Origin of the sequence: Oricola indica (assembly GCF_019966595.1) — a bacterium.
Lineage (GTDB): Bacteria > Pseudomonadota > Alphaproteobacteria > Rhizobiales > Rhizobiaceae > Oricola > Oricola indica.
In genome coordinates, this window is record NZ_JAINFJ010000002.1 from 421,959 (window position 1) to 537,301 (window position 115,343).

Genomic DNA, 115,343 nt, shown 5'->3' on the forward strand with positions numbered 1-115,343 from the left:
TTGCCGGCGGTGGCGGCCCCGCTGTTCATTATTTCCCACCCGCCACTGGTGCTGGCGCAGTGCAAGGCGGGCGTCGTCGGCTCGTTTCCCGCGCTCAATGCCCGCCCGGAAGCGCAACTGGACGAATGGCTGGCCCAGATCACCGAGGAACTGGCCGACCACAACGCCAAGAATCCCGACAGCCCGGCAGCGCCCTTCGCCGTCAACCAGATCGTGCACATGTCGAACAAGCGTCTGGAGCACGACCTGACCATGTGCGTGAAATACAAGGTGCCGATCGTGATCTCCTCGCTCGGCGCGGTGCCTGAGGTCAACCAGGCGATCCACTCCTATGGCGGCATCGTGCTGCACGACGTCATCAACAACCGGCATGCCAATTCGGCGATCCGCAAGGGCGCGGACGGGCTGATCGCCGTTGCAGCGGGCGCGGGCGGCCACGCGGGACCGCTGTCGCCCTTCGCGCTGGTGCAGGAAATTCGCGAATGGTTCGACGGACCGCTGCTGTTGTCCGGCGCGATCGCCAACGGGCGCTCGATCCTCGCGGCGCAGGCGATGGGCGCGGACATGGCCTATATCGGCTCGCCCTTCATCGCCACGCCGGAAGCGCGCGCCGTCGATGACTACAAGCAGATGATCGTCGACTCGACGGCCAAGGACATCGTCTATTCGAACTATTTCACCGGCATCCACGGCAACTACCTGAAGCCTTCGATATCCGGCGCGGGCATGGATCCGGACGCACTCCCCGAAGCCGATCCCTCCAAGATGGATTTCGACAAGGCGGCGCAACCCGGCGCAAAAGCCTGGAAGGATATCTGGGGTTCGGGCCAGGGCATCGGCGCGGTCAAGGAAATCGCGCCCGTCGCCGATCTCGTCGGCCGCCTGAAGCGCGAATATGCAGAGGCGAAAGCGAGCCTCTGCGGCTAAACGCCAAAGCGCTGATATCGCGCGGCACCGCCTCCCGTTCCGGACGGAAAGAAAAAGCCCGGCCGTTCCCGACCGGGCTTGAAGGTCACACGACGATGATGGCAGCGCCCGGCGTCACGCGGCCATAAAGGTCGATAACGTCCTGCTGGATGAGCCGCACGCAACCGCTCGATACGGCCTTGCCGATCGACCAGTATTCGGGCGAGCCGTGAATACGGTAGAGCGTGTCTTTCCCGTTCTGGAAGATATAGAGCGCCCGCGCGCCAAGCGGATTCATCGGGCCGGGCGGCATGCCGCCATTGGCGGCGCTCCATTTCTCCAGTTCCGGTTCACGCGCGATCATCTCGGCGGGCGGCGTCCATGTCGGCCATTGGCGCTTGTAGGCGACCTTCGCCCTGCCCGACCATTCGAATCCGGCGCGCCCGAGCCCGACGCCATAGCGCATCGCCATGCCGTTTTCCTGGACCAGATGCAGGTAGAACTGGTTCGTGTCGACGATGATCGTGCCAACGGCCTCGTTCGTCGGATACGAGACCTGTTGCCGGTGGAAGCGACTTGGCACCTTCGTCGGGTCGACGGCCGGTATCGGAAAGCGCTCGTTCGGCAGGGCGCGATAGGCTGACAGCGCCGACGGGGACGCCGATGGCGGCGTGGCCGCGGGCGTCACGGTCGGTGTGGCGGTCTGGCAGCCGGCCAGCGCCACGCCCGCAAGGCCAGCCGTTCCGGCAAGAATGGCGCGGCGGGAGAAGGTTCGGGGATTTTCCGCGCTGCCGGAATTGCCGAGCGGACCACCCATATCGGGCGGTATGGTGGAGTTTTTCATGTCTGGTCTCCTGAATGCGTTGGACGGGCCGGCGATTATGGGAACGCCGGCGGTTCGCGTTCAGGCGATCGGAGGTCTGAACGGTCCGTCACGACTACCGCCGAAGAGACGGTGCAGTTCCCGCGCCGCGTGGACCTGACGATCCGGACGCTGGAACACTATCCTGATATCGCTGGAAAACTTGACGTCGCCGCCACAGGGCGGCGCTAAACCGGAATCGGCGTCGCCGTCGGCAGGAAACATGGTCTTTCGCCAGCAAACGCGCTTGTTTACGGGGACCGCCGCAACGTCGAACACCGCTCCCGAAACCACCTGGCCACCCTGCGGGAAAACCATGGCGGATGCCGATGCGGTCAGCGCGAGCGCGTGACCGGCAACGATAATCAGCATCAATGCCGCTGCGAGGAATTTTCTCATAAAGGCATTAAGCGCGGGAAACCGGAAAGTTCCATGGAGAGATATTCAAACAATCGTGAAGCAGCGTCCGGTCACGAAAAAGGGCGGCCCGAAAACCGCCCTTTCCGATACCTTATCCGTGCCCGTCAGATTGCGGCGACGGCCCGCTTGGCCATGACCTTGACGAGGTTCGCGCGGTACTCGGCGGAGCCGTGGAGATCCTCCAGCATGTCGCCGGCATCGACGGAAAGTCCGTCCAGCGCGCCGGCCGAGAAATCCGAGCCGAGCGCCGCTTCCGCCTCGCTCCAGCGGAACGCGCCGTCCATGCCGGCGCCGGTCACGCCGACGCGTACTCCGTCACCCCCCTTCGCCACGAAGACGCCTGCCATGGCATAGCGCGACGCCGGGTTGGGGAATTTCGAGTAGGCGCATTTGTCCGGCGCGGTGAACGACACCGCGGTGACGATTTCGTCTTCCTCGAGTGCCGTCTCGAACATGCCGACAAAGAACTCTTCCGCCGCGATCTCGCGCTTGTTGGTGTGGATCGTGGCGTTCAGCGCCAGCATGGCCGCCGGGTAATCGGCCGCCGGGTCGTTGTTGGAGATGGAGCCGCCGATCGTGCCCATGTGCCGCACATGCGGGTCGCCGATATGGCCGGCCAGCGAGCAGATGCCCGGGCAGACGGATGCGAGGTCCGACGAACCCGCGACTTCGGCGTGGGTCGTGCCCGCACCGATGCGGACATCCTTGCCGCTGACCGAAATGCCCTTCATGTCCGCGATATGGCGCAGATCGATCAGGCTGTCGGGTGCGGCAAGGCGCTGCTTCATGGTCGGGATAAGGGTCTGGCCGCCCGCGACATATTTGCCGCTTTCGGCCTCGCCCATCAGCTTTGCCGCCTCATCCACGGAACCGGCGCGATGGTAATGGGTCTCGTACATGATCTGTTTCCTTTCGCTCTCGGACCGGATCAGGCCGCGTTGATCGCGGCCCACACCTTTTGCGGCGTGGCCGGCATGGACAGGTTGTTGTTACCGATCGCATCGGTGATGGCGTTCATCAAGGCCGGCGGGGAGCCGATGGCACCCGCCTCGCCGCATCCCTTGATCCCGAGCGGGTTCAGCGGAGACGGCGTCACCGTGTTGGACACCGTGTAGGACGGCAGGTCGTCGGCGCGCGGCATGGTGTAGTCCATGTAGGTCGCCGTCAAAAGCTGCCCGGTCTCCGCATCGTAGGACGTGCCTTCCAGCAACGCCTGGCCGATGCCCTGCGCAAGCCCGCCATGCACCTGCCCCTCGACAATCATCGGATTGATGATGTTGCCGAAATCGTCGGAAGCGACGAACTTGACGATTTCCGTCTTGCCGGTGTCGGGATCGATCTCGACCTCGCAGATATGGCAGCCAGCCGGGAAGGAGAAGTTGGCCGGATCGAAGAAGGCCGTTTCCTTCAGGCCCGGCTCCATCTCCGCCGGCAGATTATGCGCCGTATAGGCATTGAGCGCGACCTCGTGCCAACCGAGCGCCTTGTCGGTGCCGGCGACCTTCACCTGGCCGTTCTCGATGACGATGTCTGACTCATCGGCCTCGAGCAGATGCGCGGCGATCATCTTCGCTTTCTTCTCCACCTTGTCGAGCGCCTTGACCACGGCGCTCATGCCGACCGGGCCGGACCGGGAGCCATAGGTTCCCATGCCCATCTGCACCTTGTCGGTATCGCCGTGGACGACGGAAACCGAGTCGATCGGCACGCCGAAACGGTCGGACACCAATTGCGCGAAGGTCGTCTCGTGTCCCTGGCCGTGAGAATGCGAACCTGTCAGGATTTCCACCGTGCCGACGGCATTGACGCGGATTTCCGCCGATTCCCACAGGCCGACACCGGCGCCAAGCGAGCCGATGGCCTGGGACGGCGCGATGCCGCAGGCCTCGATGTAGCAACTCATGCCGATGCCGCGCTTCTTGCCGCGGGCCTCGGCCTCGGCCTTGCGCGCCGGGAAGCCGTCATAGTCGATCGCCTTCATCGCCGCATCGAGCGAAGCCTCGTAGTCGCCGGAATCATACTGGAGGATCACCGGTGTCTGATACGGCCATTCCCGGATGAAGTTCTTGCGGCGCAGTTCGGCCGGCGAAACGCCGAGTTCGCGCGCCGCCGTTTCCACGACCCGCTCCAGCGCATAGGTCGTTTCGGGCCGGCCGGCGCCGCGATAGGCGTCCACCGGCACGGTGTTCGTGTAGGCCGTGCGCATGTTGCAGTGGATCGCCGGGATGACGTACTGGCCCGAATACAGGATCGCGTGCAGATAGGTTGGCACGACCGACGAGAACAGCGACATGTAGGCGCCGAGATTGGCGATCGTGTCCGCTTTCAGGGCGGTGATCTTGTTGTCCGCGTCGAAGGCCATCTGGATCGTCGTAACGTGATCGCGGCCATGGGCATCCGTCAGGAAGCTCTCGGTGCGGTCGGCAACCCACTTGACCGGCACACCGGTCTTCTTCGACGCCCACAGGCAGGTGATTTCTTCGGGATAGATGTAGATCTTAGAACCGAAGCCGCCGCCGACATCCGGCGCAATGACGCGCAGCTTGTTTTCCGGCGCGACATTGTAAAAGGCGCTCATCACGAGGCGGGCGACATGCGGGTTCTGCGATGTCGTCCAGCAGGTGTAGTGATCCTCGGCCTCGTCATAGACGCCGAGCGCGGCACGGGGCTCCATCGCATTCGGCACGAGGCGGTTGTTGACGAGGTCGAGCGTGGTGACATGGGCGGCCGATGCGATGGCCTTGTCGACGGCGTCCAGATCGCCGATTTCCCAGTCATAGATCTGGTTGCCCGGCGCGTTGTCGTGGATCTGCGGCGCACCCGGTTTCAGGGCATCGACAGCGCTGGTGACCGCCGGCAGGACGTCGTAATCGACCTTGACCGCCTCGGCGGCGTCGCGCGCCTGGGCCTTGGTGTCGGCCACGACGATGGCCACGGCATCGCCGACATAGCGCACCTTCTTGTCCGCCAGCGGGCGCCAATCGCCCATATTCATCGGCGAGCCGTCCTTGGAATGGATCATCCAGCCGCAGATCAGCGAACCGATCCCGTCCGTCGTCATTTCGGCGCCGGCCAGAACACCGATTACGCCCGGCATCTTTTCCGCCTCGGAGGAATCGATGCCCTTGATCACGGCGTGAGCATGCGGCGAACGGACGAATGCCGCATGTTTCATGCCGGGGACGGACATGTCGTCCGTGTAGCGGCCCTTGCCGGTGATGAATCTCTTGTCTTCCTTGCGCGCCACGCGGGCGCCGATGCCTTCCATTCCCATGAAATCCTCCCTTGGGTCGGAAGCGATTAGGGAACAGCGAATGCGCGCGGGGATATTTTCCCGTTCGCCTTCGCTTCCTCCTGCCCTATTCGCTCCGTGCCATTCTCTATTCGCTTATTCCGCGGCCACTTTCGCCGCGCCGCTCATCTCTTCGGCGGCGGCGAGGATCGCCTTGACGATGTTGTGGTAGCCGGTGCAGCGGCAGATATTGCCCTCGAGTTCGGCGCGCACAGTCTTCTCGTCCAGCTTGCCGCCATGTCGCTCGATCATGTCGGTCGCCGCCATGATCATGCCCGGCGTGCAGAAGCCGCATTGCAGCCCGTGATGCTCCTTGAAGGCGGCCTGGACGGGGTGCAGTTCGCCGCCCGAGGCAAGCCCCTCGATGGTGGTGACGGTCGAGCCGGAGGCCTGGGCCGCCAGCATCGTGCAGGACTTCACCGCCTTGCCGTCGACATGGACCACGCAGGCGCCGCATTGCGACGTATCGCAGCCGACGTGCGTGCCGGTCAGGTTCAGGTTCTCGCGCAGGAACTGCACGAGCAGCGTCCGGTCCTCGACTTCGCCCGAGACGGCGCGACCGTTCACGGTCATTTCCACTTTCGACATCAAAATCCTCCCACTGACTTCGATCTTTCGGCGCGCTCCAGGCGGCGGCCTTCGCGCAACTTGCAAGGAGAAACTTGGAACCGAAACACGGAATTGTCCATATGATACAAATAATAAAGCCGGTGAGGCCCTGTTGTGGAGATTGGGGCCTTGAATTCCGGGGCCGATGCCGATAAAGCGCGCGTTAGCGTTTTTCCGGCAAGGTAACGCTCCCGCCGCATTAGCTCAGTTGGTAGAGCACATCATTCGTAATGATGGGGTCGTTGGTTCGAATCCGACATGCGGCACCACTCTTCTTCCCAGAGTCTAGGAATCCAGGCGCATTCGCGGCCAATGCGTGGACCATTGGCGGTGTGGGTAACGGCGTCTGGCAAGCACGCCGGATATCGGACGAATCGAGCCTCGCGGATCAATCCCTCGACCCGAAAGGGGACCGGTCCGCGTTCTCTTACAGCGGAAGCCTGTCGAGGTCCCACGTTCCCTGGAAAAGGGGCATGCCGTGTTTTTTGGCTGCTCGCCGGGCATATGCACGCATCTTTTCAGATTTCGCATAGTCGGTGACGAGCACGGTGATCCCGGCCTTTCTCGCAAGTTCCAGGCGCTCAAGGCTCCACGCAACGTCGCTTTCCGCGTTTACCGTGTCCATCCCGCGAAGCCCGGTAAACAGGGACTCCTTGTTCAAGCCGTCGAGCGCGCGGCGATAGGCACTGTCGTAAAGGAGATCCTCGGCGTTTTGCCCCATGATCAGGAAGCCGCGATTTCTTTCGCGCGCGTGCTGCGAAATTCGCTGCACCAGCTTGACCATTTCAACATCGGCGCCCGGAAATTCTTCCTGCCACTCCACATAGCTGTCGATACGGTCAAGCAGGACGCCGTCGAAGCCTGAGGCAACGATCCGGTTGAGCAGCGATTTCTGATGCGAAAAAATCAGTGTTTGCCATTCCGGCGCCCAGTATCGAACAAGCCGTGCGCCCGGCCAGCTCGGATTCAACGGTCCGAGCCAGTCGGGCGGAGAGCGGCGCCAGGCATTCGGCCAGAACCACCTGTTCACATTGGCTTCGCCGACCGCCAGATAGGCCAAAACCAGCCGCCTTCCACCACCGGGCTTCGTTTTCATCCGGTCGATCTCATCGGGCGACAGAAATATCAGCGCATCATCATTGAGACTGGGCTCAAGTACGATGAGATCGAGATCAGAAGCGGTGATCGCATCGACATCGATATTCTGGTACTGGCAGCCCCACCTGCGCACGGCATTCAGATCGGCAAGCGCGTCTTCACGGTCGGCATCGGCATTGGAGAACGATGGCGTCGCCGATGCAAGCAGACCGCCGGCAATCGCGGACCACAGACCGGAGTTGATGCTTCGTCGCGACCAAAGGCGACGTTTCGGCGGGAAAGTCACCGGAGCCTCGCAGGCAGAAGATCGCTCAGGGAAAACGGGCGCAGCGCCACCACGAAACGTCGCGGGGCGCGCGACGCATACACATTGCGCGAGTTCCGCAGCGCATTGGCGAAGGTGATGTATGGCAGACGATTCAGCGTATCCTCGAGAACGGCGGCGGCGAAAACCGCACCCGCTACAGATGCCACGAGGAACCCGAATCCGAGATAATCGGCTCCCCAGCGCATGAAGAAATAGGTCGCCAGCCCATTGAGAACGAGGAAGGCAAGCTGCAGCCGGAGAAACTCGCGGTCGCGCCCCAGATACAAGACCAATGTCGCCATCAGCGAGAATAGCGCGAAGAACAGGGTGCCAAGCAGTCCGACCCGCAATATGCCGGTTTGCTGATACATCATTCCAAACGGTTCTATAAGCGCGGGTGCGAGAACGTACAGCATCACCGCGATGAGAGACTGGATCGCGATCAGCCAAAGAAGTCCGCACCGGACAGCGCCCTCGAGAAGGGCTGATTGCGCCATGATCCGCTCAAGCGCCTCGTTCCGATTGACGGCGCGGAGGAAGCCCTGCATGCGGTCGAACCAGATGCCATCATGAAATGCCAGAAAGACGAGCAAGCCCGGTAACATGCTGATACGTGAAACAAACATTGCGCTGTCATAGAACGGCATCGTCGAAAGCCCGTTCGACGCCACCTCGCCAAAAGGCCCGAACCACACGACGATGGAATCCGTCCATATCGCCGCCGCCGCGGCAAATGCACCAAAACCAATTGTCCTGTAGCGGAGGCCATCGCGCAGAACCCTTTTGACGACCGGCCGCAGCTCCCCGGCCGATGGGCCATCGAAAACCCGGATCACTTCGCCGCTCAGCCATACGAAAGTGGAAGCAAAGCCGCACGCGAAGGCAAGCGCCTGGATTTGCGGTCCAGCGGACTGGCCGGCAACGAACAACGTCGCCATGACAGCGAGAGCGAAACCGACCATGAATGCGTAACCGATCGCCTTGTAGGCGCGTATCGCGGCGGCGAAAGTTGCGGCGGTCCATGTCATCGCCATCGCAGCGGCGGCCGCCATCATCAGGAACATATCAGCAGCTGGAAATCCCGCCACGATACCAAAGGCGACTTGCGCGGCAATCAGTCCAACTGTCATCGAACCTGCGAGAGCCAGCAAGTAGATCGTCACCACGTGTTCGCTCTGCCTTCGATGGATATCGTCGAACACCATGCGCAACATGATGGCGGTCACGGGTGCCGCGGAAACAAGGCTGACCAGGAAGAGATAGATGATGCTGGACTGCAGCGGCAATCCGTCGTCGTCTGCTCCCTCCAGGCCAAGGCTCCGGTGAAGAATTTCAAACGCAAGGATGGCAAATATCCACGGACCAATGATCGCCATTGCTCCATAGCGTCCACCTCTCTGGCGCTTCGGATCGCAGTGTTCATTATCCGGGCGCTGCAATGAGAAACCTATGCCGGCCATCAGTGTTCCTTCCAGGCGTAGATGCGGCGATAGGCCTCCGCGACCTCATCAGCCCGGTAACGCTTGTTTACGCGGTGTCTGAGATTGCGGCCGAGCCGCGATCGCAAATCCGGATCACGCAGCAGCGTGACGAGGTGGCTCGCGACGCCCGGCGCATCAAGGGCGCCCGCCACAAATCCGCCCGGCTGCGTGTTGCCGCGTTTTCCCGTCCCAAGCAGCAGTTCACGGCAGGATCCGACATCCGTCGCAACACAGGGCAATCCGGCGGCACCGGCCTCAAGCAGACACAGGGGCTGCGCCTCGCTCACGCTGGTCAGCGCAACCACATGGCAACGGCTCAACAATTCGGCGGTATCGACTCTTCCTGTGAAGGTAACGTGGTCTTCAAGTCCGAGGTCGGTGACCAGTCGCCGGCAGTCGGCAGCATAGTCCGGCGCTTCTTCGGCCGGACCGGCGATCAGGAATCGGGTTTGCGGCAATTCCGTGCGAACGATATCCGCGGCGCGCAGGAATGTCTTGATGTCCTTGATGGGAACGATGCGCCCGATCAGCGCGACCGTCGGCGGCGTATCTTCCGATGCTCTCGTGATTGCGCCGAAACGATCGACATCAATACCATTGGGAATAACCGAAAGCTTGTTTTCCGGCGCTCCGAGCGCGCGCTGCATTGCCTGGTTGGCATCGAAAAGGGTCAGAATACGGTCGCACCCGGCATAACACGCCCTTGCAAACGACTTGAACGCAACCGTCCAAAGATCACGCAGATCGAAGCGGCTGTCCGCAATGGCCAGTCCCTTGTCTATCGTGTCATCGATCCAGTCGGCCATCAGGATCTCGATTTGCCGCTCATTGGTGTAGATGCCATGCTCGGTAACGATAACCTGTCCGGCTCCCTCGATCTTCGAGCGTGCCGCGAGAAGCCCCGCATATCCGGTGGACAGGGCGTGATAGGTTCGTGCCTTTGGCAAATCAGCCTTCACCACAGCGAAAAGGCCGCCGGTAAGCGCCTGCCACGCCCAGAAAAAGTCCTTGAAGGATGCCTGCGGCATCAAGGTCTTGTAGCTCGCAACGCAAACTTGCCACGCGAAGGGCGAATGCGTGAGAAACTCGAGGGAACGCGGATGTCCAGGATCGTTTGCAAAGCGCACGATCCAGGCAAGATCCTCCAGTTCGCCTTTCAGTATGAATCGGCACATGGTCGTGGCCAGGCGCTCGGCGTCTTCCGAGGCGACGCGTGACCGCCCGCCGGTTCCCGCCCTATAGTCATCGAGAACGAGTTCGGAGATCGACAACAGGTTTTCCGGAAAATCATAACGAGGCTTCTGGTCGTCAGAAGCCATCACGACGGAAATCACCGAAAAGGTCGTATCTTGGCAACTCCGCATCAACCAGTCGGTCCATGTCGAGACGCCGCCGGCAACGTGCGGATAGCAGCCTTCCGCGATAAGGCAGACATCGCTTTCCGATGGTGCGGATCGCTGCCGCGGCACGAGGGAGAACATTATGCTCGACCTTCCGAAACGTCGGCGGCCTGGCTTACCTGACGGGACTGTATCGCAGCGGTCGCGGCGCGTACCGACAGATGCTCGTCCGTCAGGCCCGCAGACAAAACCTGCCCCGGAACCGAACCGGTGGCGGCGACGATGCGGCTCAACGCCTTCACCCGATCGTCAGCAGGCGCTTCGCGCATCGTCGCCCCGATGGCTTTCGGCAGGCCTCCCGGCTGATAAGCCCGCCCAGTGACGATTGCGTGATAAAGCGCTTCGTCCCGATCATGCTCCGATGACGGGTGAATTCTGTCCATCCAATCGCTGCACCTCGACGTCTCGTCTTGCTTCGATTGAAGCCTCAACAGCATGCAGGCAACAGCCACGGCACCAACGGGACCGATAGAAAGCGTCGCCAATACACCGGTCACTGCGGCAGTCCGATCACCGAAGAACAGGAAAACAACGGCACCGCATGCGAAGACGGACGCGACATGCAGGACCAAAACTTCGTTCCAACCTACCTGGCCATGCCAGCCGGCCATGAGAATCGCACATTCGAACAGCGAAAGCAGGGTAAATGCCGCCACAGCCCGCCAGCGCGCTTCTCGCATCGCGTATTCAGTCCTCCGCTCAGCCATTCGCACGCACCTTTTTCGTGCGTACCGAGTTCGCCCGCGTGGGTCTCCTCTCGGCGCGCTTGCGCACGCGGCGCATGCTGAATTCGACCATAGGCTGCCTCCGGACCCAGCGCTCCGCGATGAACTCGCCTAGCGATATGAGAGTTTTCGTATCGTTTTCTGCCGGGCACCCGTCGAGAAGCAGGATCGAGGGACCGTGCTTGTCATTGAAGGGAATTGCTATCCGTCGGGGCTGATCGCCGACCTGCTTCCCCAGGACACGGGGTGAGGAGAGCGTTTCGAATTCCGCGAGCTCCTGATCGTTCAAATCGGTGGCAATCTTCGCACCGGCGACCAGGCGCCAGGAATGCGCACCGCGCCTGAATACAACGGCTGTCTCACAGCCGGTGGCGATCTGGCATGCGCGTCTCAGAAACTTATGACGGGCGGACAGTTTCCGGGTGATCTTCATGTTCTTGAGCGCCGCCCGAAAGTCTCCCATCGATTCGTCGGCCCGGAGCGCGCCGGCCAGTTCGAGATCGCGGATTTGATCACGAAGGGTCCCGGCATAGTCAGCGATGGTTGCGCGCTGCATTCTGAAGCGTTCGGCGGTTTCGAAGGCTTCCTCGGTACGCACTCTCTGGTGGCGGGTAATTCCGCCGATGACGGCGGCCGCTCCTATCCAGAGCGCGGGCTCTTTCACCGAGGCAAGAAGATAATCGTAGAAATCGAAGCCTATCGGAAGTCCGGCGTCGCCGAGTAGCCAACCAAGCACGGATGCCAGGAGCGCCGCGATGATTCCGGGGGCCAGGCCGCCAAGCACCGAGAACAGCAATACCGGGATCCAGAACGGATGCGGCTGAGAGTTCAGGAGACTTTTTCCGAGACCCAGGAGCTCGGCAAGAACAATCATCGCGACAAATACGAACACGATCTGCGGCAGAAGGAGGCCCTTCAATCGCTCACGCGGCAACCGGCTTGCGTTTGTTTCGCGAAGGGTGACGTTCAATGGACTGCCCTAACTTCTTCTGACGGGAGGGCAACGCCATCCGTGCTGAAGTCGATCGCCAACTCCTTCATCTTTTCGGAGTGGCGTTTCCGGGTCGACAGGCGCTCCCATCGATCTAAGAGCTCCGGTGGCAGTTGAACACCGTGAAATCTGTCGAGTAATGTCAGTTCATCCTCGAAGCGTCCCTCGAGCCTATAAAGCCGCGCCAGTTCGGAGATATCACCGGGTTCGCTCCTCAGTTCCGTCAGACGAACGAGCATCGCGATGCGGTGGGCGCTTCCGTCGTTCGCCGCGAAGAAATCCGCAGCACGACGAAGCGCAATCGCATTGTCGCGGTGGAGGGCAAGATATCGGCCGATGGCCTGCCGCGCCGTTTCGGTATCACCGGACCGGCTGTTCACCTCGAACACGGATGAGAGGAACAAGTCCCCGCCCTTGCCCATTTCGTAAGCGGCGTTGGCGATGGCCACAGCGGCCTCGTCGCGCCCGTCGCGTCTCAGCATCGCAACTCGTTCGCTAACATTGGGAACGCTCAGTGTCGCCAACATGCAGGCGCCCGCTCCAAGCGAAAATACGAATGCGGCAAGCGACGGCCTCATGACTGTTCTCCGGTATCGCAAGCGATGTCGATGCGCGCGGGTTCAATTGCATCGAACGTAAGCCTGAAATGCAGTTCGCCGTTCGCGCTGTTCGCGACTTGTGTCGCGAGCAGTTCCTTGCCGTCGCGCGACGCGTTGATACGGTAGTGGCCGCTCGGCGCGCGCCAGACGAAGTCGCCTACTCCGAAGCCTTCCGTCAGAAACGAAAGCCGACAACCTTTTCGCTCCAGACCGCTGATCCGCCACCGGGCCTGTTCGAGCATCGCCGTGCCAAGCGTCGGCGGGACATTCGTGGCGTGATCGCGGCGAAGTCCTACAATCGCAGTGTCGACCGTTGAATCCAGCGCAACGTAAAGGGAGCCGCCATGGCGCGTCTCACCCAGCACACCGGCACTGGCCGCAAGATCGACACGCACTCCTTCGGCATTATCGAAGCGAACCGTCTGGAGACCGTCACGGTCGCTTACAGACCACTGCAGATCACCGATCTTCCTGATCTTCGTGCTGAAGAACCCGTCGGCAATGGCCGCATAGTGGGAAGCCCGGATCGGAGCGACGGGCTCTTCACGCGCCCAGTCCAGAATCGACCGTACAGCGTCGAGAGAAACAGACCGCTCGGCCGAATACGCATGATAATAAAGATTCGCGCCGCGCAGGCGGCGCGGGTTCTCCGTTCTGCGGAATGTCTCGATGAGTTGCTTGAAACCGTTGAAGCGGCCGCGCCAGAGATCTGTATAGGTGTATTCGTTGTCGTTGAGCGCATAGATCTGCCGCTGCGCGCCCACCTGGCGGGAGATCGGCGAGATGTGACTGACAGATGGCCGGGTCGCGTCAAATCGCGTCTCGCCACCATTCAAATTGCGCAGGCCTGATTTTCTTACAGCCTCGATCGCAGCCTCGAAGGGCTCGGCGTCGCCGCTCCATTGATAGAGCTCGACATGTTTACCCGCAGGCGCGAGCGCTTCGGTTATTCCGAGTGCGTCGCCGACCTCCTTCTTCAAGCTGAAGGGCTCACGCGCATCGAACCGGGGAAGCGCTTCATCCGCTTCCTCCAGCAAATTGTCCGGCAGCGCTCGGGCGCCCGAGATCAGCGAACCGAAGCGCGAGAAAATGGACGTTGATCCATTGAAGGCATGGTTTCGGATAAGCGCCAGTTCATCGGAACGATCGTAGGTCTCGAAATACTCCCATACGAATGGATGGGTATATGTATGCGACCCGATCTCTACCTGGGGCAAAGCAAAGAGTTCGCTTGCGACGCGCGCGGCATCCTTTCCGTGGTGGATCGACGGATCCATATCGCTCGCGACCGGTCCGATCGTCACAGCGATATCCGGATATGGCTCGACCAGTTCGCGCAGCATCACATCAGCCGACAGAGTCGGCTTGTCGCGATAACGCTCTATCCTCGTCAGGCTTTTCCATCCGTCACCATCGACATGACTGAAGAAAAGCCTCCTGCCTGAAACCGTCGTGGTGTCGGGAATGGGGAACACTTCGGTTCCGAGCGCACTTGCGAAAAACTCGAAGGGATCGATGATCCAGCGTTTCTGGTCGAGCTCGGAATCGTAGTAGATAAAAAATCCGGGGGCCGCATAACCACCGCCCGGCCCTGTCGCGACCGCCACGCTCCGCGAAAGCTCTCCGCCGTCACGGCTTTCATATTCGAGAGCGACACGGGCGGAATTTCCGTACCGGCGAACCAGGAGATGTCGCTCGGGGACCGGATCAGGCTCACGTTCGAACCCGATCATGGTATCGCGGGCGACGACTTGGGATGTGAGCGTATTTTCGATGATCTTCGGTGTCAGTTCCAGCCCGATCCGGCGAAATACCGAGCCCAGAAGTTCCGCATCGTGCGTGGTGACGGGGCCGCCGAGATTGTTCAGCATTATAACCCGAAGATCATTCGTTCGCGTGATCTCACCCAACCACTCGAAATAGGCCTCATGGTCCGGCAGATCCTCGGGGAACATGCTCAACACAGCGACCGCGTTCGCGAGTTCCTTTCCGCCCGGAAGTCCGCGTTTCAGGTCATGATAACGGACGATGTATCCGAGATGGTTGAGAGGTAGTTCCGCATTCAGATGGACAAGCGTCGAATCCACCGACGGCTCAAGGTCACTGTGATAAAGCGCGAGGACCTCTCGCCTCACGGGCTCGTCCGAATGCGCCACGACCGCAGACGACAGGAACATGCCGCCAAGCAGGAACAAAACGCGTAGCCACTCGAAACTCGGCCGGAACACACTGCACCCCATCGGTTGTGGTTAATATTTTCATAATGCAAATAGTAACAGCCGGGCAACAATTTGTGGCGAAGATGGTTTACGCGTAAGGTTACTTGGCTCGCCACGCCTTCTAGTGACGCGCCTTCGCGCAAGATTGCCATCAGTCCAAATAATTCCGGGCCGAACGGCGTCAGGCCAAAGCTGTCTGATATTGGGACACAGCGGACGCTACGCTGCCTTACCAAGCGAAAGGTCTCACCAGCCGCTTTCAAGACTTTGACACGTGGAATGATGAAACCGACACATCCAATCGGCCGAAGCATTCCATCCGCTCGGGGGAGAGAATCCGATTACCGCAATTCCCACTCGTGGCTTTCGATCCGGAACTTGTCCATGCGCGAATAGACCGTGGTCGGCTTCATGCCGAGGAGTGCGGCGGCGCCTTCCTTGCCGGCGACCTTGCCGTTCGTTTCGCGCAGGGCGGCGACGAGATTGGCGCGGATTTCCTGCTGCATTTCGCGTTCGGTGCGCACCGTCCTGCCCGTATCGCGGGTCGTCGGCTCGCCGCCGATTTCGACGATCAGCTTGCTGCCGGTCGAAACGATCGCCGCGCGCTCTATGACGTTGCGCAGTTCTCTCACATTACCCGGCCAGTGATAGCTCATCAGCGCGTTCATCGTACGCTCCGTGACGATCGGTTTTCTGCGGTTCATTCGTTCGCAAGCGATCCCGAGGATGTGATCGGCGAGTTCCGGGATATCCTCGGGGCGCTCGCGCAGCGGCGAGCAGTGGATCGGAAAAACGCTCAGGAAAAGCAGCAGGTCTTCCCGGAAGCGGCCGACCGCCACTTCCTGTTCGACATCCTTGGCCGACGACGCGATGACGCGAACATTGAGGTTGCGGGAATGGATGTCGCCGATGCGCTTGAACTTCCTGTCCTGAAGGGCCCGCAGCAGGTCGCCCTGGAGGTCGAAAGGCAGTTCGCACACGTCTTCCAGGAACAGCGTACCGCCATGCGCCAGCTCCAGCGCGCCGGAATTGTCGCCCGCCGTTCCGTCCGCCCCGCCGAACTGGCCGAACAGTTCCGCCTCTATGGAGCGCCGGCTGATCGAGCCGCATCGGAACTGGATCAGCGGACGGCGCTTGCGGCCGCTATCCTTGTGAATCGCGCTTGCCACGATGGCCTTGCCGGCCCCGGTCTCGCCGGTGATGAAGACCGGCGCGTCGGTCGGCGCGACCAGTTCGATCCTGGCGAGCATCTGCCGGATCGCCGGCGAATGGCCGATCACGTCATGGTGCGCCCGCTCGTTGGTGATCGCCTCCTGAAGATAGGCGTTTTCCTGTTCCAGCCGGTCGCGCAGTTCGGCGACCTCGCTGAGGGCTTCGTGCAGCTTGCGCTCGCTCTGCTTGCGCTCCGTCACGTCGCGGAAAATCACGACGGCGCCAGCCAGTATCTTCTGGTTGTAGATCGGCGTCGAAACATATTCGACCTGGATCGGCTTTCCGTCCTTGCGCCAAAACAGTTCGTCCTCGACGCGGGCGACGTGCTCGAAACGGAATGACCGGTAAATCGGGCAGTCATGGGCATGATAGGCGCTGCCGTCGGGGTGATGATGGTGGATCAGGTCGTGGATCGGCTTGCCGAGGAGTTCGTCCGGCTCCCATCCGAGCATCTCCTGTGCGGCGCGGTTGAAAAAGGTCGCCTGCCCCTTGGTGTTCACGCCGTAGATGCCCTCTCCGGCTGCGTTCAGGATGAGCTGGTTCTGGAATTCAAGTTCGGAAAAAAACTCCTGCGCCCGCCGCCAGCCCATCAGGCCTTCGCGCTGCAACTGTTCGGTTTCGGTGGCGCGTTCGTGGCGGCGCAGTTCCTCGAGGTCGAGGAACATCAGGAGGACAAGGCTGGTCCCCGCGGCCAGGCGCCGTCCCCGGATTTCGACGGCGAGCGTCTCGCCATTGCCGCGCTTCAGGGAAACCTTCCGGGTCCAGGCCTCGCCGCGATAGGCGACCTCGTCGAGGAACACGATGAAATCCGCGAGGTCCGCCTCGACATGGTCCGAGAAACGATGGCCATTGGCGGTCTCGCCGGCAAGCATCCGACGCGCCTTGAGGTTGGACTGGACGATCCTGTCCGTTGCCGTCTCGATGACGATCGCGGCCTCCGGCAGGAGCGCCAGCGCCGTTGCGTCAAGCAAATCCGGGTCGGCGCGGACAATGCTCGCCTCATTCATGTCACCCTCCTTCGGCTGCCGGTTCCGACAGCATACGAAATTTCGTGAATTATGAAATATCGTAAATTGTGCATCGCCGCAAAAACGCATAAAGCATTGATTTTATTTATATAATAAAATCCTGCGATTCCCGTATTTGTTCCGCTGACGGGAAAATCCGCTGGGCTACTATCCTCGCCATACCCGATGTTTCCACCACCGCCCGAGGGAGCCCAATGACCAAGAGTCTCGGAAATCCGTTTTCACACAAGACCGATCTGCGGCACGGCGCCGGCTGCGGTTGCGATGCCTGCTCGACCAGCCAGGCGTTCAGCGCGGACGACCCCAACACCATGTCCTCGGACGACATGATGGAGCGTGTCGTCGAGAACGCCATTGTCCGTTCGATGTTCGGCCAGAACGACATTTCGCGCCGGTCCTTCATGGGCCTGGTCGGCGGCACGAGCTTCGCCGCCGCGCTGGCTTCCGTCTTTCCTGTCGACAAGGCCAAGGCCGCGATCCTCGACACGCTCGGAAAGCCGGAAAAGACCGATCTCAATATCGGCTTCGTCCCGATTACCTGCGCGACGCCGATCATCATGGCGCAGCCGATGGGATTCTACGAAAAGCACGGCCTGAACGCCCAGGTGATCAAGACCGCAGGCTGGGCCGTGGCCCGCGACAAGTCGCTGAACGGCGAATACGATGCATCGCACATGCTGACGCCGATGCCGCTGGCGATGACGCTCGGCGCGGGCAGCGTCGCCGAGCCCTACATCATGCCGGCCGTCGAGAACATCAACGGCCAGGCGATCGTGCTGTCCAACGAACACAAGGACAAGCGCGATCCGAAGGACTGGAAAGGCTTCACCTTCGGCGTCCCGTTCGAATATTCGATGCATAATTTCCTGCTGCGCTACTACGTGGCCGAGCACGGCATCGATCCGGACACCGACATCCAGATCCGCGTCGTTCCGCCGCCGGAGATGGTCGCCAATCTGCGCGCCGGCAATCTCGACGGCTACCTGTCGCCGGATCCGTTCAACCAGCGCGCCGTCTGGGAAGGCATCGGTTTCATCCATGTCCTGACCAAGGAGATCTGGGAAGGCCATCCTTGCTGCGCCTTCGCCTGCCCGCTCTCCTTCGCGGAGGAACTGCCGAACACCTATGGCGCGCTGCTGAAATCGATCGTCGATGCGACGCAATACGCCTCGAACCCGGAAAACCGGAAGGAAATCGCCGAGGCGATCTCGCCCACCAACTATCTCAACCAGCCGGTTCCGGTGGTCGAGCAGGTTCTGACCGGAACCTATGCCGATGGTCTCGGCGAGGTGAAACAGGTGCCGGACCGCATCGATTTCGATCCGTTCCCGTGGCACTCGATGGGCGTCTGGATTCTCACCCAGATGAAGCGCTGGGGCTATATCGAGGGCGACGTCGACTACAAGAAGGTCGCCGAGGATGTCTATCTCGCCGCCGACTGTGCCAAGATCATGAAGGATCTGGGCTACGAGGCCCCGGACGTCACCTATGAGAGCTACACGATCATGGGCAAGTCGTTCGATCCGGCCGAGCCGGAAGCCTATGTCGACTCCTTCGACATCAAGCGGGCCTGACGCATGGACCGCCTGTCGACCAACCAGAGGGCAGCGATCCTGTCCTTCATCATCCTGATTGCCGGCCTCCTGATCTGGGAGGCCGCGATCCCCGGTCAGAAGGCGGCCACCGAACTGACCGAGTATGAACGCCTGACCGGGGGCGGCGCGCCGAAGGCCGGCGTTCCGCCACCGAGCCAGGTCATGCAGAAGGCCTGGGAACAGCTTTCCAACCCGTTCTACGACGCCGGCCCGAACGACAAGGGCATTGGCATCCAGATCGCCTATTCGCTCTACCGCGTCCTGACCGGCTATTTCCTCGCGGCGCTGGTTGCGATCCCCATCGGCTTTCTGATCGGCATGAGCCCGGTTGCCTACAAGGCGCTGAACCCGTTCATCCAGGTCCTGAGACCGATCTCGCCGCTCGCATGGATGCCGCTGGCGCTCTTCATCATCCAGGATTCCAACGCCTCCGCCATCTTCGTGATCTTCATCTGTTCGATCTGGCCGATGCTGATCAACACCGCCTTCGGCGTCGCTGGGGTCCGGTCCGACTGGGTGAACGTGGCCCGCACGCATGAGCTGGGCGCCTTGAAGACCGCGCTCACCGTCATCCTGCCGGCCGCCGCACCGACCATCGTGACCGGCATGCGGATTTCCATCGGCATCGCCTGGCTCGTCATCGTGGCCGCCGAGATGCTCGTCGGCGGAACCGGGATCGGCTACTACGTCTGGAACGAGTGGAACAATCTCGACCTGACCTCCGTCATTTTCTCGATCCTGATGATCGGTGTCGTCGGCATGGCGCTGGACGCGGCTTTCGGCCGCCTGCAGCGCGCCGTCGCCTATGCCGAGTAAGGAGAATTTCGTGTCAAACGCATTCCTATCGATCGAAAACCTCACCCAGCGTTTTCCCGCCGGCAAGGGCGAGAGCCTGACCGTCTTCGAAAACGCCAGTTTCGGGATCGAGAAAGGCGAGTTCGTCTGCATCCTCGGCCATTCCGGCTGCGGCAAGTCGACGATCATGAACATCCTGGCCGGCCTTGCCGAACCGACATCCGGCGCCGTTCTCATGGACGGCAAGGAGGTCTCCGGGCCGAGCCTCGACCGCGGCGTGGTGTTCCAGAACTACTCGCTGCTGCCGTGGCTCTCCGCGCTGAAGAACGTGACCTTCGGCGTCGCGGCACGGTATCCTGAATGGTCGCGGTCGAAGGTCGTGGAGCATTCGACGCAGTACCTCGCCATGGTCGGGCTCGAGGGAGACACGATCCACCGCAAGCCGGCGCAATTGTCGGGCGGCATGCGCCAACGCGTCTCCATCGCGCGTGCCTTTGCCAACCACCCGAAGCTCCTGCTGCTCGACGAGCCGTTCGGTGCGCTCGACGCGCTGACGCGCGGCACGATCCAGGACGAACTCCTGAAGATCTGGAGCGGCACATCGCAAACGGTCTTCATGATCACCCACGACATCGACGAGGCGATCCTGCTGGCGGACCGGATCCTGCTGATGACGAACGGGCCCTATGCGCGCGTTGCCGAGTCGGTCGAGATCACCATCCCGCGACCGCGCAAGCGCGACCAGATCATCGACCACCCGAACTACTACGCGATCCGCAATCACCTGGTGCACTTCCTTGCCACGCGATCGAAGGAGCTGGCCGGACAGCAAACCGGAAGCGACAGCAACACGCCGCAGACCGTGCGCATCGATCTCGTGGAAGAGACGAAGGGCGACGAAAGCGACGACCCCCGACATGGCGCGCATCTGCGCGCGGTAAACGAATAGGAAAACGAGGAACCTTACTGCCATGACTATCGAAATTCCCCAGATGCTGACCAAGGACGACGTCGCGCTGATCATCCTGGCCGCCAAGAAGAAAGCCGGCATGACCTGGGAGGAAATCGCCGACAAGATCAGCATGTCCGCTGTCTGGACGCATTCGGCCTGCGTCGGCATGAACGCCATGCCGAAGGAGAAGGCGCAATCGCTCGTGCAGGTGCTCGGCCTGCCGCAGGAGGTGATCGACGTGCTGGCGGAAAGCCCGACCAAGGTCTGGGAACAGACCGTGCCGACCGACCCGTGCATCTACCGCTTCTACGAGATCGTCGGCGTTTACGGCCCGACGCTCAAGGCGCTGATCCACGAGGAATTCGGCGACGGCATCATGTCGGCGATCGACTTCGACATGAACGTGACCCGCGTGCCGAACCCGAAAGGCGACCGCGTGAAGGTCGAAATGTCCGGAAAATACCTGAGCTACAACAGCTGGTGAGCCAGAACCGCCACCTTTTCGACAGCCCGCGCAGGACCTCCTGGGCGGGCTTTTTCTTGCGGTTGTCCGGCTAGTGCTTTGGCTTTCTTCCGGGACCGGGATACGGCGGAATTCCGCCTCTGTGACAACGCCCGACAGGTTCTCCGCCGACCGGCCAGAAGCCCAAGCGACGGCACCCAGGTTCTCCCGACAACAGCTTACAGCTTGATTCCGAAAGCGCTTTCGGAATAGCGTCTCGGTCATGCGGGAGGTGAGCCTGAAGTCTTTGTCCAGGCAACTCGGGTTGACCGAAGGTACGGTCTCCCGGGCGCTCAACGGTTATGCCGACATTTCAGCGAAGACACGCGAGCGGGTTCGCGACGCCGCGGACCGGCTTGGCTACGAGCCGAATTCTGCCGCCAGGCGGCTGGCGCTCGGCAATGCGGAATGCATCGCCTATGTCATGCCCTGGCAGAGCACCCATATCGCCGACCCGTTCCTCGGCGAGTTGCTGGACGGCATTTCGGCGGTTCTCTCGGAGCGCCGATGGGACCTCAGTGTCGCCGCGCCGCGCTCGCAGGAAGAGGAAGTGGCCACGATCGAGCGGATCGCAAAGGCCGGGCGCGCGAACGGCATCGTGATTTCGCGCACGCTCGGCCACGATCCGCGCGTCGAGACGATGCGGGCGATGAAAATTCCCTTCATCACCCATGGCCGGACCACGAATTCGGACGATCACGCCTGGCTCGACGTCGACAATTTCGAGGCCGCGCGCTTCGCGACCGCCCACCTGATCGGTCTGGGCCACACGCGCATTGCCCATATCCACGGACCGCTGAGATACAATTTCGCGGCCGAACGCCTGAAGGGATACAGGCACGCGCTCACCGAGGCAGGTCTTGCAACGGACCCCGCGCTCGAAGCGGCATCCGAAACGACGCTCGAAACCGGTTACACCGCGATGCGGACGCTTCTCGACATCGCGGACCGTCCCACGGCTGTCGTCTGCGTCGCCGACATGGTCGCCATCGGCGCGATGAAAGCCATTCGCGAGGCCGGGCTGGTTCCGGGCCGCGAGATCTCGGTCATCGGATATGACGGCATTCCGATGGGCGAACACACCCATCCGGCGCTGACGACGATGGCGCAACCGCTGAGAAGTGCGGGAAGCCAGCTGGCGTGGATGCTCATGGCCGTTATCGCCGGAGACGATCCGGCATCGCAACAACAGATCATTCCGGCGGATCTTGTAAGGAGGCAAACGGATTCACCGCCAATTAGAAACGCCTGAAAACAGGCAGATTAGGGAGAGACATATGAAAAGTCTGAAGATCGCCACCGGTGCATTGCTGCTTTCGGCAAGCGCCATCACCATCGCCCAGGCCGATACGATCCGCTTCTGGACGACGGAGGAACAGCCCGAGCGCCTCGCCGTCCAGGAGAGCATCGCCGCGGCATTCAAGGAAAAGACGGGCCACGACGTCGAGGTGATCCCGGTCACGGAATCCGAACTCGGCACCCGCGCCACGGCGGCCTTCGCCGCCAACGACCTGCCGGACGTCATCTACACCACGCTGCAATATGTCCTGCCCTGGGCGGAAGCCGGCATTCTCGATGTCGAGACGGATGACGAGATCGTCGAGGACCTCGGTGTCGACACCTTCGCGCCCGGTCCGATCTCGATGGCCGATTTCGACGGCCTGACGGCTGCCGTGCCGGTCGATGGCTGGACGCAGATGATCGTCTACCGCAAGGACCTCTTCGAAGAGGCTGGCCTCGACGCGCCCGATTCCTATGAGGACATCGAAGCCGCGATCGCCAAGCTGCACAATCCGCCGGAGATGTACGGCTTCGTCGCCGCGACCAAGATCGACGAGAACTTCATGAGCCAGGTGCTGGAGCATGTCTTCCTCGCCAACGGCGTCACGCCGGTCGACGAGAACGGCTTCAAGCCGCTCGACGAAAAAGCGACGACCGAAGTGCTGGAGTTCTACAAGGCGCTCGCCGAGGCATCGCCGCCCGGCGAACTGTTCTGGAAGCAGTCGCGCGAGCTCTACTTCTCAGGCAATGCGGCGATGATCATCTGGTCGCCCTTCATCCTGGACGAACTGGCGGGCCTGCGCGATTCCGCACCGCCGACGATCAACGACGATCCGACCTCGACGGAACTGGCCTCGAAGACCGACGTGGTCACGACCTTCTCCGGCCCGTCCAATCCTGACGGCGCGGCCTGGGCCGACGTGCGCTATTTCGGCGTTACGGCGGACGCGAATACCGACGTCGCCGCCGATTTCGTCAAGTTCTCCATGAACGAAGGCTATCTGGACACGCTGTCGATGGCGCCCGAAGGCAAGTTCCCGGTCCGCAAGGGCACGCCGGACGAGGCTTCGAAATTCGTCGATGGCTGGGCTACGCTGCCTGTCGGCGTCGACCGCAAGGCGCCGATGTCGGAGCTCTATCCGGCTGAAACGGTGGGCCGCATCACATCCGGTCTCGAAACCGCGGCACGCTGGGGCGTCAAGGAGAACCAGCTCTCGCTCGCGTCCAAGATGATCAACAGCCAGATCATCAATCAGGTCGTGCGCCAGTATATCGACGACGAGATCGACGCGGCGGCGGCCGTTTCGAAGCTCAACGACGAACTGGCGGCCATCAACTGATCGACAAGGTGGGCCGGCCCGCAGAAGGCCGGCCCGCCATCATGCGGCGGGATAACGAGACATGACCGACCTGACGGACAAGGCGGGCGCAGTGGCGCCGCCCGACCGGCTCGGCCCGATGGCCCGGCGGGAGATGGGGCTCGCCTATGGCATGCTGCTTCCGACCTTCGCGATCGTGCTGGCCATCGTGCTCGGACCGCTGCTCGCCAATTTCTGGATATCCTTCAAGCCGGTGGGCCTCGGCGACCTGCGCCCGGCGGCGCTGTTCGTCAATGAACGCCTGCGCGGCGACCTGGACGAACCGGGCGCGACGGCGAGGCTGGAATACCGCCTTCGCAACTCCTCGCAGGACAAGGTCATCCATGCCGCGGGCTTTACCGACACCCTTCCCGAGGGCCTCACAGTTACCGGCCAGCCCGACGAACGATGCAAGGTGACGGACAGCGTCATCACCTGCTTCCTCGGCGATATCGAGCCGCGCCATCGCGAGACGATCGCGATCGAGGTGACGGCCGATGAAGGCTACATCGCCAACCCCGTCAGCCCGCGCGACAGCGAGGCGCAGTCCTCGGGTACGTCCGACAACATCCTGACGAACTTCGACTTCACGCTGGAAAACTTCTCGCGCATCTTCTCGTCGTCCGACTTCTGGTCGGTGCTTCGGGTGACGCTCTATTACACGATATTCGGCACCGCGGGGGCGCTGGTGGTCGGGCTGTTCGCCGCCCAACTGCTCAACACGGCCTTCAAGGGACGGTCGATCCTGCGAGGGCTGTTCCTGTTTCCCTATGTCGCGCCGGTGATTGCCGTGGCCTTCACATGGATCGTCCTGCTCGATCCGTTCTCGGGCACGCTGAACTCGATCCTGCGGCAGATGGACGTGATCGACGGGCCGATCAACTTCTTCGGGCAGCGGTCCGTCCCGCTCAATCTGTTCGGTCTGACGATCGATTTCCCGGTGGCGCTCTCGACGGTGATCGCCTTCGAGGCGTGGCGCTATTTCCCGCTGTCATTCCTGTTCATCCTGGCGCGCATGCAGTCGCTTTCCTCGGAAATGTACGAGGCCGCCGAGATCGACGGCGCGACGCCGCTACAACAATTCTGGTACATCTCGCTGCCGCAGCTCGTCGGCATTCTCGCGGTCCTGTTCCTGTTGCGCTTCATCTGGACCTTCAACAAGTTCGACGACATCTTCCTTTTGACCGGCGGGGCGGCCGGCACGCGCACGCTCACGGTCGACGTCTATGAACAGGCCTTCGCCGTTTCCAATCTCGGCGCGGGGGCCGCGGTCGCCGTGGTCGTTTTCGTCGTCCTGCTCCTGTTCTCGCTGGTCTTCTTCAAATACTCGCCGAAGGATGAAGGCTGATGCGGATCGGAACAGGTTTCTTTTCGGGCATTGTCATCGGCGCCATCTGGGGCCTTGTCTGGATGGTGGTCATCGCCATCACCTTCATGCTGGTTTCCGGCGCGATCACCCGGCCGCCCGTCGGCGCGGCGGTGCTGGCCGGCGCGGGCGCGGGCGCGCTGCTGACCGTGATCGATCCCGAACGCCGGACGCCCGGCCTGCAGATCGGCGCGGTGGCGCTGATCGTCATCGTCCTCGCCGTCGCCACGCTCGGTGCGCCACTCGGCCTGCCGCTTTCGGCCGTGCCCGCCTACCAGATCGTCGCGATTGCGGCGATCGTCGGCATGATCTGGCTGTCGGTCTCCTATTGCACGAAGGGGATCAGCGGCGGGCGGCTGTCGCGCTATCACCTGGAGGTCGTGTTCATCCGGCTGATGAAGGGGCTCGGACTGGTGTTCTTCACCGTCCTCGTCGCGCTGCCATTCTACGTCATGGTAATGACGAGCCTGAAAAGTCAGCAATCGCTGATCGCCAATCCGCTCGATTTCTCGCTCGATTTCGCGCAAGGCCCCGCCGGGCTGTTCCGCTCCTATATCGAGCTGTTTTCGAACTATCATTTCGGCACCTTCCTGACGAACTCGGCGATCGTTTCGGTGGCGACGGTGATCATCACGCTGTTCTTCGCCGTGCCCGGCGCCTATGCGGTTGCGCGGCTGCGGTTTCCCGGTCAGGCGTTCCTGTCCCAGTCGATCCTATTGATCTACATGGTGCCGGCCATCGTGCTGGTGATCCCGCTCTATGCCGCCTTCTCGCAGCTTGGCCTGCGCAACACGCTGACCGGGCTGATGATCGTCTATCCGGCGACAACGATTCCCGTCGCGCTCTACATGCTGCAGGGCTATTTCCGAGGCATTCCGTCCGAGCTGGAAGAAGCCGGGCTGATGGACGGGCTGACGCGGATCGGCGTGATCCTGAAGATCACGCTGCCGCTGTCGCTTCCGGCGCTGGCCTCGGTCGCGCTCTATGTCTTTATGATCGCGTGGAACGAGTTCCTCTTCGCCTTCATGTTCCTCGACAATGTCGACATCTTCACGCTGTCGCGCGGTGTCGTCTCCCTCAATTCCTCGGAAGTGCCCCGCCAGCACCTGATGGCCGGCGCCGTGGTGGCGACGATCCCGGTGCTCGTCATCTTCCTGTGGTTCGAACGGTTCCTCGTTTCCGGCCTGACCGCCGGCAGCGTGAAAGGTTAGGTATGCAAAAAATTCGGCAATCCGCCGAACGGGCGAAGGAGATCCTGCTGGCGAACGATCGCGGCGGCTATACGGTGCCGACCGCCGGTCTCTATCCCTATCAGTGGAACTGGGATTCGATCTTCGCGGCGCTCGGCTTCGCTGTCTTCGACCGGGCGCGCGCTTGGCAGGAGATCGAGACGCTGTTCGACGCCCAATGGGCCGACGGCATGGTGCCCCATATCGTCTTCCGCAAGAACGATCCGAGCTATTTCCCCGGTCCGGGGATCTGGCAGTCCAACACCGATCCGATGTCTTCGGGGCATTCCCAGCCGCCGGTTGCGGCGAGCGTGATCCTGACGCTGGCGAAGACCGGCGGGGCGGACGACATCGCCCGGGCGCGGCGCCTGTTTCCGAAGCTGGTCGCGTCGCACCGCTGGTGGCACGATTATCGCGATCCGGACAGGACGGGCCTCGTCGGGATCATCCATCCCTGGGAATCGGGCCGCGACAACTGTCCGGACTGGGATCTCGGCATGGACAGGATCGTCGTGCCCGACGATCTGGGCCCCTATCACCGCCGCGACACCGATCATGTCGATGCAGACGAGCGTCCGACCGTGCAGCAATATGACCGTTACCTGACGATCGTGAAGTTCGGCCGGGAATGCGGATGGGACCATCGCAAGATCGCTGCCGAAGGCCCGTTCTTCATGGCCGATCCCGGCGTGCAATTCACGCTGATGCGCGGCGACCGGGATCTACTCGAACTCGGCAATCTGCTTGGCGAGGATTTCGACGCCGGCGAGATCGAGGACTGGATCGCCCTGTCGAAGGAAGGCGCGCAACAGATGTGGCGGCCGGATGCCGGGGCGTTCGTCGCTCGCGAATTGCGCAGCGGAGACCTGTCCACGGCGCTGACCAATGCCTCGATGCTGGCCTTCTACGCCGATGCGGGAACGCCCGAGCAACTGGCCGAACTTGCCGGGCATGGCGGTGAAATCCTCGATATCTGCGAATACGGATTCCCGAGCTGGGATCCGCGCGACGAAGCGTTCGAATCGCGGCGCTACTGGCGCGGGCCGGTTTGGAGCGTGATGAACTACATGATCGCCATCGGGCTGGAAGAGCATGGCCATGCGGCGATGGCCGCGCGGCTGCGCGACGATTGCCTGCGGCTGCCGGACCGTTCCGGCTTCTACGAGTATTTCGATCCGATGACGGGCGAAGGCCTGGGGGGACCCGACTTCACCTGGACGGCGGCGATCTATCTGACGCTTGGCGGCGGCCGTGCCGCCGGGGACGTGTGAGGAGGAATTATGGGCGCGATCCAGCTTGAAAAGGTCGAGAAGTGGTTCGGCAATGTGCAGGTGATCAAGGGCGTCGACCTTGAGATCCTCGACGGCGAACTCGTCATCTTCGTCGGTCCATCCGGCTGCGGGAAATCCACCCTCCTGCGCCTGATATCGGGGCTCGAGGAAACGTCACGCGGGCGAATCCTGATCGACGGCGAGGATGTGACGGCAAAGCTGCCGTCCGAGCGCGGCCTGTCCATGGTGTTCCAGTCCTATGCGCTCTACCCGCACATGACCGTCGGCGAGAATATGGGCTTCGGCCTGAAGACGGCGGGGGAATCGAAATCCGACATCGCCTCGAAGGTCGGCGAAGCGGCGCGCATCCTGAAGCTGGAAAACCTGCTCGACCGAAAGCCGAAGGCGCTTTCCGGCGGCCAGCGCCAGCGTGTCGCCATCGGACGGGCGATCACGCGGGAGCCGCGCGGGTTCCTGTTCGACGAGCCGCTGTCGAACCTCGACGCGGCGCTGCGCGTCGAGATGCGCTTCGAGATCGCCAAGCTTCATGAAACGCTCGGCACGACCATGGTCTACGTCACCCATGACCAGGTCGAGGCGATGACGCTCGCCGACCGGATCGTCGTTCTGAAGGACGGCGTCATCATGCAGGTCGGGGCGCCGCGCACGCTTTACGAGAAGCCGGACAATCTGTTCGTTGCGCAGTTCATCGGGTCACCGAAGATGAACGTCCTGCCCTGCGAGACCGACGGGCAGACCTATCGCATCCCCGGTCACGGGACCGGCCCGTATGACCGCGCGCAACCGGCCGTAAAGCTCGGGATCAGGCCTGAACATATCGGCCTGACCGACCCCGAGGGGGCCGTCTGCACCGGCAAGGTCGAGGTCGCCGAATATCTCGGCGCCGACACCTATCTCTATCTCGACTGCGCGGAAGCCGGACAGGTCATCATCCGAACTTCGGACGTGCCCGAAGACATACGCGGCAAGACCGTCGGCTTGCAGTTCGAGCCGGAACGCCTGCACTTCTTCGGCAAGGACGACCAGGCGCTCTAGGCAGTCCGCGCGCCCCTTCCTGCCCAATCTTTAGGCTTTGAGCGCGCCCGAGAGTGTGATTTGTTGCAGTGCAAAAGAACGGGTGCCGACCCGTCGGACATTGGGGCGAATGCGCATGCGACTGTGGATCATGAATCCGTTGGCCATCCTGGCGGACGATGCGGGCGGCGGACTCGTGGTCGAGGGCGGACGGATCGTCGAACTGGTGCCGGCCGGCCGCGAGCCGCTGCAACCGGTCGATGAGCGTTTCGACGCCAGCCGTCACGTCATCATCCCCGGCCTGATCAATACGCATCACCATTTTTTCCAGACTCTGAGCCGGGCGCATCCCAAGGCCTATAACAGCGAGCTGTTTCCCTGGCTGGTCGCGCTCTATCCGATCTGGGGGCGGCTCAATCGCGACATGTTCCGGATCGGGGCACGGCTCGCCATGGCGGAGTTGCTGCTGTCGGGCTGCACGACCGCGATGGATCACAACTACATGGTCTTCAAGGGTCTTGAAGACGCCACCGATATCGAGGTCGAGGAGGCGCGGGCGCTAGGCCTTCGCGCCACGATCACGCGCGGGTCGCTGTCGCTTTCGCAAAAGGACGGCGCTGTGCCGCCGGATCACATCGTCCAGGACGAGGAGACGATCCTCGCGGACAGCGAGCGTGTCCTGCAAACCTATCACGACACGTCCGACGGAGCGATGACGCAGATCGCGCTCGCGCCCTGCGCGCCGTTCAATGTCTCGCGGGAGGTGATGCGCAGCAGCGTTGAGCTCGCGGACCGTTATGATTGCCGCCTGCACACTCATCTCGCGGAGACGGAAGACGAGGAGGCGTTCTGCAAGGCGACCTTCGGCTACCGGCCCATCGACTGGCTGGAGGATTGCGGCTGGCTGCAGCCGCGCACATGGCTGGCGCACGGCATCCACTTCACTGCGGACGACTGCACGAAGCTCGGCCATCACGGTGTCGGTGTGTGCCATTGCGCCACATCGAACGCGGTGCTCGCCTCCGGCTTCTGCCCGACGCTGGAACTGGAAGCGGCGGGAAGCCCGGTCGGCCTCGGTGTGGATGGCTCCGCCTCGAATGACGGCTCAAACCTGATGGAAGAGGTGCGCCACGCGCTCATGGTCAACCGGCTCGGCTACCGCTCCGCCGACCGGGTGACGCATCGCGACGCGCTGCGCTGGGCGACCAAGGGCTCGGCGCGCTGTCTCGGACGTGACGACATCGGCGAGATCGCGCCCGGCAAACAGGCCGACCTCGCGCTGTTCACGCTCGACGAGATGCGTTTTTCGGGCCAGCATGATCCGATTGCCGCGCTCGTCCATTGCGGCGCGACGCGCGCCGATCGCGTTATGGTGGCTGGCATCTGGCGGGTGATCGACGGCGCGATTCCCGGCCTCGACGTGTCCGCGTTGATCGCCGAACACACTGCCGCCGCGAGAATTTTTGACTGAGGAAATCCCATGACCGAGAAAGCTATTCCCGTAATCGACATGCAGCCGCTGTTCACCGGCGGCAAGGCCGGACGCCAGCTTGTCGCAGACCAAATTGGCGAAGCCTGCCGCGGCATCGGCTTCTTCTATGTCACCGGACACGGCGTACCATCGGAGCTGCGCCAGGATGTCTTCGACGTTGCGGCGAAGTTCTTTTCGAGCCCCGAGGAAGACAAGCGCAAGGCGCTGTTTTCCGTGGCGACCGGCAATCGCGGATTTATCCCGATGAAGGGCGAGTCGCTCGATCCGAGCAAGGCACCCGATCTGAAGGAAGCCTTCAACATCGGACTGGATCTTCCGGCCGACGATCCCGAAATCATCAATGGCGCGATGTTTCGCGCCCTCAATCGCTGGCCGGAAATGTCAGGCTTCCGTGAAACCATGCTCGCATATTTCAACGCGGTCTGGTCTTTGGGATGCAAGTTGCACGAGGCCTTCGCCACGGATCTCGGCATTCCGACGGATTTCTTCGAGGACAAGCTCGACCGGCCGCTCGCGACGCTGCGACTGTTGCACTATCCCGAGCGGCCGGTTGCGCTGGACGAGGAAGGCCAACTCGGTGCAGGCGAGCACACGGACTATGGCTGCGTCACGCTGCTGGCGACCGACGAGGTCGGCGGTCTGGAAGTGCGGACGCGCGACGGCGAGTGGCTTTCGGCTCCCTATATCCCGGATACCTATGTCTGCAATATCGGCGATTGCCTGATGCGCTGGACGAACGACACGTATGTCTCGACCCCGCACAGGGTCGTCAGCCCGCCCGGACGCGAACGCTACTCCGTGGCCTTTTTCCTCGACCCGAACCCGGAAGCGATCGTCGAATGCTTGCCGGGCTGCGCAACCGCGGAAAACCCGGCCAAATATCCGCCGATCCGCGGCGACGATTACCTGATGAGCCGGCTCAACCCGACCTACGAGAAGAGCGGCCTGGTCTGAGGCGACAAGGCACGCCTCCGGGTCCGGGAGTCAGGATTCCCGAATTGTATGCCGAACGAATTTTAATGCCTATATTTTAGGCATTTCTATTTTTGCGTCTAATTAATAAACTTCCCTGGTGTTGCCCGCCCTTGTGGCCGATCCGGTTGATAAGACCGGGCAGCACCGTTTCCCCTTAAAAAACAACAGGTTGAAATTTCCTCGCGCCGCCGGCGAGATTTGGCATGTGGATTGCCTGACCCTTTTCAGGAGGCGCTGTGCAGCGCGTCATCCGACAGGGAAGCAAAACAGGAGCCTGAACATGGCAAATTACGGTGTATCAAGACGCACATTGCTCAAGGCCGGCGCGGCAGGCCTGGCTTCGACCGCTCTGCCGCTCGGCGCGATGCGGTCGGCGCAGGCCGCCGACGTCATTCTAGGCGCGGTCTATGTCGGCCCGCGCGACGATTTCGGCTGGAACCAGGCCCATGCGGTCGCGATGGACATCCTCAAGGGGGTCCCGAATGTCGAGGTCATCGAGGAGGAAAACGTTCCGGAGACCGACGCCGTGGCCAAATCCATGGAGTCGATGATCAATCTCGACGGCGCCAATCTGATCCTCGCCACCTCGTTCGGCTACTACAATCCGTTCGTCGTCGATCTCGCGAAGAAATATCCGGACGTGCAGTTCCGTCACGCGGCGCCGCTGTGGAACGCCGATACCGATCCGAAGAATGCCGGCAGCTACTTCTGCTACCTGAACCAGGCGCATTATGTGGATGGCGTCGCCGCCGGCCTGTCCACGACGACCAACAAGATCGGTTTCGTCGCCGCCAAGCCGATCCCCACGGTGCTCTCCAACATCAACTCGGTTCTGCTTGGCGCGCGCAGCGTCAATCCGGAAGCGACGGTGCAGGTGATCTTCACCGGCGAATGGTCGATGCCGGTTCGCGAAGCCGAAGCCGCCAACGCGCTCGCCGATGCGGGCTGCGACGTCCTGACCTGCCACGTCGACGGGCCGAAAGTCGTCATCGAGACGGCCGAAGCGCGCGGCGTGAAGAGCTGCGGCCACAACGCTTCGCAGGCGCCGCTTGCCCCGAAAGGCTTCATCACCGGCGCGGAATACAAGTGGGAAACCATCTACACCATGTATGCCGATCTGCTGGCTGCGGGCGAGGAACTGCCGAACTTCGTCGCCGGCGGCTACCACAACGACATGGTCCGCAACACGCCCTATGGAGCCGGCGCGACGCCGGAAGCCATCAAGGCGGCCGACGCGGCCATCGAGGCGCTCAAGGCCGAAGAACCGATCTATGTCGGTCCGCTCAAGGATAACAAGGGCAATGTCGTCATCGACAAGACCTACGACAATTACGATCCGACACTCGACGGCATGAACTACCTGCTGGAAGGCGTTTCCGGCTCGATCACCTGATCGCATCATGCGCTCGGGGCGGCTTCGGCCGCCCCTCCCTATCTCCTTTTTCGGCGGCAGGCAGATGACGGCAGTCACCACAGACACTCCGGTCCGGTTGACCGACAGCACCAAATTGCGGGCATGGGCCGAGGCGGTCGCCATTCCAGTCGGCGCGCTGCTGGTCTCGGCGCTTATCTTTTCACTCTTCCTGCTCCTGCTCGGCAAGTCGCCGGTCGACTACTTCCAGTTGCTCTGGCGCGGCGGGTTCGGAACGTCCTTTTCGATCCAGAACACGCTGCAACGCGCAGCGCCGCTGATCCTGTGCGGTCTGGCCTTCGCCATTCCCGCCCAGATCGGCCTGACGATGATCGGCGCCGAAGGGGCGCTCGTGCTGGGCGGCTTTTCCGCCGCCGCCATCGCCGTCCCGCTGGTTTCCGGCGGCGTGCCGTCCATTCTCACCATGCCCCTCATGGCGCTCGCCGCCATGGCCGTCGGCGGAGCGTGGATCGGCATCGTCGGTTGGCTGCGCCATGCGCGCGGTGTCAACGAGACGATCTCGTCATTGCTGATGACCTATATCGCCATCGCCATCATGAATTTCTTCGTCGAAGGCGCGTTGCGCGATCCAGGATCGGCCAACAAGCCTTCGACCATGCCCATCGGCGAGGATTACATGGTCGGTTCGATCCCCGGCACCGACATCCACTGGGGGTTAGCCGCCGGCATCGTACTCGCCATCGCTCTTCAAGTCCTGATGACACGGACCACATTCGGATTTGGAGCACGCGTGACCGGCGGCAATCCCCGCGCAGCGCTGGCGCAGGGGCTTCCCGTCGGCACGCTGGTCGTAGCCTGCACCGCGATCGCCGGTGCCTGCGCCGGTCTCGCCGGCTATTACGAGGTCGCCGCGATCCATGGCCAGGCGAACGCGTCGCTGGTCGCCGGTTACGGCTTTACCGGCATCCTGGTTTCCTTCCTCGCCCGGCACAATCCGGTTGTCGTCGTGCCGGTCGCAATCATGTTCGGCTCCATCGCCGCCTCCGGCGGATTGATCCAGCGCCGCATGGACATGCCAGACGCCACGGCACTGGTGCTGCAGGGCATCATCTTCGTGGTGCTTCTGACCAGCGAGACGCTTTACGGGCGCTTCGCCATTTTCCAGCCGAGAACGGGGACGGAACGGACATGAGCGACGGTATTCTGGCCACGATCCTGATTTCCATGCTCGGTGGCGCGATCCGGGTTTCGACGCCCTTCATGTTCGTCGCGCTCGGCGAGACGCTGACCGAGAAATCCGGCCGCATCAATCTGGGCCTCGAAGGCAATCTCGTGCTCGGCGCCATGGTCGCCTACGCGGTCTCCTATCACACCGGAAATCCCTGGCTCGGCGTGCTCGCCGCCGGCGTGTCCGGCGTGTTCCTGGGCTCGATGCACGGCCTCATCTGCTCGCTGCCGCGGGTCAACGACATCGCGGTGGGCATCGCGATGATGTCGTTCGGTACCGGCGTCGCCTTCTTCTTCGGCAAGCCCTATATCCAGCCATCGGCGCCACGCCTCGAGGCGCTGCCGCTTGGCGGCTGGAGCGACAATGCCGGCCTGCGCCAGGCGCTCGACATCAACCCGCTCTTCTTCGTCGGCATTCTGGTCGCGCTCGTGATGTGGTGGGCCTTCGCCAATTCGCGCTGGGGCCTGATCGTGCGCATGACGGGCGATTCCGAGCCGGCGGCCCGAGCGATGGGCGTGCAGCCCTACCAGGTGCGCATCGCCTCGACGGCGATCGGCGGCTTCCTCGCCGGTGTTGGCGGGGCGTTTCTGTCGCTCTCCTATCCGGGAAGCTGGAACGAGGGGCTCTCGTCGGGCCAGGGTCTGATGGCCGTCGCGCTCGTCATCTTCGCGCGCTGGAACCCGCTTCGCTGCATCGTGGCCGCCCTGCTGTTCGGCGCGGCGGGCGCGATCGGCCCGGCATTGCAGTCCGTCGGCATCAGCCAGGGCTACTACTTCTTCAATGCAGCGCCCTACATCCTGACGCTTTTCATCATGATCGCTTCGGCGCGGTCGTCATCCTCGGCGCGCGAGGCGCCGGGCGAACTTTCGATCACCAAATAGAAGGGACCGGCTCATGAGTGCACTCGGCGGACTGAACAAGACACCGAACGGCGTGGTGATCGGGCTGGTGCAGCTGCAATTGCCCGTCGTCGAGACGCCGGCCGACCTGGCGGCGCAGACCGACAAGGTCGTCGCCATGGTCGCCAAGGCGCGGCGCAACATGGCGACCATGGATCTCGTCGTCTTTCCCGAATACGCGCTGCACGGCCTGTCGATGGATACAAATCCGGAGATCATGTGCTCTATCGACGGACCGGAAGTCGCGGCGTTAAAGCAGGCCTGCAAAGACAATGCGATCTGGGGCTGCTTCTCGATCATGGAGCACAATCCCAGCGGCATGCCCTATAATTCGGGTATCGTCATCGACGACCAGGGCGAGATGCAGCTCTATTACCGCAAGCTGCATCCCTGGGTGCCGGTCGAACCGTGGGAGCCGGGCGATCTCGGCATCCCGGTGATCGACGGGCCGAAGGGCGCGAAGCTCGCCCTGATCATCTGCCATGACGGCATGTTCCCGGAAATGGCGCGCGAATGCGCCTACAAGGGCGCGGAGATCATGCTGCGCACGGCGGGCTATACCGCGCCCATCCGCGACAGCTGGCGCTTCACCAACCAGGCGAACGCCTTCCAGAACCTGATGGTGACCGCGAATGTCTGCATGTGCGGTTCGGACGGAACCTTCGATTCCATGGGCGAAGGCATGATCGTCAATTTCGACGGCACGGTGATCGCCCATGGCACGACGGGACGGGCGGACGAAATCATCACCGCCGAAGTGCGGCCCGATCTGGTGCGCGAGGCGCGCAAATACTGGTCGGTCGAAAACAACATCTACCAGTTCGGCCATCGCGGCTATGTCGCCGTGAAAGGCGGAGCGGGCGACTGCCCCTACACCTTCATGCAGGACATGGTGGCCGGGCAATACAAGCTGCCCTGGGAGGACGAGGTGGTTCACACCGACGGCACGTCCTGCGGCTTCCCCAAGCCCGACCGCCTTTACGGCGAGAAGGCGCGCGAGGCGGCGGAGTAGCATCATGGACAAGCTCGGCGACGAACGGATCGAGGCGGCGCTGGTGGCCAATGCGCGGACCGTGGACGCGGACCCGTACCCCTGGCCATTCGACGGCGATCTTCGCCCCGAGAACACCGCAATCGTGGTCATCGACATGCAGACCGATTTCTGCGCGCCCGGCGGCTATGTCGATTCCATGGGCTACGACCTGTCGCTGACGCGCGCGCCGATCGAACCGATCGCGGCACTGCTGGATGGCGTCCGCGCAAAGGGCTTCACCGTCATTCACACCCGCGAGGGCCACAAGCCGGACCTCTCCGACCTGCCGGCGAACAAGCGCTGGCGCTCGCAGCGCATCGGCGCGGGGATCGGCGACCAGGGGCCATGCGGGCGCATTCTCGTGCGCGGCGAACCCGGCTGGGAGATCATTCCGGAACTTCAGCCCGTCGCCGGAGAACCGATCATCGACAAGCCGGGCAAGGGCTCATTCCTGGCGACCGATTTCGACCTCGTGCTTCAGACGAAGGGTATCCGCAACATCGTGCTGACGGGCGTGACGACGGATGTCTGCGTCCACACCACGATGCGCGACGCCAATGATCGCGGCTATGAATGCCTGCTGCTCTCCGACTGCACGGCCGCGACGAAACACGAAAACCATCTCGCCGCGCTCGACATGATCAAGATGCAGGGCGGTGTCTTCGGCGCCGTGGCGACCAGCGGGCAATTCCTCGAAACCGTGGAGACGATCTGATGGATAGCGCGGTCCTCACCCCCGAAGCGCCGGCGAAATCGAAGCGGGCCATCGGCATCGAGACGGTCGGCATGTCGAAGATATTCGGCTCGCTGGTGGCGCTCGACGATGTGTCCATCAAGGTCCAGCCCGGCGAATTCCATGCGCTGCTCGGCGAGAACGGGGCCGGCAAATCGACGCTGGTGAAGTGCATCATGGGTTTCTACCAGCCGACGCACGGGCAGTTGCTCGTCAACGGACAGGAGACGCCGATCCGCCATCCGCAGGATGCGCACTCCTCCGGCATCGGCATGGTCTACCAGCATTTCACGCTGGTGCCCTGCCTCACCGCGGCGGAGAACATGGTGATCAGCCGCGCCAACGTGCCGGCCGTGATCGACTGGAAGAAGGAGATCGGCGATCTCGAAGCCTTCATGGACCGCATGCCGTTCCGGGTGCCGCTGACGGAGCCGGTTGCAACGCTCTCAGCAGGCGAAAAACAGAAGCTCGAAATCCTCAAGCAGCTCTATCTCGACCAGCATTTCCTGATCCTCGACGAGCCGACATCGGTGCTGACGCCCGGCGAGGCCGATGAGGTGCTCGGCCTGCTCCACGACATGGCGCGAGCGGGTGACATCACGGTCCTGATGATCACGCACAAGTTCCGTGAGGTGAAGGCGTTCACGGACAATGTCACGGTCCTCAGGCGCGGCAAATATGCCGGCGGCGGCAAGGTCGGGGATCTCTCCACCGAGGAGATGTCGCGCATGATGATCGGCGAAGCCGAAATCCGCAAAAGCGCCGAGCGAAAGGCCGGTGTCGAAAGCGCGGTGAACGTCGAACTGGCGGGCATCGTCGTCAAGGACGAGGAAGGCATTCCAACGGTTGACGGCGTCAATCTCAAGGTCGCGGGCGGCGAGATCGTCGGGATCGCGGGCGTGTCCGGCAACGGCCAGTCGGAACTGGTCGAGGCCCTGTCCGGCCAGCGGCCCATCGAGGATGGCGGCGTCTTCATCAACGGCAAGCCCTTCGACTGCTCGCGCTCCGGCTACGATCTTTTCAAGGTGTTCGGCCTGCCCGAGGAACCCCTGCGCAATGCGGCGGTGCCCCGCATGAGCGTGGCGGAAAACATCGCGTTCCGCACCTTCGACAAGCCGCCCGAAGCAAATGCCGGCTGGTGGTTGAAACCGACCGCCATGAAGACCCGCGCGGCAGGGCTGATCGAGCGCTACCGGGTCAAGACACCGTCCACTGACACGCCGATCGAGAACCTGTCCGGCGGCAATGTGCAGCGCGCCATTCTGGCGCGGGAGCTTTCGCACGAGGTCAAGGTGCTGATCGTCGCCAATCCGTGCTTCGGCCTCGATTTCGCCTCCGTGGCCGAGATCAGGGCGCAGATCATCGACCAGCGCAACAATGGCGCGGCGGTGCTGCTCGTCTCGGAGGATCTCGACGAAATCCTCGAACTGTCCGATCGCGTGGCGGTGATGTCGGAAGGCAAGATCACCTATGTCTCGCCGATCGGCGAAACCGACCGCAACACCATCGGCACCTATATGGCGGGGCATTGAGATGGTAAGCGTCAAGGCACGGCCCTACGACTTCGAGCTCAAGCCCGGCAAGACCGCGCTCGTCGTCATCGACATGCAGCGCGATTTCATCGAGCCGGGCGGCTTCGGCGATGCGCTCGGAAACGACGTCTCGCGTCTTTCGGCGATCATTCCCGACACGGCGGCGCTGATCGCGCTGTTTCGCGAACGCAGCTGGCCGATCGTTCATACGCGCGAAGCGCATCGCACCGACTTGTCCGATTGCCCGCCCTCCAAGATCCGGCGCGGCAACTCGGCGGTGAAGATCGGCGAGGAAGGGCCGATGGGCAGGCTGCTGGTAACGGGCGAGCCGGGCAACCAGATCGTGCCGGACCTCGCGCCGCACACCGGAGAGATCGTCATAGACAAGCCCGGCAAAGGCATGTTCTGGGCGACCGGGCTGCACGAGAAGCTGCGCGGCGCCGGCATCACGCATCTGGTCTTCGCCGGCGTGACGACCGAGGTCTGCGTGCAGACCTCGATGCGCGAGGCCAATGATCGCGGCTACGAGTGCCTGCTGATCGAGGAAGCCACGGAGAGCTATTTTCCCGAGTTCAAGGCATCGACGATCGAAATGATCGTGGCGCAGGGCGGCATTGTCGGATGGGTCGCTTCGCTCGATGATCTGCGCGCCGCGCTGGAGGAAGCGGAGGCGGCGGCATGACCGACGACAAACAGGAAATCGACAGCCTGATCGATGCGATGGCGGCCTATCTGGGCCTGCCGGTCGAGGAGGCCTATCGCGCCGGTATCGCGGGGCATCTGGCGGTCGCGCATACGATCGCGCAGGACGTTCTCGCCTTCGAGACGTCGGACGAGGCCGAACCGGCGCCGGTTTTCAAGGCATGACCGATTTTGCAGGAATGACCGGCGCGGACATCGCCGCAGCCGTCAGGAACGGCTCCATGACGGCGCGGACGGCCGTGGAGGCTTCGCTCGTGCGCACCGAAAAACTCAATCCCTCGCTCAACGGATTTACCGCGATCACGGCGGAGCGCGCGCTTTCCAGGGCGGATAGCGTGGATGCCGATATCGCTGCCGGACGCGACCCCGGACCGCTTGCCGGCGTGCCTTTTGCCGTCAAGAACCTGTTCGACGTGAAGGGCCTTTCGACGCTCGCGGGTTCGAAGATAAACCGCGATCTGCCGCCGGCCGGCGAGGATGCGACTTTGATCCGGCGCATGGAAGCCGCCGGCGCCATCCTTACGGGCGCCCTCAATATGGGCGAATACGCCTACGACTTCACCGGCCAGAACGTTCACGACGGCGCGTCGCGCAATCCGCATGATCCCGATCACATGTCGGGCGGGTCTTCGGGCGGGTCCGGCACGGCGACGGCGTCGGGCATGGTGCCGATCACGCTTGGTTCCGACACCAACGGGTCCATCCGCGTGCCGTCTTCCCTGTGCGGGCTGTTCGGTCTGAAACCGACCTATGGACGCTTGTCGCGCGGCGGGACCTTTCCTTTCGTGGCCAGTCTCGATCATCTTGGACCGATCGCCCGGTCGGCCACCGATCTCGCGCTTTCCTACGACGCGATGCAGGGCCCCGATCCGCAAGATCCCGCCTGCACGGATCGCGCCGTCGAACCGGTGACAGGCGAACTGGACCGGGGCATCGAAGGGCTGAGGATCGCGAAAGCGGGCGGCTATTTCGCGTCAGGGGCATTGCCCGAGGCCTTTGAAGCCGTGCAGCGTGTCGCCGCCGCGGTCAACGCCACGCGGACGGTGGACATCGCCGACGCGAAAGCGGCGCGCGGCGCGGCCTATCTGATCACCATGGCGGAGGGCGCATCGCTGCATCTCGACCGGATGAGAACCCGCCACGCCGATTACGATCCCGACGTCCGCGACCGGCTGATCGCCGGCGCGATGATCCCGGGCGCCTGGGTGACCAAGGCGCAGAAGCTGCGCCGCATCTTCCGCGATACCGTCTTGAAGCTGTTCGAGGAGGTCGATGTGATCCTGGCGCCGGCGACGCCCTGCCGCGCGCCGAAGATCGGCCAGCAGACCATGGTGCTGGACGGCGTCGAGATGCCGGTCAGGCCGAATATGGGGATCTTCACACAGCCGATTTCCTTCATCGGTCTGCCGGTCGTTTCAGTACCGGTCTGGACCGAGGGAGAAAAGCTGCCGATCGGCGTGCAGCTTATCGCTGCGCCGTGGCGCGAGGATTTTGTCCTGCGCCTTGCGCATCATCTGGAGAAGACAGGCGCGGTCTGCGCGCCAGTCGCGAAGCATCAAGGGAGCTAGATATGGAAAAGACCGGACGCTGGGCCGGACGCAACAGCAACAAGGACTCGTTGCGCAGCCGCATCTGGGATTCGCTCGATTCCGGCGGCATGGCGATGGGGCCGACCTGGAGCCATATCCCGAATTTCATCGGGGCCGACAAGGCCGCATGGCATCTGGCCCAGACCGAGGAGTGGAAACGCGCCAAGGTGGTCAAGTGCAATCCCGATCCGCCGCAAATCCCGGTTCGGCTGCGCGCGCTCTATGAGGGCAAGATGCTCTATGCACCGGTTCCCTATCTGACCAAGGAGTTTCCCTATCTGAAGATCGACCCGGTCAAGCTTCAGGAGAAGGGCATTTCCTTCGAATTGGCGGCGACGTCAGGCGGCTATCTGATGTATGGCGAACGGGTCGATTTCGTGGATGTCGAACCGCTCGATTTCTGCGTCGTCGGGTCGGTGGGCGTCAGCCGGGCCGGCGGGCGAACCGGCAAGGGCGCCGGTTTTGCGGACCTCGAGACCGGTATCTTCCGCGAGCTTGGCATCATCGGTCCGGACACGCCGATGGCGACGACCGTGCATTCCTCGCAACTGGTCGGCGACGACGAAATCTTTATGATGGCGCATGATTCGCCGCTGGATTTCGTGGCGACCGAGGAGGAACTCATCGTGACGAACAACAACATGCCGCGGCCAAAGGGCGTCGCGTGGGAGTTCGTCCAGGATGACCAGTTCGAGACCATTCCGTTCCTGAAATCGCTGCGCGACAGGATGGAGGCGCAGTAAGCGATGATCGTCAACGATCCCGAAACGCTGGCCGAAATGGAGGCCGTCTTCAGCCGCTACGAGACGGCGCTTGTCAGCAATGATGTCGAAACCCTCGACGCTTTGTTCTGGCAGGACGAGCGCACGATCCGATACGGAATCGGCGAAAACCTCCATGGCGTTTCGGAGATCCTCGCTTTTCGCAAGGGCCGTTCGCCGAAAGGGCTCGAACGGGATCTCGACCGCACCGTGATCACCACGTTCGGCAGCGATTTCGCGACCGCCTCGACCCTGTTCCGGCGCGACGGCGCGCCGGGAAAGGTCGGCCGCCAGATGCAGAGCTGGGCCCGCATGGACGATGGCTGGCGCGTAGTCGCGGCCCATGTCTCCATCATCGACGAAGAGAAATGAGCGAGGCCGGCGCACGGCGTGCCGTGCCGGCCCAGCCGGCGCGCACCTCGGTCGATGCGATCCGCCTCGAGATCGCGCGGCGCATCGTGACCGGCGAACTGGAGCCCGGAAAGCCGCTCGACGAGAGCGGGCTGGCCTCCGAATTCGGCGTGTCGCGCACGCCGGTACGCGAAGCGCTGCGGCAACTGGCCTCGTCAGGACTGGTGCAGCAAAGGCCGCATCGCCGCACGATCGTCACCAAGCCGAGCGAAAAGGCGCTCTCCGATATGTTCGACGTGATGGCCTATCTGGAAGGCCTGTGCGCGAATCTCTGCGCCAAAGTCATTCCGCCATCGGAACGCAAGGCGCTGGAGGATCTGCACGCGCAGATGGGCGCGCTGATGCGGGCCGGCGATGCGCAGGGCTATGCGCAGGCCAACGAATACTTTCACAACGCCATCTATGACGGCACGCAGAACGCCTATCTGATCGAGATCACCTTCTCGACGCGAATGCGCCTGCAACCGTTTCGCCGCGCCCAGTTCGACACTCTTGGCCGTCTCGCGGCGTCCCATGCGGAACATACGGCGGTGGTCAACGCGATCCTGCAGGGCGACCGGCGGGCAGCCGAGGAGGCGATGCGAAACCATATCGGCCTCGTCGAGGAGGCCTGGCACGAATTCGCCGGCGACGCTCAGGATGCCTCCGCCATGAACCGCCTCCAGGAACCGTAATCGGAGATGTCGCGGGCGGTCTTCACGGCTTCCGCCTCGACCAGGAACCCTTTCGCCGACGTACCGTCCTCCAGATCCAGCGTGCCGATGCCGAGCGGCGCGGGAATTGCCGCGACGAATGTGCCGAAGGCTTCCGGCGACAGCGCCCAGAGTTCGACGTCAATGCCCGCGCCCGTGCCCTGCTCGACACGCAGCAGCCCCGGCTTCGGCGGCGCGGTGCCGTCGAGCGCAAAGAGGCGATAGTCGGGCGGCGTCGCCGTCGCACGCAGAAAGACCGCATCCCGCGATGTCAGTTCGTGGTTCAACGGCATGCCGGAAAGATGCGCGCCGACCACGGCAAGCGTAATCGAGCCCTCCGGCGGCGTGATTTCGCCGCCCGGCCGCGCACCGGCCTCCAGCGCCGCGGCAGTTCCGGCCAGTCGCGCATCGCTGCCCGCCTTTCCGATCAGGGTCAGGCTCGACGGCAAACCGTCGTCGCGCGTGCCGACCGGCACCGAAATCGCCGCGAGATCGAGCAGGTTCACGAAGTTGGTGTAGGTGCCCAGATTGGAATTGAGCGTGACGGGATCGGCCTCGACCTGCGCGACCGTATAGACGGCGGGGACCGTCGGAACGGCAAGGCAGTCCAGCCCGGCGAGGACCGGAGCGACCTGGCGCCGCATGGTTTGCAGCTTGTACATCGCATCGAACGTGTCGACCGCAGTGATGCCCTCCGCGCCACCGATGATCTTGCGCGTAATCGGATGCAACACCTCCGGGCGGGTCTCGATGATCTCGCGGATCGCGTGGTAGCGTTCCGCCACCCAGGGGCCCTCGTAGAGCAGGCGCGCAACCGCGTGCAGCGGCTCGAAATCGATCTCGCGGATCGTCGCGCCGAGCCCGGCCAGCCTGTCGAGATCGGCCTCATATGCGGCTTGCGCCATCGCATCGCCGAAGAACTGGCGCTGGCCGGGCAATGGCACGCCGACGGTGATGTGCGGCGGCATCGGTGCGACGCCGGCCGGCGGCAAGTCACGCGACATGAAGTCGGCGGCGTCATAAGCCTGCGCAACCGCGGTGGCCTCGGCGGCATCGGCGACGGTCGCGGCGAAGACCGAGATCGTGTCGAGGGTCCGGCAGGCCGGCACCATACCGGTCGCCGACAGGAGACCGACGCTGGGTTTCAGACCGACGATCCCGTTCATGCCGGCCGGAATGCGGCCGGAGCCGGCCGTGTCCGTGCCCAGCGCAAAGGCGGCAGCGCCGATCGCGACCGCGACCGCAGAACCGGAGGACGACCCGCCGGGGATCAGCGCCGGATCGAGCGCGTTCTTCGGCACGCCATAGGGCGAGCGGACGCCGACGAGGCCGGTCGCGAACTGGTCCAGATTGGTCTTGCCGATGCAGATCGCGCCCGCCGCCTCCAGCCGGGCGACCGCGAATGCCGACGCCTCGGCCTTGTGGGCAAACTCCCGACAGGCCGCCGTCGTTTCCATGCCGTCGACGTCGATATTGTCCTTGACCGCGAAGGGCAGGCCGAAGAGCGGCTTGCCTTCCGGGCCGGCCACATCGAGCGCCTCCGCCTCGGCGAGCGCTTCTTCCTCGGGTTTCAAGCTGATGAAGATCGCCGGATCGTCCGCGTCGCGGATTGCCGCGTAGGACTGGCGGACGGCATCCGTCGCAGAAAGCGTGCGCCACTGCGCAAATGACCGGCTTGATGTTCGCACAGATTATCCCTCCAGATTAAAAAATAGGCAATTCAGCACGAATTGTATGCCGAATATCACTGTGTCTCAAAGCAGCAATATGCGTGCCAATCGGCCGCGTTCGCGCCGCCGGAGGGTGGCGGTCGCGAAACAAGGGGGTGCGTTTGGAAGCGGCGACACATCCGCCGCTTCCGACACGGACCTCAATCGGTCCGCGTCATTCAAAGTTGAGTTATCGGCCGGTCAGGCCCTGCCGACGGTCTGGCGCTGGGTGCCAAGGCCCTCGATGCCGAGTTCGATCACTTCGCCACCCTTCAGGTAGACCGGCGGCTTCTGGCCCATGCCGACGCCGGGCGGTGTGCCGGTGGAAATGATGTCGCCCGGCTGCAGGCTCATGAAGCGGCTGACATAGCTGACGAGATGCGCGACACCGAAGACCATGGTTTCGGTCGAACCGTCCTGGAAGCGCTTGCCGTCGACCTCGAGCCACATCTTCAGTTGCTGCGGATCGGCGACCTCGTCGGCGGTGACGAGCCACGGGCCGATCGGGCCGAACGTGTCGCAGCCCTTGCCCTTGTCCCATGTGCCGCCGCGCTCGATCTGGAATTCACGTTCCGAAACGTCGTTGACCACACAGTAGCCCGCGACGTGGTTCAGCGCGTCCGCTTCATCGATATAGGCGCCACCCTCGCCGATCACGACGCCGAGTTCGACCTCCCAGTCGGTTTTCTTGGAGTCGCGCGGGATCCTCACCTCGTCATTCGGGCCGCAGATCGCGCTCGTCGCCTTCATGAAGATGACCGGTTCGGCCGGCACATCCGCGCCGGTTTCCGCGGCGTGGTCCGAATAGTTCAGGCCGATGCAGATGAACTTGCCGACGCGTCCGACGCAGGGACCGATGCGGCCGCCGGCGATTTCCGGCAGCGCATCCAGTTCCAGCTTCGCGATGTCGGCGAGGCTGTCGGGCCGCAATACGCCGTCGGCGATGTCGGCGACAATGGAAGACAGGTCACGCGCCTTGCCGTCGCCATCGAGGATGGCGGGTTTTTCGTGTCCGGGTTCACCGATGCGCAGCAGTTTCATGAATGTATCCTCTGGAACTCTATGTCAGGCGGCCTTGGTCGAACCGCCGTGGAAGATGTGACCCTCGATGGAGGCCGGTTTCATCTCGATGGAAAAGCCGGGTCTCGAAGGCGGCATGTAAGCCGCATCGCGAATAACACATGGTTCGACGAAATGCTCGTGCAGGTGATCGACATATTCGATCACGCGCCCTTCCATGGTTCCCGATACCGCCACGAAGTCGATCATCGAAAGATGCTGGACATATTCGCACAGCCCGACGCCGCCGGCATGCGGCCAGACGGGAAGGCCGAATTTCGCGGCCATCAGGAGGACGCCAAGCACCTCGTTCAACCCGCCCATGCGGCAGGAGTCGATCTGCACGATGTCGATCGCACCGCCGGCAATCATCTGCTTGAAGATGATGCGGTTCTGGCACATCTCGCCGGTCGCCACCTTCACCGGCGCGACCGCCTCGCGGATGCGGCGATGGCCCGCGATGTCGTCCGGGCTGGTCGGCTCCTCGATGAAATAGGGATCGGCGAAGGACAGTTTCTTCACCCAGTCGACGGCCTCGTCGACCTCCCAGACCTGGTTGGCGTCGATCATCAGGAAGCGGTCGGGTCCCAGTTCCTCGCGGGCGATGCGAAGGCGCCTGATGTCGTCGTCGACATCGCGCCCGACCTTCAGCTTCACATGGGTGTAGCCGGCCTCCACCGCCTCGCGGCACAGACGGCGCAGCTTTTCGTCGGGATAGCCGAGCCAGCCGGCCGAGGTCGTGTAACAGGGATAGCCGCTCGCCTCGAGCTTCGCGATCCGGTCCGCCTTGCCCGGCTCGGCGGCCTTGAGGATCGCCAGAGCCTCCTCGCGCGTGATGGCGTCGGTCAGATAGCGGAAGTCGACGATATCGACGATTTCTTCCGGGCTCATCTCGGCCACCAGCCTCCAGACGGGTTTGCCGGCATGTTTGGCCATCATGTCCCAAACCGCGTTGACGATCGCCCCCGTCGCCAAATGCATCGCGCCCTTGTCCGGACCGATCCAGCGCAACTGACTGTCGGAGGTGACATGACGCCAGAAGCGGCCCGGGTTTTCGATTATCCAGTCGAGGTCCAGACCGACGACGAGATGGCGCATGGCCTCGATCGCCGCGACGCAGATCTCGTTTCCGCGACCGATGGTGAAGGTCAGTCCATGGCCTTCCAGCCCGTCCGTGTCCGTCGTCAGCACGACATAGGCGGCCGAATAGTCCGGATCCGGGTTCATCGCGTCCGACCCGTCGAGGTTCTGCGACGTCGGGAAGCGGAGATCGAATGTCTTGAGGCCGGTGATCTTGGTCACGAGGTTGCGTCCTTCGGGCGTTGTCAGATCGTCCAGCCACCGTCGATGGCGTAGGCTTGGCCGGTCGTGTAGGTCGCGTTGGCGAAGTGCAGCGCCAGGTCGGCGATTTCCTCCGGCGAGCCGATGCGGCCCATCGGCTGGCGCGCAATGAAGGCCGCGCGGGCGGTTTCGAAATCGCCCTGGGCCCGCATGCGATCGTGAAGCGACGGGCTTTCCACCGTGCCGGGACAGATCGCGTTGCAGCGGATGCCCTGGCCGACATAGTCGGCGGCCACGGCCTTGGTCAGGCCGATCACGGCGGCCTTGGTGGTGCCATAGGCGAAGCGGTTCGGAACGCCCTTCATGGAGCTTGCGACCGACGCCATGTTGATGATCGATCCGCCGCCGCGCTCCAGCATCGAAGGAAGCACCGCGCGGATGGTCCGGATCATCGAGCGGACGTTGAGATCGACGGCGAAATCGAACTCCTCGTCCTTCATCTCCATGATCGACCCCGCATGGACGAAACCGGCGCCGTTGAACAGCACATCCACCGGTCCCACCTCCGCGACGGCGGTGCGGACATCGTCGTCCTTCAGCACGTCGAGCCTGCGGGTTTCGATCCCCGTCTCGCCAGCCAGCTCCGCCAGCGTCTTTTCGTTGATATCGGTCGCGACCACGCGCGCGCCGGCAGCGGCGAAGGCCAGCGCCGTGGCGCGTCCGATCCCCTGCCCGGCCGCTGTCACCAATACGGTCTTGTCCGTGACCCAATCCGTCATGTCGTCTCCGTCGGCCCGTCAGGCGGGCTTGTTCTTGCGTTCCACGATGTGAATGTGATCGGCGACGAGAACGACCTCGTCGCGCTGGTTGAGAACTTCCGTGCGCTCGACAACGCGGCCAACATCCGGACGTTTCGGATCGTCATCCTTGGCGACGATCGTCACGCGGGAGCGGATCGTGTCGCCGATGAAGACCGGCTTGACGAAACGCAGCCGGTCATAACCATAGGAAAACGCCACCGGATTGATGACGCTCGCCGTCAGCCCGACCCCGATGGAAAAGACCATCGTGCCGTGGGCGATGCGCTGGCCGAAAGACTGCGTCTTCATGAACTCGGCATCCATGTGATGCGGGAAGAAATCGCCGGTATGGCCGGCATGGACCACGAAGTCGGTCTCCGTGATCGTGCGGCCATAGGTCATGCGCTCATGACCGAGTTCGTAGTCCTCGAAATAGATCGTCTGTTCCATCGTCAGGGTCTTTGTTCAAGCGGTGTCGCGGGCGATGCGGAGGAGGCATAGGCAGCCTCGACGAGCGCCATCGTGTTCCAGGCGTCCTCGACCGAGCTCACCAGTTCGGCATCCTCGCCGGATACGAAGCGCTGGAGATTGGCCATGCGGCCGACAAAGGCGTCCGGAAACCATGCACCCTCGAGCGGCACGGAAACCCACGCGTCACCGCCCTTCGGATGAATCTCCAGGATATCCGGCTCGCCATGGGGATAATCGAGGTTCACGCCCAGCTGCAGATAGGCCGCGCCCTCGGTGCCGCAGACGCGGAACTCGCAGGCCTGATATTTGCGGCCGAATTTGTGATCGTGATTGATCGACAGCGCGCAGCGCACGGTGTCGCCATAGTCGAGGATCGCGCTGGTGCGCGTCTGCGCCATATCGTGGCTCGGATGACCCAGCGATTTCGCGTGGACGCCTTGCGGGTCGCCGAGAATCTGGCGAATGAGATCCAGGTAATGGATCGAGTGCATGGTGATCTCGATGCGCGGCAGGCCCTTCAGGAAGGCCCACAACTCCCACGGCGTCGCCAGCGCCAGCCAGGCGTCGAAATCGACCACCTCGCCGAGCCACCCTTTCGCGATGGCGTCCTTCAAGGCCAGCATCATCGGTGCGAAGCGGAGCTGGAAATTAACCGCCGCTTTCAAATCCTTCTCGCGGCAGATCTTCAGAATCTCCGTCGCGCCGGCGAGGTCGGAGCCCATCGGCTTCTGGATCAGGGCGGCCGCGCCGTCCGGCAAGGCGCGCAGAACGTCGGCATGAACCTTGGGCGGCGTCGCCAGATCGAAGATCGCTCCGGGCTCTGCCGCCGCTTCCTCGATGGAGGAATACGCCTTCACGCCCCACTCGGAGGCAAGCTTTTCGGCCTTCTCGATATCCGGATCATAAAGGCCCGCGACCGGGAACCCGCCCTTCTTGTAGGCGGGGAAATGCGCGTCACTGACGATGGACCCCGCGCCGAAGGTGACGATGGGGCGCGGATCGGCGGGCAGCGGCCAGGACTGGCGCAGCGTCTTGGGATCGAAACGCTCAGGCATGATGGAAGACCTCCGCCATCATCGCCCACCATTCGCCGTCCGCACGGGTTTCGAACGGCTCCTGACAGGGCATGCAGACGTCCCACCATTCCTGCGTCTTCGGATCGGCGGCCATCTTGGCGGCATCGGCGGCGAAATCCGTACCGTGATATTCCCAATAGCCGAACAGCAGATTTTCCGGCTCCTTGAGGAAAATCGAATAGTTGCGGATGTCGCATTGGGAGATCATGTCGAGGATCTCCGGCCAGACCGCCGCGTGCAGGCGCTTGTATTCCGCGACCTTCTCCGGCTTCAGGCCGATCACCATTCCCATACGCTGCATGGCTTACTCCTCCCGTTGCGTGACCGTCGTCGTGAATTCGGGGATGCTCTTTGCCCGCAGCGCGTCCCAATCCCAGTCGATACCGATGCCCGGTTCGGACGGGGCCAGCGCGTGACCGTCCTCGATGGCCATGCGGCTGGACGTCAGGTCGTCGAGCTGCGGGATGTACTCGACATATTTGCCGTTCGGCACGGCGCAGGTCAGGCTGACATGCAGTTCCATCAGGAAATGCGGGCAGACGGGAATGTCGAAGGCCTCGGCCGCGTGCGCGACTTTCAGCCATGGGGTGATGCCCCCGATGCGGCCGACATCGACCTGCACGATAGAACAGGCGCCCTTTTGCATGTATTCGCGGAAATGGCGGATCGAGTAGAGCGACTCGCCAATGGCGATCGGCGTCGCGGTCGATCGGGACAAGCGGACATGACCGTCGATGTCGTCGGCGGGAAGCGGCTCCTCGAACCAGGCGAGATCGAGTTCGCGCAACCGATCGGCACGGCGGATCGCCTCGTCGACGGTGAAGCCCTGATTGCAGTCCGTCATGATCTCGTAGCCGTCGCCGACGGCGGCGCGCACCGCTGACAGCCGCTCGAAATCCTCCGACCCGTGTGGCCGTCCGATCTTCATTTTCGAACCGGTGAAGCCCTTCGATTTCGCGTCGAGCGCGTCATCGACAAGCGCCTGCGTTTCGATATGCAGCCAGCCGCCCTCGGTGGTGTAGAGCGGACAGCGATCCTTGGCCCCACCGGCGAGTTTCCACAGCGGTAGTCCCTGCTTGCGCGCACGCAAATCCCAAAGCGCCGTATCGACGGCGGCGAGCGCGATCGAGGTGATCGCGCCGATCGTGGTCGCGTGGGTGGCGAATTCGAGTTCGTGCCATATGCCCTCGATCATGTCGGCGTCGCGGCCGATCAGGCGCGGCGCGAGATGGTCGACCAGAAGGCGCATGACCGACGAACCGCCGGTGCCGATCGTGTAGCTGTAGCCGGTGCCGACCGCGCCATCGGAATCCGTGATCGTCACGATCGGCGTTTCCTGGCTGACGAAGCTCTGTATCGCATCGGTCCGCCTGACCTTCGGGACCAGGTCGACCATGCGAAGCTCGACTTTTTCGATACGCGCCATCGGCTTACCTCCTCAGGGTCTTCCCGGTTTCGGCGTCGAACAGATGCGCCTGGCTGAGGTCGAAGCTGAGGTCGACGGTCTGACCCGGCTGCAACGGTCTGGGATTGAGCATCCGCGCGATCCAGTCCTCGCCCGCGAACTCTGCGAAGACGAGGGTCTCATTGCCGAGCGGCTCGGTGATCGACACCGGCACCGAGGCCGTGTGCACGTCATGCGCCTCGCCGGAATGGATGCCGTGACCGGCCGGATAAAGATCGTCCGGCCGAAGGCCGAACACGACCTTCTGACCCGCGGTCACTGCATCGCGAAACTCGGCCGGCAAAGGCAGCGTGTCGCCATTGGCGAAGGCGAGCTTGCCGTCATCGACGCTCGCCTCCTGCAAATTCATGGTCGGCGAACCGATGAATCCGGCCACGAAACGGGTTTCCGGCCGCTGGAAGACTTCCTCCGGCGCGCCGACCTGTTCGATATGGCCGTCGCGCATGATGACGATCCGGTCGGCGAGCGTCATCGCCTCGACCTGATCGTGGGTGACATAGATGACCGTGGACTGGACCTTGGCATGCAGCTTTTTGATCTCGGTACGCATCTGCATGCGCAGCTTGGCGTCGAGATTGGAGAGCGGCTCGTCGAACAGGAAGACGTCGGGATCGCGCACGATGGCGCGGCCCATGGCAACGCGCTGGCGCTGTCCGCCGGACAATTGCGAGGGACGCCGTTCCAGCATGGTCTCCAGCCCGAGCGTCTGAGCCGCCTGCGCCACGGCCGCGTCGATCTCCGATTGCGAGCGGCCGGCGATCTTGAGCGAGAAGCCCATATTCTCGGCCACGCTCATATGCGGATAGAGCGCATAGGACTGGAACACCATCGAGATGTTTCGCTGGCGCGGCGGCAGGTCGTTGACCATCCGGTCGCCGATACGGATCTCGCCGCCGGTGATGTCCTCCAGCCCGGCGATCATGCGCAGCGAGGTCGACTTGCCGCACCCGGACGGGCCGACCAGCGCGATGAATTCGCGGTCCTGGACCTCCAGGTTGATGGAATGCACCACCTCGAGATTTCCGTATTTCTTGACCAGGTTCTTCAGCGAGACGGTAGCCATGTCTATCCCTTCACCGCGCCGGAGGTGAGACCGGAGACGAGGTGTTTCTGAACGATGAAAGTGAGTGTGAGCGCCGGGATGATCATCACCACGGCCAGCGCGCACATGCCGCGCCAGTCGATGGTGAATTCGGCGGTGTAGTCGAGCAGGCCGACCGGCAGCGTCTTGGAATTGGTCGACCGCGTCAGCTGCGACGCCAGGGCGAATTCGTTCCACGAGATCAGGAAGGCGAAGATGCCGGCCGAGGCGATGCCCGGGCGCGCCAGCGGGAATTCGACCTGCCAGAAAGCCTGCCAGCGCGTGCAGCCGTCGATCTGGGCGGCCTCGGCGAGGTCGCGCGGGACCTGGCGGAAGAAGCCGTCGATCAGCCACACCGTGAACGGGACGTTGAGCGCCACATAGGCGAGAATCATGCCGAAATGGGTGTCGATGATGCCGAGCTTCGCATAGACGAAAAACAACGGCAGCGACAATGCGATGCCCGGCACAGTGCGCGTCAGCATGAAGCCGAGGAAGATCGCCGTCTTGCCCCGGAAGCGATAGCGCGCGAAGGCGTAACCGCCGGCCATGCCCACCGCGAGCGCGATGACGGTCGAGGTGACCGAGATGATCACCGAGTTGCGGAAATACTCCAGAACCGGGATTCCGCCCTGCCCGACGCCGGAAAACATCGCGACATAGGCGTCGAACGAAATCTCGTTGGGAATCCAGACCGGCGGCTTGGCCATGATTTCCACGGTCGGGCGCAAAGACGACAGCACGATCCAGAAACCCGGCAGGCAGATGATCGCCATGGCCAGGAACAGCCCGATCAGATGACCGGCCTTCAGGAGACTGCGTTTGAGGCGATGTCCGGCGTTCTCGTCCATGGTCACCACTCCGCGCCGACTTGCTGGCGGGCTTTTGCGAGCTGCCGGAAGAACAGCAGCGTGAACAGGATCGACAGAAGGATCGCGATGTAGCCCATTGCGTTGGCGAGGCCCATGCGGGCATCGGAGTAGGCGGTTCGCGCGATCAGCTTCCAGAGGATTTCCGTGCGGCCGGCGGGGCCGCCATCGGTCATGATCTTCACGATGTCATAGGCGCGCGCGATATCGAGCGAGCGGATGGTCATCGCGATGAAGGCGAAGGGCATGACAAAGGGCCACGTCACATAGCGGAAGCTCTGCAAGGGCGTGCAGCCATCGACCTTGGCCGCCTCGAGCGGCTCGCGCGGCATCGCCATCAGGCCCGCGAGAATGAAGATCGCGAAGACCGCCGTCGAGGACCAGATTTCAGCGATCAGGATCGAGATGAAAGCCAGTTGCCCGTCGATGAGCCACGGGATCGCCCGATCGGTCAGGCCCAGCGACTGCAGGGCGTTGTTCACGAGACCGATATTGTCATTGAACATGAACTTGAACTGGAAGCCGACGAGGATCGGCGAGAACATCATCGGAAACATCATGATGGTGCGCAGGATCCGCTGTCCGCGCGAGGCCTTTTCGACCAGCAGGGCCAGAAGAAGACCCAGCACCATTTCGAGGTTGAGCGCGAAGGTGAGCAGAAGGACGGTGCGCCCGAAGGCGATCCAGAAATCCTTGTCGGTCAGCAGGCGCTCATAGTTGCGGAAACCGATAAAGGTATAAATCGAATCCGGCCGCGTCAGCCGGAACGGCGTGAAGCTCGAATAGAGCGACAGCATAAGCGGCACCACGACCACTGCCGCCAGCACGATGAAAGCCGGCAAAAGCAGGAGCACATGCGGCGCGGGCTTCCACCCTCTCATTGTTTCCTCGTGTTCTTTTCGCGTGGAGTGCGGGCCGTCGCCAGTGTCTTTGGCCCGGCGGTCCGGTCAAGGGAAAAGGGCGCGACCGAGCCGCGCCCTTTCGGGAGGAAGCTTAAAGCTCTCCGGCGTCCTCGAGGATTTCCTGGGCCTCTTCAGCCGCGTCGTCGAGCGCCTGCTGCGTGGTCTTGTCGCCGAGGATCGCGGCCTGAAGCTGCGGATAGACGGCGTTGGAAATCTCGATCCAGGACGGCGACTGGGGAACCGGATAGGCACCCTTGGCGGCTTCCTGGAAGGCCTGCAGCACTTCCTTGCGATACGGATCGTCCGCGGCCTCGGCAATCACCCAGTCCCAGACGGCATCCCGCGTCGGCAGCGGACCGGCTGCGGCTTCGAGCTTCTGGCTGTCCTCATTGGTGAGGAACCAGATGAGCGACGCGGCCGCTTCCTTGTTCTCGCAGCTCTCGGTGACCGAAAAGCCGTGATGGCCCGACCAGCCGGTGCGTGCGCCCGAGGACCCCTTGGGCGGCGCCACGACGCCGACATTGCCGGCAACCTTGGATGCGCCCGGATCGTTGAAGAAGCCTGCCCAGCCCGGCCAGTCCAGGTTGATCGCCACGGTGCCGGAGGCAAAGCCCTGGCCGAGATCGTCCCAGAGATAGTTGGTCGTGCCGGCGGGAACCGCCTTGGCCGAGTAGAGATCGACGAACCAGTTCAGAGCGCGGACGCCGGCTTCGGAGTTGAAGGCCGGACGGCCGTCGGCGTCGAGATATTCGCCGCCCTCAGCGCGCAGCATCTCGTAGAAGCGGCCATTGATGGCCTCTTCCTTGCCGGCATATTGCGTGCCGTAGAAGTCCGGCGGATTGGCGAAGAACTTGGCCTGGTCGGTCACCTGCTCCCAGGTGTCCGGCGGCGCAAGATCGTAGCCGTACTGCTCCTTGAACGCGGCCTTGTTGTCCTCGTTCTCGTAGATGTCCTTCTGGTAGTACAGCGCCGAGACGTCGAACTGCGCGCGCGGCAGCATCACCAGCTTGCCGTCGAGCGTCGAGGCGGCGATGTTGGCATCGACATAGGCGTCGATTTCTTCAGCCGGAAGCAGCGCGTTCAGGTCGGTATAGATGCCCGGATATTGCGGCGCGAAGGATGAGTGGTTGGAGCCGACGCACCAGTTCACGGCGCCGACGGCGATATCCGACTTGATCTCCTTGTCGAGATCGAAGTGGTTCTTCTTGGAGATGACGTTGACCTTTGCGCCGGTCGCGGCTTCCCAATCCGCGATACGCGAATAGAGGTTTTCATATTGCTGACCGCCGATCAGCTTGGCATCGATGGTGACGCCTTCGAATTTGCCTGGCAAGTCCTGCGCGAGCGCAGCCCCGCCGGCAACAAATGCGAGGACACCGGCGGATACGCCGGCCAATAGCTTGTTCATGAGCCTCCTCCCGAGACGTTTGATCATGATGGGCGATCCGCCCAAACCCTCACTGATGAGTGGTTCATTCATATACAAACACCTTCTTCACTGGCGGTCAAGGTATTCCTTGATTGTTATTTGGATTTTGTATGCGTATATGAATGACAGCATTCACGGAGAAAAGCATGGAACAGGAAGACGACCGCTACAGGGCACCCGCCCTCGACAAGGGTCTCGATATCCTGGAATTGCTTGCCGATATCGACGGCGGCCTCACCCAGGCCGAGATCGCCAAGCGGCTCGGCCGCAGCCCCAACGAATTCTACCGCATGCTCGATCGTCTCGTGCGCCGCGGCTACGTCACCCGTATCGACGGCGACCGCTACTCGCTGACGCTAAAGCTGTTCGGCCTGGCGCAGTCGCATGCACCGGTGCGCCGGCTGGTCTCCTTCGCGACGCCTTTCATGCGCGAACTGGCCGAAGAAACCCGGCAGGCAAACCAGCTCGCCGTCTTCGACCGCGGTTCGGTGGTCGTCGTCGCCCAGCTCGAAGCCCCCGGCTATTGGGGCATTTCGATCCGCGTCGGCTCCCATATCAGCCTCTACGACACCGGCTCCGGTCACGTTCTGCTGGCCTTCCGATCGCAGGAAGAGCGGCTGATGATGATCAACGAGTATTCGCGCAGCACCGAGCATCCGACGATGGCGAAGGAGTTCTTCGACCGGCTCGACCAGATTCGCGAGCGCGGTTACGAGATGATGCCGAGCGCGCAGACGGCCGGCGTCTACAACCTCTCGGCCCCCATTCTCGGACCGGACGGACGCGCCATCGCATCGCTGACGATCCCCTATATCACGCTGGTCAACGTGCCCCAGGCGCCCGACATCACCGAGACGCTGGAGATACTCACCAAGACGACACGGCAGCTCTCCGAACTGGCCGGGGCGGGCACAAAACAGACCGCATAAATTCTTATTTGAATAATCTATTCTCCTGTGGGAGCATATTGGCGACACGGCTCGCGAGGAGGAAGCACCATGATCGTCGACACCCATCTGCACGTCATCGACCAGACAGCCCTCGACTATCCGTGGCTTGCCGGGGTGGAGCCGCTTAACCGGAACTGGACCTATGACGACTATAAGCTCGAGGCGCGGCGGGCCGGTATCGACGCGACATTCCACATGGAAGTCGATGTCGCGCCCGAGAGGATCGAGGACGAGACGGCCTATATCGGCACGCTCGCCGACCGCCCGAACAGCCTGATCGTTGCAGCCATCGCCTCCTGCCGTCCGGAAGACGAGGGCTTTGCGGCCTATCTGGAACGCCAGCAGGCCAATCCGCTGGTCAAGGGCTTCCGCCGCGTGCTGCACGTCATGCAAGACGACCTGTCGGAGGGCGCCCGGTTTCGAGAGAACATCAAGCTGCTTGCCGGCACCGGACTGACCTTTGATCTCTGCGTCCTGCCCCGCCAACTGGACAAGGCCATCGCGCTTGCCGATCTCGCGCCGGACGTCACCTTCATCCTCGATCATTGCGGCGTGCCGGACATCGCGGGCGACGCGCGCCAGCCTTGGCAGGACGGGATCGCCGAGCTCGCGAAACGGCCGAATGTGGTCGCCAAGATTTCCGGCGTCGTCGCTTATGCGGACGCCGAGACCTGGATCGCGGACACGCTGCGCCCCTGGGTCGAACATACGATCAAAAGCTTCGGCTGGGACCGCGTGGTCTGGGGCAGCGACTGGCCGGTCTGTACACTCGGCGGCGGCCTGATGGCATGGGTCGCGGCAACCCATGCGCTGCTTGAAGGCGCAAGCGAAGACGAGCGCCGCAAACTGCTCTCGGAAAACGCCCGGCGGATCTGGAGCCTTTAGCGAGCGCCCGGTGCATTTCAGATTACAATAGACTCAAAATGCGCCGCCTCTCGTCTTTGGCTCGAATGCGCATTCCGATGCTGATGTTTAAATCAGAAGCTGAATTTCACGCGCCGAAGCTCCTCGCGAACATCGCATTGATGTCGGCGATGACCGACGCGCCTGCTTCGCCAGCGAGAAGTCCCTCGTTCAAACGCTCCGACGCCGCTGTCTGGAATGCCATGTAGCCCTTGTGGCGCGGCCGTATCCAGGCATTATCCAGCGTGCGGCGTGTGTTGCGATAGAAATCACTGGTCGCCGCATTGACCGTCTCGTCGTCCCATCCGTCCGCATGGCCCGGCTGTCCGCCGGCGGCAGCAAACGGTCCGCGCTGCACCTCGCCGCTCGCGATCCAATAGGCGAATTCGGCGGCCTCGGGAATGCGGTCCGAGAATGCCGATACCGCGATGCCCGTGCCGCCGAGAGCCGAGCCAACCGGCCCGGCCCCGCCCGCATCCGGAATATCTGCGAAGGCGAGCCGGTTCGGCCGGAAGCCCGCTATTCCGTAATTGACATAGCCGTAGATGAACGGAACGCAGGCGATCCCGCTATCCGCCTCGCAGACCCGCTCGAAGATCGCGATCGGGTCCATGGCGTAACATGCATCCGGCACATGGCGCATCAGGCCGGCGATTGTCTCGTAGACCCGCCCCCCGTCATCCGGTGCGATCAGGTCGCCCGGGCCTTCGGTCGCGCAGGGCATGCCGAGATTGGCCGCAAGCGTATAGAACGTCATCAGCGAATGCGGCGGCCGCATCGGGATCATCACCCTGCCTTTGGCGGCAAGGTCCATCACTTCGTCGAAGCGAGTGGGCGCCGCCCCGATCAGGTACGGACGCCAGGCCTGCACCTGCGCCGCGGCATCGATGGGAAAGGCCCATTGATGACCCTCCCATTCATAGCTTTCATAGGAGCCCCCGACGCTTCCTGCCGCAAGCCTCTCCCGCGCCTCGCCCGTGCCGTGCCGATCAAGCGGGACCAGGCAGTTCTGCGCGGTGATCTCGCCGACATGAGGATGGTCGATAACGATCAGGTCGTAGGATCGCGCCAGATCCTCGACCGGGTAGGATTCGAAGTCCTGCAACGAGCGCTTGTCCCAGTCGATGTGAACACCGGTCTTCTCCGCCCAAAGGTGCGAGCAGGCGATCATCGGATCGTAGCCGCGCGGATGGCTCCACGTCATGCCTTTCAGGCGGATGGCGCTCAAAGACCGAACTCCTCGACGATCGCCGCCGTATGCTCGCCGACGCGCGGCGCGGCGCGGCCGACGACCGGCCGTTCGCCATTGACCCGGATCGGCGAGCGCGTCGTCATGATCGAAACATTGTCCTCGCGTTCGACCGTCTGGAGGAGGTCGAGAACGTTGAAGCCGTCGCTTTCCATCAGATCGTCCCAGTCGAGCACCGGCGAACACCAGATATCGGCGGGTTCGAAGATCTGCATCCACGCGTCCACCGTCTTCGTCGCAATCGCGCCGGCGATGAGCTTCTTGATGTCGTCTCGCGCGGTGAACCAGCTGGCCGGATCGGCGCAATAGGGATCGAGCGATTCCAGCCCCATCAGGTCGCGCAGCCGCGAGATCGGCGTCATCGCGATGGCGATGAAACCGTCCTTCGCCTCGTAGACGCCATAGGGCGCGGAGAGATAGGCATGCGCGCTGCGAAAGCCGGACCGTTTCGGCATGCGCCGCCCGTCATTGAGATAGGTTGTCAGAACCTCGAACTGGAAATCGACCAGGGCCTCCAGCAGGCTCGTCTGGACATGGCTGCCCTCGCCCGTCATGCCGCGCTTGACGAGGCCGGCGAGCAGCCCCTGCGCCAGCGCTGCCCCGGCGAACATGTCGCCGACCGCAAGGCCCATCGGCACCGGGCCGTCGCCATCGTCCCCGCTCAGCCACATGACCCCGGACCGCGCCTGGGCCAGCAGGTCCTGTCCCGGCCGCTTGACCCACGGCCCCTCCTCGCCATAGCCGCTGATCGAGCCATAGACGAGGCGCGGATTGATCGCGCGGACGGTTTCATAGTCGAGCCCGATACGCTCGATGACGCCTGGCCGGAAGTTCTGGACAAGCACATCCGCCCTGGCGATCAGGCTCTTGAGGCGGGTGAGGTCGTCGGGATTCTTCAGGTCGACTGCAAGGCTTTCCTTGCCGCGATTGATGGCGTGGAAAATCGTCGAATCCCCGCCGATCTCCGTGTCGCTGAGATAGAGCGTGCGGGAAAGGTCGCCCGCGCCCGGGCGCTCGATCTTGATGACTCGCGCGCCGAGATCCTGCAGGCGCAATGTCGCATAGGGGCCCGACAGGAACTGGCTCATGTCGAGCACGACGAGCCCGGCAAGCGGCAAATCGGAACTGGTTGTCATGATGCTTTCTGTTCGCTCTTGCGTTCCACCTGGTCCGCGAAGTGAGCCGGGCTGCGGTATTTTACGGTTTGGAGGTGCTCGCAGTAGAGGACGAGTTCGCCCTCGCCCTTGAACACTTCATAGGACGCGCGGATGAGCCCCATCTCCTCGTATTTCGGCTTTTTGTCGAGGTTGGTCCGGATCGTGTAGATCGTGTCACCGATGAAGACCGGCTTGATGAAGCGCAGCTTGTCGTAGCCGTATGAAAAGGCATTGATGCAATTGGTGGCCACAAGCCCCAGTCCGGCGGAAAACACGAAAGCCCCGGCCACCAGCCTGCGGCCGAATATGCCTTCGCTTTCGGCGAAGTTCTGGTCCTGCACGTAAGGGTGGATATCGACCACCAGCGTATTGAACAGGTGGCTCTCGCCCTCGGCGATCGTGCGCCGCAGGGAGCGAATGCGGTGTCCGGGCTGCCAGTCCTCGTAGAACCAGTTCTCCGAATTCCACACGGGGATGTCCGCGTGATCGCCGGGCATGTCCGACGGATGCGTGCTGGACACCCCGACCGTGGGTGCAAAAGGGGTTCCCATGATTCCTCCCAAATTCTTATGTAAATAATATATTCACATATGGGAGCACGGTGCAAGCGTCGAATCCGGACCGGCTGAGCAGCACCGACTTCAGGTCGAGAGCGGCATCCATCAGGCTTTTGTGTAATCCCGCGCCGGCGCTTCGAAGACGTCTCGGGTCGCGCCCTCTTCCGCAATATCGGGGTCCTTCATCGCGATGAGATAGCCGGACAGCGCGCCCATAGGTCTCGGCATTCGCACGACCCGGGCGTTGAGAATCAATTGCGGGAAGGCGTCAAACACACCTTACCGAGCGAATTCGGGAGCGATCTGGCGGAAGGACTTCCGCGAACAGTATCGATGCAACACGACGATACGGCGCAAAACTGCCAAAAAATTGGGCAACCGCAGCAGATCGAGAGTCTTTTTGCGGCGGTCTGTACGCACAATGGATAATTGCGGCGGTTGCGGACGATCCGTTACTTACGACGCTCCGGCCGGGTTTTCCCGGAAGTTCTTTATCCGGAAACAAGTTCACTCTTTGGGAGGAGCCCTATGAGCAAGAAACTCATCGTCAATCGCCGTTCCGTACTTAAATACGGCGGCGCCGCATCCGTGGCGCTGGCAACACCGTATTTCTTTACCCGCGGCGCGCTCGCGCAGAGCAACGACTATCGCAACGCCCCGACCGGTGACACGGTCACCTTCGGTTTCAACGTGCCGCAGACCGGCGCCTACGCCGATGAGGGCGCCGACGAGCTTCGTGCATACGAACTCGCCGTCGAACACATCAATGCCGGCGGCGGCGGCATGCTGGACACCTTCTCGTCGAAAGCTCTGACGGGTGGCGTCAACGGCAAAAAAGTCGCCTTCGTGACCGGCGACACGCAGACCAAGTCGGATGCGGCTCGCGCATCGGCCAAGCGCATGATCGAGAATGACGGCGCTGTCGTGATCACTGGCGGTTCGTCCTCGGGCGTCGCCATCGCCGTCCAGGGCCTCTGTCAGGAAGCCGGCGTCATCTTCATGGCCGGCCTGACCCACTCCAACGACACGACCGGCAAGGACAAGCGCGCCAACGGGTTCCGTCACTTCTTCAACACCGAGATGAGCGGCGCCGCGCTGGCACCGATCCTCGAGAAGAATTACGGCCGTGACCGCAAGGTGTATCACCTGACCGCCGACTACACCTGGGGCTGGAGCCAGGAAGGCTCGATGCAGAAATACACCGAGCCCTTCGGTTGGGAAACTGTCGCAGCTGTCCGCACGCCTGTCGGCGCGGGCGACTTCTCGCAGTACATCACGCCGATCCTCAATTCCGGCGCGGATACGCTGGTGCTGAACCACTACGGCAAGGACATGGTCAACTCGCTGACCCAGGCCGTCCAGTTCGGCCTCCGCGACAAGCAGGTCAACGGCAAGGACTTCGTGATCGTCGTTCCGCTCTACTCGCGCCTCATGGTGCAGGGCGCCGGCGATGCCGCGAAGGGCATCTTCGGTTCGACCAACTGGCACTGGTCGCTGCAGGACGACGCCTCCAAGGCCTTCGTCAAGTCGTTCGGTGAGAAGTACGGCTTCCCGCCGTCCCAGGCCGCGCACACCTGCTACTGCCAGGCGATCCTCTACGCCGATGCCTGCCAGCGTGCCGAAACCTTCCGCCCGAGCGCGGTCGGCGCCGCTCTCGAGGGCTTCGAGTTCGACGGCCTCGGCAACGGTCCGGTCCTGTACCGCGCCGAAGACCACCAGTGCTTCAAGGACGTTCTGGTCGTGAAGGGTAAGGAAAACCCGTCATCGCCGTTCGACCTTCTCGAAGTGGTGGAAGTCACGCCGCGCGCCCAGGTTGAATACCCCGTCGATCTGCTCGGCGGCGAGTTGGGCCCGTACAACGACGGCGCGGCGTAAGCCTTACCTTCTGCACAAGATCAACCGGCCGCCTGTTTGGCGGCCGGTTGGCAACAGGGTACAATCAAGGTCCGAACGGGAGGAGCCGTCGGACCACTTCGGCGGTATATCGTTATGGATGCAATATTCCTTCAGATTCTGAACGGACTGGACAAGGGCGGCGCCTACGCGCTGATCGCGCTTGGCCTGACGCTCGTTTTCGGAACGCTCGGTGTCGTCAACTTCGCGCATGGCGCCCTCTTCATGATGGGCTCTTTCTGCGCGGTGACACTCAACCGGATCTTCAACATCTCGTTCGAGCGGGTGAGCGAAACCGAGGTGGACTTCCTCGGCAATCCGCTGAAGGAGAAGATTCCCTACCTGCAGCAATGGTTCGGCGCCGATGTCAGCAATTTCCTGCTGGAATGGTCGGTTCCGATGTCGATCCTGCTCGCCATCGTGGTCATGGGCATTGTCGGCGTGATCATGGAACGCGGCCTGATCAAGCACTTCTACAAGCGACCGCACGCCGACCAGATCCTTGTCACCTTCGGTCTCGCCATTATCCTGCAGGAACTGGTGCGCCACTATTTCGGCGCCAATCCAATTCCGCAGTCGGCCCCTGACGCGTTTGCCGGCGCCGCGAATGTCGGCGCATGGATCGGGCTTGGCGACAACGTCATCTATCCGTGGTGGCGGCTTATCTATTTCGTCTTCTCGGCGCTCGTAATCTTCGGCGTCTTCGCCTTCCTGCAATTCACCACCTTCGGCATGGTCGTGCGCGCCGGCATGCAGGACCGCGAGACGGTCGGGCTGCTCGGCATCAACATCCAGCGCCGCTTCACCATCGTGTTCGGGCTTGCCGCGGCCGTCGCAGGCGTGGCCGGCGCCATGTACACGCCGGTTCTACCGCCCGACTACCATATGGGCATGGACTTCCTGGTCCTGTCCTTCGTGGTCGTGGTCGTCGGCGGCATGGGATCACTTTCCGGCGCCGTCCTGGCCGGCTTCCTGCTCGGCATCCTTCAGAGCTTTGCCTCGATGAACGAGGTGAAGTCCATCCTGCCCGGTATCGACCAGATCATCATCTATCTTGTTGCCGTCATTATCCTGCTCACGCTGCCGCGCGGGCTGATGGGACGCAAGGGCGTGATGGAGGACTAAGAAATGCTATCGACTTTCACACGCAACGACTGGCTCCTGCTGATCGGGTTCGCCATCATCATCCTCGTCCTGCCATGGGCCCTGCAGCCCATCGGCGCTGCCTATCCGGACCTGCTGCAGAAGATCGCGATCTTCGGCATCTTCGCGATCGGCTTCAACATCCTGTTCGGCCTGACCGGCTACCTGTCCTTCGGCCACGCCGCGTTTATCGGCATCGGCTCCTACGTGTCGGTGTGGTCGTTCAAGCTCTTGACGATGAACGTGCTTCCGGCGGTCATCCTGTCGGTCGGTATGGCGGCGGTGTTCGCCTTCCTGATCGGCTACGTGTCGCTCCGGCGTTCGGGCATCTACTTCTCGATCCTGACGCTGGCCTTCGCGCAGATGAGCTACAACCTCGCCTATTCGGTGCTCACGCCGATCACCAACGGCGAAACCGGCCTTCAGGTCCGCGCGATCCGCGACAGCGCAGCAGTCTCGCTGCGTGACGGCGACGTGCGCCTGATCGACCAGGCGATGGGCATCCAGGAAATCGGCGTACCGATCACCAATTTCTTCGGCATGAAGATGAGCGGCTATCCGGGCTTCTATTTCTGCGCCGTGCTGCTGATCATCTGCTTCTTCATCGCGATGTGCATCACCAAGTCAAATTTCGGCATGATGCTCAAGGCGATCAAGTCGAACCAGAACCGGCTGAACTACACCGGCATCCACACCCGCCCCTACCTGATCTCGGCTTTCGTGATCTCGGGCATGTATGCGGGCCTCGCCGGTTCGCTGCTGGCGGTCACCGATCCGATCGCGGGCGCCGAACGCATGCAGTGGACGGCGTCGGGCGAAGTCGTTCTGATGACGATCCTCGGCGGCGCCGGCACGCTGGTCGGTCCGGTGCTGGGCGCCGGCCTGATCAAATATGCCGAGCAGAAGGTCTCCTCCTGGAACGAGGGTATCCTGCACCAGGCGTTCTCGGGTCTGCCGGACGGGCTCCAGAACTTCTTCGTCGAGTTCTTCTCCTTCTTCGTCGGCGAAGGCTGGCACCTGACGCTCGGCTTCCTGTTCATGGTGATCGTCATCTTCCTGCCCGGCGGGCTGATGGAAGGTGCGCGCCGCATCGCTTCAATCTTCCGCAAGCAGCGGACCGACAAGGCCGATGAGGCCAATGCCGTCGGCCAACCCGCGGAATAGGGGGAAATCATGTCTGTTGCCGAAAACATCAGGGATGACGAGGACGACCGCGGCTTCAAGAGCGGTATTCCCGACAAGGTCCTTCATATCGACGACGTCCACAAGAGCTTTGCCGGGCTGCATGCCCTGTCAGACGTCGATCTCGACGTGCGCAAGGGCGAGACCCATGCGATCATCGGTCCGAACGGCGCCGGCAAGTCGACGCTGCTCAATGTCTGCGTCGGCCGTCTGAAGCCCGACCGCGGCGCGGTGATCTTCGACGGCGATACGCTGACCGGCAAGTCGCCGCACGAGATCAATCAGCTCGGCGTCGCCCGCGTGTTCCAGACGCCGGAGGTCTTTCTCGACCTGACCGTGCTGGAAAACGTCATGGTGCCGGCGCTGTCGAAACGGGACGGCCACTTCAAGCTCAATCCCTTCAAGTCCTTTGCCGGCGAGAAGGCGATCCGCCAGGAAGCGATCGACGTGATCCACAGCGTCGGTCTGCATGCCCAGCTGAACGCGCCGGCGACAAGCATGTCGCGCGGCGACAAGCGGCGGCTGGAACTGGCCATGGGCCTGATCCAGCATCCCAAGCTGCTGTTGCTCGACGAGCCGACGGCCGGCATGGCGCGCCACGACACCAACGCCACCATCGATCTTCTCAAGAAGATCAAGGAAGGCGGCATGACCAAGGTGATCATCGAGCACGACATGCATGTCGTGTTCTCGCTGGCAGACCGCATCAGCGTGCTGGCCGGCGGCCGCATCATCGCCCAGGGGACGCCCGACCAGATCAAGAACGACCCGAGGGTCAAGGAAGCCTATCTCGGGGAGGAGCAGGTATGACGGACGCAACAGATCCCGCCACGATGGTCCAGCCGAAGGCGGCCGATCCGAAATCGCAATATTTCGCGGTCCGCAATCTCAAGGCCTTCTACGGCGACAGCTACATCGTCCAGAACGTGTCCTTCGACATCAACGAAGGCGAGATTCTTGCCCTGCTCGGCCGCAACGGCGCCGGCAAGACCTCGACGCTGCGCACCATCGCACGCGCCGGATCGCCGGAACTGCGCAATGGCGAAATCTGGCTGAAGGGCGAGCCCGTCCACAAGATGCAGTCCTTCCAGGCGGCGCTTCACGGCATCCAGCTCGTCCCGGAAGACCGACGCATCATTCCGGGCATGAGCGTCGAGGAGAATCTCGACCTCGCCTGCATCGCGGGCGAACTCGGCTGGGACTACGAGCGCATCTACGCGCTGTTCCCCCGGCTGAAGGAGCGCCGCAAGCAGGAGGGCACGACTCTTTCCGGCGGCGAGCAGCAGATGCTGGCGATCGGCCGGGCCCTGGCGCGCGACCTCAAGCTCCTGCTTCTCGACGAGCCCTATGAAGGTCTTGCGCCAGTGGTGCGTCACGACATCGAGAAAGCGCTGATCGAGGTCCGCAATGCGGGCATCACGACGATCATCGTCGAGCAGAACGCGGTCGCCGCACTGAAACTCGCCGACCGCGCGATCATCCTCGACACCGGCGAGGTCGTCTATGACGGCTCGGCCAAGGAGGTGCTCGAAAACGAAAAGCTGCGCCACGACTACCTGGCGATCTGACCGCGATCATCGCAAACGACGAGAGCAAGGCCCGCCATCGCGCGGGCCTTTTTCGTCAGCCCTCATGCGGCCTGTCTGCCGCAAATGGCGCGCTGCGCCACAACGCCTGTTTTTATATTGAATTGATCGCTTCGACCCGGAGTGCTTATTCTTGGTGCAATTAGAGGAGGAGACCTCATGGTTCATATCGTTGGCTGGGGCCACACCCCGTTCGGCAAGCTCTCTGCGCTGTCGCTCGAAGACCTGATCCGCGAGGCCGGCGCCGAGGCGCTCGCGCATGCCGGTGTTTCGGCTGACGATATCGACGGCATCTGGGTCGGTCATTTCAATGGCGGCATGGTACCGGACGGTTTTCCGGCCTCGCTGGCGCTGTCGATCGATCCGGGCCTCCGGTTCAAGCCCGCGACGCGACTGGAAAACGCCTGCGCCTCGGGGTCGGCGGCGGTCTTTGCGGCACGCAACGCCATTCTCGCCGGCGAGGCGAAGGTCGCGCTGGTGATCGGCGTCGAGAAAATGACGCATCTGCCAACGGCGGAGGTCGCGGCGGCGCTCGGTCATGCCTCCTACCAGAAGGAGGAAGCCGGCCTCTCCTTCCCGCAGGTCTTCGCGCAATTCGCCGAGGCCTATTTCGAGCGTTTTGGCGATGCGACCGAAGCGCTGGCGATGATCGCCTCCAAGAACCACACCAACGGCGCGAAGAACCCGCTGGCCCAATTGCGCAAGCCGCTCGACATGGCGTTCTGCGCCACCGAGAGCGAGCGCAATCCGATGATCGCGCCGCCGCTGAAGAAGACCGACTGTTCGCTGGTCTCCGACGGCGCAGCAGCGCTGGTGCTCGTCGCGGACGATCTCGTCCCATCGATGCCGCGCGCCGTAATGATGCGCGCCGCCGAACAGGTGAACGATTACCTGCCCATGTCGGCGCGCGACGTGCTCGCCTTCGAGGGACCGCGCGAGGCCATCCGCCGCGCAATGCGCTCGGCGGGTGTCGAACTCGACAATCTCGATCTCGCCGAAGTGCATGACTGCTTCACCATCGCGGAACTGCTGATCTACGAGGCGATGGGCCTCACCGAGCCCGGCCGTGGCGTCGAGGCGTTGAAGAACGGTACGGTCTATCCGGGCGGCGCGCTGCCGGTGAACCTGTCGGGCGGACTGAAGGCCAAGGGCCATCCCGTCGGCGCGACGGGCGTCTCCATGCATGTGATGGTGTCGCGGCAAGTGACGGGCGATGCCGGGGAGATGCAGGCGCCGGACGCAGCGACGGGCATGGTCTTCAACATGGGCGGGTCCGGCGTGGCCAATTATTGCTCGATCCTGGAAGCGGTGAAAACCTGATGAACCTCGCCGTGTGGCTGGAGCGGACGGCCGCCGTTGCCGGCGAGCGTCCCGCCCTGTTGCATGGCGAGACGGTCGTCGCGGACTACGCGACGTTCCATGCCCGCGCATCCGCCCTTGCGGCGGCACTGGGACGCGACGGCGTGAAGCCGGGCGACCGCGTGGCGCTGTTCATGAAGAACTGCCCGGACTATCTCGTCGCGCTTTACGGCATCTGGATCGCCGGCGCGGCGGCCGCGCCGATCAATGCCAAGCTGCATGCGAAGGAAGCCGCCTGGATCATCGAAAACGCCGGGGCGAAGATCGTGTTCGTCACGCCCGATCCGGGGGCTGCGTTGGCCGAAGCGACCGACGCCGAACCGATCGACATCTCGACGGATCGTTTCCTCGCCATAACCGACGGGCCCGGTCGGGTCGCGGAACCGAGGACGCCCGACGATCTCGCCTGGCTGTTCTACACGTCCGGGACGACCGGCCATCCCAAGGGCGTGCGCATCACGCATGGCATGCTGATGGCGACCTCGCTTTCCTATCTCGCCGATGTCGACACGGTTTCGGCCGACGACGCGGCGCTCTATGCCGCGCCGATGAGCCATGGCGCCGGCATCTACGCGCCGGTGCACGTGCTCGGCGGCGCGCGGCATCTGTGCCCGAAATCCGGCGGCTTCGACGCCGACGAGGTTCTCGACCTGTCGGAAGACTCCGGCCCGACCTCCATGTTCATGGCGCCGACTATGGTGCGGCGGCTGACGGACCGCGCGAAGGCAACAGGACGGCGCGGCGACGGCATCCGCACTGTCGTCTATGGCGGCGGGCCGATGTACCGCGCCGACATCGAGGAGGCGGTCGACTGGTTCGGACCGAAATTCATCCAGATCTACGGCCAGGGCGAGTGTCCGATGGCGATCTCGGCGCTCTCGCGCGCCGATGTCGCCGACCGGGCGCACCCGCGCTGGCGAGAAAGGCTCGTGTCCGTCGGCCGTGCGCAATCGGTCGTGGAGATCCGGATTGGCGACCCGGACGGAAATGCGCTGACACCGGGCGAGATCGGCGAGATCATGGTCAAGGGACTTCCGGTCATGCCGGGCTACTGGGAGAATGCGGAAGCGTCGCAGAAGACGCTGCGCGACGGCTGGCTGATGACCGGCGATGTCGGCACGCTCGACGCGGACGGCTATCTGACGCTGCAGGACCGCTCGAAGGACGTCATCATTTCGGGCGGCACCAACATCTACCCGCGCGAAGTGGAAGAGGCCCTGCTGACCCATGATGGCGTGCACGAGGTTTCGGTGATCGGCCGCCCCTCCACGGAATGGGGAGAGGACGTGGTCGCCTTCGTGGTTCCAGCCCCCGGGGCAGCGTTCGATCCGGCGGCGCTCGATGCGCATTGCCTCGCGCGGATCGCCCGCTTCAAGCGGCCGAAGGCCTATTTCGAAATCCGCGAATTGCCGAAAAACAATTACGGCAAGGTGCTGAAGACCGCATTGCGCAAAATACTGGAGGAGAGGACATGACCGACCTGACGGGAAAGACAGCGCTGGTGACCGGCTCGGTGCAGGGCATCGGGTTCGCCATCGCCAGGGCGTTGGCCGAAGCGGGCGCGCGCATCGCCGTGCACGGGATCGCGGGCGACGCGCAGATCCACGAGGTCTGCGGGAAACTCCGGCAGGCGGGCGCGCCGGAGGCCGAATTCTTCGACGGCGACCTGCGCGGACCCGAGCAGATCGAGCGAATGATGGAGGCGGTGGCAGCATGGGGCGGCGCCGACATCCTGGTCAACAATGCGGGCATCCAGCACACCGCCCCGCTCGCCGAGATGCCGCGTTCCGTCTGGGACGACATGATCGCCATCAACCTGTCCGCCGCGTTCCACACGATGAAGGCGGCGCTGCCCGTCATGGCCGAGCGCGGCTATGGCCGGGTCGTCAATATCGCCTCGGTGCAGGGCATCATCTCATCGAAGGACAAGGCGCCCTATGTCGCCGCCAAACACGGGCTCGTCGGCCTGTCGCAGGTGGCGGCGCTGGAATACGCCGCGGCGGGCGACCGGACGAAAGGCGGCGTGACCGTCAACTGCATATGCCCGGGCTGGACGAAGACCGCCATCATCGAGCCGCAGGTCCGCGACCGCGCCGAGGCGTTCGGCGGCGACAGGGATGCGGCGATCGCCGATCTCCTGAAGGAAAAGCAGCCTTCGCTGCGCATGTCCGATCCGTCGGAAATCGGCGCATTGGCGCTCTGGCTCTGCGCCCCGATCGCCCACAACGTCACCGCCACCGCAATTCCCATCGACGGCGGCTGGACGGCGCAATAGCTGACGTAAATTGACTGAAACGCTTGGGAAAGAAATGGCGCGCCCGAAAGGATTCGAACCTCTGACCCCCAGATTCGTAGTCTGGTGCAAATGATTGAAATTTATATGCTTTTCTGCAAACCGCTCTATTTTTCGCGCGTGTTGAATCAAAGGGTTGGCAAGCGGACTGCAAACTGATTTTGTCGTCAGGCCTTAGGCGCGGCAAAGGTGAACTGTGTTTCGCACCCCTCATGAGCGCACACCGGTTTGCTTAGCCCAAAAGGCCGCTTGAATTTCGTGCGACCGCAGGCGCTGCAAATGAAATGGTCACGGAAGGCCTTAAATTCTCCCCATCGCGTTTTTTCGTCGCCGATAGACCCGTCACCATATGGTCCTTCCTGAAAGTGGCTACCGAAGTTCTCGATGTCGCCCTTGATGAGGCTAGCGATAAAGCGGTTATTGACGCCCGGCACATCAGGGGGTGTCAGCTTGTTGTCGCGGAGGAATGCTCCGATCGCTGAAGCCAATTCAGATCTTTCATAAGAATAAGCTTTTTCGAGCGGCCGGATACGAACGTTAACGCCAAATCCGCGCGCAATACCAAGAAGCCATTCCTCCTCAGCCTGGCGCATTTCATTGGCAGCGGGTTCCCCGTTTGCCCAACGCGCCTCGATCATTTCATCGGTGACTTTGTGATCAGCAAAGCGCGGACCATAGGCGGGATCTAGTCCGATAATTCGAGTGAACTGCCAGTCCTTCGCTGCGAGTTGGTCTTTAAGATAATTGAAAAAGCGCTCGTCATGAGTGACGAGGATAATCTGGCAGTCGAAGAACATCTTGGCGATAAGCGCGCTGATCGCGCGGCGATGGTCGGCATCGTAGGAAGTAACGATATCATCCAGCGCGATAACCGGCGCGCCGCCGTTGAACTGCTTGATAGCCGCGAGACGCAGTGCGAGCGCGACCGAGTGGATCTGTGAGTCGCTAAGATAGCCACCAGGCGGCACTCCGGGTCGATTCTCCGAGAAGTCGATTAACAACTGCAAGCGCTGCTGATTGGTCTCATCTTCGCCGGGCAGCTCAAGCCGAATGGGCTTCGCGTGCTCGCCTTGTATTTCTTTGTAGATTTCATTCATCGGTGCCTGCAGCATATCTAACAGCGACTGCACCTTCTCGCGGATTTTGCCAGCGATGTGCCCCGACTGCATCGTCAGTGCATTGCTAAGCGCTAACAGTTCCGCCGAAGTTCTAGTTGCGAGCGCGAAGTCGTCCTGAAGCGCTAGGAGCCCGTCGACAATAGCCTTGGCTTTAGACCAGGTATGGTCACCCTGCTTCGCTTCAATGTCCTCGATTTGCTCATCGACGTGTGCGAGTAGCGCTGAGATTTTCTCGACGATTTCCGTTGATTCAGGAGAGTCGGCGGCAGGCCAACCGGCGACGTTTGCCTGGTAATCGACGAGCTTAGTCTTGAACTCGGCAAGCTCATCCTCCACCAGAATCTCGATCATCAAAGGTAGGCGTGCGACCAGCCGGTCGTGCGCCTTTATAGCAGCAGTCTCAGCTTTATCGAGGGCCTTCTTGGCATCGTTATAGGTTTTGAGATCGGATAGATGCTCGGCTAGAAGGTCTCGGATCGCTGGAACGCTCCCGGCTGTCGTCTGATTAACCGGCGTAGCGCAAACGGGGCAAAAATCTGGCGCCGTCGCGTCTTCCGCGAAAAGAGGCTCGGCTTCCTTCCAGACAGAGCCGAAGACGATGTCGGCTGCCTTGTCGCGCTCCTCAGCCTCAAGCGATTTTGCGTTCGCGAGTGCGACAAGCGCAGCGTCGAAGTCGGGGATGGTGCCGCTGACAACTTCTTTGCCATCGTCCTCCGAGACGGCCTTCTGCCACAGCGCCGCTGCGGCATTGCGCACCTGTTTAAGACCAGCAAGGCCAATCCGATTTTCTTCGGTCTCGAGGCGCTCTCCCATCTCGGAGTAACTTGGATCGCCCTTGTCGAGAGCTGTAAGCTTCAAGTTGGCATCGAGCGGAGCGATGACCTTGTCGTTTATATAGTCCAGAACCGCCACTTCGTCCCATTGTTGCACCTCTTGCGCGGTCTCCGTGCGCAGCACGCCGCTAAGCCTAGTCTGCTCGACCGTGCTCTCGGCGGCGGCCTTCACGTCCCGGCGCAGCAATCGCAAGTTCTTTTGCACCTCGACTAGCGGGCTGAGCTGCAACCAACCGGCAACATCCGCATAGCGACTCTCCGGTTTATGGGACTCGACAAAGGTCCGTAAAGTGTAGCCCCGAATGATTGGCGACACGACGAACAACTCGTTCATGGTTGTCGCCGCCGCAGGGACTGGCCGGTGCGCTCCCGAAGCGGCTCGACTGCCCTGAGCTACGGCCTGCCCAGTGATGGTTTCGAAACTGACCGTCGGGATAATGCCGGCGGCTTCGGCGCCTTCATGAGCAAGCGCCGTGGGGCCAGCCTGGTTGTCACGCGTGCGCTGTCCAAGTCGATTCAGCGTTCCGTGCTCGGAGAAGAGGAACTCGAGTGCATCGATTATGCTTGATTTGCCACAGCCATTCGGCCCGAAAATCGCGAGGCAGCGCTTCTTGCTGAAATCAAAGGTCTTCTGCTGGAGGTAGGCGCGAAAACCTTCGAGGGTCAGCGACTGCAGGAGGCAGGGATCAGCCATCAACCGCTTCCTCGTCCTTCGGCGCCGCACGCTGCGCGGCCAGCGCAACGATCGCCGCCTTAGCATCAGCGACTGCATTGTCGCTCGGTTCAATTTTCAGGATATGATCTGAAAGAATGTCAGCAAGATCGCCGTCCATGCTCTCGGTGCTCTTTAACGTTTCCGCCAGTGCGGTGAGAAAGCTGTCCGGCCTCTCTGTTTCCCCAGCCACGGTCCCTCCTCCTCGCAGACTTATAACCTATTTGCGACTATGACTGCGCTACACCAATTGCGATTCATTTATAATATAGAATAGCATTTGATGTGATTCTCGAAAACATTGCTATAATAATTCGGGTTATAAACGCGTAAAAGCAAAAGAGCCCGAATTTTTGGGCAACTGAATTTTAGTTTCACCGGCATTTTCTGAAATCAGTCAGCGGCGACGTTTAAGTTGAAGATTGAGAATTTCCCGTCTCAATCTATTGACGCCATTGCTGGCCTTGCTGGCGCGATGGAAAGGCTGCGACCGCCGAGATCGCGGAATGCCTTTTGTCGGCATGTGAAGACGATTATTTGCTGGTCCCTTGCCTCACGCGTGAGCGTATCGAACATCCGCTCGATTCGATCGTCATCAGTGTAGACAATCGCATCATCGAGAATTATGGGCGCAGCATCGCCGGACTTCGCGAGCATCCTCGCGAACGCCAGGCGCACCAAGAGCGCTATCTGCTCCTTGGTGCCACCAGAGAGGACATCGAAGTCCTCCTCCGTGCCTGCGCGAATGAGCGCGGTCGGAAGGACATTATCGGCATCCAGGTGCAATTCGGCCTCCGGCCAGAACAGCCGTATGAGCGGCACGAGTTCAGACAGGACGGGCTCGACATAGCGATCTCGCGCGGCCGCACGCGCTGCCTCGAGTGCCGAGTCCAGCCGTTGCAGAACCGCTACCTCGAACTCGATCTCGGCGAGTTTGTCGCGAGCCTGTTCGAGCCGTGTCGCGACATCGGCGAGTTCCTCGTCCACCGCTTCACCGGAATAGAGATCAATCGCCGTGTCGAGACGCTGCAATTCTAGGCGGAGTTCTTGGCGGTCCCGGTCAGCGCGCTCGACGACGGAACGCGCGCGCTCGAGTGCGGCTGTCGCCGCATCGAGGTCCGGTGCGGTTCTTTCGACCTCCTTCCGCTTGCTGCCTGCCTCCTCAAGAGCTGCCTCCAGCGCGGGGAGTTGTTGCCGGAGAATCTCGATTTCGGCCTCCAACTCTTCAAGATTGTCGAGGATGTTCCGTGACCTGGTCACCCTGGCTTCGGCCGCCTCGACAGCGGCTGCCGCGCGCGCCTCTTCCGACTTGGCATAGCTCAGACGTTCGCGTGCCTTTTCGAGATTCAGGATGACAGTATCGCGCGCCGCCTTCGCATCCCGCTCGGCCTGTTCGGCTTCAGCCGGGTCCGGCAGTTCATCGGCATTGGCCACTTCTTCCGGAAGAGCCGCAATCTGCTTGCGCAGCGCATCGATGCCATCCGGCGCCTCGGCAGCCAAGGCTGCCTTTGCATCACGAAGCTGAGCCTCGGCGCCCTGCCGCTTTCCTCCGGACTCCCGCGCCATCGCAATGTCCTGAAGCCTCATGGAATGCAGGCGATCCGCCAGCGCGCGCTCGGCGTCTTCAATATCCGTTTCTCCGGACCCGGTGGGCGTTTCGACAACCAAGCGTCCAACTCCGGCAATATCGATCGCCGCACCGCCGGGGACCGGGAACCGGATGCCGTCGGCGAGTGCCGCATCGTTGATAACAACGCAACCCGAGATGCCTTCGTCGTAGTGCATGGTCACGGAAGCCGCCTCGCTTGCGCGCAGGTGCTTGAGTGTTCGGATTTGCGCATCGAGTTCCTCGAGGCTCTGGAGCGTCTTGGTATCGATCTCGATATCGGCTGCAGCCTTCGCCGTTTCGACTTTCTGCCGCAGACCTTCGGCCCTTGCGAGCCGCTGCGTCAGTTCCGCTCTGCGCTCCGCAGCGGAGGCAGCCGACTTGGCTTGCAGGATATGGCGCAATGTTTCGGTGGCAAAAACGAGCGCCTTTTCGGTTTCCTCAAACCGCCGTGCGGCGTCGGCATGTTCGGTTTCCGCATCTCGCCTTGCGAGTTTCCGTTCTTCGTGAATGCTCACTTGGCCGGCCAAGAGATCACGGGCCTGCTTCGCTTCTGTGATCGCCTCGCCTTGCACTTTCAACTTGTCTTGGGCGCGACCAACCTCATGAAACCTGGACTTCTCGGATTCGATCTCCTTTTCGAGCGTTTCCGCGTGGCGCTGGGCTTCGGAAAACGCGGCTTCGGCAGACTGAAGCCGCTCTTTCCTTTCACGGTCGTCTTCCGGATCCTCGATTGCCGCAAGCTCGCGGCGCACTCCGTTCCTTCGGTCGATCTCCGCACGGAGTCTGGAGGCTTTGGCGGAGAGCTCGTCATGTTTAGTGCCCAGATCTGCAACCAGCTCTTCGGCTTCCTTGAGCGGGCCGCCTGTCTTCGGCTTTCCACTCTTGGTAAGATATCGCTCCAGCTCTTCACTGCAGAGACGTCGCGCGGTTTCCATTCGCCGGCCACCAGTCATCGCCTCGACTTCTCCGGCAACTGACGACAACAGATCGCGGCGCGCAGTCAGACTCGCATCGTCATTCTCCAAACCAAGAATGCCTTGCCTCACCCACAAGAGCCCGGCAGGCCCACCATCCTTCGGCGACTTCAAAGCGGCGGAAAGCCAGTCTTCGGCATCGTCGCCTTGCTTGAGCAGACTTCCATCGCGGAAGACACGCGCTTCGCCTTTGCGGCTTTTCGCCCACCGCTTTTCGACCTTGAAGACTTGGCCGCCAAGTTCCAGTTCGAGCCCCACTTCCGGATCGCCCCCGGCATGCGGCGCCAGGCTCGACACTTCCTTGTCCCAGGACCGGTGCCCCTTGAAGAACAACGTATGCAGCGCATCGAAGATGGTGGACTTGCCGTTCTCATTGGGTGCAGCAAGCACGTTGAGCCCGGACGCTATGCCGGAAATCTCGACTGGATCCGTGAATCGGCGGACGTTGTTGAGTCGGATCTTGCGAAGTTTCACTTTTCCTGCCTCCTCGCAAATCCATAAAGACGGCGGAGCGCCGCCGCGGCGATGGCGCGCTCCCCAGCAGACGCCATCTCGTTTTCGGCACCCCCATAAAGAGCATCAGCAGCCAGCCTCAGCGCTCCGCCCTGTGCGATCTCGTCGAGATCATCGGTTTCGATCTCCGTCTGCAGAGCGGTTTCGACATACTCGAAGTAGCCGAAGTCATGGCGAACATGGTCGATCGCTCGCGACAGTGCTTCCCGCTCCGGCAAGCGCATCCAACCCCTCGCGTTGAGCTTCATCAGGAAATCGCGCCTGTCTCCCGCCGAACCGGGAACGACGGCCTGCAAGGCGGTCTCCGGATCCTGCTCTGGCGTTAGGTGGATTTCGATTTCCGCCCAATTGAAGCGGCCGGTTTCGACGACTTGAACTTCAGGGACGGCGCGAGGGCTACCGATCGTGACCGCGAGACAGCACCCCCGGCCTACATGCTTGAAGCGATCCCGCTCGGGCGTGCCCGAGTAATAGGTTCTCTCACCGATCTTCTTGACGCCGTGCCAGTCGCCAAGCGCGAGGTAATCCAGACCTGCGGTGGAGCTGCGATCCGGCGGGATGATCTCCTGGCCGTCGTCCTCAGACCCGAAATTGACAACTCCGCCATGTGCGAGCCCGATACGGATGTTGGCTTCCGGGGTCGAACATTCCCGCATCCATTCGGTCAGATCCATGCCCGGGAAACGCCTCGGCAGAGGCGCCGGCAAAAGGCTCACCTCTCCTGCGATCTCGATCGGTTCCCCGGCATCGATCAGGTGAACCGTTTCCGGTGCCTGGCCACGGAAACGCTTCCACAAGGCCTCGGCAGCGAGACTGTCGTGATTGCCGGGAATGATCCACCAATGGATGTCATTTTCTTTACCCATCGCAGCGACAGCCTGTCGCCATACCGCTTCCGATGGCGTCTCGGTGTCGAAGAGATCGCCGGCCACGAGGATGTGTCCGGCTTCATGGTCGCGAGCGGCATTGGCCAAGCTCGCGATTGCGGCATGTCGGGCTTCGACCAGGCGACCACGAACCTCTTCTGGAAAATTACCGAAACGACGACCGAGATGGAGATCGGAAGTATGGATGAAGCGAAATGTGTGCATCTTCTTATCCTAGACTTATCCATTTCAGCCGACGATATTTGCGCCGTCAATTTCCCGCAATTTCCCCGTCGACCCCTCGCTATATCAAAATCAAGCGACGCAATCGTGCATCGCTGTAGCGAGAAAGTCCGCGTGAAATGAAAAAACGTGCAGGTCGGCCCTATGCCGACACCCGCCTGGCAGCATTCCTTCAAAAGCGAATTCTGGAGCTGAAACCGCGCAAGACGCAACTCCAGATCGCTATCGAGGCCGGCTTCGTTCAGCCGAATATGTTGTCGATGTTCAAGAACGGCTCGAACAAGCTTCCGCTGGATCGTGTGCCAGGCTTGGCGAAAGCGCTCGAGTGTGACCCGGCGCTTCTGTTCAAGCTCGCCCTCGAGCAGTTGGGTGGTGACACGACCGGGACCGCAATCGATCAGATCTTCGGAACGATCGTCACCCGCAATGAAGTTGCGTGGCTCGATGAGATCCGGAAGGCGTCCGACCACAGCGATCCCTCGATTACGATGAAGGCGCGTGGTGCGATCAGGGGGATCTTCGGCAAATGACGTCTACGCTCAAGCACAGCGATACTCGGACCGATAACAGCTGCGATCTCAGCGAGAATGAGCGAGCCTGGATCGAATTCATCAGGCTTTGCTCTCAGGGACGCGATCCCGCGCCGACCCTTCAACGGGTGCAAAAGCTGAGGCTCCTTCTCAACCCGGGCTTGGAGCATTCACAACCCGCCTCGAGAGATCCCGATGGCAGTTTGCCTGGAAGTGTGTGCATCAGTAATTTTTTTGATGCACACTTGTAATTATGTGCAGCAAATAATAATTTGATGCACACATCACGAGGAATGCGAAGATATGAAAATCGTCGCTCACAGTCGTCCCGCCGTCGTGGCCTACCAGGATTTGCTGCGTCTTCATCTTGATGAAAGAGCATCCGGCCTGGTTGGCTCTATCGAGGAACGCCGGCGCAACGGACGAATCTATCTCTACGAGAAGTTTCGGATCGGCACCGAGATGGTGAGCCGATATCTGGGTGAAGACAAACCGGACTTGCGCGCGCGCCTGGAACGCGCGGAAGCCCTGAAGGCCGAAGCGGACGAGCGGCGCAAACGGATGACCAGGCTTGCAAGGACGCTTCGGGCCGAAGGCTTCATCACGACTGATCGTGATACAGGTTCATTGCTTCTCGCCTTTTCCCGAGCAGGCGTGTTCCGGCTTGGCGGCACACTCGTTGGGACAACGGCCTACAGCCTATACCAGGGCGACCTCGGCGTGCGCATGGATTACGAGGAACTGGCCCAGACCGGCGACATCGATTTCGCCAGCTTTCAACGGCTCTCGGTTGCCCTGGAAGATAAGGTCGAGGAAAATCCCGACGAGATACTCAGATCTCTCAAATTCGACCCGGTTCCCGGAGTGTTCGATCAACAGGTTTGGAAATGGCGGCAAAGCCACTCTGAAGCGATGGTCGAGTTCCTGACCCCGGCTTTTGGCGATGAAAGCGTCAAGCCGTTACCGGCGTTGGGAGTAAGCGCCCAAGCACTCCACTACCTGAACTTTCTGATCGCGGATCCGATCTATGCGGTTGCGCTCTATCGATCCGGCGTCCTGGTCCAGATCCCACGGCCTGAGCGATTTGCCATTCACAAGCTGATCGTTGCCGACAGACGTAAAGGCGGGCCCGATCAGTTGAAAGCGCGAAAAGATCGTGCACAGGCCGAGCTCCTTATCGCGGTTCTTGCGGAGGACCGTCCGGACGAGCTTGCCGAAGCATACGAAACTGCATTGTCTCAAGGTCCACGATGGCGCGAGCGGATCGAGGCAAGCTTAAAACGCCTGCCCGACACGAGAGAACTGCTCTTGAATCTGGCTTGATTAACGGGGCCAAAGAAAAGTGCACACAGCAATCTCCCCGCCTCCAAACGCTCGAGTTTTGTTAACCAGCATAACCGAGTTGGCACAATCGCGCCGCTAACGGCGCGATTGTGCTCTTTCTCAGAAACCAAAATGCTCTCGGATCAAGTCGAATTCACCCGCCAAGTCCCTCTCGGGACGCACCGAGGCGAGAACGTTCAAGCGGTGGGATGGAAGAAACCCGCTTCATGATTGCCCATCCGACCACTTGATACGACTGAACGCAATAAATGCCCTGCCGTAGGTGTTCACAGCTCGACGATCATAACGCTTGGGCAACCCGAGTGCTTTCAGACCAGAAGCAACGTCCTTGGGAAGCTTTTGGTCCGAGGCTGCGACACGGCCAAGTGCCTTTTTCAACGCCTCCCGGGTGACGGCATTGTTCTCCTCCATAAGATCATCCACACAACGCCGCACACCTTCCCGAGACCCATTCATATCAAGAATGCGTTCAATGGCATCACGTGCGTCATAGATGACCCCAAAAGCCCAGTTCTGGATTTCTTGAAGGGTCAGAACGACATCATCCGCGTTCTCCAACTCTTCATCATCTTGGAAGGATTGCAGTTCCTCGATGTTCCAAAACATGCTCTCGATGAACGGCTTCACCTCCTCATGCGGAAGATACTGACGATTAGGATCGATTGAATTTGAACTGACACTCATGGTATTTAGCTCCCGCCCAGTGGGCCTTGAATTGTTGATCTAGCAGTCGGCATTTCATGCCAGGCGCGGCCTTGGTTAGAAGCTTGGTCGCGCCTTCTGTTTTCTGGTGTTCTCAATCCTCCTTCGCTTCGATGACTGGAAAAAAGTGACTGGTGCGTTTGGTCAGTTGCTTGCGCAAGTAACCAAGGCGCACCTTGTCGGCCGGCGAAGCCGTTGACATCGCACGGTCAATCTCTTGGAGCTTATAGGTGTTGATGAGCGTCGAGAGTTCCTTGGCAGCATCGATGAACACGCCCACCATGCCGGTCGCGACATTCAATGAATTTGGATCGACGCCAGCCCACTCAGGCCACTCGGCCGCCATTTCAAAACTCGGATGATCGCTCTCCAGATCACCCTCAACTTCCACTCCAACCCAATGAAGGTTCTCATGGAACATGGTGTTCGAAGACCGTTCTTTGAGAAACTCGGAGAAGGGTGTCTTCAGAAATGGCTTCAAGTCGTCCTCGCTTGGACGGGCCGACCGGGCTTCCTTTTTCAACCTCTGGCGTTCGCGATAGCGCCGCTGCTTCTCGGCATTTGACAGAGCCATGATAGCTTCCTTTTCTGGTAACGTTATATATAGTAACCGTTACCATTTGTCAAGGAAGGACCTTGGGCGCGCTCGAACTCTTAGGGACCGAGTGAACTGGAATGCGACGCACTATCTACTTCGGAAGCCTAACCAGGCCTCCGATCTCATTGCGCCTCCTCCGACCAAATCCGGCTAAGTCTTTGTTCCCCGACAAAGAAGATCGACCTCCCAGCCGGCATCATTGCCGACTGAGCGAGGTGATTGTTGTGAGAGAACCATATAGACTTAATCCCGACATGTGCATGGATGACATCATGCGCAAATGGCCGGAGACGATCGCGGTGCTGATCCGTCATGGCATGTTATGCGTGGGTTGCCCGATCGCCATCTATCATACGGTTACAGAAGCCTGCGAAGAGCATGGCGTCGACGAGGACGCATTCGTGGGAGAGCTCCTCGCCGCAATTCCCGTGTAATCGCGCCTACTTCGGACGACGGTTTTCCGCGATAAGAAGAAGCTGATGGGGGTTCACGACAGTGACTTTCTGCCGCCCTCCCCGGACAAGCCCTTCGTCCTCCCAACCGCTGAGAAGGCGGCTGACCGTGTGCAAGGTGGTGCCGGTCATCTCGGCAATATCCTGCCTGGTAATCGGGAAATCGATCTCGATGCCATTTTCTGTTTTCCTGCCGGCCTGCTTCACAAGCTTCAACAGTGTGTTGGCGATGCGTTGCTCCACTTGCGCTGTCGACATCTCCATGACCCGCGCCTGGGTATCTTGGAGGCGGCTACCGATCGTCTGGTAGGCGCTCGCGCCGAATGCCGGCACGGTGGCCTGCAATTCTGCCCATTCGCGGTTTGGCCACGACAAAACAACGCAGTCGACGGCCGCCACCGCGCTGGCGGGGAATGTGGTTCTGCCCATCGCGATAGCGATCCCGAACAGCTCTCCCTCGTTGATGTAGCGGGCGATAATCTGGTGACCATCGGGTGCCGTTCTAACCACCCGGATGTGCCCTGATAGCAGCAGATAGAAGGCAGTCGCTTCTTCCTCCTGCTCGAAGACCGACGTGTTCTTCGCATGACGGGCAGACCGCGCCTCTTTCAGGATTCGATCGAGGCTCTCGTCCTTGAGGTCCTTGAAAGGCGCCAGTCCTGCAATCAGCGAGCGATCCAGCATCGGTGCGTGTCCAACAATTCGTGCGGCGGCTACCGCGTTTCTCGTTTTGTTTGCGCCAGCACAAAAACGGCCCGCGGCAAAGAGACTATTCGACCTAACAACGGTTCACGCCGTGAACACAAGGATTGAAAGGATAGAACGATGAAACGGATGATCGCAATACTCGCCCTGGGCGCTGCCGTGGCAATGGCCAGCGACGCAAACGCGGCGGAATATACCGTCGAGATGCTGAACAAGGGTGAGAAAGGTGTCATGGTATTCCAGCCCGACTTCGTCAAAGCGGAGGTCGGAGACACCATACGCTTTGTGCCGACCGACAAAGGCCACAACGTGGAAACCATCAAAGGCATGCTTCCCGAAGGGGTTAGCCCCTTGAAGGGCAAGTTCAACGAGGAGATCGTTCTGACCGTCGACCATGAGGGTGTATACGGCGTGAAATGCATGCCGCACTATGCCATGGGAATGGTCGCGCTGATCAAAGTCGGAGCAGGAAACAACACCGAACAGGCCGCCGCCGTGAAACATCCAGGCAAGGCCGGCAAGGTGTTCGGCGAATTATTCGGCCAAGTGGTCGCCTCGAATTAGCCAGTATCGACATTTCTTGGACTGAAGGGCCGGAGTGATCTCCGGCTTTTCAGTTTACGCACCAGGATCCGGAACTAGCGCAATTCCGCGTGAGCGGAAGCAACCCGTTTCTCCAGTTCGTCGAAGACAGCCGCCTGCGGAAGCTCTTTGCCCTGGATTTCCGGTGGCACCCTCCAGCCAGGATCAACACCTTCCATGTTCGGGAGTTCATGCGCTATGCCCTTGTGGCAGTCTATGCAGGTCGCCTCGCCATTAATCAGATAACGCGTATGGATCTCGGAAGCGCGTTGAGTCTGCTTGGAGAAGTCCATCGCAACCTCTGAGTGGCAGTTGCGACATTCGAGGCTGTCGTTCGCCTTGAGGCGCGCCCACTCATGCTCTGCAAGTTCGCGCCTGTGGTCGAGGAACTTCCGCCGTGTGTCGATCGTCCCGAAGAGGTGCCCCCAAACCTCCTTTGAGGCTTGCATTTTGCGCGCAATCTTGTCGGTCCAGTCATGCGGCACGTGGCAGTCCGGACACGACGCGCGCACTCCGGAACGATTGGAAAAGTGCACGGTTCGGGCCAGTTCCTCAAAGACATTGTTCTCCATTTCGTGGCACGAGATGCAGAACGCCTCGGTGTTGGTCACCTCAAGCGCCGTGTTGAACCCGCCCCAGAAGATCACGCCGCCAACAAATCCGCCGAGTGTCAGGAACCCCAGGCTCAACGTCGCCGCCGGCCGCGAGATCAGGTGCCAGATCCATAGAACCAGTCGCTTGATGCGTCTCATGGCATCACTCGCTTCCCGTCGGTTGGGAACCGATGTGGATCATGTCGGTGAAAGTGTTGCCGACCAATGGTTCAACGTCGGCCTGCGGCACATGGCACTCCGTGCAGAAGTAGCGCCGAGGCGAAACATCTGCGAGCATCTGCCCGTCACGGTTCATGTAGTGCGTGACGGAAATCATCGGCGCGCCCGAGCCTTGCGTGAATTCCCGCTTGTGGCAGGTCATGCAGCGATTGGCGTTGACCGTCAGTTGGTAACCCTCGATCGAGTGCGGGATGATCGGCGGTTGTTCCGGATAGGCGCGCATTTTGCGGATGTCGTCTATGACCCAGTCTTCCAGCGGTTCGGCAGGCACGGTCTTGGTAGGGTCAGGCGGTCCGACGAGTTCGGCCGCCTGCTGTGCCAATGCGACCGAGCCAGTCAGGGCCAGAGAAGCGGTTAATGCGACGGCCAGGCGGCGCCGCAGTATCATGCTACGGGTTCGATCTTGACTGCGCATTTCTTGAAGTCCGTCTGTTTGGAAATGGGATCGGTGGCATCGAGCGTGACGCGATTGATCAACTGGCTCGCGTCGAACCAGGGAACGAACACGACACCGTCGGGCATGCGGTTGCGACCGCGTGTCTCTATTCTGGAGCGTATTTCCCCTCGTCGCGAAATCACTCGCACCTCTGCACCCTGATTGAGCCCCCTGGCTCGTGCATCGCGGGCGTTCATGAACACCTTGGCGCCGGGGAATGCCTTGTAGAGTTCCGGGACGCGCAGGGTCATGGAGCCTGAGTGCCAGTGCTCCAGCACACGTCCGGTGACCAGCCATATGTCGAACTCTTCATCCGGCGACTCGGCCGGCGGCTCATAAGGAACTGCCAGGACCACCGCCCGACCGTCGGGCCTGCCGTAGAACTGCACGCCGGTGCCCGGCTTGACATAGGGATCGTAGCCCTCGCGAAAGCGCCACTTCGTCTCTTCTCCGTTGACGACCGGCCAGCGCAGCCCGCGCTCCCTGTGGTAACGGTCATAAGGCGCGAGGTCGTGTCCATGGCCACGTCCAAAGGTGGCATACTCCTCAAACAGCCCCTTCTGGACATAAAACCCGAAATCCTCGGACTCATGATTGGCGTATTCCGGATCGATCTCATCAACCGGGAACCGGTCGACATTTCCGTTCCGGAATAGAACCTCATAGAGAGACTTGCCGCGATAGTCAGGGTTGGCTTGTAGGATCTCTTCCGGCCAGACTTCGTCTGTCGTGAAGCGTTTCGAAAACTCCATGATCTGCCAGAGATCAGAGCGGGCTCCTCCAGGTGCATCGACAAGCTGATGCCAGGTGTGGGTTCTGCGCTCGGCATTGCCGTAGGCTCCCTCCTTCTCCACCCACATCGCCGCCGGCAGGATCAGGTCTGCTGCCATCGCTGTCACGGTCGGATAGGCATCGGAGACAACGATGAAGTTTTCGGGATTGCGGTATCCGGGATATGTCTCCTGACCAGAGTTTGGTGCGGCCTGCAGGTTGTTGTTGACCTGGATCCAGTAGAAATTGAGCTTGCCGTCATGCAGCATCCGGTCCTGCTCAACAGCGTGATAGCCGGGTTTCTCCGGCAGTAACCCGGTTGGCAGTCGCCAGATCTCCTCGGCGTGAGCCCTGTGCTCCGGATTGGTGACCACCATGTCGGCCGGTAACCGGTGGGCGAAGGTCCCGACCTCGCGAGCGGTGCCGCAAGCGGAAGGCTGGCCGGTGAGCGAGAACGGGCTGTTGCCAGGCTCGGAAATCTTGCCGGTCAGCAGATGGATATTATAGGCCATCTGGTTGGCCCACACGCCTCGGACATGCTGGTTGAAGCCCATCGTCCAAAGCGACATCACCTTGATGTCGGGATCAGCATACAGCTCGGCCAGTTCAATCAGAAAGTCGGGCTCCACACCGGACAGCTCTGAAACCATTTCCAGTGTGTATTCGGAGACGAGCTCCTTGAACGTGTCGAAGTCCGCCGGCTCCATTAAGCCAGGTGCATCGGCAGCGGTTGCAGCCTGTTGCAGCGGATGTTCCGGTCTGAGTCCGTAACCGATATCTGTCGCGCCTTTCATGAAGGTCACGTGGTCGCGAACAAACTCCTCGTTCACGTGACCGTTCTCGATAATGTAGTTCGCGATGAAGTTCAGGATCGCCAGGTCAGTGCCCGGTTTGAAAACGATCGGAATATCCGCGAGGTCCATGCTCCTGTGGGTGAAGGTCGATAACACGGCGCAACGAACATGCGGATGACCGAGCCGGCGGTCAGCGAGCCGGGTCCACAAGATCGGATGCATCTCCGCCATGTTCGATCCCCAAAGAACGAAGGCGTCGGCGTGTTCGAAATCATCATAGCAACCCATCGGCTCGTCGATGCCGAAGGTTCGGATAAAGGCGGTCGCTGCCGACGCCATGCAATGACGGGCATTGGGATCCAGATTGTTGGAACGCAGCCCGGCACGCATAAACTTCGAAGCGGCGTAGCCTTCGAAGATCGTCCATTGACCGGATCCGAACATGCCTACGTGAGTGGGGCCCTTGTCGCGCAAGGTGCGCTTGGCCTGCTCGGCCATCACGTCAAACGCCTCCTCCCAGGAGACCTGCTCAAATTCACCGTCCTTGGCGTATTTACCGTCGCGCTTGCGCAGTAGCGGCGTCGTCAGCCTGTCTTCGCCATACATGATCTTGGAGAGAAAATAGCCTTTCACGCAGTTCAGGCCGCGATTGACCTCTGCTTGCATATCGCCATGCGTTGCGACGACCTGTCCTTCCTTGACGCCAACCATTACACCGCACCCGGTTCCGCAGAAACGGCAGGGTGCCTTCGACCACTTGATCTCTAACGAGCCAACACCGCCTGGAACGGGCTGCGCTGTGGCCGGCAGACTTATGCCGGCGGTAGCAGCGGCCACCGCCGCCGCATGCGCCTTTAGGACATCACGACGTTTCAGCTGGGCCTTCATCTGCTGGGACCTCCATTTTCTCGATCTGTTCGAACACCATGTTGGCGGTAATCACGCCCTCAAGGGCAGCGATTTGCGTAAGGCAATTGCCGAGAACCCGAGTGCCGTCGCCCTCGATGACGACCACGATCTTCCCTTTCTCGTGGGCGTGAACTTCGGCGTTTGGCATTGCATCTATGGCTTCGATCACCTCATCGATACGCCCGGGCAGCGTCGATACGACTGCACTCGATATGTGGTGACTACGATGCTCAGGCATTGACCGGCTCCGGCGCCTCGATCCGCATGACAATGGCGTTTGCCGGGCACGGGGCGACGCATGCACCGCAACCGGTGCAGGCATCTTCAAGAACTTCCGGGACGAACGGTCCGCCGATGCGGGGACGGAAGCGGATCGCATCCTCCGCACAAGCGTCGCGACAACTCATGCAGGAAACGCCTGAGTGGACCAGGCACGACTCGGATATATCGGCCGAGTGACTGAAGGCCGCGATGCCTTCCTCGAAGACCGGCTCGGGACAGGCCGCAGCACATTCGCCGCAGAAGGTGCATTCGCTGAATTTGAAATCGATTGAGGGAAGATCCTCTACCATCGAAATAATACCCGTCGGACAGGAATCGGCACACGCACCACATGAGGTGCAGGCCTGCAGGCTTTCCTGCGTTGCCCAAGGCGGTCTGATGGTGATCGCGAGATCACTTGGTTCGCGGACGGACCCTCGCCCCGCTGTCAGGAAGCTGCGTCTGCTGAGGGCCGCTTCCGCCATGATCAATGGCCTATTCCCGGGGGTGGGCCTGGCGGGCCAAAGATTATCTGCCACATCCAGACCAGAAAACCGTATCCGCCAACCACTCCGACCGCGACAATCGGCCAGATGCCGAAGGCAAGCACGAGGAAGGTCAGCATTTCGGCGCGAAACGATTTCGTATCACGCGAGACGGTGGCCGCTTCTCCGTCCTCCGGGGCCATTGTCTTCTCCTCCATCTTCCAAATACTTAACCAGAATCACGCCCATAATTGAACCAGATTAAGGGAAAAAATATTCTAACGGCATGCGATCAAGAAATATAACTGGCTATTATCAAAACTTTGAAACGCGATCACCCATGAAAACATTCCATTTATTTCATGATTTAGATTGCCATATAGATCTCTGAGAACTCCAATCTCCGAATATATTCGTATTTTAACATATGTTACTTAAGCCCTTTATTTGGATGAAGCATTTGAAAAATCGCGGCAATCCAGATGTCAGAATTGAGCCTCGGCGGTTACCTAGACGACAATCAATCGGTCCATGGGCACGTCGTGCCACTGCGGATAGATTGTCGCGAGGCGTGCACATTTGTAACCGACGCCGATGACGAGAGGTTTTGTCACCATCGCGTCAATCGTCCGGTCATAGAAGCCTCCGCCATAGCCGAGGCGATAACGTTCAGCATCAACGCCGACGAGAGGCGAAATCACGATGTCAGGCGCAACCGGTTCGCCGGCCGCGGGAACGGGAATGTTCCAGATCCCGCGCTCAAGCTTTTCTCCGGGCGACCAGAGGCGGAATTCAAGGGGTTCGCCTTTTGCTATGACCACAGGAAGTGCGATCCGTCCGCCCCGGTCGATCACGCGTTGCATCCAAGGGCGCAGGTCAGGCTCTCCTCGAAACGGCCAGTAGAGAGAGACAATGCGCCTGTCCGGATCGCCGATCTCCTGGTCCAAACGGCCTGCGATCAGCGCAGAGAGACGGGCCCGCTCATCCGCGGGGATCTCCAGCCGTTCGGCAATAAGCCGTGCACGCTGCGCCTTTCGCCAACGGCCGACATCCTGAGAGGTCTGCACGTCTTCCTTCTCGGCGCGAAACAGGGGATCGAGTTCATGCATAAAGCAGGGCGGCGAGGCGAATTGCGGATGGTCGTTGTCTGCCAAGTGTCATCCTCCTTCATGCACGGCGGCGCCGGGCTGCCCCACCAGGTCGCTTTCAGGCGGACTTGCGATGCCAAGCAGCGCCGCCAGCGCCTCGCGGTTTCTGACGAGGTCGCGTAAGTGATACCTGTCGAATACGGAGAGGTAGGCGGCGAGCGCCTCCCGGACGACGCCGGTAAGACGGCATGACGACGTAATCGCACAGGCGCCGCCATCGGCTTTCAGACACTCGACCAGGGCCTTGTCGTCCTCCATCGCCCGAACGACGAACCCGACATTGATCTCTTCGGGAGGTCTCGCGAGCCTTATCCCACCCGCGCGCCCGCGCAGTGTCTCCACCAAGCCGAGTTGCGAAAGACCTTGCGCCACCTTGATAAGATGATTGCGGGACAGGCCATAGGCGATCGCGACGTCATTGACGGTGCACGGCCTGCCGTTGCGGACCGCCAGGAAGATCAGCATGCGAAGCGCATAGTCGGTATGAAGAGTCATTCTCATGCCGGCACTGACCCGCTGTATGCTGCAGGCAGCCGAAAGAACATCGCAAGCTTGAGGCTCTGCGCGATCCTCTCGGCTCGTTCAATAAAGACTCTGGCTGTGTCCGGGTCACAGAGATCACCTGCCGTATCGGCAAATATCGAAAGCCAGATGTCGAAATCGCCTTCCGTCACGCCCTTCAATTTGACGTGCGCGGGCACCGGGCGGCCCTGATAGCTTCGCGTCTTCAGAATTACCGAGCACCAGAAATCCGTCATCTTCTCAAGATGAGGCTCCCAATCGCCGGTGATTTCGCGAGCGAAGATCGGACCAAGCCGACCGTCTTGCCGGACCCGCAGATAAAATTCCCTGACGAGGCGTCCGATGAACGCCCTGTCGACACCCTCGCGATCCAGAGGATGTTCTTCCAATGGGGTGGAACCCGCAGTTCGGGAATGTCCCATCCCGTGACCTCATTAAAGTGGCATTGAGAATGCCACTTTAAGCGCACCTTCCCGCAAACGCAATGCCGAGAGCCAAATCCCGTCCGCACTGCCATCGCATTGTCTGGTCTTACGCGGTGCGCAAGCGAGACTGCCACAGGAAGGGTCCATAGCGCCCGGTAAAGACCAGGAATGCCGCGCTCCAGAATCCGCCTCCAGCCATGAGCAGCGGAAGATACTGGAGCGGCAGCAAAGGAGCCGCCACGCGGAAAAGCGCGCCGATGGTGACAAGGACATAGATCGCGACTGTCCACCCGTCAGCCTCGATAGTCCGTCCAGTGTGACCAAGGGTCGCCCTGGTCATAACCGCCAGCGTCATGGTCCCAATCGCACCTGCCGTTAGAGCATGCAGGGCGGCGCTGCTTGGCAAGTAGCCCGCTGTGAGGATGCTCGCGCCAAGAAGCGTCAGCGCGATCCCGAGCCAGAAATAGCCGGCATGCAGGATCGCGACGATCGGCTCTCCCAAAGTGCGGAAACCCTGCCAACGCAGCATCCTGACCAGAAGGAGAACGCCGGATACGGCCAGCAGGATTCCCGTAACGATGCGGTTAGGAACGGCTATCCAGGCTATAAGGGCCAAAGCAGTCGCCGCGAGCGCCGCCTTGTCGAAGAACCCGAAAGAGGCCGGGAGTATCTGCCCACCCTGCTTGACCAACCAATTTCGCGTAAAACTCGGAACGATACGTCCGCCGATCAAAGCGATCAGCATCGCGACCGTGCCGAGGCCGAGCCTTATCCCGAGACCGTCCAAGGCGAGGCCGATATTCTCCAGATGGTGTAGGCCGTTGGCGATTGTGAAGAGCGTCAGCATCCCGGCTACGGGCGCGTTGCGCCAGTTGCGACCGGCGATCACCTCACGCCATATGGCGCCGGCGAGAGCGACAGGAAATGCCAGGTCGATTGCCATCACGAGCGCCGACGGGTCAGCGACATTGCAGGCAACGCGACCGGCCAGCCATAGTGCGATGAGACCGGCAAGCGGCCATCCACTGAGCGGCAGCCTACCCGTCCAGTTCGGAACTGCAGTCAGAATGAAGCCCGCGATGACCGCACCCAGATAGCCGAAGACCATCTCGTGTGCATGCCAGGAGACCGGGACCGTGTGGAAGAGAACCAACCAGGCCGGAATCATGACGCCGGCCTGCAACGCGGCGAGCAGGAAGAAGGGGCGAAATCCATACTGCAGAACAGGCGGCATGGCGGCGACTCGTCCGCGGCCGTCCCGACCCTCGGCGCGCTGCCGACGGAGCACCGAGCGGTCACCCTTCTGTCGTGCAAGATCGTGATCGGTGCTGGTCACTGCAGCGCTCCTTCAGGATTGCGGCGGCCGGTGGCGAGGAGGCGGGCGAGCACGGCTCCCCGGCTCGCATGGTCGACGAGGTCTTCGAAGAGATCCGCGATTTCGTTAAAGGCGGAGTAATCGGCTTCATTCACGGTCAACTCGTCCAGTTCGGTGAGCAGAACCATGATGATCGCGATCGAGTCGCGCATCCGCCGGGCTTCCTCAAGCGCGCCGGCACGCCTTATCTCTTCGACCTGATCGAAAATACGCTCGGCCCTGTCACTGCAATGGCAGTCCAACCCTGCCTCGGTGAGTCCCTGACGCAATCGATCGACGATCGAGCTTTCCCGAATGTCAACGCCGCCCCCCGTCTGACGGGCCCTTCTGCGCGTGGTATGGCGCATATTTCCTGCTCCTGAAATTTGCCTGATGATCGTCAATGCGACAGGTATTTCGTGACTGTCTGTCCAAGCCTGGCGAGACCGGAAGCGAACCCGGCATCCTTCACAAGCCGAAAGCCGAGATGATCCGGTGGCGTTCCGACGGCACATCCGCCACTTTTGCCGTTGCGGATGAAGTTCGACATGTAGGCCCGGTGCACACCCTCGGCGATGCGGATGCCGCAGTTCTGGTAGGGGGCTCCCACGGAATTGCCGTCACTATCCTGCTCGATCCGGGTGTAGCAGCCGGAGGTCCATTCCCAGACATTTCCGCCGAGGTCGGCGACGCCATTGCTGTTCGGTCCGAAGTGGCCGGCCGGATGGATAACCGGATCTGGTTCGCGATCGAGGAGAATCTGCTCCTCGTAGCGACGGATCCAGGCAATCGCAGGGTTGGACGGATCCTGGCCACGGGTGAAGACCTCGCCCGCAAAGCGCTCGGCCGCAACAAACGCCCATTCCTCGGGCGCCGGAAGTCGCCACCCCTCTCCCGTAAGGTCCGAATACCAGTCTGCGTAGGCTTCCGCATCGAGGTAACTGATGCCAACAACAGGCGCTTCGGTATCGGCATACCGGGTGTTGGGCGCCTCGCATTGTCCAGCAGACACGCAGCGCTGATAGTCACCGAGGGTGACCTGGAATTTCATGATCTCGATAGGTCGGCGAAACACCACGGGCCGGTCGCCGGGATCGATTTCGGCACCGTTCGCAACGAATTCGCCGGTGGGTTCGAAGTCGAACGCGCCGGGCGAAACAAGAACGGTCTCGAATGTCGTGCTCATCTGCGGCGCATTCCACCAGGCAATCCCTGTGAATGCCGTAACGACACTGACCGATGCAGCAGCGACCGCTTCGATCCATGTATAGCTGAATGACATGTCGATCTCCTGAAGGCTGACGGCCCGGCAGGATGTGCCGGGCCGCATGTTCAGACGACGTTGATCAGTTGGTGGCGATCGGTGACGGGGCCTGGACCTGCATCATCAGGTCGTCGTTCCAGTCGCCTTCGACCACGAAGTGTGCAGTGGCTCCCAGTTCGACCGCCTCGATGAGGTTGTGGTTCACATAGGCGTAGATGCCTGGCTGCAGGAAGGTATATGTCGCCGCTCCTGCCGAACCGCCGCGGATGAACCAGGTCTCGAGGTCCTTGGCCGGCGGATTGTCGAACTTGCCGAGTTCCCAAACATGGTCGCCATGGCCGCCGATGAGGTGCGGGCGGGTGTCACGGTTCGCCTGCGAGTGGACAATCAGAACCGTCTCACCGACCTTTGCCTTCAGGGCGTTGTCGCCGGTCAGCGCTCCCTTGGCGCCGTTGAACACGACGTGGGTCGGAACCAGGCCCCGCATGACCTCCACCGTGTCGGCGTAGGATTCGGCCGGCGAGTCATAGCTCTTGAAGTTGCCGTCTTCATCGCGCGGGATGTAGAAATCGTTCTCGCCGATATAGACGACCTTGTCGTAGCGAACCGGCTCGCCCTTCTCGTCCTTCAAGCCTTCGCGCGGAAGAACCATGATCGCGCCACTCATGCCTGACACGACATGCCACGGGATCATCGGGCCGCCGGGCGCACAGTGGTAGACAAAGGTCCCTGCCCTGGTCGCCTTGAAGCGAAGCTTCGTTTGCTCACCCGGATTGATCAGTGTCAGCGCACCGCCGCCCAAGCCGCCCGTCGACGCATGGAAGTCGATATTGTGCGGCATCGAGTTGGACTCAGGGTTGATCAGGGTCAGTTCCACGTAGTCGTCTTCGTGGACGACCATCAGCGGGCCGGGGATGGAGCCGTTGAAGGTCATCGCCTGGAGGGTGGTGCCCTCTTCGTCGATGACGACCGGCTTTTCCTCGATCTTCATGGTGAACTCGACGACCTTCGGGCCGCCCTTGGCCACCTGGTCGTGCGCATGGACATAAGGCGGCGCAACGAGCGTCACTTTCTGCCGCGGCAGTCTGGAAATATCGGCCGGCGCGACGGCTTCCTTGGCAGCAGCGGCGGCAGGTATCGAAGCGACCGCAGCGGCGACGCTTGCGACGCCGGCGGTCATCAGGGCTTGTCTTCTCGTGAACATCTCCGTTCTCCTTGTCATCCTTTGTTTGAATGACCAGAAATTAGCGGAGCCGCTCCGGGCCTTCTTTGTGCTTGCACAAACTGGGAGACGGAACTGCATCGCTTCATTGCCCGACGGAAGTCGAATTTGGCGGGGCCGGAGGAGCTCATGCTTCCGGGTGACGACCGAGATACGGTCCGCCCTTGCCGCGGCCAGAACAGGATAATCCGCAGGGGATCAGTTACGGCGTCACAGCGCCGTCACTTCGACCAGCCGGTCATCAGGCAGAGGTCGCTGTAGTTCCTTCGCCTCATCCCACGGCGCCCGAAGCCACACTTCGACTTCTTCCGGCTCCGCCAGGATGACTGGCATTGCCTTCGGGTGAACGGAAGCGACGAGATCGTTAGGTTCGCAAGTGAGAAAGGCGAAGATATCGGCTTCGACCTCGCCTTCCTTGACCTTTCGGACTGACGTCCATCGTGTCCAGACACCAGCAAATGCGAACAGCGGACGTTCTTCCGAGAGAGCGAACCAATGAAGCGGGAGACGCTTGGTCTCGGGATCACGCTTCTTTCCATATTCCGAAAACTCGGTCGCCGGAACGACACATCGACTTTCGACGTCAAGCCATCGTCTCCAGTGTGGTGACGCCACATTGCGGACGTTGGTCACGCCGGCGTCCGCTTTCCCTTTGATGAATTTCGGTGGCGTCGGCATACCCCAGCGGGCGCGCACCAATTCACGTTCGCCATCTGGTGACACGCGAACAATCGGAGCCTGGTAATCCGGGTAGATCTTGCCTGGCTCCAGGTTGCCGGCGTTGTTCCGCATCGCTCGTGTGAATTCGAGGATAGCCGATGGACCCTTGGTGATATTGTAGTGGTTGCACATCAGCACAGCTTACGACGCACGCGGATGACCACACAATCATCGAGAACGTCCCCCAACGTCGATCGAGAAGGGGCTGACGGGAACCCTAGGAACCGAGGCGATCCAATCCGCAATGGGATCCGTCGAAACGAAGTCCTAGGAAAATTCGCGATGCTCGAAGGGGATGCCTTCCGGCGCCACCGAGATTCCTGATTTGGGTCCACCTGTGATTGTGGGGTGCTAAGGACATTGCCCACCGCATGGCGAGAGGTTGTCATTTGGTAAACTTTCGCGGCCAGGACACCGGCTTAAGGGCCTTTCAGAGCTTTACCTCAAGCGTTGTCGGGAGCCGATCTCCTTATGCGAAATAAGGAGAAAGTTGACGGGAGTTTCCATCAAATTGACGAAACGCCGCAAAAACAGAAAATTTCTCCGGATGTAAACTTCATCGCGCAGGCTTGTGGATACTCTCCCGCTGGCCGACGGTGAAGTCCGTCCCGACCGAGCAGCCGTTCAGGCGCCAAATCCCGAAATAGTCATTTCCGGTTTTCGAGAGCATACTGTTCGTTGGGCGCTGTCTGTATCCGGGAGCCCTTCTGCGCCAAGGGACAATAGCTATCGCAGCGGCCTTGTGGGTGATTGGCGAGGGCAGACCCTAACCCACGATCTTGTGATTGACACTGCCGCGGCGGACCGCGATCGAGACCTGGTAGATCTGCGGACGCCGAGCAGTCCTGTAGACGCTCACATCAGAAACGGGCTTCCCTGTAGCCTGAACACCGAGCGCCGCTGCTTTGTATGGCGCAACCTCGGCATTCGATGTCCACCTCTGTGCAACGCTGCCTGCTTCGACTGTCGGCACAATCCGGCTCTCCCGCACGTGCGCCTACGCGTGGAGATGACCAATACCGATTTCAAGAGGGCCGCTAGGGAACGAGTGCGAAATATTTCGTCGTCCAATTTCTGCTTCCCGGCCGGCAGAACGCTATAGCGCAAATTACGCCGACCAAGAGCGGCCGGCGAACCCAATTCAGGAGCCATTATGAAGACTGCAACCGACGACGACTACCGCACCTGGGCCGCGAGCCTGGGCGAGATTGAAGACCGTATCAGCATCGAGCAAGACGCCAAGCGCGTGTTCTACGCCAATATCCGCGCGACCCATGGGAAGATCGCTGCCGACGCCATCAAGTCCGCCATGCGCATTCTTCGCCTTGCCGATGACAAGCGGGAGCAGCGCGAGCAGATCGACGCCCAGATTGCCCATATCGTCCAGGTCGTGAAATCCTCCGGCGCTGGAGCGCCCCAGGAAGCGGGGATCGGGCAGGCAGTTGAGGATGCCGAGACGGTTGAAGCTCCACAGGCGATGGAGGAACCGACGGTCGAAGCCAACGAGGAACCGATGCAGCCCAATGTGCCTGACTACATCAAGGTGAAGAACGCCCAGCTGGATGCGATCGAGGAACTGGTGCTCGACAGTGCCGAGACCTACCCGGAGGATTACATCGAGGAGCTTGTCGAAGCAGCATAGTGCTGTTTCGACCGTAGCGAATCGCTGACGCGCTCCGAGGTTCGGGATGAGGGCTTCATCGTCCCGACATCACGGTGCTCGCCAGCGAGTCTCCTGGCCGCTTTCACACAAACATACACTTCGCACTCGCCGGCCAATGAGATTTGGCGGCATAATCAACGAGTAGCACATGAACCACATCGGTCTCTTGCCTTCACAGCGTCAGCGCGACGAGATGCACAAATGGTTGAGCACGGCTTTCCGGTTCACCCACATTGTCACCCTGACGACCCACGACAATACGCTTTCGCCTGAGGTCCTCCGGTCTCGTCTCCGGGCATGGGATGCCAGGGTGAACCGGGAACTCTACGGTCCCAAATGGCGCAAGCACGCCGACGAGCTTCTCTGGTATTTCGCCTTCTTGGAGAAGCCGAACAGCAATCCGCATTGGCACCTGCTCTTGCGGGTCGTCGGGAGGTGGGGCTCGGACGGCAGCAGGGACTACAAGAAGCTCCCGCTCGCCGTTAGGGACGCGTGGGGGGCTGTCATGCCGTCCGGGACGGTCGACGTTCAGGAAATCCGCGCCGGCACCTACAAGACCGTCAATGAATATGTTGCCAAGGAACTGGCCGGTGCGATACAATATGAGCACTTTCTGACGCCGGACGAGTTCCGGCGATTTTCTGCCCCATAAGGGTAACAGTCCAAGCCCGTCTGCCACGCTACGGGATCAACGGCTTCCCTGATGAAAGCATGCCATCGTGACCGTGAAGAAAACGGCCGCGATGGTGACCTATTACCTGAAGCAACCAGCATCAGAGACCAGGGAAAGTCGGACGCCGAAGGCGGCCGGCAAGCGAAGCGCGCAGGCGAGGCCGCAAGGCCGAGCAGGAGACATGGACTGTCAACCAACAGCGCTCTCGTTCAAGCCCTCGATTACCTCGACCAGTCTCCTCGCCTTCTCCATGGCAAACACCTGCTGCGGACCCTCGGGTGCGACGTCGATGAACGGGCTCTCGTAGAGCAGACTCGGATCCATCACGCCCTTCTCGGTCAGGCCCGGCGTCGGGATGGTGAATCGGGCACCTTTCATGTGTTCCGAGTGAGCCGTGCCCTCCTCGGCCATTTCGCGCAGGAAGGGGAAGACGAATTCGGACACTAGCAGGAAAATGCGCTGCGGATCCGCGTTCTTCAGACGCGACCAGCGGAGTTCCTCGTAGGTGATATCGTTGCCGTCCCGGTCCTGGCGGTAGACGCCCGCCGGAAAGATCACCCGCGCGATCGGCCGGCGAAGCAGGTTGGCCTTCTCCTACTCGCGGGTCTGGATTTCGTCGAGACCACGCATGAAGAGCAGATAGGTGATCTGCTCAATTACCTCGAGTGGATTGGCGATCCCGCCCGCCCAGAAGGCGTTCCAGACCTGGTCGACCTTCGACCTAATTTCAGCTGTGAGCATGTTTGTCCTCTTGTAATTGGCGTGCGGAGATATCTGAACCTAGGCAGCTCGGACTTCTTCACTCATTGCTTCCGAAAGACCTGCGTCATCGAGCCACGCGGCCCAGCGATAAAGGAATTCCACAAAATCAGTTTCCGAAATTCGAAGGATGTTGAGTGACTCAATCGGAGGCCGGGCATGTTTGCATTCCTGGTTGAGTCCATCGCACAGCGGCCCATGTTTCCCGGTCTTGCCGCTTACGAACGCAAACATACTTGCTGGGCCATCCGACGACTGCCCACGCTCGTCGAGATACATTATTCCGCCGTGGGACAGAGCATTACGCAGACAGCCTACGAATTGCGTCATCGGCATATTTCCCGCCGCGGCCGCAGCTGATTGTTCGTCCAAGGCGGCGACCAGCCTGCTATCCATTCGCATTGCGAGATTGAAAAGCGGATACGCGCCTACAAAGCGCCAGTCCAGACGCTCGTAGAACGGCGTGTCGCGAAGGTTCTTCTTCATCATCTCATCAACATGCGAGGTAAGCATCGGGCTTACGGGTCGCTCGTTGGAGTAGTGGGCTTCGCCAGCGTCTCTCCTGTTAATTCGTTCGATTGGCAGGACAATCATTGGCGTCGCGAGAGCGAGAACCAGCGTTGTAGAAAGTGGCCCGCCGTGATTGGCCCCGAGGCCTTCATCCTTCGACACCGCAGGGTAGTATTCGGAAAGAATATCACGACACCGGCCGGCCAGTTGGTGACTGTAGTGTTGAGGAATTCCCATGCGCCGTCTCCGATTACCTAGAACGGGTTCAAAGCCCTCGGTCAGATTCCCAGAGCAGATCTAAGCGCTGCTCCGCCAGTAGTATTCTTCCCGAATGATGCGCTTCTCGCCTCACCGGAAGAAAGACACTTCAGGTTCCTGCCTTGGAGACCGCCACGACTCCATTCGGTAAACGAGCGCATCACGATGACAGTCTTGCCACGCTCGGCCATTTCGCGAACGAACAGCCGGGCCGCATGGGAAGAGGGGAGATTTTTTACGACGTTTCTTAGTTGGAAGTCCTTCGAGTGATAAGGAAACAATTCGATCGTTGCGACTTCGCGGGACAGCGTCCTGTTTGCCGCTGCGAAGTCTCCCGCATGCCGAACCTTTGCAAGGTCGTCTATTACTCCTTGGAACTTGCCCATCCACCACTGATACGCGCTCGACCAACACAGTTCGGGATCAAGCATAAAGAACGGGTAATCGAGTTCGTCTATCTTTTCTTGCCGGACCTGGCGGACAATTGCCTCCCTGTATTTGTCGACCTTCTGTTCGGCGTGGAAGTCAACGATGGAGAGGCCAGGGTTCGTCAGACATAGAAGGATCTCCGCGCGCCGCAGATCGCCCAAATAGGGCGAAGGCAAGAGGCTGAGCTGAGCGGCGGACGCCCGGGATGCCACCAACCATTCGTCGGCCGTTTTCGGCATCCTGGTGTCGATCTTGGAAGCGTTCCGCCGGTGGAACAGAAAATCCTTATCGCGTGGATGGCAGTAAGGCCCTTCCTCAAGGTCGCATTCATTCCAGAACTGGATAAGTGGTTCGGCCGGATGCAAACCGCCCCTCCCTCTGGCCGTTTCTTGAAGTGAAAGCTATCAGTGAACGAACGAGGCGCAACCCAGGAGTTGACGGCTCTTAAAAGAGCGCCGGCGCTCCTGGATCATACACTCCTTCATAATTCCGGCCCGCCGCGCATCGATATCACGATTTCTTTGACACTCGACCGAATTCCAGCCGGGAGATTGCTATAATGTTCGGTAGATACTCCAGCGAAGGCCTTCGTAATGATGTTCACTGCCGGTCTCATCCACGCGCTCCCTCCCTCCGACCGTCGATGCTTCGATCGCAAGGAGGCCGCCAGCTATGTCTGCGTCAGCGTCGGCACCTTCGACCGGCTTGTCGAGAAAGGCGAATTGCCGGGACCGCTCTTGCTGCTCGGTCGCAAGGTTTGGGATAAGCGCTCCCTGGATCGCGCACTCGACGAGATGTCGGGATTGGAAACAGCTTCCGCGCCGGGCCAGGCATTTGCACCTATGACGACGGAAACGCCTCTCGACGTCTGGAGGCGCGCTAATGCCGAAAACTAAGATACCCGGCGTAAACACCGTCAAGAAGCGCCTCGCTGACGGTTCAGTTCAACGCTATTACTACCACCGAGCCACCGGTCGACGGTTGAATGGCCAACCGGGATCAGTTGAGTTTCTTTCCGACTACGTGGCCGCCGAGAAGACCCTCACCGATCGCCACGCAGGAACTTTCAACAGTCTCATCAGGGACTACACGCTGTCGCCAGAGTTCGAGAAACTGGCGGAGAGCACCCGCACGGAATATCGGCGGATGCTGACCAAGGCAGAAGCCAAGTTCGGGAATCTGCCAATCCCGGCCCTGGAGGATCCACGAGTGCGTCACGACTTCTTGACCTGGCGCGCGAGCGTATCCAGGGAGTCCGGCGATCGCGAGGCCGACAACCGGCTTTCCGTCATTTCCTCCATGCTTACCTGGGCGAGAGAGAACGGCCGAATTCTGCATAATCATGTCGCGGGATTTCGCCGCCTTCACAAAGCCGATCGCTCCGAACTGATCTGGCTGCCAAGCCATATCGAGGCATTCATGAAGGTCGCCCCGCTCGAATTGCAACGGGCTCTGATCCTCGCTCTGCATACGGGCCAGAGACAGGCCGATCTGTTGGGCTTGTCTTGGAACAACTACGATGGATCCACGATCTCGCTTCGCCAGGGAAAGACGAAACGCCGCGTTGATATCCCGTGCACGGCCGCCTTGCGGCGAATGCTCGATGGTCTCGACCGAGACACGAACCTGGTCCTGACAACTAAGACCAAGCTTCCCTGGAAGGCACGATATTTCAAGGCGCAATGGGAGTCCGCCACGAAGGCCGCCGGCATCAGCGGTCTGCATTTCCACGATCTTCGAGGAACTGCGATAACGATGCTCGCAGAGGCCGGCTGCTCTACACCTCAGATCGCCGCTATCACCGGCCACTCATTGAAGACGGTAACGACCATTCTCGACAAATATCTCGCTCGCACGCGCACGCTGGCGGAGGAAGCCGTTGCATTGTTCGAGAACGCAAGGAGCACAGAATTTGCAAACCGTCTGCAAACTGCGACGCAGGAAACGGTGTCTGTTGGAGCTAAGTCATTGAAATAAATGGCGCGCCCGAAAGGATTCGAACCTCTGACCCCCAGATTCGTAGCTGCGTCTTTGGCCTTTCACGGGGTTTCACCCTGTTGCTTGCTCTTGCATTAACCACTTGAAAAATATTGCTTATTTTCCTCTTGGCTTTCAAGGCGTATCTTCCCATTTGAATTCACGGTGGTGACTCGGTGGTGACTCGAGACGCCGATTGGGAACCGCGCAGGGAGAGCGCAAATGCCAACCATGAAACTTGGACGCCGCGCGATTGCAACGATCGAGCCGGCAGAGAGAACATTGACCTATTGGGATAGTGACGTGGCCGGCTTCGGTCTGCGCGTTTTTCCATCAGGGAAAAAATCTTGGATCTGCGAGTATCGCGCGGGCGCCGGTGGCCGCGGTGCGATCAAGCGTCGGCTGACACTTGGATCAGCTGATGGCGTGATGACGCCGGAAGCCGCACGGGAGGCAGCAAAAGATGTTTTGGCGCGTGTTCGGCTCGGCGCAGACCCGGCAGCAGAACGGGCGGAAGAACGTGCCGCAGAGACGGTTCGCGATGTCGCCGAAGCGTGGTTCGAGCGTCATATCCTGGCTAAGCGCAAAGCAACCACTGCGCGGCACTATCGTCAGGTTCTTGAAACGCACATCTATCCGCGCATCGGCACCAAGCGCGCTGTCGCACTGACACGGCAAGAGGTCGCTCGCCTGCACAGCGACATTGCGGTCAAAGGACAGGCGATCCGCAAGGAAGGTGCGAAGCCGCGCGCCTCTAAGAAGACGCCGCGCGGCGGAAAATACGCCGCCAATCAGTCGCTAAGGATCCTGTCGTCGATCTTCAATTGGGCAGCCGACACCGGCTTCGTTCCCGAAGATCATCGCAATCCCGCCAGGCGGATCGAGAAATTTGAGGAGGTCGGCCGCGAACGTTTCCTGTCGCGCGAAGAACTCGGTCGTCTTGGTGCGGCGATCAAGGAAGCTGAGACGATCGGCATCGAATGGGAAATCGACGAGACCAAACCGACGGCGAAACATGTCCCGAAAGAGCGCCGCACACTTATCACCCCGCATGTTGCTGCTGCCCTCAGGCTGTTGATCTTCACCGGGATGCGCCTCCGCGAAGTCTTGAACCTCGAATGGGCGCACTACGACCAAGAGCGGGGGCTGTTGCTACTGCCGGATTCCAAGACGGGGAAAAAGGCGATCGTCCTTTCGTCTGCCGTAACTGACATATTGGATACCCTGCCCCAGCTCGGTCGCTACGTTGTCGCTTCGGAAAGCGTCGGCCTACCGGAGGAAAAACCGAGAACGGACATTAAGAAACCATGGCGACTGGTGACACGGCGCGCCGGCCTTGAAGGATTGCGTATCCACGATCTGCGCCATTCCTTCGCCTCCTTCGGCGCCGGCGATGGCATTGGTCTCCCGTTGATTGGAGGCTTGCTGGGTCACTCAGATCCGAAAACGACAGCACGCTACGCCCACCTAGCTGCTGATCCGTTGCGCCAGGCAGCCAATGCCATCGCCGACACGATCGCGCTTTCACTCAATGGCGGCGCCGAGATCGTGCCGTTTCGAAAAGAGGTTTGATCGAGACGAACTCGCGGAGGGTTTCTATGCAGACGTCAATTTCGGAAATCATGGTCGGGGTGCCGGAGCCCGGCCCTCGTGAAGAGCGCCAGTTGGATCAACTGAGGGATTGGCTCGAACGACCAAATTGGGAGCCATCGGAGTCTCATTTACTGCTTGCCGGTTTAGATCCCGATATGTCGCCGTCGATCCGCAAGGGCGGTTGGTGGTTACTGCCCGGGACATCGGAAGACCTTGACGATGAAGAGATGCAGGATCGATTGCGCCGGACCGCTGGTCTCGGACTGAAGACATCAAATCCTGGAGACGTTATTGCCGCGGCAATCAAAGCTGAGCTCAAAGTTCCGTGGCTTTCGATAGCAGCCTCGGATTCCCAGTGTAAGCTTCCTGCGAAAATCCGACAGAAAGTCCTCAAAGCGGAAGGGAAGGCAGCCTCTACCGCGGAGGGAATCAAAACGCGCAATCAAGAAAACCGCAATCGTCATGCGATATACCGGAAGCCGATGCTGGATCACGCACAGCGGGTCCTGGTGGACCTGAAGAAACGCGGTTATCCGATGCGAGCCGGAAAGCCCAACATCTCGGCGATCGTGCGTGAGATTCAAACGGATCCGCCGCTGACCTTCACCAATCGGGCCATAACAGGCTGGTTTGCTAAGGGTATGCTTAAACTTTGAATCTGCAAACCAGGTTTGAAAGTGCAAATTTACATGCACGTATCTAATCCATCCAAGATCATGCAGCCTGGTGCCATCGTATGAATATGGAGGCACCATTGTCCGACTCCAGTTGCTCAGAGCCCATCCTGATCTCCACTAAAGAAGCCGCACGCTTGCTAGGCCTAAGTACGTCAACTCTCGAGAAATGGCGATTCTATCGGGTCGAAGATGCGCCGCCGGTTGTTCGTATTGGCCGAGCATGCCGCTATCGGCTTTCAGACATAAGAGCCTGGGCCGAAGATCACCTTTGATGATGTGATAGGCGGGAGAGACATCTGAGCTCTCGCCGCACTCTAAGAAGCCGAAGACGGCGTCCTTCAATCTGCGCGACCTCGTTCGATACAGAGGCTGCCGCCACCGTATTCCAGCTCAAAGAGACCGCGCCTCATCATAGTCTTTCGGGGCGTTACTCAAACGCACCCAGAGTTACTAATGGCGCGCAATGACAGACATATGATTCGCTTTTCCCGTGGCACCGGGAAGAACTTCGGAAAAGCGAAGAACCTCACCAAATCATATCTCGACTTTCGCAAGCTATTTCAAAACCCTACGCGCACAAAAGAGCGCTTCAAAGTCTACCTCTCCAAATCCGTTGACGAGCAAGTCGATCTCAAATCGGTCGATGGCTGGATTTACCGCACACAGATCGAAGGCAAGCGCCGCAACCGGGCCTCGGGCAAACCGTCCGACCTGATCACGCTCGATCTGGACTACGCCACGGCCGAGTTCATGGACCGGGTGGAGATGGGGCTGGTGCTGGCCGAGATCGACTACTTTGTCCACAGCACGCGGCGGCACGAAGACGAGAAGCCCCGGCTGCGCGTTTTCATCCCGGTTGACCGGCCGATCACGAACGACGAGTACCCGGCGATCAGCCGCATCGTGGCCGAGATGTTCGATCCCGAAATGAAGATGGTCGATCCGGTCTCGTTCCGCCCGGCGCAGATGATGTTCCTACCGACCGTCTCGGCCGATGGCGACTGGTTCTTCCACTACAACGAGGGCGAACTGCTCTCGCCGGACGACTGCTTCGAGGCGTTCGAGGATCGCGTCGGCGACTGGCGTATCCTGACCAATCTGCCCCACTGCGAGGGCGAGAAGCTGCGCGAAACGGCCGACAAGGCTGAAGACCCGACAACGAAGCGCGGCCCGGTCGGCGATTTCTGCCGGGCGTTCGATGTGATCGAGGCCATCGACAAATTCGAGCTTCCCTACGAGCCGGTGGACGACCACTCGGCTAAGCCCCGCTACACCTATACCGGCGGCACGACGTCGAGCGGCGCTGTCGTCGAGGACGACGGCCTGTTCCTCTATTCGCACCACGGCTCCGATCCGTGCGCTGACATGCTCGTCAACGCCTTCGATCTGGTCCGCATCCACAAGTTCGGAAAGCTGGACGACGAAGAGCCCGAAGACACCCCGATCAGTCAGACGCCATCCTACAAGGAAATGCTCGCCTTCATCGCCGACATCCCCGAGTACAAACGCTCGCAGGCGCAGTCGAAGTACGACATGAGCGAGATGTTCGATGACGTCATGGACGACTACTTCCAAGAGGGTGAGGAAGACGAGCCCGAGGAAGAGGAAGCGCCCGAGGAAGACGAGAGCGGCGATTGGGATTCCGACATCGACGAACTGGTCGGTAAGCCGAAGCCGAAGGCCGACTCGGGGGCGGCTTCAGCCGCAGACCGTCCAAAGGACTTCGGCAAACGGAAGAAGCCCCCGAAGGACTGGTTCCCCGACGAGCTAGAGTTGGACAAGGCTGGCAACATCGTCCAGAATCTCCCGAATACCCAAGTGATCACCCACAACGATCCTCGACTCTGGCAAGCCATCGCATTCGACGACTTCATGAAGCGCGTCGTGCTGCGCCGGGACATCCTCTCGAACATGCCCACCGTGCCGCCCTGCTATTGCCGGGACAAACTGCGCGGCGACATCTGGCAGGACATCAACGACTCGACCGTCAGGGCGATCCTTGCCGCGCCGAACGGCAAGGGCAAGCGCGGCTATGGCATGGACAAGGTAGCCGAGCGCGACATCGCGACCGGCATCCTTATGACGGCGCTGCGGAATCGCTTCCACCCGATCAAGGACTACCTCTGGAAGTGCGAGCTTGCCGGGTGGGACGGGAAGAAGCGAGTCGAGCGCCTGTTCATCGACTACCTCGGTCTGGACGACACACCCTACGCCCGGCAGACCGCCAAGGCGGCCGTGGTCGCTTCCGTCGTCCGCATCTTCGAGCCGGGCCACAAGTTCGACTTCTCGCCGGTCCTCGAAGGCGAGGGCGGCATCCGGAAATCGAGTTTCATCGAATACCTCTACGGCAAAGAGAACTTCGGCGAGTTGACCTGCGACCTGAAGGACACGCAGCGGATCGCCGAGACCATCGGCGGCGTGTGGGCGCTAGAATTTCCCGAGATGACGTCGTTCCACAAGTCCGACTACAACGATGCGAAGCAGTTCCTCTCGGCAAAGCAGGATCAGGTTCGCATGGCCTACGACAGGCGCGTCAGCGTCTTCCCCCGGCAGGCGACCTTTTGGGGCACGACCAACAACACGAAGTACCTGAAAGACCCGACTGGCAATCGCCGCTGGTGGCCGATCCACGTCAGCGTGACGATGATCGACACCGACAGACTGGAACGCGAGCGCGACCAGATATGGGCCGAGGCGCTGGCGATCTACAAGGCCATGCGCGCCGAACAGCCGAAGGGCGATCTGCCACTCTACCTGACCGATCCAGAAGCGATCCGGGAAGCGACCGCTCTTCAGACCGGTGCGCGCCAGCGCCAAATGTATGAACAGTGGGTGGACGAGATTCGCGATTGGCTCGACGCCCCGATCCCGCTGCAACGCCTGCTCGACGAGTACGGCTACGACCGCTTCCCGGACCCTGACCGTGGTTTCGACCCGGAGACCCTTATGGTCGAGCGCGTCGTCGTGCTCGATAGCGACATCCTGAAACACGTCCTCCGTGAAGAGGGCGTCGTGAAGAACCAGCAGACCATCCAGAACTTCGACAGCGCAATGGGCGTCATCAACGAGTGGAAGCCCGCCAAACACGTTGTCGGCAAGGACCGCTTCTCCTGCTTCGGAAAGCAGGCGCGGTGGAAAGTGCGGGTCGGAGCGACCGAAGAGGAAATCGCCCTCGGCTACCGCGTGATTGATGATGATGGAGAAGACCTGATATGACCCTGACATTCCTGACGCCCGACCAGTGCGAGCACGACCCGGCCCCGTTCTCGATCCCGACCGATCCGGACGACCGGAAGCACGTCGGTTACTTCGACCTCCCTTACGGTCTGTGGACCGGGCACAACGGAGCCGAGGTTCTTTTCAACCGGCAATACGACGCCCTGTGGGGGCGCTTCCCCGGCTTCCCGGCATCCCGGATGAAAGCCCGCCACTGGTCGGCCATCTTCCCCGAGACGCCCATGGTGGAAGAGTGGTTCTACGACGACGCAACCTCGCCGAGAGCGAACGACCGTCAGTGGGAACGCGCAGAGAAGTGCTTGCTGGCGTTCCTCACCGGGCGCGATGTCCGTGGATTCCTCGTCGATTGCGCTTAGACAGGTCTCTCCGTCAATTTACCCTGTCTGACCCCCTGTCTGTCTAACTGAGAAGCCCCGGATTCCGGGGCTTTTTGCTGTCCGTCATCCGGCATTTAGACAGCTAGACGCCGGATTCCCTATGGAGGATATCGCGCAACCCCCCACGCTAAGCTAACCGTCGCTGCCGAAGGCGTCGATTTTTCGGAAAATAACCAGTCTCAAAATCCCGGTTTCCCTGTCTACCTGTCTAGTAGAGTCGATATTCTTTAGGGGAATCAATGGGATAGTCAATTAGACAGGGTATTAGACAGGGGGGTAGACAGCCCTCTCCGTCAATAGACCTGTCTAAGAGTGACGGAGAAGCGGGTATTTGACGGAGAACGAGGGGGGTATGACGGAGAAGTCGAATGATGTAGGTCGTTACGGGTCCGAAACAATTTTTCGAATGATGATAACCGTATATACGGGAAACTTCTGACAGACCGGGGCTCCGCGCACCCCCCGGAGGCCGACCGGAGGCCCCAAGTACCTAAGCGACCGTCTACCCATGGTCACGGCCGCCGCACACAGCCCTTTGGTTCTAAAAGCAATTTTAGGCACCTACGGCTGATCTCAATGATTAGTGCAAGCTACGAAAGAAGTAAGTCTTGGTTCGAATCTAGGCTCCCCAGCCACCAAGTCTAAGCCATTGATATTGCTCCACTTTTTCCCGAAATAGCGGCGAGAAATCAAAGGCATGTGGCCTTTTGGCGCAAACAGAGACCGCGTTTCCGCCCGGAAATGAGGCCAGAATCGCCGAAAGTCTCTGTCGGGCATTTCGGGTCTGACAGTTTGCGAAAAGCGCATCGCGGGTGCATCGGCAAAAGTTCGTATGTTGGAGCCAAAGTTGGCCATAAGAGACTGGTTCGCGATGGTAAGTCGAAGTTTGTTTCCAGATTGCTCAGCCAACCACCCTTTCCAAAATTGCATTTCCAGTTTCGCCGCCGGATAGCTGCGTAGTTTCCGCGGGTTAGCGAGTGAGCCTCCAAACAGAGACTGCATTTCGAGCCACAAATCGCTGCTGAATCGCAGAAAGTCTCAGTCGGCCATTTCGGGGCTGACAGTTTGTGAAAAGTGCATCGGCGGACCATCGGGCACCGATGCACTGCTTCGATTACACTCTGCGAGGTTTCAAAGAGCGGCAACGATGCGGCGCTGGGCCTGCCAGCCGGATGGCAGTGGATTCTGACCGAGCCACTTGGCGGTCAGTCCGATCGGGTGATCACCCTGCTTGATCGACTTGACGATGTCGGGTGCAAGGAATGCGAGGTCGATCACCTGGAGGATGCGGCTCTCCGATGCAGCGATTTCCTCGAAGGTCTGACCCTGCTTGAGCGCATCGTAGTACTGATGCGCTTTGGCGATGTTGAGGATCAGGATTTCGTCGAGAGCTCGGCTCTAACCGTTCCCGACCATCAGCCTGGTTTCGACGCCGCGCTTTCGAAACTGGAACGGGATCGAGAATGACAGCGCGTCGGCGTTGATCGTTTCTGACGAGACAGACAGCCACGCAGCGACGGCCTCGCGGTCAAGAGCGATCTCGATCTCTCCGGGAGTGATCGTTGCTCGTTGAATGCAAGCCAGCACAGCTTCTTGGCTGCTCGTCACATTACCTGCTCCGGCATCGTCAAGGATATCACGGATACGCCCAATCTCATCGGCCGAAGTGTCGATTAGCAGATCGACCGGCAGACGATTTCGGAGGTGGGTTAGGATCTCGGAAGCTAGTTGCTGTTCCAGCGACTTTGCCGGGAGGCGCCATCCGCTCGATGCTTTCGACTTGTCCGTGTTGCCATTGCCGACGAACATGCGGTTGGAGACGTAGTATCGGTACCGCCTGCCCTTCTTGTCGGCGTGGGTCGGCGTCAGGCGATCTCCGATCTCCTCGAATAGCTTGCCGGCGAGCGGCGATGTCTTCGATCCCGATCCTGATTGTCCCCTCTCGCGCCCGGCGGCGTCCTTCAGGCGCTGCTGCACATCGTCGAAGACTGCGGGATCGATGATCGCCGGATGCTGGACGTCATAGATTTGGCTGTGATGACGGATGCGTCCCGCGTAGATCGGATTGGTCAGGATATAATACAGATGGCCCCGCACGAAGGGGATCTGGCCGGCGACCTGGTCTCCTGATCCCTCGCCCGCCCTTTCCTTTGTTCGCAGCCGCATTCGGTCGACCTGCCGTTTGACCGCCTTGATCGATCCGTGTTCCAGATAGAGGTCGAACAGGGTTCGAACCGTACTGGCTTCGTCTTCCACAATCTTCAGCGTGCGCCCATCCGGCTTGTAGCCGAGTGGCACATTGCCACCCATCCAGAGCCCTTTCTTCTTGGAGGCTGCGATCTTGTCGCGGATGCGTTCGGCCGTGACCTCACGCTCGAACTGGGCAAAGGACAGTAGAACGTTCAGCGTCAGTCGCCCCATGCTGGTGGCCGTGTTGAAGGACTGTGTCACCGAGACGAAAGAGGCATCCGCCGCATCAAGCCGTTCAACCAGCTTGGCGAAGTCGGCAAGCGATCGCGTCAGCCGGTCGATCTTGTAGACAACAATCTGATCGACCAGGCCTTCATCGACATCGCGCAATAGTCGCTGCAGTCCTGCCCGTTCAAGCGCTCCGCCGGATATGCCGCCATCGTCATAGTGATCCGGCAGCAGCACCCAGCCTTCATGCTTCTGGCTGGCGATATAGGAGACACAGGCTTCTCGCTGCGCATGGAGCGAATTGAACTCTTGCTCCAGGCCTTCTTCCGAGGACTTCCTCGTATAGATGGCGCAGCGGATCTTCTTCATGACGCATCCAGTCCGAAGAAGCGTGGACCCGACCAATGGGCGCCGGTGATCTTGCGGGCTATGGCACTCAGCGACCGGTACCGCTTGCCGTCCATCTGGAAGCCGCCTTCCAACACCTCGACCTGGTACGAGCGGCCGTTCCACTCGCGGACGAGGTGGGTGCCTGGCCGCAGCGTCACTGGCGAGGCCGGCCACGCCGGCCTCGTCTTGCCATTCGGTTTGCGACCATCCTTCAAGGACCTTTCGAGCGCCCTTCGAACCGCAGGCGAATGCCCGCCATGGGCCTTCACCTGCGCTTCATAGGCCAGTGTCCGGCGCATGAATTGCACCGACACGTACTTGGGCGGTTCGCGATCGGACTGTTTCCGCCAGGCTTCAATGCATTCTTCGCGATCCAACGTCTCGAAGGCGGCAATGTCGCCTCCGATGATGGATAACAAGGCCGAGTTCACGATGCCGCCCTATCGCCGAATTGCTTGCCCTCCCCAACCAGAGTCGCGACGGTCTCGCCGGTCTTCGGAGAATTTGATCTCGCGACCTCGATACCCTGCTTGCGCAGGCCCGACAGTGCCGCCCGCACCGTGTGCGGCTGCCAGCCCAGGCGTTCGACGATCACCGAGATGCGCGCGCCGTTCGGCTTCGACAGCAGGGCGACCAGCTGGTCTTTCTTTGTCTTTGCAGCCGGTTTGCCGGTTTCAGCCGACTTCTGTTTGGCGGCAGCACGCGGTTTGCGCTTGGGGGCTGCTTTTTCGACGGCATGGGAAGCGGCTGCGGCTGTCGCACCACCGTTGGCATCATCATCAGTGACTTGGGTGTTCATATTGTTCTCCACTGAGTTCGAGAATCCGGATTATCCGGCCTTGCACTGAGTGAAGCCCGCGGTGCGGGTACGGTCGGCCTATATGTGTGGCTCGGCGTACCAGCACTACCGCTTCCTTTGGTAAGGAAGTCCAGCCCTAAATTTCGGGCCTGGCTGCGTGTGTTTTTCCGGGTGGACCGCCCGAACTAATCTTGGGACTGCTTGGTAACGCAGGTACACGATCCGGAAACCGGCTCGAGGGAACGCTCAGTCATTGGCTATTACATGTAATTCACGAGGCACACCTCGAATGGCTGCTTTGCGCCCCATGTCGGTCGTTCGGGAGCGGAGGGGCGGCACCCTGAAGCTGCTATCTCGGGTAAGCTTGGACAGTTTGAGGGCAAGGGTGTGCTTGCTCCGACGCTCAGTCCATAAGCAATGTGTATCCGCCGGCACAGCTCATTCACGCTATCGGCAGCTCCGTTTATTTCGTGCGCCGGTGCCCATCCGGCAGCAGCCCGCCCCGAACGCTGCCGCACATGGCAGACGATAGTAAGGGCGGCGGCTAGGCGTCATTTGTGGGACGGGAGGTGCGTAAATCTGCAATGGCGTCCAGCACTCGGCGGATCGTGGCCGCGCCCTCCGGCGTCTCGTCCCAGATGCGACGAAGGCTCGCGTGCGCCTTCGCCCATTCCGTGTCCATGTCGTTTTCCTCCTCAAGGCGGGGAACCTTGACCTTCAGGATTTTACATATTTGCACGACATTATTGCTAATTGTCTTGAAGTCTCCTGCACAAATCCTGCTGACTTGACTGGCATGCACGTTCGCCATCTTGGCGAGATCGGCATAGCTTAGATTCCTTTTCGTCCGAGCGCGCGAAATTCGCTTCTGAAGATCACTTATTTGCTTGCCAGTTGGTTTCATGCAAATTAACATGATATAAATAATGCTAATTTGCAAGGAGGTCGTGATGAATGAAATCCGCTTTTACCGAGCGAGCGAGAAGCCCTACGGCGCGTTCAGCAACCTCTATCGAAGAGAAGTCGTGTTTGATGGCGAGGTGTTCGCGACCAGTGAGCATGCATACCAGGCCGGGAAAGCCCGGAAGCCGGCAGTGCGGAAATGGCTCATGGAGGCCCCGTCGCCCGCGCTCCTCGCTATGGCCGCTCACGGCCTCTACTACTGGGACGTTGCTCCGGGCTGGTCTAAAATGAAGTTTGATCGCATGAGGGCGGTCCTTCGCGCCAAATTTACCCAGCATAACGATCTGCGGGTACTGCTTCTTTCCACGGGCGACGCCAGGATCGTGGAGACCGCGACCGTCGACAACGAGGTCAATCGGCTGTGGGGCGAGGTCAACGGTATCGGACGGAATATGTTGGGCGTGCTGCTGATGGAAGTTCGCGACGAACTCCGCGCCGGTGCTGATGAAAGCGAAGCCTATCTGTACGCCGCCGAGTGATCGGCACTTAGAACCTCGCCGAGCGCACGCTCAGGATCTCACGGACATAGTTTGCACCCCGCTTCTTGAAGAGCCCGCGGGCGCCCGCATAGGCACAGTTCTCGGCAGCTAAGCGTTGACCGGCGATTATGCCTTCCAGCAGATCCGCCGCCTTCAGGCATGCGATCTCGAACTGTTTCGTCAGCATCCAGTCGATCACGCCTACACTCACCATGTCGCCTGACCCGCAGGTGTCCAAGACCGCCGGGGCGCCGATCGCCTCGCACCAGATCGCTTCGCCGCGATCGCGGATCTCAAGGCCAGCGCTGCCGTAGGTGATTATGTGGACGCAATCGATCAGGCGGTCCGCGAGACGCTCTCCCAGACGATCCGCAGAATATTTGAGGATGGTGGCGAGCCGTAGTGCCTCCTCGAAAAGCTCAGTTTCCTCGAAGTCCGACGGCTCGAAGAAAATGACAGCGCCCGCCGCACTCGCTGCCCGCACGGCTTCGAGGATGTTGTCCGACAGACGGTCGATGTAGAAGACGCTGCAATGCGACAGCATCGGTAGCGCGACCGCGAGCTCCGTTTCGCTGATCGGCTGGTAGCGTGGTAAGTCCTCTCGGGTCTCCGGGCAGACGAAGCTAAAGTCGTGCCGGCCCGACGCCGTGTCCAGTTCCTGTGCCAGGATGGGAGACCGAAGATCGGCGCGCCGCGCGATGTAGTTGATAGTTGCTCCGGCCTGTAAAAATTCGTCGATCAAACGCTTGCCCGTGTCGTCATTGCCGAGCGCCAAGACAGGCACGACATGACGATGCAGCATAGCCAACGAGACTAGCACGTTCCCGCATGACCCACCGAGAGCCTCGTCCGCCAAGTCGCCGTCGGCATAGACGCGATCAAGGACCGTGAAGCCGGTCCCGGCAACGTCGACGCGATAGTCTTGGCGAAAGCTCAATTCTTGCATGCTCATCTTTTGCATTCACTTCTCATAGCCTGTCGAGCCCGAGTGAAGCGACGTCGAAGCGAATCCTTCTATCTTTGGATGGTATCAGAACGCGGAGGATCCTGAGAAGGGCCTCAGGACCGATCGGTCCGGCACCGAACAGAGACCAGCACCCGTTCGCTGCTCCGCAGACTTCACCGACACTGATTCCCAACCGATGGGATAGGAGTGCATAATCATTACCTAGGCGTGATCCGCTATCCCCGAAGCAGAGCACCTCAGCCCAGGCCGGAAGCTGAGCTCGCAGGGCCTCGACGACGACCAGCTTGCTCGAGTCCGCTGGAATTATGTCAAAGCTGTGGTTCGACCTGCTGACACGGACCCTATTGTCCGCAAAAGGTGGGCAGGCTTCCATATCGACGGGAAATCGGTAGGGGTGGCGGAGCTGATCCATGTCGACTGTGATCTGCACCTCCCGGTGTTTGAATTCGTGCCGGAGGAAGAGTTCACCTCGCTGGCGCAGCCACTCTGCGGTCTCCGTGATCGCCGGATCGGCCGGTGGGTGGTCGTGTTCGATGTCAACATCCGCGAACCGGAGATGGCCTCCGTTATAGTAGCCGATTGGGATTGACGGCAGCATCTCGGCCGGAAGCACCTTCCTTAGATCTTCGCCAGCAGAGCCGCCCCGTCCGGTCGCGAATCCTATTGCGAGGCCTGCGCGGTGGAGGCGCACCAACTCGTCGACGATTGCCTGGTCGGGAACAGACCAACGCCCGGCGGTGGTGACGATAGTGCCGTCATAATCGAAGACGGCTCCGCCGATCTCGGCCTGGGATAGAGTCTCCAAGCGGTTGCGCCCGATCACGTCCAAGGAATCATCTGTGGGATCGTGAGCGTCCGACTTCGCGATTGCCGCGCGCTTATGGCGTAAGTGCGCCGGCATCGCGTTAGCGAGGTTGGCAAGGGATCGGTCCTCATATACCGATCGTCCGAACTCACCGGTGCCGGGCTTACCGGGATCGATCCCAAGGACTCCCCCCATGGCCTCGAGCATGCCCAGCCCATCGACCAGCGACAAGGCGTTATCGAGGCGACCGCAGGATCTAAAATCGAGCGTAAGGCGTTTAAGCGACGTCGGGAGCATCGCCTCCATTGCCGTCCACGTCGCACGGGAGTCGCTGCCGGTTAGGGCAAGGATGAATGTCTCATCCTTTCGATGGTGGAGCCAGGCATGCCGACCATGGGCCAGGTTGCGGAAGTCTGTGGTCTGCACGTGGCATAGCGACGCTTCCCAGATGGAAGTGTCGAACAATACCGCAGTCGGCCGGAGAAGGGGATCGCTGGCGACCAGGACGGTATCAGTGCGCCGGAGGCGCGACATGGCGGCTATGCGCGAAGTCCTGGTGGTGGGATCGCGCATGTCCGTGAGGCAGGAGGCTAGTGCGTCTAGCAGATTTATCGTTCCGCGAGGATCCCGCGAAACGGCGTCGCACGCGAGGAGGAGACTGACTACCGATGACAGGAGGGAATGGGTGGCGAGGTAGCCGTCCTGGGGCTCGGCAACCGGCACGACATGGACACTACCGCCGCCTTTTTCGACGATGCCGGCGGCGGCTCCATTGGGATTGCGCGTGACTAGGTGGACGCTACGGGCCTTACGATCAAACGCTGCAACTGAGGCAGCGACGGAATCGGGGTTGTCACCGCCGGCGCTGAACAACCAGACGTCGCTCTGGGTCAGGTCGTGCTGATCGAGCACCGCCTGCATCGGGGTCTGCACGGTCGTAGGGCCGAGATCCAGCGTGTCCCTACAGCGCGCGAAATATTCGGCGGCAATCGCGGATCCACCGGATCCGATCGAGAGCGCATGGCACCTAGTTCCTGCGGTCAAGGCCGCTGCGAGACGATCCGCGTCGTAGACGCGAAAGAGTTCGAGAGTGGCCGGTAGCGCGTCCAGCTTACCGCTGAAGATCGGCGTGGTCATGCCGATCCTGCCGCTTCGTCGTAGCTGGCGTAGAGCGGACCAGAAAGGATTAGGTGGACGGTCATGTCCGGCAAGTCGGCCGGGCTCGCCTCGGGATGGAAGAGGTAGCTCTCCGTCTCGAGATACTGAACGGCCATGTCGTGTTCTATCGCGGCCATCAAGGCTCCGGCCGCAAGTACCTTGCTACCGACGGGCGAAAGCACCATGCGGGGTTCATAGGTACCCTTCATGGTGCGATCGAACCGTGTCTTGAGAGTCGAGAGAGTACGGTAGCAGTCGAGTGGATTGCGTTCGGAGGCGTAGACAACGTCCCGCGGATCCACCTCCCATTCGTCGACGAGGGCGATCCGGTATTCGGAGAGCAGGTCGTCAGCGCGGCGTGGGTCTCGTGCCGGGAAAGGCAGGAGCGGGCAGATTTTATAACAGCGCCCGATTGCCGTGCCAATCTGGGTGAGCGCGGAGGTGCGTCCGCGCGCGAGCTGCGGTATCCAGACTTGGGCCAACCCTTGGCCCTCGACCTCAACGGGCAGCGAGAAGCCCTTGACCGATCCGGCACGGCTTGCCGGCACACTCGAGATTTGGTCATCCATTTCGGGGTTCGAGACGATCATGAGGTGGAAGGCGCGGTCGTCGGCCACTTCACAATCCTCGAGCAACATCTTCGCGGCGGGAAAGCCGATTCCGGTGGAAAGGGCGCTGAGGTCGAGGATGATGTCAGTCACCTCGTCCGCCACGGGATGCTGGCCGAGCAATGTGACGATGCGCGAGCCACCGACGGGCGCCCCGTCGTCAGCGAACACGTCTACCTTCAAGATGGCGCAGTCGGGGACGATCGCCTTCAGGGCGCTCTCGTTTACGTCGGCCTGTTCTATCAGAGCCTCCGACGCGCCAGGTCTCTCCTCGCGGATGAAGACGGCGGATAGACGATCGCCGAGTGTGTCCGCGAGCATCTGCGAGATGCGGCGCGATCTGGGATCGAAACCTGCCGCTGCAATGAGCAGTACGCGGCGCGATTCATCGGCGAAATAATCAGCCACGAACGCGTCGACCTCGTCATCGAAGTTGGTGATGCAGTTCTCCCAATGCTTACGCATTGGCAAGCCCCGCAATCTTGCGGAGGTAGTCAATTTTTTGGGGAAGAAAGCCGCCCCGGTTGAAGGTCAGCCCGTAGACAAGTCCGGCCGTGCCAGTTAGCTCGATGAGCGCCCAGAGCTTACCACCTTGGCCGTAGTTACGCTCGATAGTGATAGCACCGTTAGCGATGGCGTATTTCAGGACCGATCCGAGCTCGTCGTCGAAGGACTGTGCCTCCATCTCCTCCTCGAGGATCGCGATCGCGTTGGCGCCGGCGCCGAGCGGCGCGTTGGGAAGGAGAGATCCCTCTCGGCAGTCGCGTCCGATCGCGTCGACCATGTCTCGCACTCGTTGGGCATGGGGAAAGGCCCACGAGTCCATGATGGACTTGGCCTTCTCAATCAGGATCGACTGCTGGTCCCGCGCCGGCAGAGCGAGCGTGGTATTGCGAATTGCCCGAGTCTCGATGTTGGCGACGAGAGCGCCCGCGAATTGTAGGAAGACCTCAGCGTTCTCGTTGCTGGCATCGCAGACATCGTCGATGCCGTAGTGGAGCGGACGACCGTACTCGTGGTGTAGATGCACGCGGGCGCCGTGGGCGACGTCGGCATCCGCCTTGAGGGGGCTCTTGGGGTCGGGGTCGATCTCCTCGAACAGCGACGGCGTCAAACGGGCAATACGGACAGCGTAGCGGTGCAGCAGAATTCGCTTCATCGCCAGCGCGACCTCGGGACCGTCGTCATAGGACTTCGTGCGGCCGATGAAGTCGTCGACGATGTCGTCTATCTCCTTGCGCCGCGTCGCGCCGATCTTCAGCTTACTCTGATCCTTCGCGACCCGACCCTCGAGCTCCTTGATCTGTCCAGGGCTGAGCTTCGGTGGTTCACTAGGCACGAGGCGGTCGATGTCGGTGGCATTGCGATTGCGTAGGCCCTCGACCATCGGCAGATATCGTTTGGCCATGTCGCGTGCCATGGTGCGGAATTGTCGGCGTGAGGCGTCTTTCTTTTCGTTGCCCTGCTGCATTTGGATATCGACAAAGTCGCGACCGGTGGCGCGGTTGTGTGTCGGCTGGCTGGCAGGGGAGCGCATAACGGCCCCAGGGCTGAGCGCGTCCAGCCGCATCATCATCCAACGGCCGAATTTCATCTCGCGATGCGAGAGCATGCCGAACATGGCTTCGAGTTGATCGTGGTGAAGGGCGTGTACGTCGTCGAGCATGACGAGAGGGCTCATCTCGATGATCTCGCCGTTCCACTCGATACTAATCCGACTGATGACGTCGAACGGCGCGTAGGGTGCCGTAGCTTCTATGGGTAGGTCCTCAAGCTTCGGTGCTCGTAGGCCGGCGCCCACCGAGTAGATCGCGCGCTGGACGGCGAGCGCACGATCGCGGATGCCGGCGGCGGACAGGCCGCCGATCTGCTCGAGATGGGCCTCGTAGTCGGCGCGGGGGATGAATTCGATTGCGTCGAGCCCTCGAGTCTTGTTTGCCGTGAGGTTTCGGATGAGGCCCAGCATGGCACGAGCCTGGACGAGCCAGAAGGCGAGTTTGGTCTTGACGTTGGGATCGTAAGGAAGCTCCCAGAAATCCCGGTACTCGGATTCCATCGGCACTCGCACGGCTGCCACTTTCGGTTTCCCGTTCTTTAGGAAGCCGGCCTGCGCGAGCGCATTTGCGAGTGTGCGGTTAGTGGAGTTGGTCTCGTCCTTGAGGATGGTCTCCACCATCCTGAACTCGGCCAGCGTGGCGAGCATTGTCTTACCGCTACCTGGTGCGCCGATGATGCGGACCGGCACCTCGAACATATCGTCCTTATTCCGGCTGGTCGCGAGGAACGTGGTGAGCGGCGCGGGACTGACGATCGAGAGGAAGGATTCGTCCTCCCGGACGTATTCGGTTGCGCGACGGAGGAAGGGATTCGCCATAGGATCAGCCGTGCCTGTCGCGACGGAAAAAAAGTGGCTGCATAGGCTCGCCGAGCGTGCCATCGGTCTCCGCCCATAAGATCGGGATGGCGTTGTTTGGTGTGTTATGCTCGAGGATCAGTGGCAGGGCGCAGTCCGCATAGCCATACTTCATGTCGGTCTGGCCCGCCTCCTTGCAGTGCGGCTCCAGACGCTTGAACAGGGCGTGATCGTAGTAGCGCCTGCACAAGTCCACGATAGGACCATCGGTGGGCTTGGTCGGCGTTGCTGCTCTGGTCTCCTTGTCGATCGCGGCTACCCTGAGATCGCTTGGCAACAGCATCCCCTCGGTAATTAGGGTGCTCCCAAAGCTCTTGTTCTTCAGTCTCTCGTTCGCCTCGGTGACGCGCTCGACTAGGGCGTCATGCGCCTGCTTAGTCGACACGTAATGGTGGATGTGGAGCGTGTAGCCGTCCGTCAGAGGGAAATCGTCCTTCAGACGTTTCTTGGCGTCCTGGACGATCTTTTCGAATTTGTAAAGCTTGCCCTTGGGCTTTCCGTCCGGAAAGCGAATGAAGGTAGTTCCGGAGGCGGTGAAATCGTCGATCAGGTAGACGTCGTCGAAGCGGGCTTCAGCCCCTTGTTTCTTTTTCAGGTCATCAGCTAGGCTTTTCCACTTTTCATCGTCCACGTTCATCATCGGAATGACCTGTTCCTGCGAAAGGCGTCCGGCGTTTGCCCGACGGAGGACGTCGATGCGGCTGCCGTCACTGAGCCCAACGAATAGACAGCGGCGCAGACGCCTCCTGAAAGCCACCGCGGCTTCCGCTGTCTTCCACACCTCGTAGGGCTTAATACCGAGTTCCTCACCGACGGAGCAGCGTAGGTAGGGCGTTACCGTCTCCGGAATGAAAGTCTCGATGACGCGTTGCATCTCGAGCGTCGAGATGTAGACGAGG

113 protein-coding genes and 1 tRNA gene (2 of these 114 cut by a window edge) are annotated in these 115,343 nt (G+C 61.2%); 50 read left to right on the forward strand and 64 right to left on the reverse strand.

Annotation, left to right across the window (positions count from 1 at the left end):
• Positions 1–927, forward strand: the 3' portion of a protein-coding gene (locus LC343_RS07490) for an NAD(P)H-dependent flavin oxidoreductase (protein ID WP_223476484.1). 36 nt of this gene lie to the left of the window's left edge; 927 of the gene's 963 nt are visible here — the last part of the coding sequence; its start codon lies off the left edge, out of view; its stop codon occupies positions 925–927.
• A gap of 85 nt (positions 928–1,012) precedes the next feature.
• Here LC343_RS07490 and LC343_RS07495 read toward each other — a convergent pair whose 3' ends face one another.
• The 5 genes from LC343_RS07495 to LC343_RS07515 form a co-directional block, all read right to left on the reverse strand.
• Positions 1,013–1,723 (reverse strand): L,D-transpeptidase, encoded by a 711-nt coding sequence (locus tag LC343_RS07495; RefSeq protein WP_223476737.1) that lies wholly within the window; start codon positions 1,721–1,723, stop codon positions 1,013–1,015.
• Positions 1,724–1,810: 87 nt separating this feature from the next.
• A complete protein-coding gene (locus tag LC343_RS07500; RefSeq protein ID WP_223476485.1) occupies positions 1,811–2,140 on the reverse strand; it encodes a hypothetical protein in 330 nt (109 codons plus the stop codon).
• A gap of 152 nt (positions 2,141–2,292) precedes the next feature.
• The gene (locus LC343_RS07505) at positions 2,293–3,087 is read right to left on the reverse strand and encodes an FAD binding domain-containing protein (RefSeq protein ID WP_223476486.1); all 795 of its coding nucleotides are present in this window, start codon (positions 3,085–3,087) and stop codon (positions 2,293–2,295) included.
• 29 nt (positions 3,088–3,116) lie between these two features.
• Positions 3,117–5,462 (reverse strand): xanthine dehydrogenase family protein molybdopterin-binding subunit, encoded by a 2,346-nt coding sequence (locus LC343_RS07510; protein WP_223476487.1) that lies wholly within the window; start codon positions 5,460–5,462, stop codon positions 3,117–3,119.
• A 114-nt stretch (positions 5,463–5,576) separates the two neighbouring features.
• Entirely contained in the window at positions 5,577–6,068 is a 492-nt protein-coding gene (locus LC343_RS07515) for a (2Fe-2S)-binding protein (RefSeq protein ID WP_223476488.1), read from the reverse strand.
• Between the two features lie 214 nt (positions 6,069–6,282).
• Here LC343_RS07515 and LC343_RS07520 point away from each other — a divergent pair.
• Positions 6,283–6,358: transfer RNA gene (locus tag LC343_RS07520), tRNA-Thr, on the forward strand.
• A gap of 158 nt (positions 6,359–6,516) precedes the next feature.
• On the opposite strand, the gene LC343_RS07525 is transcribed toward LC343_RS07520, so the two are convergent.
• From LC343_RS07525 to LC343_RS07560, 8 genes are all read right to left on the reverse strand, one after another.
• Positions 6,517–7,473, reverse strand: a complete 957-nt coding sequence (locus LC343_RS07525; RefSeq protein ID WP_223476489.1) for a glycoside hydrolase family 191 protein — start codon at positions 7,471–7,473, stop codon at positions 6,517–6,519.
• Entirely contained in the window at positions 7,470–8,954 is a 1,485-nt protein-coding gene (gene pelG / locus LC343_RS07530; protein WP_223476490.1) for an exopolysaccharide Pel transporter PelG, read from the reverse strand. Before pelG ends, LC343_RS07525 begins: the two co-directional genes overlap by 4 nt.
• Positions 8,954–10,456, reverse strand: coding sequence for a GT4 family glycosyltransferase PelF (pelF, locus tag LC343_RS07535; RefSeq protein WP_223476491.1), 1,503 nt, complete (start codon positions 10,454–10,456; stop codon positions 8,954–8,956). Before pelF ends, pelG begins: the two co-directional genes overlap by 1 nt.
• Positions 10,456–11,082, reverse strand: coding sequence for a hypothetical protein (locus LC343_RS07540; RefSeq protein WP_223476492.1), 627 nt, complete (start codon positions 11,080–11,082; stop codon positions 10,456–10,458). The genes pelF and LC343_RS07540 overlap by 1 nt, the downstream gene beginning before the upstream one ends.
• Positions 11,075–11,896 carry a hypothetical protein gene (locus tag LC343_RS07545; RefSeq protein ID WP_223476493.1) on the reverse strand — a complete coding sequence of 274 codons (822 nt, stop codon included), beginning with the start codon at positions 11,894–11,896 and terminating at the stop codon, positions 11,075–11,077. The genes LC343_RS07540 and LC343_RS07545 overlap by 8 nt, the downstream gene beginning before the upstream one ends.
• A gap of 170 nt (positions 11,897–12,066) precedes the next feature.
• Positions 12,067–12,540: a hypothetical protein gene (locus LC343_RS07550; protein ID WP_223476494.1), complete on the reverse strand. Its 474-nt coding sequence runs from the start codon at positions 12,538–12,540 to the stop codon at positions 12,067–12,069.
• A 125-nt stretch (positions 12,541–12,665) separates the two neighbouring features.
• On the reverse strand, positions 12,666–14,918 hold the full coding sequence (locus LC343_RS07555) for a polysaccharide deacetylase family protein (RefSeq protein WP_223476495.1): 2,253 nt from the start codon (positions 14,916–14,918) through the stop codon (positions 12,666–12,668).
• Between the two features lie 332 nt (positions 14,919–15,250).
• A complete protein-coding gene (locus LC343_RS07560) occupies positions 15,251–17,128 on the reverse strand; it encodes a sigma 54-interacting transcriptional regulator (protein WP_223476496.1) in 1,878 nt (625 codons plus the stop codon).
• A 215-nt stretch (positions 17,129–17,343) separates the two neighbouring features.
• Between LC343_RS07560 and LC343_RS07565 the strand changes: the two genes are divergently transcribed.
• The 24 genes from LC343_RS07565 to LC343_RS07680 all read left to right on the forward strand — a co-directional run bounded on the left by LC343_RS07565 (position 17,344) and on the right by LC343_RS07680 (position 41,934).
• Entirely contained in the window at positions 17,344–18,723 is a 1,380-nt protein-coding gene (locus LC343_RS07565) for a CmpA/NrtA family ABC transporter substrate-binding protein (protein WP_428982513.1), read from the forward strand.
• A 3-nt stretch (positions 18,724–18,726) separates the two neighbouring features.
• On the forward strand, positions 18,727–19,560 hold the full coding sequence (gene ntrB / locus LC343_RS07570; protein ID WP_223476497.1) for a nitrate ABC transporter permease: 834 nt from the start codon (positions 18,727–18,729) through the stop codon (positions 19,558–19,560).
• A 10-nt stretch (positions 19,561–19,570) separates the two neighbouring features.
• Positions 19,571–20,488 carry an ABC transporter ATP-binding protein gene (locus LC343_RS07575; RefSeq protein ID WP_223476498.1) on the forward strand — a complete coding sequence of 306 codons (918 nt, stop codon included), beginning with the start codon at positions 19,571–19,573 and terminating at the stop codon, positions 20,486–20,488.
• A gap of 22 nt (positions 20,489–20,510) precedes the next feature.
• Complete coding sequence (gene cynS, locus LC343_RS07580) at positions 20,511–20,975, forward strand: cyanase (RefSeq protein ID WP_223476499.1); 465 nt, start codon at positions 20,511–20,513, stop codon at positions 20,973–20,975.
• 283 nt (positions 20,976–21,258) lie between these two features.
• Positions 21,259–22,245 carry a LacI family DNA-binding transcriptional regulator gene (locus LC343_RS07585; protein WP_238484190.1) on the forward strand — a complete coding sequence of 329 codons (987 nt, stop codon included), beginning with the start codon at positions 21,259–21,261 and terminating at the stop codon, positions 22,243–22,245.
• A gap of 25 nt (positions 22,246–22,270) precedes the next feature.
• Positions 22,271–23,614 (forward strand): ABC transporter substrate-binding protein, encoded by a 1,344-nt coding sequence (locus LC343_RS07590; protein ID WP_223476501.1) that lies wholly within the window; start codon positions 22,271–22,273, stop codon positions 23,612–23,614.
• Between the two features lie 61 nt (positions 23,615–23,675).
• Entirely contained in the window at positions 23,676–24,980 is a 1,305-nt protein-coding gene (locus LC343_RS07595; RefSeq protein ID WP_223476502.1) for a carbohydrate ABC transporter permease, read from the forward strand.
• A complete protein-coding gene (locus LC343_RS07600; protein WP_223476503.1) occupies positions 24,980–26,209 on the forward strand; it encodes a carbohydrate ABC transporter permease in 1,230 nt (409 codons plus the stop codon). Before LC343_RS07595 ends, LC343_RS07600 begins: the two co-directional genes overlap by 1 nt.
• A gap of 2 nt (positions 26,210–26,211) precedes the next feature.
• Entirely contained in the window at positions 26,212–27,498 is a 1,287-nt protein-coding gene (locus LC343_RS07605; RefSeq protein WP_223476504.1) for an MGH1-like glycoside hydrolase domain-containing protein, read from the forward strand.
• A gap of 9 nt (positions 27,499–27,507) precedes the next feature.
• Complete coding sequence (locus LC343_RS07610; RefSeq protein ID WP_223476505.1) at positions 27,508–28,554, forward strand: ABC transporter ATP-binding protein; 1,047 nt, start codon at positions 27,508–27,510, stop codon at positions 28,552–28,554.
• Positions 28,555–28,669: 115 nt separating this feature from the next.
• On the forward strand, positions 28,670–30,004 hold the full coding sequence (locus LC343_RS07615) for an 8-oxoguanine deaminase (RefSeq protein ID WP_223476506.1): 1,335 nt from the start codon (positions 28,670–28,672) through the stop codon (positions 30,002–30,004).
• Positions 30,005–30,013: 9 nt separating this feature from the next.
• A complete protein-coding gene (locus tag LC343_RS07620; RefSeq protein ID WP_223476507.1) occupies positions 30,014–30,979 on the forward strand; it encodes an isopenicillin N synthase family dioxygenase in 966 nt (321 codons plus the stop codon).
• 301 nt (positions 30,980–31,280) lie between these two features.
• Positions 31,281–32,393: a BMP family ABC transporter substrate-binding protein gene (locus tag LC343_RS07625; protein WP_223476508.1), complete on the forward strand. Its 1,113-nt coding sequence runs from the start codon at positions 31,281–31,283 to the stop codon at positions 32,391–32,393.
• Positions 32,394–32,457: 64 nt separating this feature from the next.
• A complete protein-coding gene (locus LC343_RS07630) occupies positions 32,458–33,564 on the forward strand; it encodes an ABC transporter permease (protein ID WP_223476509.1) in 1,107 nt (368 codons plus the stop codon).
• Positions 33,561–34,481: an ABC transporter permease gene (locus LC343_RS07635; protein WP_223476510.1), complete on the forward strand. Its 921-nt coding sequence runs from the start codon at positions 33,561–33,563 to the stop codon at positions 34,479–34,481. The genes LC343_RS07630 and LC343_RS07635 overlap by 4 nt, the downstream gene beginning before the upstream one ends.
• A gap of 13 nt (positions 34,482–34,494) precedes the next feature.
• Complete coding sequence (locus tag LC343_RS07640; RefSeq protein WP_223476511.1) at positions 34,495–35,511, forward strand: formamidase; 1,017 nt, start codon at positions 34,495–34,497, stop codon at positions 35,509–35,511.
• A gap of 4 nt (positions 35,512–35,515) precedes the next feature.
• On the forward strand, positions 35,516–36,247 hold the full coding sequence (gene biuH / locus LC343_RS07645; RefSeq protein WP_223476512.1) for a biuret amidohydrolase: 732 nt from the start codon (positions 35,516–35,518) through the stop codon (positions 36,245–36,247).
• Positions 36,247–37,797, forward strand: a complete 1,551-nt coding sequence (locus LC343_RS07650; RefSeq protein ID WP_223476513.1) for an ABC transporter ATP-binding protein — start codon at positions 36,247–36,249, stop codon at positions 37,795–37,797. The genes biuH and LC343_RS07650 overlap by 1 nt, the downstream gene beginning before the upstream one ends.
• A gap of 1 nt (position 37,798) precedes the next feature.
• Complete coding sequence (locus LC343_RS07655; protein WP_223476514.1) at positions 37,799–38,479, forward strand: cysteine hydrolase family protein; 681 nt, start codon at positions 37,799–37,801, stop codon at positions 38,477–38,479.
• Positions 38,476–38,664, forward strand: a complete 189-nt coding sequence (locus LC343_RS07660; RefSeq protein ID WP_223476515.1) for a DUF4089 domain-containing protein — start codon at positions 38,476–38,478, stop codon at positions 38,662–38,664. The genes LC343_RS07655 and LC343_RS07660 overlap by 4 nt, the downstream gene beginning before the upstream one ends.
• On the forward strand, positions 38,661–40,067 hold the full coding sequence (locus tag LC343_RS07665; RefSeq protein ID WP_223476516.1) for an AtzE family amidohydrolase: 1,407 nt from the start codon (positions 38,661–38,663) through the stop codon (positions 40,065–40,067). The genes LC343_RS07660 and LC343_RS07665 overlap by 4 nt, the downstream gene beginning before the upstream one ends.
• Before the next feature lie 2 nt (positions 40,068–40,069).
• Positions 40,070–40,831, forward strand: coding sequence for a 5-formyltetrahydrofolate cyclo-ligase (locus LC343_RS07670; RefSeq protein ID WP_223476517.1), 762 nt, complete (start codon positions 40,070–40,072; stop codon positions 40,829–40,831).
• A gap of 3 nt (positions 40,832–40,834) precedes the next feature.
• Positions 40,835–41,221, forward strand: a complete 387-nt coding sequence (gene hpxZ / locus LC343_RS07675; RefSeq protein ID WP_223476518.1) for an oxalurate catabolism protein HpxZ — start codon at positions 40,835–40,837, stop codon at positions 41,219–41,221.
• Positions 41,218–41,934, forward strand: a complete 717-nt coding sequence (locus tag LC343_RS07680) for a GntR family transcriptional regulator (protein WP_223476519.1) — start codon at positions 41,218–41,220, stop codon at positions 41,932–41,934. The genes hpxZ and LC343_RS07680 overlap by 4 nt, the downstream gene beginning before the upstream one ends.
• On the opposite strand, the gene atzF is transcribed toward LC343_RS07680, so the two are convergent.
• The 12 genes from atzF to LC343_RS07740 form a co-directional block, all read right to left on the reverse strand.
• Positions 41,895–43,640, reverse strand: a complete 1,746-nt coding sequence (atzF, locus tag LC343_RS07685; RefSeq protein WP_223476520.1) for an allophanate hydrolase — start codon at positions 43,638–43,640, stop codon at positions 41,895–41,897. The genes LC343_RS07680 and atzF overlap by 40 nt on opposite strands.
• A 222-nt stretch (positions 43,641–43,862) precedes the next feature.
• Positions 43,863–44,702, reverse strand: coding sequence for a fumarylacetoacetate hydrolase family protein (locus LC343_RS07690; protein ID WP_223476521.1), 840 nt, complete (start codon positions 44,700–44,702; stop codon positions 43,863–43,865).
• Positions 44,703–44,726: 24 nt separating this feature from the next.
• Positions 44,727–46,022 (reverse strand): L-fuconate dehydratase, encoded by a 1,296-nt coding sequence (locus tag LC343_RS07695; RefSeq protein ID WP_223476522.1) that lies wholly within the window; start codon positions 46,020–46,022, stop codon positions 44,727–44,729.
• Positions 46,023–46,045: 23 nt separating this feature from the next.
• Entirely contained in the window at positions 46,046–46,780 is a 735-nt protein-coding gene (locus LC343_RS07700) for an SDR family oxidoreductase (protein WP_223476523.1), read from the reverse strand.
• An 18-nt stretch (positions 46,781–46,798) separates the two neighbouring features.
• On the reverse strand, positions 46,799–47,251 hold the full coding sequence (locus LC343_RS07705; protein WP_223476524.1) for a MaoC/PaaZ C-terminal domain-containing protein: 453 nt from the start codon (positions 47,249–47,251) through the stop codon (positions 46,799–46,801).
• Between the two features lie 2 nt (positions 47,252–47,253).
• Positions 47,254–48,327 (reverse strand): Gfo/Idh/MocA family protein, encoded by a 1,074-nt coding sequence (locus tag LC343_RS07710; RefSeq protein ID WP_223476525.1) that lies wholly within the window; start codon positions 48,325–48,327, stop codon positions 47,254–47,256.
• Entirely contained in the window at positions 48,320–48,649 is a 330-nt protein-coding gene (locus LC343_RS07715; protein WP_223476526.1) for an L-rhamnose mutarotase, read from the reverse strand. Before LC343_RS07715 ends, LC343_RS07710 begins: the two co-directional genes overlap by 8 nt.
• 3 nt (positions 48,650–48,652) lie before the next feature.
• A complete protein-coding gene (locus LC343_RS07720) occupies positions 48,653–49,774 on the reverse strand; it encodes a mandelate racemase/muconate lactonizing enzyme family protein (protein WP_223476527.1) in 1,122 nt (373 codons plus the stop codon).
• Positions 49,775–49,778: 4 nt separating this feature from the next.
• A complete protein-coding gene (locus tag LC343_RS07725; protein WP_223476528.1) occupies positions 49,779–50,876 on the reverse strand; it encodes an ABC transporter ATP-binding protein in 1,098 nt (365 codons plus the stop codon).
• 2 nt (positions 50,877–50,878) lie between these two features.
• Entirely contained in the window at positions 50,879–51,745 is an 867-nt protein-coding gene (locus LC343_RS07730; protein WP_223476529.1) for a carbohydrate ABC transporter permease, read from the reverse strand.
• Between the two features lie 2 nt (positions 51,746–51,747).
• Positions 51,748–52,644 (reverse strand): carbohydrate ABC transporter permease, encoded by an 897-nt coding sequence (locus tag LC343_RS07735; RefSeq protein WP_223476530.1) that lies wholly within the window; start codon positions 52,642–52,644, stop codon positions 51,748–51,750.
• A gap of 112 nt (positions 52,645–52,756) precedes the next feature.
• Positions 52,757–54,073, reverse strand: a complete 1,317-nt coding sequence (locus LC343_RS07740; protein WP_223476531.1) for an ABC transporter substrate-binding protein — start codon at positions 54,071–54,073, stop codon at positions 52,757–52,759.
• A 167-nt stretch (positions 54,074–54,240) separates the two neighbouring features.
• Here LC343_RS07740 and LC343_RS07745 point away from each other — a divergent pair, with 167 nt between their 5' ends.
• Entirely contained in the window at positions 54,241–55,023 is a 783-nt protein-coding gene (locus LC343_RS07745; RefSeq protein ID WP_223476532.1) for an IclR family transcriptional regulator, read from the forward strand.
• 69 nt (positions 55,024–55,092) lie between these two features.
• Positions 55,093–55,929 (forward strand): amidohydrolase family protein, encoded by an 837-nt coding sequence (locus tag LC343_RS07750; RefSeq protein WP_223476533.1) that lies wholly within the window; start codon positions 55,093–55,095, stop codon positions 55,927–55,929.
• A 106-nt stretch (positions 55,930–56,035) separates the two neighbouring features.
• Here the strand turns inward: LC343_RS07750 and LC343_RS07755 are convergent, their stop codons facing one another.
• From LC343_RS07755 to LC343_RS25120, 4 genes are all read right to left on the reverse strand, one after another.
• A complete protein-coding gene (locus tag LC343_RS07755; protein WP_223476534.1) occupies positions 56,036–57,175 on the reverse strand; it encodes a type 2 periplasmic-binding domain-containing protein in 1,140 nt (379 codons plus the stop codon).
• Positions 57,172–58,332 (reverse strand): CaiB/BaiF CoA transferase family protein, encoded by a 1,161-nt coding sequence (locus tag LC343_RS07760; protein WP_223476535.1) that lies wholly within the window; start codon positions 58,330–58,332, stop codon positions 57,172–57,174. Before LC343_RS07760 ends, LC343_RS07755 begins: the two co-directional genes overlap by 4 nt.
• Positions 58,329–58,904, reverse strand: coding sequence for a MaoC family dehydratase (locus LC343_RS07765; protein WP_223476536.1), 576 nt, complete (start codon positions 58,902–58,904; stop codon positions 58,329–58,331). The genes LC343_RS07760 and LC343_RS07765 overlap by 4 nt, the downstream gene beginning before the upstream one ends.
• Positions 58,905–59,015: 111 nt before the next feature.
• Positions 59,016–59,138, reverse strand: a complete 123-nt coding sequence (locus LC343_RS25120; protein ID WP_274384737.1) for a hypothetical protein — start codon at positions 59,136–59,138, stop codon at positions 59,016–59,018.
• A gap of 300 nt (positions 59,139–59,438) precedes the next feature.
• On the opposite strand from LC343_RS25120, the gene LC343_RS07770 reads away from it, so the two are divergent.
• The 8 genes from LC343_RS07770 (at position 59,439) to LC343_RS07805 (ending at position 68,348) form a co-directional block, all read left to right on the forward strand.
• Positions 59,439–60,785 (forward strand): substrate-binding protein, encoded by a 1,347-nt coding sequence (locus LC343_RS07770; RefSeq protein ID WP_223476537.1) that lies wholly within the window; start codon positions 59,439–59,441, stop codon positions 60,783–60,785.
• 114 nt (positions 60,786–60,899) lie between these two features.
• Positions 60,900–61,928 carry a branched-chain amino acid ABC transporter permease gene (locus LC343_RS07775; RefSeq protein WP_223476538.1) on the forward strand — a complete coding sequence of 343 codons (1,029 nt, stop codon included), beginning with the start codon at positions 60,900–60,902 and terminating at the stop codon, positions 61,926–61,928.
• A 3-nt stretch (positions 61,929–61,931) separates the two neighbouring features.
• The gene (locus tag LC343_RS07780) at positions 61,932–63,110 is read left to right on the forward strand and encodes a branched-chain amino acid ABC transporter permease (RefSeq protein ID WP_223476539.1); all 1,179 of its coding nucleotides are present in this window, start codon (positions 61,932–61,934) and stop codon (positions 63,108–63,110) included.
• Between the two features lie 9 nt (positions 63,111–63,119).
• Positions 63,120–63,938, forward strand: a complete 819-nt coding sequence (locus LC343_RS07785) for an ABC transporter ATP-binding protein (protein ID WP_223476540.1) — start codon at positions 63,120–63,122, stop codon at positions 63,936–63,938.
• 23 nt (positions 63,939–63,961) lie between these two features.
• Positions 63,962–64,696 carry an ABC transporter ATP-binding protein gene (locus LC343_RS07790; protein WP_223476739.1) on the forward strand — a complete coding sequence of 245 codons (735 nt, stop codon included), beginning with the start codon at positions 63,962–63,964 and terminating at the stop codon, positions 64,694–64,696.
• 177 nt (positions 64,697–64,873) lie between these two features.
• Positions 64,874–66,034: an acetyl-CoA acetyltransferase gene (locus LC343_RS07795; protein WP_223476541.1), complete on the forward strand. Its 1,161-nt coding sequence runs from the start codon at positions 64,874–64,876 to the stop codon at positions 66,032–66,034.
• Positions 66,034–67,548, forward strand: coding sequence for an AMP-binding protein (locus LC343_RS07800; protein WP_223476542.1), 1,515 nt, complete (start codon positions 66,034–66,036; stop codon positions 67,546–67,548). The genes LC343_RS07795 and LC343_RS07800 overlap by 1 nt, the downstream gene beginning before the upstream one ends.
• Positions 67,545–68,348, forward strand: coding sequence for a 3-hydroxybutyrate dehydrogenase (locus LC343_RS07805; RefSeq protein ID WP_223476543.1), 804 nt, complete (start codon positions 67,545–67,547; stop codon positions 68,346–68,348). Before LC343_RS07800 ends, LC343_RS07805 begins: the two co-directional genes overlap by 4 nt.
• A gap of 185 nt (positions 68,349–68,533) precedes the next feature.
• On the opposite strand, the gene LC343_RS07810 is transcribed toward LC343_RS07805, so the two are convergent.
• The 4 genes from LC343_RS07810 to LC343_RS07825 form a co-directional block, all read right to left on the reverse strand.
• Positions 68,534–71,011 carry an ATP-binding protein gene (locus tag LC343_RS07810; RefSeq protein ID WP_223476544.1) on the reverse strand — a complete coding sequence of 826 codons (2,478 nt, stop codon included), beginning with the start codon at positions 71,009–71,011 and terminating at the stop codon, positions 68,534–68,536.
• Complete coding sequence (locus tag LC343_RS07815; protein ID WP_223476545.1) at positions 71,004–71,222, reverse strand: hypothetical protein; 219 nt, start codon at positions 71,220–71,222, stop codon at positions 71,004–71,006. Before LC343_RS07815 ends, LC343_RS07810 begins: the two co-directional genes overlap by 8 nt.
• A gap of 245 nt (positions 71,223–71,467) precedes the next feature.
• The gene (locus tag LC343_RS07820) at positions 71,468–74,086 is read right to left on the reverse strand and encodes an AAA family ATPase (RefSeq protein WP_223476546.1); all 2,619 of its coding nucleotides are present in this window, start codon (positions 74,084–74,086) and stop codon (positions 71,468–71,470) included.
• Entirely contained in the window at positions 74,083–75,216 is a 1,134-nt protein-coding gene (locus tag LC343_RS07825; protein ID WP_223476547.1) for a metallophosphoesterase family protein, read from the reverse strand. Before LC343_RS07825 ends, LC343_RS07820 begins: the two co-directional genes overlap by 4 nt.
• A 137-nt stretch (positions 75,217–75,353) precedes the next feature.
• Between LC343_RS07825 and LC343_RS07830 the strand changes: the two genes are divergently transcribed.
• Positions 75,354–75,764: an XRE family transcriptional regulator gene (locus tag LC343_RS07830; protein WP_223476548.1), complete on the forward strand. Its 411-nt coding sequence runs from the start codon at positions 75,354–75,356 to the stop codon at positions 75,762–75,764.
• 303 nt (positions 75,765–76,067) lie between these two features.
• Positions 76,068–77,087 (forward strand): nucleotidyltransferase family protein, encoded by a 1,020-nt coding sequence (locus LC343_RS07835; protein WP_223476549.1) that lies wholly within the window; start codon positions 76,068–76,070, stop codon positions 77,085–77,087.
• A gap of 225 nt (positions 77,088–77,312) precedes the next feature.
• Here LC343_RS07835 and LC343_RS07840 read toward each other — a convergent pair whose 3' ends face one another.
• Both LC343_RS07840 and LC343_RS07845 read right to left on the reverse strand, forming a co-directional pair.
• Positions 77,313–77,792 carry a hypothetical protein gene (locus LC343_RS07840; protein WP_223476550.1) on the reverse strand — a complete coding sequence of 160 codons (480 nt, stop codon included), beginning with the start codon at positions 77,790–77,792 and terminating at the stop codon, positions 77,313–77,315.
• Between the two features lie 112 nt (positions 77,793–77,904).
• The gene (locus LC343_RS07845) at positions 77,905–78,384 is read right to left on the reverse strand and encodes a hypothetical protein (protein WP_223476551.1); all 480 of its coding nucleotides are present in this window, start codon (positions 78,382–78,384) and stop codon (positions 77,905–77,907) included.
• A 278-nt stretch (positions 78,385–78,662) separates the two neighbouring features.
• Here LC343_RS07845 and LC343_RS07850 point away from each other — a divergent pair, with 278 nt between their 5' ends.
• On the forward strand, positions 78,663–78,842 hold the full coding sequence (locus tag LC343_RS07850) for a DUF1858 domain-containing protein (RefSeq protein WP_274384747.1): 180 nt from the start codon (positions 78,663–78,665) through the stop codon (positions 78,840–78,842).
• 6 nt (positions 78,843–78,848) lie between these two features.
• Here the strand turns inward: LC343_RS07850 and LC343_RS07855 are convergent, their stop codons facing one another.
• Entirely contained in the window at positions 78,849–79,544 is a 696-nt protein-coding gene (locus LC343_RS07855; RefSeq protein ID WP_223476553.1) for a Crp/Fnr family transcriptional regulator, read from the reverse strand.
• A gap of 141 nt (positions 79,545–79,685) precedes the next feature.
• Here LC343_RS07855 and LC343_RS07860 point away from each other — a divergent pair, with 141 nt between their 5' ends.
• Positions 79,686–80,129, forward strand: a complete 444-nt coding sequence (locus tag LC343_RS07860; protein WP_223476554.1) for a pseudoazurin — start codon at positions 79,686–79,688, stop codon at positions 80,127–80,129.
• Positions 80,130–80,203: 74 nt separating this feature from the next.
• On the opposite strand, the gene LC343_RS07865 is transcribed toward LC343_RS07860, so the two are convergent.
• The 14 genes from LC343_RS07865 to LC343_RS07930 form a co-directional block, all read right to left on the reverse strand.
• Positions 80,204–80,899 carry a cytochrome c3 family protein gene (locus LC343_RS07865; RefSeq protein ID WP_223476555.1) on the reverse strand — a complete coding sequence of 232 codons (696 nt, stop codon included), beginning with the start codon at positions 80,897–80,899 and terminating at the stop codon, positions 80,204–80,206.
• Between the two features lie 4 nt (positions 80,900–80,903).
• Positions 80,904–81,395, reverse strand: a complete 492-nt coding sequence (locus tag LC343_RS07870; RefSeq protein ID WP_428982514.1) for a nitrate reductase cytochrome c-type subunit — start codon at positions 81,393–81,395, stop codon at positions 80,904–80,906.
• Positions 81,365–83,869: a periplasmic nitrate reductase subunit alpha gene (napA, locus tag LC343_RS07875; RefSeq protein WP_223476557.1), complete on the reverse strand. Its 2,505-nt coding sequence runs from the start codon at positions 83,867–83,869 to the stop codon at positions 81,365–81,367. Before napA ends, LC343_RS07870 begins: the two co-directional genes overlap by 31 nt.
• Positions 83,844–84,128: a chaperone NapD gene (locus LC343_RS07880; protein ID WP_223476558.1), complete on the reverse strand. Its 285-nt coding sequence runs from the start codon at positions 84,126–84,128 to the stop codon at positions 83,844–83,846. Before LC343_RS07880 ends, napA begins: the two co-directional genes overlap by 26 nt.
• Positions 84,121–84,636 (reverse strand): ferredoxin-type protein NapF, encoded by a 516-nt coding sequence (gene napF / locus LC343_RS07885; protein ID WP_223476740.1) that lies wholly within the window; start codon positions 84,634–84,636, stop codon positions 84,121–84,123. Before napF ends, LC343_RS07880 begins: the two co-directional genes overlap by 8 nt.
• A 2-nt stretch (positions 84,637–84,638) precedes the next feature.
• Entirely contained in the window at positions 84,639–84,839 is a 201-nt protein-coding gene (napE, locus tag LC343_RS07890) for a periplasmic nitrate reductase, NapE protein (protein ID WP_223476559.1), read from the reverse strand.
• 306 nt (positions 84,840–85,145) lie between these two features.
• The gene (locus LC343_RS07895; RefSeq protein WP_223476741.1) at positions 85,146–85,745 is read right to left on the reverse strand and encodes a 5-formyltetrahydrofolate cyclo-ligase; all 600 of its coding nucleotides are present in this window, start codon (positions 85,743–85,745) and stop codon (positions 85,146–85,148) included.
• Positions 85,746–85,793: 48 nt separating this feature from the next.
• A complete protein-coding gene (locus LC343_RS07900; RefSeq protein WP_223476560.1) occupies positions 85,794–86,285 on the reverse strand; it encodes an RrF2 family transcriptional regulator in 492 nt (163 codons plus the stop codon).
• Positions 86,282–86,695, reverse strand: coding sequence for a group III truncated hemoglobin (locus LC343_RS07905; RefSeq protein ID WP_425419757.1), 414 nt, complete (start codon positions 86,693–86,695; stop codon positions 86,282–86,284). Before LC343_RS07905 ends, LC343_RS07900 begins: the two co-directional genes overlap by 4 nt.
• 142 nt (positions 86,696–86,837) lie before the next feature.
• The gene (locus LC343_RS07910; RefSeq protein ID WP_223476562.1) at positions 86,838–88,067 is read right to left on the reverse strand and encodes an NnrS family protein; all 1,230 of its coding nucleotides are present in this window, start codon (positions 88,065–88,067) and stop codon (positions 86,838–86,840) included.
• Positions 88,064–88,489, reverse strand: coding sequence for a hypothetical protein (locus LC343_RS07915; protein ID WP_223476563.1), 426 nt, complete (start codon positions 88,487–88,489; stop codon positions 88,064–88,066). The genes LC343_RS07910 and LC343_RS07915 overlap by 4 nt, the downstream gene beginning before the upstream one ends.
• A complete protein-coding gene (locus LC343_RS07920; protein ID WP_223476564.1) occupies positions 88,486–89,367 on the reverse strand; it encodes an SUMF1/EgtB/PvdO family nonheme iron enzyme in 882 nt (293 codons plus the stop codon). The genes LC343_RS07915 and LC343_RS07920 overlap by 4 nt, the downstream gene beginning before the upstream one ends.
• A 64-nt stretch (positions 89,368–89,431) precedes the next feature.
• Positions 89,432–90,553, reverse strand: a complete 1,122-nt coding sequence (gene nirK / locus LC343_RS07925) for a copper-containing nitrite reductase (protein ID WP_223476565.1) — start codon at positions 90,551–90,553, stop codon at positions 89,432–89,434.
• Positions 90,554–90,781: 228 nt separating this feature from the next.
• The gene (locus tag LC343_RS07930; RefSeq protein ID WP_223476566.1) at positions 90,782–91,423 is read right to left on the reverse strand and encodes an SOS response-associated peptidase; all 642 of its coding nucleotides are present in this window, start codon (positions 91,421–91,423) and stop codon (positions 90,782–90,784) included.
• Between the two features lie 1,021 nt (positions 91,424–92,444).
• Between LC343_RS07930 and LC343_RS07935 the strand changes: the two genes are divergently transcribed.
• The gene (locus LC343_RS07935) at positions 92,445–92,933 is read left to right on the forward strand and encodes a hypothetical protein (protein ID WP_223476567.1); all 489 of its coding nucleotides are present in this window, start codon (positions 92,445–92,447) and stop codon (positions 92,931–92,933) included.
• Positions 92,934–93,102: 169 nt separating this feature from the next.
• Positions 93,103–93,606: a hypothetical protein gene (locus tag LC343_RS07940; protein WP_223476568.1), complete on the forward strand. Its 504-nt coding sequence runs from the start codon at positions 93,103–93,105 to the stop codon at positions 93,604–93,606.
• A gap of 210 nt (positions 93,607–93,816) precedes the next feature.
• On the opposite strand, the gene LC343_RS07945 is transcribed toward LC343_RS07940, so the two are convergent.
• Genes LC343_RS07945 through LC343_RS07955 form a run of 4 tightly spaced genes read right to left on the reverse strand, consistent with a single transcriptional unit; the run spans position 93,817 to position 95,948 of the window.
• Entirely contained in the window at positions 93,817–94,185 is a 369-nt protein-coding gene (locus tag LC343_RS07945) for a hypothetical protein (RefSeq protein ID WP_338018573.1), read from the reverse strand.
• A 36-nt stretch (positions 94,186–94,221) separates the two neighbouring features.
• Positions 94,222–94,368, reverse strand: coding sequence for a type I restriction-modification system subunit M N-terminal domain-containing protein (locus LC343_RS25235; RefSeq protein WP_338018574.1), 147 nt, complete (start codon positions 94,366–94,368; stop codon positions 94,222–94,224).
• Between the two features lie 39 nt (positions 94,369–94,407).
• Complete coding sequence (locus LC343_RS07950) at positions 94,408–95,133, reverse strand: hypothetical protein (protein ID WP_223476569.1); 726 nt, start codon at positions 95,131–95,133, stop codon at positions 94,408–94,410.
• A 41-nt stretch (positions 95,134–95,174) separates the two neighbouring features.
• Positions 95,175–95,948 carry a hypothetical protein gene (locus LC343_RS07955; RefSeq protein WP_223476570.1) on the reverse strand — a complete coding sequence of 258 codons (774 nt, stop codon included), beginning with the start codon at positions 95,946–95,948 and terminating at the stop codon, positions 95,175–95,177.
• 228 nt (positions 95,949–96,176) lie between these two features.
• On the opposite strand from LC343_RS07955, the gene LC343_RS07960 reads away from it, so the two are divergent.
• The 7 genes from LC343_RS07960 to LC343_RS07990 all read left to right on the forward strand — a co-directional run bounded on the left by LC343_RS07960 (position 96,177) and on the right by LC343_RS07990 (position 103,423).
• Positions 96,177–96,479 carry a hypothetical protein gene (locus LC343_RS07960; protein ID WP_223476571.1) on the forward strand — a complete coding sequence of 101 codons (303 nt, stop codon included), beginning with the start codon at positions 96,177–96,179 and terminating at the stop codon, positions 96,477–96,479.
• Complete coding sequence (locus tag LC343_RS07965) at positions 96,466–97,560, forward strand: tyrosine-type recombinase/integrase (RefSeq protein ID WP_223476572.1); 1,095 nt, start codon at positions 96,466–96,468, stop codon at positions 97,558–97,560. Before LC343_RS07960 ends, LC343_RS07965 begins: the two co-directional genes overlap by 14 nt.
• Before the next feature lie 222 nt (positions 97,561–97,782).
• A complete protein-coding gene (locus LC343_RS07970) occupies positions 97,783–99,132 on the forward strand; it encodes a tyrosine-type recombinase/integrase (protein WP_223476573.1) in 1,350 nt (449 codons plus the stop codon).
• A 26-nt stretch (positions 99,133–99,158) separates the two neighbouring features.
• Entirely contained in the window at positions 99,159–99,809 is a 651-nt protein-coding gene (locus tag LC343_RS07975; RefSeq protein ID WP_223476574.1) for a hypothetical protein, read from the forward strand.
• A gap of 86 nt (positions 99,810–99,895) precedes the next feature.
• On the forward strand, positions 99,896–100,102 hold the full coding sequence (locus tag LC343_RS25325) for a helix-turn-helix transcriptional regulator (RefSeq protein WP_223476742.1): 207 nt from the start codon (positions 99,896–99,898) through the stop codon (positions 100,100–100,102).
• A 202-nt stretch (positions 100,103–100,304) separates the two neighbouring features.
• The gene (locus LC343_RS07985) at positions 100,305–103,046 is read left to right on the forward strand and encodes a virulence-associated E family protein (RefSeq protein ID WP_223476575.1); all 2,742 of its coding nucleotides are present in this window, start codon (positions 100,305–100,307) and stop codon (positions 103,044–103,046) included.
• Positions 103,043–103,423 (forward strand): hypothetical protein, encoded by a 381-nt coding sequence (locus LC343_RS07990; RefSeq protein WP_223476576.1) that lies wholly within the window; start codon positions 103,043–103,045, stop codon positions 103,421–103,423. Before LC343_RS07985 ends, LC343_RS07990 begins: the two co-directional genes overlap by 4 nt.
• Before the next feature lie 1,152 nt (positions 103,424–104,575).
• Here LC343_RS07990 and LC343_RS07995 read toward each other — a convergent pair.
• From LC343_RS07995 to LC343_RS08015, 5 genes are all read right to left on the reverse strand, one after another.
• On the reverse strand, positions 104,576–104,722 hold the full coding sequence (locus LC343_RS07995; RefSeq protein WP_223476577.1) for a hypothetical protein: 147 nt from the start codon (positions 104,720–104,722) through the stop codon (positions 104,576–104,578).
• Between the two features lie 120 nt (positions 104,723–104,842).
• Complete coding sequence (locus LC343_RS08000; RefSeq protein WP_223476578.1) at positions 104,843–106,231, reverse strand: recombinase family protein; 1,389 nt, start codon at positions 106,229–106,231, stop codon at positions 104,843–104,845.
• Entirely contained in the window at positions 106,228–106,683 is a 456-nt protein-coding gene (locus LC343_RS08005; protein WP_223476579.1) for a DUF2924 domain-containing protein, read from the reverse strand. The genes LC343_RS08000 and LC343_RS08005 overlap by 4 nt, the downstream gene beginning before the upstream one ends.
• Positions 106,680–107,063: a DUF3489 domain-containing protein gene (locus LC343_RS08010; protein WP_223476580.1), complete on the reverse strand. Its 384-nt coding sequence runs from the start codon at positions 107,061–107,063 to the stop codon at positions 106,680–106,682. The genes LC343_RS08005 and LC343_RS08010 overlap by 4 nt, the downstream gene beginning before the upstream one ends.
• 532 nt (positions 107,064–107,595) lie before the next feature.
• Positions 107,596–107,955: a helix-turn-helix domain-containing protein gene (locus LC343_RS08015; RefSeq protein WP_223476581.1), complete on the reverse strand. Its 360-nt coding sequence runs from the start codon at positions 107,953–107,955 to the stop codon at positions 107,596–107,598.
• 46 nt (positions 107,956–108,001) lie between these two features.
• Between LC343_RS08015 and ybiA the strand changes: the two genes are divergently transcribed.
• Positions 108,002–108,493 (forward strand): riboflavin biosynthesis intermediates N-glycosidase, encoded by a 492-nt coding sequence (gene ybiA, locus LC343_RS08020; RefSeq protein ID WP_223476582.1) that lies wholly within the window; start codon positions 108,002–108,004, stop codon positions 108,491–108,493.
• A 7-nt stretch (positions 108,494–108,500) separates the two neighbouring features.
• Here ybiA and LC343_RS08025 read toward each other — a convergent pair whose 3' ends face one another.
• The 5 genes in view from LC343_RS08025 to LC343_RS08045 are tightly spaced (at most 7 nt apart) and all read right to left on the reverse strand, a layout consistent with a single transcriptional unit that may run on beyond the window.
• Positions 108,501–109,454 (reverse strand): PfkB family carbohydrate kinase, encoded by a 954-nt coding sequence (locus tag LC343_RS08025; RefSeq protein WP_223476583.1) that lies wholly within the window; start codon positions 109,452–109,454, stop codon positions 108,501–108,503.
• A 7-nt stretch (positions 109,455–109,461) separates the two neighbouring features.
• The gene (locus tag LC343_RS08030) at positions 109,462–111,402 is read right to left on the reverse strand and encodes a hypothetical protein (protein WP_223476584.1); all 1,941 of its coding nucleotides are present in this window, start codon (positions 111,400–111,402) and stop codon (positions 109,462–109,464) included.
• Positions 111,399–112,496: a hypothetical protein gene (locus LC343_RS08035; RefSeq protein ID WP_223476585.1), complete on the reverse strand. Its 1,098-nt coding sequence runs from the start codon at positions 112,494–112,496 to the stop codon at positions 111,399–111,401. The genes LC343_RS08030 and LC343_RS08035 overlap by 4 nt, the downstream gene beginning before the upstream one ends.
• On the reverse strand, positions 112,489–114,405 hold the full coding sequence (locus LC343_RS08040; protein ID WP_223476586.1) for a hypothetical protein: 1,917 nt from the start codon (positions 114,403–114,405) through the stop codon (positions 112,489–112,491). The genes LC343_RS08035 and LC343_RS08040 overlap by 8 nt, the downstream gene beginning before the upstream one ends.
• Before the next feature lie 4 nt (positions 114,406–114,409).
• A protein-coding gene (locus LC343_RS08045; RefSeq protein ID WP_223476587.1) for a phosphoribosyltransferase-like protein crosses the window boundary here: on the reverse strand, positions 114,410–115,343 show its 3' portion. 221 nt of this gene lie beyond the right edge of the window; only the last 934 of its 1,155 coding nucleotides appear in the window; its start codon lies beyond the right edge, outside the window — the gene reads right to left on this strand; it ends in the stop codon at positions 114,410–114,412.

Coding starts and splice junctions, on each gene's coding strand:
- LC343_RS07790 (WP_223476739.1), top strand. CDS start 63,962: ATGGTCCAGCCGAAGGCGGCCGATCCGAAATCGCAATATTTCGCGGTC.
- LC343_RS07615 (WP_223476506.1), top strand. CDS start 28,670: ATGCGACTGTGGATCATGAATCCGTTGGCCATCCTGGCGGACGATGCG.
- LC343_RS07835 (WP_223476549.1), top strand. CDS start 76,068: ATGAAAATCGTCGCTCACAGTCGTCCCGCCGTCGTGGCCTACCAGGAT.
- LC343_RS07870 (WP_428982514.1), bottom strand. CDS start 81,395: ATGCGCAGTCAAGATCGAACCCGTAGCATGATACTGCGGCGCCGCCTG.
- LC343_RS07985 (WP_223476575.1), top strand. CDS start 100,305: ATGATTCGCTTTTCCCGTGGCACCGGGAAGAACTTCGGAAAAGCGAAG.
- LC343_RS07830 (WP_223476548.1), top strand. CDS start 75,354: ATGAAAAAACGTGCAGGTCGGCCCTATGCCGACACCCGCCTGGCAGCA.
- LC343_RS07760 (WP_223476535.1), bottom strand. CDS start 58,332: ATGACAACCAGTTCCGATTTGCCGCTTGCCGGGCTCGTCGTGCTCGAC.
- LC343_RS07640 (WP_223476511.1), top strand. CDS start 34,495: ATGAGTGCACTCGGCGGACTGAACAAGACACCGAACGGCGTGGTGATC.
- LC343_RS25235 (WP_338018574.1), bottom strand. CDS start 94,368: ATGCTCACAGCTGAAATTAGGTCGAAGGTCGACCAGGTCTGGAACGCC.
- LC343_RS07630 (WP_223476509.1), top strand. CDS start 32,458: ATGACGGCAGTCACCACAGACACTCCGGTCCGGTTGACCGACAGCACC.
- LC343_RS07500 (WP_223476485.1), bottom strand. CDS start 2,140: ATGCTGATTATCGTTGCCGGTCACGCGCTCGCGCTGACCGCATCGGCA.
- LC343_RS07975 (WP_223476574.1), top strand. CDS start 99,159: ATGCAGACGTCAATTTCGGAAATCATGGTCGGGGTGCCGGAGCCCGGC.
- LC343_RS07765 (WP_223476536.1), bottom strand. CDS start 58,904: ATGGGAACCCCTTTTGCACCCACGGTCGGGGTGTCCAGCACGCATCCG.
- LC343_RS07595 (WP_223476502.1), top strand. CDS start 23,676: ATGACCGACCTGACGGACAAGGCGGGCGCAGTGGCGCCGCCCGACCGG.
- LC343_RS07775 (WP_223476538.1), top strand. CDS start 60,900: ATGGATGCAATATTCCTTCAGATTCTGAACGGACTGGACAAGGGCGGC.
- LC343_RS08040 (WP_223476586.1), bottom strand. CDS start 114,405: ATGGCGAATCCCTTCCTCCGTCGCGCAACCGAATACGTCCGGGAGGAC.
- LC343_RS07770 (WP_223476537.1), top strand. CDS start 59,439: ATGAGCAAGAAACTCATCGTCAATCGCCGTTCCGTACTTAAATACGGC.
- napA (WP_223476557.1), bottom strand. CDS start 83,869: ATGAAGGCCCAGCTGAAACGTCGTGATGTCCTAAAGGCGCATGCGGCG.
- LC343_RS08000 (WP_223476578.1), bottom strand. CDS start 106,231: ATGAAGAAGATCCGCTGCGCCATCTATACGAGGAAGTCCTCGGAAGAA.
- LC343_RS07880 (WP_223476558.1), bottom strand. CDS start 84,128: ATGCCTGAGCATCGTAGTCACCACATATCGAGTGCAGTCGTATCGACG.
- LC343_RS07800 (WP_223476542.1), top strand. CDS start 66,034: ATGAACCTCGCCGTGTGGCTGGAGCGGACGGCCGCCGTTGCCGGCGAG.
- LC343_RS07810 (WP_223476544.1), bottom strand. CDS start 71,011: ATGGCTGATCCCTGCCTCCTGCAGTCGCTGACCCTCGAAGGTTTTCGC.
- LC343_RS07655 (WP_223476514.1), top strand. CDS start 37,799: ATGGTAAGCGTCAAGGCACGGCCCTACGACTTCGAGCTCAAGCCCGGC.
- LC343_RS07860 (WP_223476554.1), top strand. CDS start 79,686: ATGAAACGGATGATCGCAATACTCGCCCTGGGCGCTGCCGTGGCAATG.
- pelG (WP_223476490.1), bottom strand. CDS start 8,954: ATGGCCGGCATAGGTTTCTCATTGCAGCGCCCGGATAATGAACACTGC.
- LC343_RS25120 (WP_274384737.1), bottom strand. CDS start 59,138: ATGCCGAGACCTATGGGCGCGCTGTCCGGCTATCTCATCGCGATGAAG.
- LC343_RS07785 (WP_223476540.1), top strand. CDS start 63,120: ATGTCTGTTGCCGAAAACATCAGGGATGACGAGGACGACCGCGGCTTC.
- napE (WP_223476559.1), bottom strand. CDS start 84,839: ATGGCCCCGGAGGACGGAGAAGCGGCCACCGTCTCGCGTGATACGAAA.
- LC343_RS07660 (WP_223476515.1), top strand. CDS start 38,476: ATGACCGACGACAAACAGGAAATCGACAGCCTGATCGATGCGATGGCG.
- ntrB (WP_223476497.1), top strand. CDS start 18,727: ATGGACCGCCTGTCGACCAACCAGAGGGCAGCGATCCTGTCCTTCATC.
- LC343_RS07700 (WP_223476523.1), bottom strand. CDS start 46,780: ATGACGGATTGGGTCACGGACAAGACCGTATTGGTGACAGCGGCCGGG.
- LC343_RS07855 (WP_223476553.1), bottom strand. CDS start 79,544: ATGCTGGATCGCTCGCTGATTGCAGGACTGGCGCCTTTCAAGGACCTC.
- biuH (WP_223476512.1), top strand. CDS start 35,516: ATGGACAAGCTCGGCGACGAACGGATCGAGGCGGCGCTGGTGGCCAAT.
- LC343_RS07515 (WP_223476488.1), bottom strand. CDS start 6,068: ATGTCGAAAGTGGAAATGACCGTGAACGGTCGCGCCGTCTCGGGCGAA.
- LC343_RS07895 (WP_223476741.1), bottom strand. CDS start 85,745: ATGCATGAACTCGATCCCCTGTTTCGCGCCGAGAAGGAAGACGTGCAG.
- LC343_RS07720 (WP_223476527.1), bottom strand. CDS start 49,774: ATGGCGCGTATCGAAAAAGTCGAGCTTCGCATGGTCGACCTGGTCCCG.
- LC343_RS07730 (WP_223476529.1), bottom strand. CDS start 51,745: ATGGACGAGAACGCCGGACATCGCCTCAAACGCAGTCTCCTGAAGGCC.
- LC343_RS07665 (WP_223476516.1), top strand. CDS start 38,661: ATGACCGATTTTGCAGGAATGACCGGCGCGGACATCGCCGCAGCCGTC.
- LC343_RS07565 (WP_428982513.1), top strand. CDS start 17,344: ATGACCAAGAGTCTCGGAAATCCGTTTTCACACAAGACCGATCTGCGG.
- LC343_RS07780 (WP_223476539.1), top strand. CDS start 61,932: ATGCTATCGACTTTCACACGCAACGACTGGCTCCTGCTGATCGGGTTC.
- LC343_RS07690 (WP_223476521.1), bottom strand. CDS start 44,702: ATGAAACTGCTGCGCATCGGTGAACCCGGACACGAAAAACCCGCCATC.
- LC343_RS08025 (WP_223476583.1), bottom strand. CDS start 109,454: ATGCAAAAGATGAGCATGCAAGAATTGAGCTTTCGCCAAGACTATCGC.
- LC343_RS07540 (WP_223476492.1), bottom strand. CDS start 11,082: ATGGCTGAGCGGAGGACTGAATACGCGATGCGAGAAGCGCGCTGGCGG.
- LC343_RS07965 (WP_223476572.1), top strand. CDS start 96,466: ATGCCGAAAACTAAGATACCCGGCGTAAACACCGTCAAGAAGCGCCTC.
- ybiA (WP_223476582.1), top strand. CDS start 108,002: ATGAATGAAATCCGCTTTTACCGAGCGAGCGAGAAGCCCTACGGCGCG.
- LC343_RS07610 (WP_223476505.1), top strand. CDS start 27,508: ATGGGCGCGATCCAGCTTGAAAAGGTCGAGAAGTGGTTCGGCAATGTG.
- LC343_RS07825 (WP_223476547.1), bottom strand. CDS start 75,216: ATGCACACATTTCGCTTCATCCATACTTCCGATCTCCATCTCGGTCGT.
- LC343_RS07990 (WP_223476576.1), top strand. CDS start 103,043: ATGACCCTGACATTCCTGACGCCCGACCAGTGCGAGCACGACCCGGCC.
- LC343_RS07705 (WP_223476524.1), bottom strand. CDS start 47,251: ATGGAACAGACGATCTATTTCGAGGACTACGAACTCGGTCATGAGCGC.
- LC343_RS07625 (WP_223476508.1), top strand. CDS start 31,281: ATGGCAAATTACGGTGTATCAAGACGCACATTGCTCAAGGCCGGCGCG.
- LC343_RS07725 (WP_223476528.1), bottom strand. CDS start 50,876: ATGGCTACCGTCTCGCTGAAGAACCTGGTCAAGAAATACGGAAATCTC.
- LC343_RS07590 (WP_223476501.1), top strand. CDS start 22,271: ATGAAAAGTCTGAAGATCGCCACCGGTGCATTGCTGCTTTCGGCAAGC.
- LC343_RS07715 (WP_223476526.1), bottom strand. CDS start 48,649: ATGCAGCGTATGGGAATGGTGATCGGCCTGAAGCCGGAGAAGGTCGCG.
- hpxZ (WP_223476518.1), top strand. CDS start 40,835: ATGATCGTCAACGATCCCGAAACGCTGGCCGAAATGGAGGCCGTCTTC.
- LC343_RS07495 (WP_223476737.1), bottom strand. CDS start 1,723: ATGGGTGGTCCGCTCGGCAATTCCGGCAGCGCGGAAAATCCCCGAACC.
- LC343_RS07805 (WP_223476543.1), top strand. CDS start 67,545: ATGACCGACCTGACGGGAAAGACAGCGCTGGTGACCGGCTCGGTGCAG.
- LC343_RS07650 (WP_223476513.1), top strand. CDS start 36,247: ATGGATAGCGCGGTCCTCACCCCCGAAGCGCCGGCGAAATCGAAGCGG.
- napF (WP_223476740.1), bottom strand. CDS start 84,636: ATGGCGGAAGCGGCCCTCAGCAGACGCAGCTTCCTGACAGCGGGGCGA.
- LC343_RS07930 (WP_223476566.1), bottom strand. CDS start 91,423: ATGTGCAACCACTACAATATCACCAAGGGTCCATCGGCTATCCTCGAA.
- LC343_RS07600 (WP_223476503.1), top strand. CDS start 24,980: ATGCGGATCGGAACAGGTTTCTTTTCGGGCATTGTCATCGGCGCCATC.
- LC343_RS07560 (WP_223476496.1), bottom strand. CDS start 17,128: ATGAATGAGGCGAGCATTGTCCGCGCCGACCCGGATTTGCTTGACGCA.
- LC343_RS07840 (WP_223476550.1), bottom strand. CDS start 77,792: ATGAGTGTCAGTTCAAATTCAATCGATCCTAATCGTCAGTATCTTCCG.
- LC343_RS07740 (WP_223476531.1), bottom strand. CDS start 54,073: ATGAACAAGCTATTGGCCGGCGTATCCGCCGGTGTCCTCGCATTTGTT.
- LC343_RS07635 (WP_223476510.1), top strand. CDS start 33,561: ATGAGCGACGGTATTCTGGCCACGATCCTGATTTCCATGCTCGGTGGC.
- LC343_RS07670 (WP_223476517.1), top strand. CDS start 40,070: ATGGAAAAGACCGGACGCTGGGCCGGACGCAACAGCAACAAGGACTCG.
- cynS (WP_223476499.1), top strand. CDS start 20,511: ATGACTATCGAAATTCCCCAGATGCTGACCAAGGACGACGTCGCGCTG.
- LC343_RS07845 (WP_223476551.1), bottom strand. CDS start 78,384: ATGGCTCTGTCAAATGCCGAGAAGCAGCGGCGCTATCGCGAACGCCAG.
- LC343_RS07960 (WP_223476571.1), top strand. CDS start 96,177: ATGATGTTCACTGCCGGTCTCATCCACGCGCTCCCTCCCTCCGACCGT.
- LC343_RS25325 (WP_223476742.1), top strand. CDS start 99,896: ATGGAGGCACCATTGTCCGACTCCAGTTGCTCAGAGCCCATCCTGATC.
- LC343_RS07935 (WP_223476567.1), top strand. CDS start 92,445: ATGAAGACTGCAACCGACGACGACTACCGCACCTGGGCCGCGAGCCTG.
- LC343_RS08035 (WP_223476585.1), bottom strand. CDS start 112,496: ATGCGTAAGCATTGGGAGAACTGCATCACCAACTTCGATGACGAGGTC.
- LC343_RS08030 (WP_223476584.1), bottom strand. CDS start 111,402: ATGACCACGCCGATCTTCAGCGGTAAGCTGGACGCGCTACCGGCCACT.
- LC343_RS07920 (WP_223476564.1), bottom strand. CDS start 89,367: ATGTCATTCAGCTATACATGGATCGAAGCGGTCGCTGCTGCATCGGTC.
- LC343_RS07970 (WP_223476573.1), top strand. CDS start 97,783: ATGCCAACCATGAAACTTGGACGCCGCGCGATTGCAACGATCGAGCCG.
- LC343_RS07505 (WP_223476486.1), bottom strand. CDS start 3,087: ATGTACGAGACCCATTACCATCGCGCCGGTTCCGTGGATGAGGCGGCA.
- LC343_RS07745 (WP_223476532.1), top strand. CDS start 54,241: ATGGAACAGGAAGACGACCGCTACAGGGCACCCGCCCTCGACAAGGGT.
- LC343_RS07735 (WP_223476530.1), bottom strand. CDS start 52,644: ATGAGAGGGTGGAAGCCCGCGCCGCATGTGCTCCTGCTTTTGCCGGCT.
- LC343_RS07865 (WP_223476555.1), bottom strand. CDS start 80,899: ATGAGACGCATCAAGCGACTGGTTCTATGGATCTGGCACCTGATCTCG.
- LC343_RS07795 (WP_223476541.1), top strand. CDS start 64,874: ATGGTTCATATCGTTGGCTGGGGCCACACCCCGTTCGGCAAGCTCTCT.
- LC343_RS07605 (WP_223476504.1), top strand. CDS start 26,212: ATGCAAAAAATTCGGCAATCCGCCGAACGGGCGAAGGAGATCCTGCTG.
- pelF (WP_223476491.1), bottom strand. CDS start 10,456: ATGTTCTCCCTCGTGCCGCGGCAGCGATCCGCACCATCGGAAAGCGAT.
- LC343_RS07940 (WP_223476568.1), top strand. CDS start 93,103: ATGAACCACATCGGTCTCTTGCCTTCACAGCGTCAGCGCGACGAGATG.
- LC343_RS07900 (WP_223476560.1), bottom strand. CDS start 86,285: ATGAGAATGACTCTTCATACCGACTATGCGCTTCGCATGCTGATCTTC.
- LC343_RS07750 (WP_223476533.1), top strand. CDS start 55,093: ATGATCGTCGACACCCATCTGCACGTCATCGACCAGACAGCCCTCGAC.
- LC343_RS07710 (WP_223476525.1), bottom strand. CDS start 48,327: ATGCCTGAGCGTTTCGATCCCAAGACGCTGCGCCAGTCCTGGCCGCTG.
- LC343_RS07680 (WP_223476519.1), top strand. CDS start 41,218: ATGAGCGAGGCCGGCGCACGGCGTGCCGTGCCGGCCCAGCCGGCGCGC.
- LC343_RS07950 (WP_223476569.1), bottom strand. CDS start 95,133: ATGGGAATTCCTCAACACTACAGTCACCAACTGGCCGGCCGGTGTCGT.
- LC343_RS07510 (WP_223476487.1), bottom strand. CDS start 5,462: ATGGGAATGGAAGGCATCGGCGCCCGCGTGGCGCGCAAGGAAGACAAG.
- LC343_RS07850 (WP_274384747.1), top strand. CDS start 78,663: ATGTGCATGGATGACATCATGCGCAAATGGCCGGAGACGATCGCGGTG.
- LC343_RS08015 (WP_223476581.1), bottom strand. CDS start 107,955: ATGAAACCAACTGGCAAGCAAATAAGTGATCTTCAGAAGCGAATTTCG.
- LC343_RS07620 (WP_223476507.1), top strand. CDS start 30,014: ATGACCGAGAAAGCTATTCCCGTAATCGACATGCAGCCGCTGTTCACC.
- nirK (WP_223476565.1), bottom strand. CDS start 90,553: ATGTTCACGAGAAGACAAGCCCTGATGACCGCCGGCGTCGCAAGCGTC.